The organism is Bradyrhizobium sp. CCGB12 (assembly GCF_024199845.1).
Classification (GTDB): Bacteria; Pseudomonadota; Alphaproteobacteria; order Rhizobiales; family Xanthobacteraceae; genus Bradyrhizobium.
This window is the reverse complement of the sequence record NZ_JANADO010000001.1, coordinates 111,885-227,227: the sequence shown is the minus strand read 5'-3', so window position 1 is coordinate 227,227 and position 115,343 is coordinate 111,885. Positions and strand designations below refer to the sequence as shown.

The following is a 115,343-nucleotide window of genomic DNA, read 5'->3' as shown; positions in this document are numbered from 1 at the left end:
CTGCGGCAGCTGCGCTTCCCAGACGCGCTTGAAGGATTCATCGTCCTTGCGGTCGAGATGGTCGGGGAACGGCAATTCGCCGGACACCGGCGTCAGCAGGACCGCATATTGCTCGAAGAACAGCATCCACTCGCGCGTGAGCGTGGCGCGGCGCGTCAGTGCCTTCGCGTAGTTCGCCTGGTCCATCGGCGTGACCCTGCTGCGGTTGCCGCGCAGGCAAGCAAGCGCGCCGGGATCGCCCTCGCGCTCAGCCATCTCGAGCTGCGCTTCATAACCGTCGCCGAGCCAGAGCTTGATCTGCCATTCGACCGCTTCGCGCATCGACGGCGTGTCCTCGATGACGTCGACGGTCCAGCCGGCACGCTCCAGCCGCTTGCCGGCATCGCTCACCGCGGCCTTGACCTCCGCCGTGGTGGCAAGGCCGCCCGGGTTGAGGCAGAGCGCAGCGCGCTTTGGTCTCGCCGGGCCTTCCAGCGGCACCGGCACGAACCAGGGATCGCGGATGTCGCGGGCCGACATGGCCGCGAGCGAAATCCTGAGGTCGTTGACGGTGCGCGCCAGCGGGCCCGAGACGGCCATGATCTGCGGCCCGATCGGGCGCTCTGGCAGCGCCGGATTGAAGGCAGGGATGCGGCCGAGCGTCGGGCGCAGGCCGTGCACGCCGCAGGCATAGGCGGGATAGCGGATCGAGCCGGCGATGTCGGTGCCATGGGCGATGTGGCCGATGCCGGCCGCGACCGCCGAGCCGGCGCCGCCCGAGGAGCCGCCCGGCGTCAGTGAGGGATCCCTGGGGTTCTTAGTATCGCCATGAATCAGATTGGTGGTGAACCAGCGATAGGAGAAGGCCGGGCAATTGGTCCGGCCAAGGAGAATTGCGCCGGCTTTGCGGAAATTGGCGACGACCGGACTGTCCTCGCGCGCGATCACGTCGCGCTGGAGCTTCAGGCCATTGGTGGTGGCAAAGCCCTCCTGGTCGACATTGGCCTTGATGGTGACGGGCACACCGGCGAGTACGCCGGGGTCTTCGCCCCGCGCAATGGCGGCATCGACGGCGTCAGCCTGCTTGAGCACGTCGTCCGGGCGGTGGTCGATCACCGCGTTCAGCCGGGGATTGACGGCGTCCAGGCGGGCGAGACCGGCCGCGGCGGCCTCCCTGGCGGAGACCTTTCTGGATTTGACGAGGGCGGCGAGGTCGGCAGCCGACAGGCGCCAGAGATCTTGCATGGCTTGCTCCGTATGACCGGCGTCTTTTAGCGCCGGGAACGCGGCAAAGCCATGCGGATTTCGCAGGGCGAAGGGCCCTGGGGCTCGGATTGCTGCATTCACCCGTCATTGCGAGCGCAGCGAAGCAATCCAGACCGCCTCTGCGGAAGCAGTCTGGATTGCTTCGTCGCAAGGGCTCCTCGCAATGACGGTGGAGAGAGCTGGGGCCGGCCACCCCGCCGGGCCTAATGCCTCGTCGCGGACTGGTCCGGCATGTCCAGCAGCGCCTCGGTGAAGGGGAACTCCAGCACGATCTCCCCCGCGACGTCGGTGACCTCGATGACGGCCTCCAGCAGCGCCGGCTGGGCGCCCTCCGACTTCACCACCTCCAGGATCATCTGGCGGGCGACCTCCCAGGCGCGATCGGGATTGCGCAGGTCCTCGCCGTCGGGATCCACGATCAATTCGTCGCCGATGCGGGTGTTGAAGAAGTATCTGGGCATCACGAAAGTCCAGTTTGGATCGCCTGTACCGGATTGAAAGCTGCACTGCACTCACAACTGCTTTATCAGGACAGCGTTCGCGACCGAATGCGCCATGCGCAAGGCAGCGTCGTGAGAAGTGAAGTTCCAGCATCATTTTCGCATCGCAACATGGCCTTCTCGGGAAAATTTCACTGGCGAAGTTTTCTGCCCGCACTAATTTAACCGTGGGCGGATACGTCCGAATTCGCGAAAATGGAGAGCCAAATGGCCTGGAAAGCCCCGAAGATCGTCGAAGTGCCCTGTGGCATGGAAATCAATATGTATGTGAGCGCCACCCGCAAGTAAGCGGCGGGCGATCTGCGTTCAGCGCAGGTGGATCTTTCGTCACATTAGGTTGCCGGAAGACATGATCTTTGTCGGCATCCGTGTCGACCCGAGATCCACCTCGCAGCGTTCCCTCCAGGAGACGGATCATGCTTCGCGTCGTCGTCCTGGGCGCCGCAGCCGGCGGCGGAGTGCCGCAATGGAATTGCGGCTGCGAGGGCTGCCGAGCGGCCCGTGCCAGCGGCCATGACCTTCAAAGAACCCAGGCGTCGGTTGCGTTCAGCGGGGACGGCGAGCATTGGTTCCTGATCAACGCCTCCCCCGATCTTCGCCAGCAATTGAACGCCACGCCGCAACTGCATCCGAAGGCGGGCGCGCTGCGCCATACGCCCATTGCGGGCGTGATCCTGACCAACGGCGAAGTGGACGCGGTCGCGGGCCTGCTGTCGATGCGCGAGGGCTCGCCCTTCACGGTCTACGCGCATGAGAAGGTGCTGGCGATCCTGAAGGCCAACAGTATCTTCAACGTGCTGAACGAGAGGAACGTACGGCGCCAGCCGACCGAGATCGGCGAGCCGTTCGAGCCGCGGCTGCCGGATGGCGCGCGTTCGGGGATCGAGGTGCTGCCGTTCGCGGTGCCGGGCAAGTCGGCCTGGTATCTGGAAGGCAAGGCGCATCCGGGCGGCGAGACCGGCGACGGCGATACGTTGGGCCTCAAGATCACCGACAAGACCACCGGCAAGTGCTTCTACTTCATCGCGGCCTGCGCCGAGGTGACCGATGCGCTCAAGGCCGAGATCGACGGCGCGGCGCTGGTGTTCTTCGACGGCACGGTCTGGCAGGACGACGAGATGATCAAGGCCGGGCTCGGCCACAAGACCGGCAAGAGCATGGGACATGTCGCGATGTCCGGTCACGATGGCGCGATCGCGCGGCTGGCCGATCTCGATATCGACACGAAGATATTTCTGCATATCAATAACTCGAACCCGGCGCTGCTGCCCGGCTCGACCGAGCGCAAGGCCGCTGAGGCGGCGGGCTGGCAGATACCTGCGGATGGAACGGAGATCGTGCTGTGAATGCCGCGTCAATGACAGGAATGACCGCGCTCTCGATCGGCAAGGATTTGAAGCTCAACTCGGCCGAAGAGCTGGAGGCGACGCTGCGCCATATCGGCGCCACGCGCTATCACAGCCTGCATCCGTTCCATAAGCTCTTGCACGGCGGCAAGCTGAACAAGGGTCAGGTGCAGGCCTGGGCGCTCAACCGCTACTATTACCAGAGCACGATCCCGATCAAGGACGCGGTGGTGATCTCGCGCTTCCGCGACCGCGCCACGCGCCTCGAATGGCGCCACCGCATCGAGGATCATGACGGCGATGTCGGCAGCGAGGGCGGCATCGAGCGCTGGCTGAAGCTGACCGAGGGCCTCGGCCTCGACTCGGCCTATGTGGAATCGACCGAAGGCATTCTACCGGCGACGCGTTTTGCGGTGGAGGCTTACGTCCACTACTGCCGCGAGAAGAGCCCGCTGGAGGCGATCGCCTCCTCGCTCACCGAGCTGTTCGCACCGAACCTGCACGAAGAGCGCATCTCCGGCATGCTGGAGCACTACGACTTCGTCAATCCTGATATCATGAGCTACTTCAAGCGGCGTCTTGCGCAGGCGCCGCGCGATGCCGGCTTCGCGCTCGACTATGTCAAGGCGCATGCCACGACGCCGGAGCAGCGCGCGCAGGTGTGCAACGCGCTGATCTTCAAGACAAACGTGCTGTGGGTGCAGCTCGATGCGCTCCAGCACGCCTATGTCGAGGGCCACATTCCGCCGGGCGCGTTCGTGCCCAAAGCGAGCTAAGAGGAACAACAATGGCCGGGCCGCGTAACATCAGCGTCAGCGAGGCAAGCCGCCCCGTGCTGCCGCGGCACGCCAAGCTGAAATATGACGACACGCGGCAAGTCTGGGTGATCCTGGCGCCGGAACGGGTGCTGGCGCCGGACGAGATCGCGGTCGAGGTCTTGCAGCTCTGTGACGGCGAGCGCAATGTCGGCGACGTCGCCGATCAGCTCGCGGCGAAATATGCCGCGCCGCGCGAGGCGATCCTCGCCGACGTCATCGTCATGCTCCAAGATCTCGCCGACAAGAGCTTTCTCACGGAGGCCCGGGAGAAGACATCATGAGCGATGTGCTCGGCAGTCCCATAGTCCCGCTTGAGACAAGCGACAGCCTCGCCGTGCTGGAGAAGCAGCGCTCGACCGCGGAGACGTTCGGCATTCCGCTCGCCGTGCTGCTCGAGATCACCCATCGCTGCCCGCTGCAATGCCCCTATTGCTCCAACCCGGTCGAGCTCGACCGCTCGGGCAAGGAGCTGACCACCGACGAATGGAAGAAGGTCTTGAGCGAGCTCGCCGAGATCGGCGTGCTCCAGGTGCACTTCTCCGGCGGCGAGCCGACGGCGCGAAAGGACCTGGTCGAGCTGGTCAGGCATGCCAGCGACGTCGGCCTCTACACCAACCTGATCACCTCGGCCGTGCTGCTGACGCGCGAGCGGCTGAGCGAGCTCGCCGATGCCGGGCTCTGCCACGTGCAAATCTCTTTCCAGGGCATCGAGGAAGGCCTTGCCGACCGCGTCGCAGGCTACAAAGGCGGCCATCGCAAGAAGCTCGAAGTGGCGAAATGGACTCGCGAGCTCGATCTGCCGCTCACCGTGAATGCGGTGATGCACCGGCAGAACCTGCACCAGCTCCCCGACATCATCCAGATGTCGCTCGATCTCGACGCCGACCGGCTCGAGGTCGCCAACGTGCAATATTACGGCTGGGCGCTGAAGAACCGCGCCGCGCTGATGCCGACCGTAGCGCAGCTCGACGAATGCACCCGTCTGGTCGAGGAGGCCCGCGAGCGGCTCAAGGGCCGGCTCACGATCGACTACGTCGTTCCCGACTATTACGCGCTGCGGCCGAAGAAGTGCATGGGCGGCTGGGGCCGGCAGTTCTTCAACATCTCGCCGGCCGGCAAGGTGCTGCCCTGCCACGCCGCCGAGAGCATCACCGGGCTCGACTTCTTGTCGGTGCGCTCCAACCATTCGATCGCCTGGATCTGGCAGAACTCGGACGCCTTCAACCGCTATCGCGGCACCGGCTGGATGAAGGAGCCGTGCAAGACTTGCGAATTCCGCGAGATCGATTTCGGCGGCTGCCGCTGTCAGGCCTTTGCGCTGACCGGCGATGCCGCCAACACCGATCCCGCCTGCGCGCTGTCGCCGCTGCACGAGACCATCTTCAAGCAGGCCGAGCGCGAGGCAGAGGGCGAAACCAATCGCTTCCTCTACCGCAATTTCGCGGGCGGCACCCTGGAATCCGAGAATGGGACCTGACGCCGACGCGGCCAGCTCGATCAAACGTGCCGATCCCTTTGCGCCGCTGACCTCCGACATGCTCGACGTCGGCGACGGACACGAGCTCTATGTCGAGAGCGTCGGCCGGGCGGACGGAATCCCCGCGGTCTATCTGCATGGCGGGCCCGGCAGCGGCTGCCAGCCCGATCATCGCCGTCTGTTCGATCCCGATCGCTTCTGCGCGGTGCTGTTCGACCAGCGCGGCTGCGGCCGCAGCCGCCCGAAGGGGTCGCGCGAGCACAACACGACGGCGCACCTGATCGCTGACATGGAGAAGATCCGCGAAAAGTTCGGCATCTCACGCTGGATGCTGGTCGGCGGCTCCTGGGGCGCGACGCTGGCGCTGGCATATGCACAGGCACATCCCGCGCGCGTTTCGGGCATCGCGCTGCGCGCGACGTTCCTCGGCACCCGGGCGGAGGTCGAGACGGCGTTCACCTCGCGCCTGTCGCAATTCTATCCCGCGCTCCACGAGGATTTTCTGAGCGTGCTGCCGCCCGACGAGCATACGCGTCCGGTGGAGGCCTATTGGCGCCGCATCCTCGACGCCGATCCGGCCGTGCACGGCCCTGCCGCGCGGGCCTGGCACGACACCGAGCGCACCCTGTCCGAGCACAAGCCCGCGAAGACGCGGCTGGACGTCGCGTCACTGAACGTCTGGCGCACGCTGCCTGCGACGCCGTTCATGGAAGCGCATTATTTTCTCAACAACTCCTTCATGAGCGAGGATCAGCTGCTGCGAAGGGCGGAGCAGCTCGCCGGCATTCCCGGGATCATCGTCCAGGGGCGTTACGACCTGTTGTGCCCGCCTGAGACATCCCAGGCGCTCGCGAAAGTTTGGCCCGGTTCCGAGCTTCGCATCGTGGAAGAAGCCGGACATTCGCTCTATGATACCGGCGTGAGGGACGCGGTGATGAGGTCGATCGCCGATCTCGCATCGAAGATTCCGCGATAGATCTATCCCCTCATCCTAGGGAGCGCGCCCCTCGCGCGCGTCTCGAAGGATGAAGGCCGATAGGCTGCAGCGAGCCTTCATGGTTCGCCCGGCGATGCGTAGCATCGTCCGGACCTCAACCATGAGGGATAGCATGGGAAGGACAAGAAAATGCCGCTCGCCGGGAAAGGCATGCTGCTGACGTCGATGAACATCGACGCGGCCAACGAGACCGATTTCAACCGCTGGTACGATCGCGAGCATCTGGAAGAGCGCGTCGCGATCGACGGATTTTTGGAGGCGCGGCGCTATGTCGCGCATGCCGCCAATCCGAAATATCTGTCGCTGTATTCCACCGCGACGCTCGACGTGCTCGACAGTCCTGCCTACCGGACGCGGCTCGCCAACCAGACCGAATGGTCGCGGCGGAGCATGGGGCATTTCAAGGACATGCTGCGCGTCGTCGCGCGCATCACCATCAGCAAGGGCACCGGCCGCGGCGCTGCGCTCGGCCTCGTGCGGCTGCGGCCGACGCCGGACAATGCCGCCGCATGGCGTGATGCACTGCAGGAAAGGTTGGCGCCGCAGGACCGCGAAGGCATCATCTCGATGCATCTGCTCGAAAGCGAGCCGGAATTGTCGGGCGCAACTGCGGATATTCCGGCGGTGCGTAACGAAGGCGCGCACGACTGGTTCGTGCTGATCGACGGCACACATGTCGGCGCGGTCTCTGCCGTGATCGCCGAGCGCTTCACCGGCCCTGCCGCCGCGCCCTTCCCGCTTCCGGTCTCCGTCGGCACCTACTGCCTGATGTGGGACCTCGCGAAAAGCGATATCGCGCGCAGCTGACGCGTTCATACGCATCGCAACATATTGCACCGCCACATATCGCGCGCCTGCGTTAATGCTGTGCGCGCGCAGCTCCTATGAAAGCCGGTGATCGCACAAATTTGCCGTTGTACTTCGGAGCGGTTCTAATAAGCTAACCCAATGACGTCATTCAGAAACCAGATCGAAGCGCAATAAGCGCTCGCCAAGCTCAACAAAAGGCCGCGGGGTCTTTGAGCCTACGCGGACAGGGTAGGAATGAAACCGACCGACATCGCGGCCCCCGACTACTTTCACAAAGTGGTCGATTGCCAATGGGCCTGTCCTGCGCACACCCCGGTTCCCGAATACATCCGTCTGATCGCCCAGGGCCGCTACAGCGACGCCTACATGATCAATTGGAAATCGAACGTGTTTCCCGGAATTCTGGGACGCACCTGCGATCGTCCATGCGAGCCGGCGTGCCGGCGCGGACGCGTCGAGGAAACCCCCGTCGCGATCTGCCGGCTGAAGCGCGTCGCGGCCGACTTCAAGGACGACATCAAGCAGCGCCTACCGCGGCCCTCACCGACGAACGGCAAGCGTGTTGCGCTGGTCGGCGGCGGCCCCGCCTCGCTGACGGTGGCGCGCGATCTGGCGCCGCTCGGCTATCAATGCACCGTGTTCGATGCCGATCCGGAAGCGGGCGGCATGATGCGCACGCAGATCCCGAAATTCCGCCTGCCCAACTCCGTGATCGACGAGGAGACTGGCTACATCCTGGGTCTCGGCGTCGAGTTCAAAGGCGGCCAGCGCATCGACAGCATGAAGTCGCTGCTCGCGGAAAAGTATGACGCGATCTTCGTCGGCTCCGGCGCGCCGCGCGGCCGCGAGCTCGACATTCCCGGCCGCAAGGAGGCCGCCGCCAACATCCATATCGGCATCGAATGGCTGGCCAACGTGTCGTTCGGCCATGTCGACAAGATCGGCAAGCGCGTGATCGTGCTCGGCGGCGGCAACACCGCGATGGATTGCTGCCGCACCGCGCGCCGGCTCGGCGGCGAGAAAGTCACGGTGATCGTGCGCTCCGGCTTCGAGGAGATGAAGGCCTCGCCCTGGGAGAAGGAGGACGCGCTCCACGAGGACATTCCGATCCTCAACTACATGGTGCCGGTGGCATTCAAGCATGTCAGCGGCAAGCTCATCGGCGTCACCTTCCAGCACGTCAAAGCCGAATACGACGACAAAGGCCGCCGTAACCTCGTGCCTTCGGGCGACCCCGATCAGACCATTCCCTGTGACGACGTGCTGGTCGCGGTCGGCCAGGAGAATGCCTTCCCCTGGATCGAGCAGGATTGCGGCATCGAGTTCGACAAATGGCACATGCCCAAGGTCGATCCGAAGACCTTCGTCTCGACCAATCCAAAGGTGTTCTTCGGCGGCGACGCTGCGTTCGGGCCCAAGAACATCATCTGGGCGGTCGCGCACGGCCATGACGCCGCGCTGTCGATCCATCGCTTGCTTTCGGGCGAGGACATCACCGAGCGTCCGCTGCCGGAGGTGCAAATCTCCTCGCAGAAGATGGGCATCCACGAATGGAGCTATGACAACGACATCTCAAACGACAAGCGCTTCAAGGTGCCGCATCGCGACAAGGTGATCGCGCTGAAGGACATCCGCGCCGAAGTCGAGCTCGGCTACGACGTCAAGCTCGCGCTCGGGGAAGCCGAGCGCTGCCTGAACTGCGACGTCCAGACCGTGTTCTCGACCTCGCTCTGCATCGAGTGCGATGCCTGCGCCGACATCTGCCCGATGGATTGCATCACTTTCACTGATAACGGCGAAGAGGGCGATCTGCGCCAGCGCCTGAAGGCGCCGTCGCCGCATCCTGACCAGGATCTCTACGTCTCCTCGGATCTCAAGACCGGGCGCGTGATGATCAAGGACGAGGACGTCTGCCTGCATTGCGGACTGTGCGCAGAGCGTTGTCCCACCGGCGCCTGGGACATGCAGAAATATTTCATCGAGATGACCTACGCAGGTTCGACATGCCCGACAAAAAGCCGCTCAGCAGCGTAAACGACTTCGTCGTCCGCTTCGCCAATGTCAACGGCTCCGGCTCGGCCAGCGCCAACGAGATGTTCGCGCGCGCGATCCTGCGCCATGGCGTCCCGGTTTCCCCGCGCAACATCTTCCCCTCCAACATCCAGGGCCTGCCGACCTGGTACGAGGTGCGGGTCACCGAAGACGGCCATCTCGGCGCCCGCGGCGGCGTCGACCTGATGGTGGCGATGAACCCGCAGACCTGGGACAAGGACGTCGCCGGCATCGAGCCGGGCGGCTATCTGTTCTACGATTCCACCAAGCCGATGCCGTCGACCAAATTCCGCGACGACATCACCGTGATCGGCGTACCGCTCACCGCGATCACCAACTCGACCTATACCGATCCGCGCCAGCGCCAGCTATTCAAGAACATCATCTATCTCGGCGCGCTCAGCGCGTTGCTCGACATGGACCCGAAGCTGATCGAGCAGCTGATCGGCGAGCAGTACAAGGGCAAGGAGAAGCTGCTCTCCTCTAACGTCCACGCGCTGCATCTCGGCCGCGACTGGGCGCTGCAGAATTTGAAATGCCCGCTCGGCCTGCGGGTGAAGAAGTCCGACAAGGTCGGCGACCGCATCTTCATCGAAGGCAACAGCGCCGCCGCGCTCGGCGCCGTCTATGGCGGCGCCACGGTCTGCGCCTGGTATCCGATCACGCCGTCCTCGTCGGTGGCAGAAGCCTTCACCGCCCACTGCAAGAAGTACCGGCACGATCCCGAGACCGGCAAGGCGAAATACGCGATCGTGCAGGGCGAGGACGAGCTGGCTTCCATCGGCATCGTCATCGGCGCGTCCTGGAACGGCGCCCGCGCCTTCACCGCGACCTCCGGCCCCGGCATCTCCTTGATGACCGAGTTCATCGGCCTCTCCTATTTCGCCGAAATTCCGGCAGTGATCATGAACATCCAGCGCGCCGGCCCCTCGACGGGCATGCCGACCCGCACCCAGCAATGCGACATCATCGCCTGCGCCTATGCTTCGCATGGCGACACCAAGCACGTGCTGCTGTTCCCGGAAGATCCTGCCGAAGCCTTCGAATTCGCGGCTGCCGCCTTCGACCTCGCCGAGCGGCTCCAGACCACGATCTTCCTGATGCTCGACCTCGACATCGGCATGAACCATCGCCTCTGCCGTCCGCTGAAATGGGACGACGCGCGGCAGTACGACCGCGGCAAGGTGATGACCACGGGAATGCTGGAGGAAGGCCGCGACTTCGGCCGCTATCTCGACGTCGATGGCGACGGCATTCCCTACCGCACCTATCCCGGCACGCACCCGACCAAGGGCTCCTACTTCACCCGCGGCACTTCGCGTGATCGCTATGCGCGCTATTCAGAGGAAGGCTCGGTCTACGCCGACAACATGCAGCGCCTGGTGCGCAAGTTCGAGACCGCGCAGGACCTGGTGCCGCGGCCGCTGCAGGCCAATGCAGAACGGCCGACCAAATATGGCGTGATCTATTTCGGCTCGACCTCGCCGGCGATGGACGAGGCGATCGGCTTGCTCGAGGCGCGCGGGCATCAGCTCGACCGCGTGCGCATTCGCGCCTTCCCGTTCCACTCGAGCGTCGCGAGCTTCCTCGCCGAGCACGACTTCGTCTACGTGGTCGAGCAGAACCGCGACAGCCAGCTCCGCCAGCTCATCGTCAACGAGAACGGCATCGATCCCGTCCGCCTCGTGCCGATCGTGCATTACGACGGCTCCCCGATCACCGCCCGCTTCATCGCAAAAGCCATTGGCGACCACCAGGATCACCTCAAGGTGACCCCGCTCCGCAAGGCCGTGTCATGACCTATATTGCCAAGCCCAAATTCCATCATCCGGGGCTGAAGAAGAACGAGCTCGGCTACACCCACCGCGACTACGAGGGCAAGATCTCGACGCTGTGTGCCGGTTGCGGTCATGACTCGATCACGGCCTCGATCATCGAGGCCTGCTATGAGCTTTCGATCGAGCCGCACCGGGTGGCGAAAATCTCCGGCATCGGCTGCTCGTCGAAGACGCCGGACTATTTCCTCGGCAATTCGCACGGCTTCAACTCCGTGCACGGCCGCATGCCCAGCGTGCTGACCGGTGCCAACCTCGCCAATCGCGACCTGATCTATCTCGGCGTCTCCGGCGACGGCGATTCCGCCTCGATCGGCTTCGGCCAGTTCGCGCATTCGATCCGGCGCGGCGTCAACATGACCTATATCGTCGAGAACAACGGCGTCTACGGCCTGACCAAGGGCCAGTTCTCGGCCACCGCCGACCGCGGCTCGAAGTCCAAGAAGGGCGTCACCAACACCGACAATGCCATCGACCTCGTCGCGATCGCGCTGCAGTTAGGTGCCACCTTCGTGGCGCGCTCATTCTCCGGCGACAAGACCCAGTTGGTGCCGCTGATCGCGGCCGCGATCCGTCACAAGGGTGCGTCCTTCATCGACGTCATCAGCCCCTGCATCGCCTTCAACAACCACGCCGGCTCAACCAAGAGTTTTGACTATGTCCGCGAGCACAATGACGCCGTGAACAGGCTCGACGTGCTGGTCGGGCGCGATCCAATCGCTGTGGATTACGCACCGGGCACAGTGCAGGTGGTCGAGCAGCACGACGGCAGCAAGGTCGCGCTCCGCAAGATCGACGCCGACTACGATCCGCACGACCGGCTAGGGGCCCAGACCTTCCTCGCGAGGCACGCCGCCAAGGGCCAGATCGTCACCGGTCTCCTCTACGTCGATCCCGACGCGGAAGACCTGCACGAGCATCTCGACACGGTCGAGACGCCGCTCAACACGCTGGAAGCGGACACGCTGTGCCCGGGCTCGGCGGTGCTGGACAAGATCAACGCCAGCCTGCGATGATCATCTATTCCGCGCCGAGACAGGCTGCCTGACGCGTATCGTGATCTTCTCCGACACGACGGGTGGTTCGAACGGATAGTGCTTGGCGTCGCCGAGCACGAGCTGGAGCGTGTGCGTCCCCGGGGGAAGGTCGAGCAAGGTTTCGGTCTGCCCAGCGCCGAAATGCAGGTGCGACTTGTCCTGAGGGATCGGCTCCTTGGGATCGATGGGATCTTTTACATCGACCAGCAGATGATGATGGCCGGCGTTCTGGTAGTCGTCGCCGGCATGCGTCACGCCCATGTTGCGCAAGCCGAACCGGACCCAGAATGCACCGCGAAATTTCTGGCCGTCATAGGGCGTGATGAAATAGAGCTTGGCGTCCTTGGGCGCGGTCTTGCCTTGCGAGTAGGCCGCGCCCGGGAGCAATGCAATCGCGGCCGCCAGCGCGACAACGGAAATGATCTTCATCAAAATTGACTCCAGCACCTACGGACTGAGCGCGACACGGAATCCATGCGTGGGGTAACGGACATTGGTGTCGTAACCATCGCGGTTTGACGACCGCACATATCTTGAATCGTTCTTCCAGGAGCCCGACCGCAGGACATGAGAGCTGCAGTCCGCACTGCTCCACGCCGAGCCGTCGCTCGGCGCGCCCTGATAGGTCCTGTGCCAGCAGTCCTCGACCCACTGATCGATGCCGCCGCCCATGTCATAGAGCCCGAATGGATTGGGCTTGAAGCTGCCGACCTTGGCCGGCTGCTCGGCCGCGAGATCACCGCAATCCTTGCACCCGGCCATCCCCGGCTGCAGCCTGTCGCCCCACCAATATTTGGTCTGCGTTCCGCCGCGCGCCGCATATTCCCACTCGGCTTCGCTCAGAAGCCGGTAGGGCTTCTTCGTCGCCTGCGCGAGCCAGACGACATATTGCTGCGCGTCGGTCCAGCTCACATTGTTGATCGGAGCATCGTCCTTGCCGGTGGCGGTGAATGCGCATCCCTTTGCAGCGGCGCATTCGTTCCACTCCTGCACGGTCACCGGATATTTTCCGATCGAGAACGGCTTGATCGTGACCTGGTGGACAGGCCGTTCGGTCGGATCGTCATTGCTTCCCATCGCGAAGCTGCCGCCGCGAATTGGGATCATCTCGGGTTCGCGAATCGGCGTCACTGATGGGCTTGGCGACGGCGCGGGCGGCGGCGGCGCCGAAGCCAATGAGGGAGACGGCTGCGGCGTATGTGTCGTCGCTTCGCGCGGCGGGGGCTGCGGGATCGGTGACACGCTGGGAGAAGCGGCAGGCGTGGCAGCCTGCTCGCTCGTCCCGCCGGGTGTCTGCGGCAGCAGCGACCAGAGCACGCCACCGGCCATGACCAGCAGCATGAGGCCCAGCAGGAATATAAGGGCATTCTCGCGCCGGCTTCGCGTGCTGCCGACCGCGTCTGCGTCGGGCAGCACGCGGTAGACGCGCACGGGATCGGTTATGTTCTTGACCTTCCGGTCGCCGAGGGACTCATAGCCGCATACCACCTTGTGCTTGATCTGCTCGTAGATCGCGCCCGAGATGTAAACCTGACCAGGCGCAGCAATGCCCTCGATGCGTGTCGCGATGTTGACACCGTCGCCATAGACATCGTCCGGCTCGACGATGACATCACCGAGATTGACGCCGATCCGGTATTCGATCCGGGAATCCTTCGCGAGCGAGGCATTACGGCCGACGAGGTTCTGCTGGATGACGATGCTGCATCGAACAGCCTCGACGGGACTGTCGAAGATCGCGATGAACCCGTCGCCCGTCGTCTTCACCAGACTTCCATGGTGCTCGACGATGCTGGGCTGGATGAGGTCCCGCTCGATCCGCTTGACGCGGAGATGCGTTCCCTCCTCGTCGGCCTGCATCAAGCGACTATAGGAAGCGATGTCACCGACAATGATCGCCGCGAGACGACGAGGCATAGCGCCGTGTGGAGGCGGCGTAGGGCCGTCTGGAGGCGGCCCATCCTGATTGCCGGATTTGAAGTTGCGAATTTCGCCCATTGCAGGGGACTCCACAAACTGACAAGGCAGTCCCAGCTTACGACTGCCAAAGGCAGTCGTCTGTGAAGGCTATCACATTGACGAACCGAGACAAAGTCGCAGCGATCGCCGCCACCGAGTTCCGCGGAATCAAGCCTCGCGATTACTTGAACCTTCTTCCTCCCATCCGTGACTAAGGCTCGGCGTGAGGCCACTGGCCCAAGTCCGCACCGCGATGGCCGCACGGGCACTTGCGATGGTTGAACGCGGGGCACCTCGCCTGCGTCTAACAGACAGCAGCTCTGTCCTGCTGCGGTGCAGTTTTCACGCGCTCGAGGCCGTCATGAAGCTCCCCATCCTTGCTGTCCTCACTCTGGCGGCGCTGACCAGCCTCGCCCGGGCCGAGGAAGGCGATGACCTTCGCGAGGCCAGCAAGGCCGAGGGCGAGACCTTCAATGCGCGCATGTATGCAGGCGCGCCCGGCAACAAGGCCTATGCCTGCTTCGTCCGCCGCTACGATGCCGACCATCTGGCGCGGCACCCGAAGCAGAAGGTCGCCTCGATGAAGCTGCTGATCTCCGCGGAAGTCGACAAGGAGGACAAGGAGCTCCACAACTCCTTCCGCCTCGGCTTCAGGTACCGTCATCGCAGCGGCGATTTCGACTCCAGCGGCTCGTGTAACCACGCCGTGTTCACCAAAAGCGGCAACGAGGTGCGTCTCGGCTGCGGCGTCGACTGCGAGGGCGGCGGCATCGGCGTTGCGCTCTCCAAGGACGACAAGTCGGCGATCGTGCGGCTCGAACGTGTCAGGGTCTGGCAGAACAACAAGCCGGACGACGATGCCGAACGCTCGCTTGTGGCCGGCGCCGATGACAAGATTTTCCGCCTTGACCGCACCGACACCAGCGAATGCGCCTCGCTCGTGACCGACCGCAAGGAACTCGCCGCGCTCCGCCACAAATGATATGTGGCCGGCGATTTGCGGCCAGTCGTTGTTTACGCATGATCTTTCCGGAAAACCGCTTCGCACGTCTCCGGATCATGCTTTGAGGGAGATCGCCATGAACCGCAGGAACATCTTGTGGAGCGCCGTTTCGGCCTTGGGCGCAGCGTTTGGCGCCTCGCGTGCACAAGCCGCGACCGAGGCCGGCCCGGGCAACAAGCTCAAGGTGGTCTACCACCTCAGCGACGCCGAGAAGGTCAATTTCGTGCTCGGCAGCATCCAGAACCACATCGACGGTGTCGGTGGCCCCGACCATGTCACGATCGCGCTGGTGATCCACGGGCCGGGCGCTGAAGGCGTTTCACGCGGCGCAGGCCAACCCCGATGTCAGCAAGCGCGTCGGCGATTTCTCCAAGGACGGCGTCGAGCTCGCGGCCTGCGGCAACACGATGAAGGCGCAGAACGTCACGCTGCGGGAGCTGCTGCCGGGCTTCGTCAGCGCGGAGAAAGGCGGCGTGGTCCGCCTGGCTGAGCTTCAGGCGCAGGGTTACCTGTATTTGCGGCCGTAGGGCGACTTCGGTTGTCGCGAAACAGGTGCGCCCCCTCCCCCGCTTGCGGGGGAGGGCTGGGGAGAGGGTGTCTCCGCGGTGGGACAATCCCCAAGAGGAAAGAACCCTCACCCGGCGCTTCGCGCCGACCTCTCCCGCAAGCGGGAGAGGTAAGAGGAGCCCGCGGATGCCTCTCGCTTCACAAACCGGAAATCTCAATCGCGCTTGACTTATCCATAACCCTGCGGTTATGAGTCAATCCATAACTTATAGGTTATGGATCTTGCATGTCTGCCGCAACCGACCTCCTGTTCAGGACGCTCGCCGACCCCACCCGGCGGGCGATCTTCGAGCGGCTGTGCCGCGAGGGCGAGCAGACGGTCGGGGCACTGACGGCACTGTCGGGCGTTTCCCAGCCGGCGGTCTCGAAACATCTCGGCGCCCTGAAGCAGGCCGGCCTCGTGCGCGACCGGCATGAGGGACGACAGACCCATTACAGCGCCCAGCCGGGCGCGCTCAATCCGCTGATCGACTGGACCAGCCAGATGGCCGACTTCTGGCAGAGACGGCTCGATGCGCTCGACGATCTCTTGAAGAGGATGGACCAATGACTGAAACCTCAAGCGAGACACGCTCCGTCGTGATTGAGCGCGAATTTGCCTTTCCGGCGGAGCGGATCTGGCGCGCGCTGACGCAGCCGCATCTGATCGAGGAATGGCTGATGAAGAACGATTTCAAGCCGACCGTCGGCCACAAGTTCAACCTGCGCGGCGAATGGGGCGGCGTGCTGGACTGCGAGGTGCTCGCCATCGAGCCGCAGAAGAGTCTCGCCTACACCTGGAATTTCTCGCATGAGGATGCGGCGTTCGACCTGAAGAGCGTCGTGACCTTCACGCTGACGCCGACAGGTGCGGGCACGCATCTACGCGTCGAGCAGGCGGGCTTCAGCCCGACGCAGAAGCAGGCCTTTGGCGGCGCGCATGCCGGCTGGAAGCAGTTCTTCGCCAGGCTGGACGAAGTGCTGGCGCGTGCAAGCTAGCTCCACCGCCGTCCATTCCGATCATTTTCAAGGAGGTCCCAATGAGCACGCAGATGTGGATTCGGCAGATTCATCGCTGGCTGTCGATGGCTTTCACGCTCGCGGTCATCGCCAACATCGTGGCGATGATCATGCAGGTCCCGGCCGTGTGGATCGGCTTCCTGGCGCTCGTCCCACTCATTCCTTTGCTCGCGACCGGGATCTATCTGTTCGCGCTGCCTTATGTCAGCCGCAGCAACGCGTGAATGGGGCGAGATGATGAAGACGGCTGTGACGGTGAAGAAGGCTGGCGCGAAGCAAGCGGATGGGGCCTCCCCCTCCCGGCAGATCGACGGCAGGATCAAGGAGCTCGGCGACTGGCGCGGCGCGATGCTGGCGCGGATCCGCGGCTTGATCAAGGAGGCCGATCCTGACGTCGTCGAGGAATGGAAATGGCGCGGCGTTCCGGTGTGGGAGCACGACGGCATCATCTGCACCGGCGAGACCTACAAGGCCGTGGTGAAGATGACTTTTGCCAAGGGCGCAGCGCTGGAGGATCCGGCCGGTCTCTTCAATTCCAGCCTTGAGGGAAATGTGCGGCGCGCGATCGATATTCGCGAGGGCGAGACAATCGACGAGAAGGCGTTGAAGGCGCTGATCCGTGCGGCGGTCGAGCTGAATGCGGCCAAGAAGAAGCCGGCGAAGAAGCGGTCGGCGTAGGGCACATAGCTCCACGTTTGATGGATTGAGCAGCCGCGGGGAGGCTGCAACCTCTCCCGCTTGCGGGAGAGGTCGGCGCGTCCCGGGCGATGCGAAGCATCGTCCCGCGCGCCGGGTGAGGGTTCTCTCCTCTTGGGGAGTTCCACTGCGGAGATACCCTCTCCCCAGCCCTCCCCCGCAAGCGGGGGAGGGAGCCCATCTCGCTCGCAGTGCTCAAAACGCTAGATCCAGCAGCTAACGGCCCCCCTCAGGCCGCCGCCGGGATCGGGCGCGGGCTCACGACATATTCGCGCAGGACCTTGTCATTGGCATCGACCTCGATCAGCGAGACGTCGTAGGTCCAGAGATCGGCTAGATGCTGAAGCACGCGCTTGGCATCGGTCTCGTTCAGCTGCGAGCCCTTGATGACGTGGTGATGCAGGATCAGCCGGCGGTCGCCGGAGAGATCGACATCGACCACCTCGATATTGGCGTCGATGTAGCCGACATCGTGCTGCCGCGCCAATTCGCGCCGCACGCGGCGGAAGCCGCGCTCGTCGTGGATAGCATCGACCCGGATGCCGGCACGCTCCTCGGGATCGTCGTGCAGATGAAACATGCGGAACTGCCGCATCAGCTTCGGACTTAAGAACTGGCCGATAAAACTCTCGTCGCGGTAATTGGCCCAGACATCGCGCAGCACGCCCATCACGTCGTTCTTCCCGGCGATATCGGGGAACCATTCGCGGTCCTCGTCTTCCGGCCTGGTGACGATGCGCTCGATGTCCTGCATCACGGCAAAGCCGAGCGCATAGGGATTGAAGCCGGAGAAGCGCTGATCGTCGAATTCAGGCTGGAACACCACGTTGGTGTGCGATCCCAGGAATTCGAGGAAGTTGCCGTCGGTGATGCGGCCCTGCTGATGCAGCTCGGTCATGATGCGATAGTGGACGTAGGTCGCCGTCCCCTCGTTCATCACCTTGGTCTGGCTCTGCGGATAGAAATATTGCGCGATGTGGCGGACGATGCGCAAAAGCTCCCGCTGCCACGGCGCCAGCCGCGGCGCGCTCTTCTCCAGGAAGTAGAGCAAGTTCTCCTGCGGCAGGCCGAGCAATTTGCGGCGGCGCTCGATGCTGAGCGCGGACCGGCTCTTGGCGGCGCCCTTCGGCACGGTGCGCCAGAGATCGTTGAAGACCTCTTCCTCATGCTGGCGGCGGCGCCCTGCCCGCTTCTCCTCGGCGCGCAGATCGAGCTTCTTCTTGCCGGGATAGCGGTCGATGCCGTGTGACATCAGCGCATGCGCGGCATCGAGCGTGCGTTCGACCTCGACGCGGCCGTAGCGCTCCTCGCAGGTCGCGACATAGTTCTTGGCGAAGTCGAGATAATCCAGGATGCCCTCGGCGTCAGTCCACTGCTTGAACAGATAGTTGTTCTTGAAGAAGTGGTTGTGGCCGAAGGCGGCGTGCGCGATCACCAGCGTCTGCATCGTCGCCGTGTTCTCCTCCATGAGGTAGGAGATGCAGGGCGAGGAGTTGATCACGATCTCATAGGCGAGGCCCATCAGGCCCTTGCGATAGGACGCCTCGTGAAACGCAAAATGCTTGCCGAACGACCAGTGCTTGTAGAACAAGGGCATGCCGACCGACGAGTACGCATCCAGCATCTGCTCGGCGGTGATCACCTCGATCTGGTTCGGATAGACGTCGAGGCCGAGATCCTTCAGCGCCACCTCCTCGCAGGCGTCGGTGATGCGCTGCAAGGTGCGGAAATCCCAATCCGCGCCTTCGAACAAGCGTTCCGTCATGGAGCGGCCTTCTCCTGAGTAGTTTGGCGGCGCTGGAACAGGTCGTGGAACACCGGGAAGATCTCGCTGCGCTCCGAGACCTTGCGCATCGAGAGCGGTGCGCCGTTGTTGCGCAGGCGGTCGTAAAGGGTCCAGAGCGAGGAATCGGAGAGATCGAAGGCGCTGCCGCCGGATTCGCCGACCTCGAGGTAGGCAAAGAACTGGCAGACCGGCAGGATCTTGTCGGTCAGCAGCATGCCGGTGAGCTCGCCGTCGGAATAGGAATTGTCACCGTCCGAGGCTTGCGCAGCGTAGATGTTCCAGTCCGAGGGATTGAAGCGCTCGCGCACGATCTCATGCATCGCCTGGAGCGCGCTGGAGACCAGCGTGCCGCCCGAGGCCGGACCGTAGAAGAAGGTCTGCTCGTCCACCTCCTCGGCGCGGTCGGTGTGGCGGATGAAGACGATCTCGACATGCTTGTAGCGCCGCTTCAGGAACACATAGAGCAGCATGTAGAAGCGCTTGGCCAGATCCTTCATGTGCTCGGACATCGAACCGGAGACGTCCATCAGACAGAACATCACGGCTTGCGCCACGGGCCGCGGCACCTTCTCGTAGCGGCGGTAGCGGATATCGAGCGGGTCGATGAAGGGAATGCGTTTGGACTTCGCCTTGAGCTTCGCGAGCTTGTCCAGCAGCTCGATGCGAACATCCTCGTCGGTGCACGCGGCGATCTCGGCCTCGAGCTCCTCGATCTCGCTCTTGCGGGGACGGCGGAGCGCGATGCGGCGGGCGAGTGCGAGCTGCACCGTCCGGCTCACCGAGATGTTGGCGGGCGAGCCCGAGGTGGTGTAGCCGGCGCGTTGGATGCCCTCGCTCTCGGTCTGCGCGATCTTGCGCTTGGCAAGATCGGGCAGCTCGAGGTCATCCAGGAAGAGGTCGACGAACTCGTCACGGCTCAGCACGAAGCGGAAGGCGTCCTCGCTGTCGCCCTCGCCCGGGCCGGAATCCTTGGCGCTGCCCTGGCCGGACCGCTGGAGGTAGTCGCCCTCGATGAACTTCTTGTTTCCGGGCAACACCATGTCGCGCGTGCCGCCTTCGCGGCGGAAGCGCGGCTCGTGCATGCCGTCGAGCGGGATCGTGACCTCACCACCCTCCAGGACGTCCTTGATGTCGCGTTCCTGCGAGGTCTTCTTGACGGCGCCCTGCACCAGGGATTTGGCCCGACGCAAGAACCGCTGCCGGTTCTCAAGACTCTTGCCGCCTGGATTCAGGCGCCTGTCAATAATGTGAATGGCCACTTTCCCATCCGCCTCAACCGGCCTGCTTTACGCGCATGTACCATTCGACGAGCCGGCGAACCTGACGCTCGGTGTAGCCGCGCTCCACCATGCGTGCGACGAACTCGCCGTGCTTCTTCTCCGTCTCGCCGTCCTTCTTCGACCCGAAGGAAATGACCGGAAGCAGGTCCTCGACCTGGGAGAATATCCGCTTTTCGATCACATCGCGAATCTTCTCGTAGGAGGTCCAGGTCGGATTCTTGCCGCCGTTCTGGGCCCGCGAGCGTAACGAGAATTTGACGACCTCGTTGCGGAAGTCCTTGGGGTTGGCGATCCCCGCCGGCTTCTCGATTTTCGTCAGTTCCTGGTTCAAAAGCTCGCGATCGAGCAGCTGGCCGGTGTCGGGATCCTTGAAGTCCTGATCCTCGATCCAGGCGTCGGCATAGTCGACGTAGCGGTCGAACAGGTTCTGGCCGTAATCCGAGTAGGATTCCAGATAGGCCTTCTGGATCTCGTTGCCGATGAACTCGGCATAGCGCGGCGCCAGCTCCGCCTTGATGAATTCGAGATAGCGCTTCTCGACTTCCTCGGGCAGTTGCTCCCTGCGGATCGACTGCTCCAGCGCGTACATCAGATGCACGGCGTCGGCGGCGACTTCCTGCGGATCGTGGTTGAAGGTCGCAGCCAGTATCTTGAAGGCGAAGCGGGTAGAGACGCCGTCCATGCCCTCGTCGACGCCGGCGGCGTCGCGATATTCCTGGACGCTGCGCGCCTTCGGATCGGATTCCTTCAGGCTCTCGCCGTCATAGACCCGCATCTTGCCGAACAGCGTGGAGTTCTCGTGCTTGCGCAGGCGCGACATCACCGAGAACCGCGCCAGCGTCTCCAGCGTCGATGGGGCGCAAGGCGCGGCCGCGAGCTCGGAGCCCTGGATCAGCTTCTCGTAGATCTTCTGCTCTTCGGTGACCCTGAGGCAGTACGGCACCTTGATCACGCAGATGCGGTCGATGAAGGCTTCGTTGTTCTTGTTGGCCTTGAAGCTCGCCCACTCGGCCTCGTTGGAGTGCGCCAGGATGACGCCGGTGAAGGGAATCGCGCCGATGTTCTCGGTGCCGATGTAATTGCCTTCCTGCGTCGCAGTGAGCAGCGGATGCAGCATCTTGATCGGGGCCTTGAACATCTCGACGAATTCAAGAATGCCCTGGTTGGCGCGATTGAGGCCGCCGGAATAGCTGTAGGCGTCGGGATCGTTCTGCGCGTAGGTCTCGAGCTTGCGGATGTCGACCTTGCCGACCAGCGAGGAGATGTCCTGGTTGTTCTCGTCACCCGGCTCGGTCTTGGAGATCGCGATCTGGCGTAGCCGCGACGGCTGGATTTTTGCGACCCGGAACTGGGAAATATCGCCGCCGAAAGCTTCGAGCCGCTTGTAGCACCACGGGCTCATCAGGCCGGTGAGGCGGCGGCGCGGAATGCCGTACTTCTCTTCCAGCATCGGGCCGAGATGATCGGGATCGAACAGGCTGAGCGGGCTCTCGAACACGGGTGAGAGTTCGTCGCCGGCCTTCAGCACGTAGATCGGATGCACTTCCATCAGCGACTTCAGCCGCTCGGCGAGCGAGGATTTGCCGCCGCCGACCGGGCCGAGCAGATAGAGGATCTGCTTGCGCTCTTCGAGACCTTGAGCTGCGTGACGGAAGAAGCCGACGATGCGCTCGATGGTTTCTTCCATGCCGTAGAAGCCGGCGAAGGCCGGGTAGGTGCGGATCGTGCGATTCAAAAAAATACGGCCAAGGCGGGTATCCTTGGCCGTGTCGATCGTCTGGGGGTCACCGATGGCAGCTAGCAGTCGTTCGGCCGCGTTCGCGTATTTCATGGGATCGCTTCGACACGATTCCAGATATTCCGCCATCGACATGTCGTGCTGGCTTCTCGCCTCGAACGACCGAGCGAAAGCGTTGAATAGAGAATCGTTGTACATGATCCCTCTCCGCGTGAGTTCCGCTACAAGCTGAAACGAAAGCAGTTACCGGACCGTTCCTCAGGCCGTTTCGAATCAGCGTGAGCACATGACGATCATTGGACACCCGGGTGCCGACTCGACGCAACGCACAACGTAGGCACTCTTTGAGTTACGAACAGGCACATGCCTGTAATTTGAGCGAATCTACATCCATATTCGCTCATTTCCAGAAAATGTCACTCGGTCGCAACATCCGGGCATTACCGGGGATGTTGTTCATCCGGCGCTGCAGCATAGCGATCTGCCAGCGGCGATCTTATGACGCTTGTACGGCGAAGCCTTGAGCGTTTCGTTCATCTTCCTGCTGCAATGCGGTGCGTTGGACCACCGACAGCGCGACGGTCGCGGCAGGCCCAGCATCAAAATCGGTCGCCAGGCTTCTCCGACCGGATGACGCTGCGATCGCCCCGTGCGGAACGCGCCAAAGGCACGGATCGTGCAGAACTGTCGCAGCAAGACCAGCGTCGGCGTCAGCAGGATCATCTTGTGGTGGCGGCGCTTCTCGGCCGAAATTTCCGCGATCAAGTCCCACTACAGAAATTCGTTGCCGATACGGAGATCGCGGATGCGATAGGGAGTGACGATGTCGAGATCGCGGGCCACGTCGCTGCCTACGCTCGGCGCGACCGAAGGTGGGCTGCCGCCGACAGCGAAATCAATGCCGCTGCATGTGCGCGCATGCTTCCCCAGCGCACCAGCCCGATTGAAGTCCGCTGATGGCACTCCGCACGGCCACGAGCTGACGAAACGAATGGCTGAAGTCACGCTGCGAGATCCTGGCCGATCGCTCACGGCCAGCGACTTTTTACGCAACGCACACCCACTGCCGCCCGGATCGCCATGATCGCGACGGAGTTACCCGGGAGGATATACGTCTGTACCCTTGATTGGTTCCCTCCCGGGAGCATGTACGCTAGAGGATAGCGCGTCAGGACCGGCGCGGAAACCCCTCGCCCGCAGGCTTGGAGATAAATAAACATCATGAATCCCGTCAAAGAACTGGAAAAGCACGGACAAGCCGTCTGGCTGGACTTCCTGGCCCGCGGCTTCATCGCCAACGGCGACCTGAAGCGACTGATCGACACCGACGGCGTCAAAGGCGTCACCTCCAATCCTTCGATCTTCGAGAAGGCGATCGGCAGCTCGGACGAGTATGACGCCCCGATCGGCAAGGCGCTGAAGCGCGGCGACCGGACCGTGGCCGACCTGTTCGAGGCCGTCGCGATCGAGGACATCCAGAACGCTGCCGACGTGCTGCGCCCGGTCTACGACCACCTCAAGGGAGGCGACGGCTATGTCAGCCTGGAAGTCTCGCCCTACCTCGCGATGGACACCGCCGGCACGGTCGCCGAGGCGCGGCGGCTCTGGAAGGACGTCGATCGCAAGAACCTGATGGTGAAGGTGCCGGCGACGCCGGAGGGCCTGCCGGCGATCGAGCAGCTCATTGGCGAGGGCATCAGCATCAACATCACGCTGCTGTTCTCCAAGGAGGTCTACCTCCAAGTGGCCGAAGCCTACATCGCCGGTCTCGAAAAATACGTCGCCGGCGGCGGTGATCCCTCGCATGTGGCGAGCGTCGCGAGCTTCTTCGTCAGCCGGATCGACTCGGCCGTCGACAAGCAGCTCGACGAGAAGATCGCCCGCGCCAACGATCCGTCCGAAAAGGAGCGGCTCGCTGCGCTCAAGGGCAAGGTCGCGATCGCCAATGCCAAGCTCGCCTATCAGGACTACAAGCGGCTGTTTTCGGGGGCGCGCTGGGACAAGCTCGCCGCCAGGGGCGCCAGGCCGCAGCGCATGCTGTGGGCCTCGACCGGCACCAAGAACAAGGACTACAGCGACGTCCTCTATGTCGAGGAGTTGATCGGCCCCGACACCATCAACACCGTGCCGCCGGCAACGCTCGATGCATTCCGCGACCACGGCAAGCCGCGCGACAGCCTGGAAGAGAATATCGATGACGCACGGCGCGTGCTGGAGGAGCTGGAGCGCTCGGGCATCTCGCTCGATGCCATCACCGAGGAGCTGGTCAAGGACGGCGTCAAGCTGTTCGCCGACGCCGCCGACAAGCTCTATGGCGCCGTCGCCCACAAGCGCGCCACCGTGCTTGGGCCCGCGCTCGACCGGCAGTCTCTCTCGCTCGGTGACGGGCTCGGCAAGGCGGTGGCTGAGAGCACCGAGGAGTGGCGTGCGTCCACCAAGATCCGCAGGCTATGGCAGCGCGACAAGTCGGTCTGGACCGGCACGGACGAGGACAAATGGCTGGGCTGGCTCGACAGCGCGGCCAAGGCCGACATCGCCGACTACGAGGATTATGCGGGCCGCGTGAAGGGCCAGAAATTCTCCGATGCCGTCGTGCTCGGCATGGGCGGATCGAGCCTCGGGCCTGAGGTGCTGGCCGAGACCTTCGGCAAGAAGTCCGGCTTCCCGAAACTGCACGTGCTGGATTCCACCGATCCGGCACAGGTGCGGGCGATGGAGGCAAGGATCGACATCGCCAACACCGTGTTCATCGTCTCCAGCAAATCAGGCGGCACCACCGAGCCGAACGCGATGAAGGACTATTTCCATGAGCAGGTGGCGAAGGCGGTCGGGCCGAAGGTGAAGACCGGCCACCGCTTCATCGCGGTGACCGATCCCGGTTCGTCGCTGGAGAAGGCTGCGAAGAAGCTCAACTACGCCCGCGTCTTCCACGGCGCGCCTTCGATCGGCGGACGCTACTCCGTGCTCTCGCCGTTCGGCCTTGTGCCGGCGGCAACGGCCGGCATCGACGTCAAGACCTTCGTCAAGCATGCGCTCGCGATGGCCCGCTCCTGCGGGCCGGACGTACCGCCAGCTGAGAACCCGGGCGTGCAACTCGGTCTTGCCATGGGCCTCGCCGGCCTCGAAGGCCGCGACAAGGTGACGATCCTCGCATCGAAGAAGATCGCCGATTTCGGCGCCTGGGCCGAGCAGCTCATCGCGGAATCGACCGGCAAGGAGGGCAAGGGCCTGATCCCGATCGAGGGCGAGCCGCTGGGCGACCCCTCGGTCTACGGCAACGACCGCTTCTTCATCGATATCCGCATCGACGGCGAGGCTGACCCCGCCCACGACTCCCAGCTTGCCGCGATCGAGGCGGCCGGCCATCCCGTGGTGCGCATCGTCATGAAGTCGATCGACCATCTCGGCCAGGAGTTCTTCCGCTTCGAGATGGCGGTGGCCGTGGCAGGCTCGATCCTCGGTATCAACCCGTTCGACCAGCCGGACGTGGAAGCGGCCAAGATCAAGACCCACGAGCTGACCGCGTCGTTCGAGAAGACCGGCGCGCTGCCGGAAGAGGAGCCGGTGGTCAGCACCGACGAGGCCGATCTCTACACGGACGAGACCAACGCGGCGGCACTGCGTGCCGCCGGCGCCAATGGCGACCTCACCTCCTGGCTGAAAGCGCATCTGTCGCGATCGGGCGATGGCGACTATGTCGCCCTGCTCGGCTACATCGCGCGTGACAAGACCACCATCGACGCACTCCAGGCCATGCGGCTCGAAGTGCGCGAGAAGCGGCATGTCGCGACCTGCGCCGAGTTCGGACCGCGCTTCCTGCACTCCACCGGGCAGGCCTACAAGGGCGGACCGGATAGCGGCGTGTTCCTCCAGATCACGGCCGACGATGCCAAGGACCTGTCGGTACCGGGCCAGAAGGCCAGTTTCGGAATCATCAAGGCGGCGCAGGCGCGGGGCGATTTCGACGTGCTCACCGAACGTGGCCGACGAGCACTGCGCGTGCATTTGAAAGGCGGGGTCAAGAAAGGTCTCGCGGCGCTCAATGCAGCGCTTAACGACGCGCTGAACTAGAGGAATCTCTCAATGCAACTCGGCATGATCGGCCTCGGCCGGATGGGCGGCAACATCGTTCGCCGCCTGATGCGTCACGGACATTCGACCGTGGTCTACGACAAGGACGCCAAGGCCGTCGCAGGCCTTGCCGCCGACGGTGCAACAGGATCGGCGACGCTCGAGGAATTCGTCTCGAAACTCGAGCGTCCGCGCACGGCCTGGGTGATGCTGCCTGCAGGGCGCATCACCGAGACCACGATCGAGACGATCGCCGGTGTGATGCAGGCTGGCGACGTCATCATCGACGGCGGCAACACCTTCTGGCAGGACGATGTTCGCCGCGGCAAGGCGCTGCAGGAGCGCGGCATCCACTATGTCGACGTCGGCACCTCCGGCGGCGTCTGGGGTCTCGACCGCGGCTATTGCATGATGATCGGCGGCGAGAAACAGGTGGTCGACCGGCTGGATCCGATCTTCGCCGCACTGGCGCCCGGCGCCGGCGACATTCCGCGCACGGAGGGACGCGAGGGGCGCGATCCCCGCATCGAGCGGGGCTACATCCATGCCGGCCCGGTCGGCGCCGGCCACTTCGTCAAGATGATCCACAACGGCATCGAATACGGCTTGATGCAAGCCTATGCCGAAGGTTTCGACATCCTCAGGAACGCCAATATCGAGGCACTGCCTTCCGATCACCGCTACGATTTCGATCTCGCCGACATCGCCGAAGTGTGGCGGCGCGGCAGCGTGATCCCATCCTGGCTGCTCGACCTCACCTCCACCGCGCTCGCCGACAGCCCGCAGCTCGCGGAATATTCCGGCTTCGTCGAGGATTCCGGGGAAGGCCGCTGGACCGTGAATGCGGCCATCGATGAAGCGGTGCCTGCCGAAGTTTTGACCGCGGCGCTCTACACACGTTTCCGTTCCCGCAAGGAACACACCTTTGCCGAAAAAATTCTCTCCGCGATGCGTGCGGGGTTCGGCGGCCACAAGGAGCCGAAGCAGCCGGGCGCTTCAAAACCCAAGTAAGCCTAACAAAGCCAAGCGTAACAAAGCGAAGGCCAATCATTCGTGACAAAAGACCCGCAAGCAAAGCGCAAGCCGGAAAATTGCGCCTTCGTCATCTTTGGGGTGACCGGCGATCTCACTCACCGCCTCGTGATTCCGTCGCTCTACAATCTCGCCGCCGAACACCTGCTGCCGGAAAAGTTCTGCGTCGTCGGCGTGGCCCGCAGCGGCCAGTCGGATGACGAGCTGCGCGAGAGCCTGATGAAGGGCCTGCGCGAATTCGCGACGCGTCCCGTGGACGACGACGTCGCCAAGCGGCTTTTGGAATGCGTGACCTTCGTCGAGGCGGATCCCAAGGATCCGTCCTCCTTCGATCGCTTGCACGCGCATCTGGATTCGCTGGAATGCTCGCGAGGCACCGGCGGCAACCGGCTGTTCTACCTCGCCACCCCGCCCGCGGCTTTCGCACCGACCGCGCGTGAGCTCGGCCGCACAGGGCTGATGAAGGAGAACGGTGCCTGGCGGCGCCTCGTGATCGAGAAGCCGTTCGGCACCGACCTCGCCTCGGCCCGCGCGCTGAATGCCGAGCTCTTGAAGATCATGGACGAGCACCAGATCTACCGGATTGATCATTACCTCGGCAAGGAAACGGTGCAGAACATCCTGGTGCTGCGCTTTGCCAACGGCATGTTCGAGCCGATCTGGAATCGCAACCACATCGACCACATCCAGATCACGGTGGAGGAGAAGCTCGGCGTCGGCCATCGCGGCGGCTTCTACGACGCCACCGGCGCACTGCGCGACATGGTACCGAACCATCTGTTCCAGCTGATGTCGCTGGTCGCAATGGAGCCGCCGGCGCGCTTCGACGCGCATTCGGTTCGCTCCGAAAAGGCCGAGGTGCTCACCGCGATCCAGCGGCCAAACCAGGAGGAAGCGCTGAAGAGCTCGGTGCGCGCACAATATCTCTCGGGACGCATCGGCGATGACGAGATCCCTGACTATCGCAAGACCGAGGACGTCAAGCCCGGCAGTACCACCGAAACCTTTGTCGCGCTGAAACTGATGATCGACAATTGGCGCTGGGCCGGCGTGCCGTTCTATCTGCGTACCGGCAAGGCGCTCGGCCACAAGCGCACGGAGGTCGCGATCAAGTTCAAGCAGGCGCCGCTGTCGATGTTTTCAGGCACGACAGTCGATCGCCTGTCGCAGAATTTCCTCACCATCGGCATCGCGCCGACCGAGACCATCGAGCTTCAGTTCAACGCCAAGATTCCGGGGCCGAGTGTCACCATTGACGGTGTCGAGATGAAATTCCGCTACGGCGACTATTTCCGCGCCGATCCCTCAACCGGCTACGAGACGCTGATCTATGACTGCATGATCGGCGACAACATCCTGTTCCAACGCGCCGACGGCATCGAGGCTGGATGGCAGGCGGTGCAGCCGTTCCTGGACGCCTGGAAGAGCGCGGGCACCAACGGCGTTGAAACCTATGAAGCCGGCAGCGACGGCCCGGCCTGTGCCGACGAGTTGCTCCGGCGCGACGGGCGAAGCTGGCGGAAGTACTCGTGATGGCAGCAGCCGACCAGCCGAAGCTGATCGTCGCGGCCGACACCGAGGCCCTGGCGCAGACCGCGGCCGAACGCGTGATGACACGGATCGCCGCCAACCCTGGGCGCATCGCGATCTGCCTGACCGGCGGCTCCAGCCCGAAGAAGCTCTATCAATTGCTCGGCAGCGATGCCTGGCGCGGCAGGATTCCGTGGGACCGCGTGCACTGGTTCATCGGCGACGAGCGCTTTGTCCCCGAAAGCGATCCGCTCAACAACATGGCGGTCGCGCGCGCGGCCTTTCTCGATCGCAGTGCACCCTCCGGCCATGTCCACCCCATCCCGACCACGGCCGACAATCCCGATCGCAGCGCCGAGGCCTATGCGCACGAGCTGCAAGCCTTTTACGGCACTGAAAAGCTCGATCCGGCGCGGCCGCTATTCGACATGGTCCTGATGGGCGCGGGCCCGGACGGCCACACCGCCTCGCTGTTTCCCGGCTACCCCGAAATCGAGGAGACCGAGCGCTGGGTCGTCGGGGTGCCCAAGGCCAATGTCGCGCCTTTCGTGCCGCGGGTCTCGCTCACCCTGACCGTTCTGGCCTCCTGCCGCGAAATGCTGTTCGAGATTGCCGGGCACGACAAGCAGGCGATCTTGACGCGCCTCCTCAATGGCGAGACTCTGCCGGCGTTACGCGCGCGCTCGAATGGTGAGACCGTCTGGCTGGTCGACCAGGCCGCGCTTCCGGAGGGAATTCGTGGCGGGCGTTGAAGCACCTTGTGCGTTGATCGTGATGGGCGTGTCGGGCTCGGGCAAGAGCACGGTTGCGGAGGCGCTGGGCGAACGCCTCGGCTGGCGCTTCAGGGACGGCGACGGCTTCCACCCTGCCAGCAATGTCGAGAAGATGCGGGCCGGCCATCCGCTCACCGACGAGGACCGCTGGCCCTGGCTCAACGCCATCGCCGACGAGATTGCGCGGGTCTGCGACAAAGGCGAGCACGTCATCATTGCCTGCTCGGCGCTGAAGCACACCTATCGCGACGTACTGCTGCGTGGTCGCGACGACGTCTGCTTCGTCTTCCTGAAGGGCACGAAGGAGCTGATCGCGGAGCGCCTTGCACGCCGCAAGGGTCATTTCATGCCCCCAGAGCTATTGACGAGCCAGTTCAACACACTGGAGCCGCCGGAGGCGGGCGAGCACGTCATCACGGTCTCGATCGACGAATCCGTCGAGGCGATCGTGGACGGCGTGGTGCGGCAGTTGAAACTGGGCGGGACGAAGCGCTGAGGCCAAGAACCTGAACCTTCAAGAAACCTGAACCTTAAGGTCCTGCCATGACGAAGATCTCACTGGTCGTCTCCGACGTCGACGGCACCTTGCTGACCAAGGACAAGACGCTGACCGAGCGCGCGAGGTCTGCCGTGCAGCGGCTGCACCAGGCCGGCATCGGTTTCACCATCACCTCCAGCCGCCCCGCCATCGGCATGCGCTTCCTGATCGAGCCGCTGGCGCTGTGGCTGCCGGTCGGTCCTTTCAACGGCTCCTCGATCGTCGATCCCGAGATGAAGCCGGTCGAGCAGCACCTGATTCCGGCGGGTGCGGCCGAGCGCTCCTTGCAGATCCTCCGGGACTTCGGCGCCGACATCTGGCTCTTCACCACCGACAAATGGCTGATCGACAACCCAAGCGGCAAGTACGTCGCGCATGAGCGGCACACGATCCGCTCCGATCCGACCATCGTGACCGATTTTTCGCCGTATCTTGCGAGCGCCTGCAAGATCGTCGGCGCCAGCGCCGATGCCGCCGGCCTCGAGCGTTGCGAAAAGGCGATGCAGGAGGCGCTCGGCCGCGAGGCGACCGCGGTGCGCTCGCAAACCTACTATCTCGACATCACCCCGCCCGGCTTCGACAAGGGCACCTTCGTGCAGGCCATGGCCAAGCGCCTGGGCATTGCGACCGAGGCGATCGCCACCATCGGCGACATGCAGAACGACCTCGCGATGTTTCGCGTCAGCGGCGTCTCGATCGCCATGGGCAACGCCACCGACGACGTCAAGGACCAGGCCACCCACGTCACCGCGACCAACGAGCAGGATGGATTTGCGGAGGCGATGGAGATGATTTTGAAGCGGAATGGGGTCGGCTAGGACGATCGACCTTCGGTGCGCGACTTTGGGACTTGAACGGCTCACTTTTCTGAATGATGGCGCGCAGCTGTTCCGGCGGGCGCTGACCTCAGATCAACTGCACCAACTCAAGGCAATTCTGTCCCATTTGCCGCCCGATCACGCCGGATTGAGGCTGCGCGGCGTCGAGGGGCTCGTGCCCTTCCTGGCCGCGGGTGGACCCATCGGAAGCTGCGCCGCGTCGGTGCTTGGCGATGCTTCCCGTCCGGTCAGAGCCATCTTGTTCGACAAGACCGCCGCGACCAACTGGGCCCTGGGCTGGCATCAGGATCGCACCATCGCCGTGAAGGAACGCGTCGCCGTTGATGGTTTCGAGACCTGGAGCATCAAGAGCGGTATGCAACACGTCGAACCGCCCTTTGCACTGCTGTCGGGCATGGTGACGCTGCGGGTTCATATCGATCAGGTCACGGCAGGCAATGCGCCGCTGCTGATCGCGCCCGGCTCGCACAAGCTTGGGCGGATTGCCGGGGAGGATGTGAACGACGTCGTCAGACGTTGCGGCACGGTCGCGTGCCTGGCTGAGCCCGGCGACATCTGGCTCTATGCGACGCCCATCCTCCATGCATCGGACGCGGCCACCACACCGATGCATCGCCGTGTGTTACAGGTCGATTTTGCCGTCGACGAGCTTCCCGGCGGCCTGGAGTGGCTCGGGGTCTAGGGGCAAGCGACCGTCATTACTTCGACCGCTGCACGGCCGGCTTCTCGCTCTCCTGCCTTGCCGCGGAGAGATTGTGCGCGGTGTTGATCAGCGCGATGTGGGTCAGCGCCTGCGGAAAGTTGCCGGTCTGGCGCCGCGCGCCTGAATCATATTCCTCGGCCAGCAGCCCGACGTCGTTGGCGATGCCGACCATGCGATCGAGCAGCAGCTGCGCCTTGTCGAGATCGCCTGCCAGCACATGGGCATCGGCGAGCCAAAGGGTGCAGGCCAGGAACGCGCCCTCGATCGGCTGTTTCTCCTCGGACACTTCGCGCGGATCGTGCCGCAGCACAAAACCGTCGCGCATCATGTGCCTTTCGACGGCAGCGATGGTGCCGCGGATGCGCGGGTCCGATGGCGGCAGGAAGCCGACGGCCGGCAGCAGCAGCACGCTGGCATCGAGCAGTTTCGAGCCGTAGGATTCGACGAACGCATTTTCCTCCGCGTCAAATCCCTTGTTGCAGACGTCCCGATGAATGGCCTCACGCAAGGCGCGCCAGTGCAAGAGCGGCGCCTTGAAGCCGAAGGTCTCCGCACTCTTGATGCCGCGGTCGAACGCGACCCAGGTCATGACCTTTGAGAAGACGTAGTGCCGGGGCTGGCCGCGACGCTCCCAGATGCCGTGGTCGGGATGATCCCAGACCTCGGCGAGATGCTGGAGCACCGCGCATTCCAGCGCCCAGGTCGTTTCATCATCGAGCTTGAGCTTGGCCATGCGCGACTGGTGGAAGGCGTCGATCAACTCGCCATAGACGTCGAGCTGGAGCTGCGCATGCGCGGCATTGCCGACACGCACCGGCTGCGCGCCCTCATAGCCCGCCAGCCAGCCCGCCTCCCATTCCAGCAGGCGGCGCTGCCCCCAGATGCCGTACATGATCTGCATGTTCGATGGAGAACCCGCAGCGGCGCGCAACAGCCAATTGTGCCAGGCCAGGGCTTCCTCGGTATAGCCCGAGTTCATCAGCGCCAGCAGAGTGAAGGTGGCATCGCGCAGCCAGCAGAAGCGGTAGTCCCAGTTCCTGGCGCCGCCGAGCTTTTCCGGCAGTGAGGTGGTCGGTGCCGCGACGATGCCGCCGGTCGGGCCGAAGGTCAGCGCCTTCAGCGTGATCAGCGAGCGCAAGATGAGGTCGTGATACTCGCCATCGCGACTGCAATGGCTGCACCACTCCTGCCAGAATTTCTCGGTCTCCTGAAGCGCAAGCTCCGGGTCGATCGGCGCGGGCGGCTCGATATGCGAAGGGCCATAGGTCAACACGAACGGCACGGTCTCGCCGGCCCTCACCTCGAAGTCGGAGACCGTGGTCAGATCCTCGCCGCGGGTCTCGACGGGCGTGCGCAGCACGGTCATGTCCTGGCCGGCGATTGCCATCAGGGAATGGTCGATCCGTCGCACCCAGGGAATGTCGACGCCGAAGCCGAAGCGGATCACGAGCTCCATCCGCATCTTCACGGTGCCGCTGACACCGCGCACCAGGCGCACGATATCGGACGCCTTGCCGCGCGGCGGCATGAAGTCGATCAGCGCGACGGTGCCGCTCTTCGTCTCGAAGCGGGTTTCGAGGATGAGGGTATCGCCGAGATAGCGGCGCGATGTCTTGGTGACATCCTCGCTCGGGGCGATCAGCCAGCGGCCGTTCTTGCGGGTACCGAGGATCGCAGCAAAGCAGGCATCGGAATCGAAGGCCGGCCAGCACAGCCAGTCGATCGAGCCGTTGCGCCCCACAAGCGCAGCGGTCTCGCAGTCGCCGATCAGCGCATAATCTTCGATCTTCTGCGACAATGCTTTGCGAGCCTGAAAATCCCCGGCCGATCAACTCCTGCCGGTCAACGACCGTTCCCGCGTCGCGGCCTTCAAAGCTGCGAGATCGACCTTTGAGGCAATCTGGTCGAGCGCAACGGGCAGCCGCTGGCGCCAGTTCGGGTGCTCGTCGATAGTACCGGGAATGTTGGGCTGGTCAATCACGCCGAGCAGATCCTCCATCGACACCGCGAGCAGCCGCGACGGCGTGCGCGACAGGAAGGCGAGCACCGAATAGAGATCGTTGGCGTTGATGCCGTTCTGGCGCAGGATCTCGTCGAGCCTGCCGAGCGCGTCCCAGCGCGCCTGCTCGTTTTCGCCGGGGTCGATCCCAAGCGAAAGCTTCATCTTGAGGTCGCTGAAGGAGCGCCAGCCGGCATAGGTCGACAGGTCGTGGGTGTTCAGCGTGACCAGCGCGTTGGGCCGGTAGTGGTCGACGTTGCGGAAATAGCCGGCGTCGTCGCGCTCGAACATCATGACGAGATAGGACCAGATGCCGAAATCCTGCATGGTCTCGCGGAAACCTTCCGGCACGGTGCCGAGGTCTTCGCCGATCACGATGCATTTATGGGTAGCGCTCTCGCGTGCGACCGCGGCCAGCAGTGCCTCGAACGGCATCTGCACATAGGCGCCGTTGTCGGGCTTGAAACCGCGCGGCACCAGATAGAGCCGCTTCAAGCCGAGCACGTGATCGAGCCGGATGGCGCCGGCATGGCGCATCGAAGCTGCGAGCATGTCGGCGAACGGCACGAAGGATTGGGCCTCCAGGCCACCGGCGTTGAAACCGGCGAGGCCCCAGTCCTGGCCGACGGTATTGAGCACGTCGGGCGGCGCGCCGACGGCCAGATGGCGGGAAATCGCCATCTGCTCGTTCCAGGCATCGAAGCCGTTGGATTGCACGCCGACGGCAACGTCGAGATAGAGCCCGACCCGCATGCCGAGCCGGCTGGCCAGCTCCTTGGCGGCGTGCAACTGGCTGTCAGCCGTCCATTGCACGAATTCGACGAACTCGACGTCGCGATTGTCAGGGCCGTTGCGCAGCTGGGCGCATCTCGCATTGTCAGGCTGTTGCCATTCCGCCGGCCATTCCCACCACGGCGCCGCGAACCGATGGCGCAGCACCTCGAAGCAGGCAAAGCGCGACAACAGCGGCGCGCGGGCGGCGCGGAAGGCGTCAAACTCCTGACGGCGCGCTTGGCTCGCGCTCGTCACGAAGCTGTTGAAGGCGGCGCGCAGCCCCAGCCATTTCAGCGCCGCCATGTCCGTATAGGGTACGCGATCGCCTTCGCGCAGGCGCGCTGCGGTCGCGGCGGCGTCCGGCACGAGGTCGGCGGAAAATTCCGGGATCGCCTCGACGTCGATATAGAGCGGATTGAGAAACAGCCGGCTGTTGGGCGAATACGGGCTGCAATCAGCCGGATGGTTGTCGAACAGCACATGCAGCGGATTGAGCCCGACACCGTCGGCCCCCAAATGCTTGGCGAGGCGGACGAGATCGGTCAGGTCCGTGAAATCGCCAATGCCCCAATTACGGTTGGAGCGGACGCTGTAGAGCTGCACGGCAAGCAGCCAGCCGCGGTCGAAATCGCCGCCGAAGGCGCGCTCGGGCGCCACGATCATCGGCACCTCTTCCGTCACACCTTCGGCATCGGTCAGTGTCAACCGGTGATAGCCGAGTGGAAGGCCGGCAGGCCAGGCAATCACGGGCTCGCGCGTCTCGCCCTGCGCGATCAATTTGCCGTTTGCGGACAATTTCCATTGCAGCGGCGGCGCACCGGTGGACGCCAATTGCGTACGCGGATGCCCTAAGGCGCGCACCACGACCGGGCCGCCGACAAAGCGGTAGACCCGCTTCTCCGGCAGGGCGTCGAGGATCAATTTGAGGGCCCCGGGATCGGTGACCCGCAGCTTCCCCAGGGCATCGACGAATTCGGATTGAACGCCCTTGATCCGGGCTTGAGCTAAAAGATCCATTCGGCACGCAGCTTGCAGGCCATTCTTTGGCCGGGGGCATCGATTTTAACGAGGCGGTGGAAGACGTTAGTCCGGCTTAACTCGCAAACCGCGCCGGCCGTTCCCGAGGGAACTAATGACACACAACCGGCTTTCTATATAGGTACCAAGCGTGGGTTCCCGACAAGGGAAACGGGCTCCTGCTTTCTTGTCAATGGCATCACCGTGAACAAGACAATTCAAACCGTCGAAAGTGCCGCAGCCGGCAGCGCTTTCCTCATCGAAGACGTCTATCCCTTGATCGACGGCGGCCGCTTCGCCGTGAAGCGGATCGCGGGCGACCGCGTGGAGGTCTGGGCCGACGTCTATCGCGACGGCAATGCCGTGATCGGCGCCGCGTTGCTGTGGCGCCGGGAGCAGGACCGCGAATGGCGGCGTGAGCCTATGACGCGCCACGGCAACGACCGCTGGTCGGGCGCCTTCGTCCCGACCGAGGCCGGTCCATACCTCTACGCCATTGAAGCCTGGACCGACGAATTCGCCACCTGGTCCCACGGCGTCGCGCGCAAGCAGCGCTCCGGTGCGGATGTCACGCTCGACGCGATCGAGGGTGCCGGCCTCTTGACCAAGGCGCATGGCGCGCGGCAAGACGCAGCAGTGGTCATCATCAGGCAGTGCGAGGACTATCTTCAGAGCGGCGACGTCAGCCCCCTGCTCGCAACCGAGCTCGGCGAAGCCATGGCCGAGAGCCAGTCGCGGCCCGATCTCAGCCGCTCGCCCTCGTTCCCGCTGACCATCGACCGCGACAAGGCGCGCTTTGGCGCCTGGTACCAGATGATGCCGCGCAGCCAGAGCCGGATCCCCGGCCGGCACGGCACGCTGCGAGACTGCATCGCCCGCGTGCCCGACATCGCCGCGATGGGCTTTGACGTGCTCTACTTCATGCCGATCCACCCGATCGGCCGCACCCGCCGCAAGGGTCGCAACAATGCGCCGGTGGCGAGCGAGGGCGATCCCGGCTCGCCCTATGCGATCGGCACGACGGAAGGCGGACACGATGCGCTACATCCCGCGCTCGGCACGATCGAGGATTTCCGCGCGCTGGTCGCGACCTGCCTGGAATACGGCCTCGAACTGGCGCTCGACTTCGCCGTGCAATGCTCACCGGACCATCCCTGGCTGATGCAACATCCGGAATGGTTCAAGTGGCGGCCGGACCGCTCGGTGCGGGCGGCGGATGGCCCCTATTCGGACATCGTCATCCCCGATTTCAACTCCGTCGACAGGGCCGGACTGTGGAACGCGTTTCGCGATGCCATGCTGTTCTGGATCGATCACGGTGTGACCATCTTCGCCCTCGACAATCACGACACCGCGCCGCTTCCGTTCTGGGAATGGCTGATCCGCGACATACGCCGCCGACATCCCGAGGTGATCCTGTTCTCCAAGACGTTCGCACGGCCGAAGCTGATGAAGGGGCTCGCCAAGCTCGGCTTCGCGCAGTCCTTCACCTATTTCCCCTGGCGCACCTCGCGGTGGGAGCTGGAGCAATATCTCGGCGAGCTGACGCGCTATCCCGAACGCGACTTCTATCGCTCGAACCTGTTCGTCAACACGGCCGACCTGTTGCCCTATCACCTCCAGAGCGGCGAAGCCTGGGCATTCAAGTCACGCCTTGCGCTGGCCGCGACGCTGTCGGGCAGCTACGGGATCTATGGCGGCTTCGAGCTGCTGGAGCACGATGCGATCACCGGCCGTGAAGAATATCTGGATTCCGAGAAGTACCAGATCAAGCAGCGCGACTGGAACAAGCCCGGCAACATCAAACCCTATATCGCCGCACTCAACCGCATCCGCAACGAGAATGCGGCACTTCAGCAAACGGCCAATCTGCGCTTCCTCGGCATCGAGGACGGCGAGACGATCGCCTTCGCCAAGGAGGCAGCCGAACCCGCCAACACCGTCGTCATCGTGATCGCGCTGTCACGCCATGTGCGCGAATTCTGGCTGCCACTCGGCGACGTCACCGTTGACGCCGGCGTGCAGCGACACCACGTGACGGCACTCGAAAACCTCCTCACCGGCGAACAGTCCCGCGTCGAATGGGGCGGGATCAGGTTGCGTATCGATCCCGACCGCGATCCGGCGCTCCTGTTCCGCGGCCTGGCGTAAGGGGTCACGCCATGAATGTTCTGTCTTCCGTCGACACCAAAAAGATTGAGGCTGCCGAGATCGTGGACGAGCTCTGGTACAAGGACGCCATCATCTACCAGCTCCACGTCAAGGCGTTTGCCGACAGCAACAATGACGGCATCGGCGACTTCGCCGGATTGACCGAGAAGCTGCCTTACCTTCAGGAGCTCGGCGTCACTGCGCTGTGGCTGCTGCCGTTCTATCCATCGCCGGGCCGCGACGACGGCTACGACATCGCCGACTACGGCTCGGTCAATCCCGATTTTGGCTCGATGAAGGATTTCAAGCGCTTTATCCAGGAAGCGCAGAAGCGCGGCCTGCGCGTCATCACCGAGCTCGTCGTCAACCACACCTCGGACCAGCACAAATGGTTCAAGCGCGCGCGCCGCAGCCAGCCGGGCTCGAGCGCCCGCAACTGGTACGTCTGGAGCGACACCGACCAGAAATACCAGGGCACGCGCATCATCTTCACCGACACGGAGAAGTCGAACTGGACCTGGGATCCCGAGGCCGGCGCCTTCTATTGGCACCGCTTCTTCTCGCACCAGCCGGACCTCAATTTCGACAATCCGCGCGTGGTCAGCGCCCTCATCCAGGTGATGAAGCGCTGGCTGGATGCCGGCGTCGACGGCTTCCGGCTCGATGCCATTCCCTATCTCTGCGAGCGCGAGGGCACCTCGAACGAGAACCTGCCCGAGACGCATACGATCATCAAGCGGCTGCGCCAGGAGCTCGACGCCTACTCCAAGGGCAAGCTGCTGCTGGCCGAGGCCAATCAATGGCCGGAGGACGTGCAGGAATATTTCGGCCGCGGCGACGAGTGCCACATGGCCTACCACTTCCCGCTGATGCCGCGCATCTACATGGCGATCGCGCAGGAAGACCGCTTCCCGATCACCGACATCCTGCGCCAGACGCCGGACATCCCGGCGACCTGCCAATGGGCGCTGTTCCTGCGCAACCATGACGAACTCACGCTGGAGATGGTCACCGACGTCGAGCGCGACTATCTCTGGACCACCTACGCCAACGACCCACGCGCGCGCATCAATGTCGGCATCCGCCGACGCCTTGCACCGCTGATGGACAACGACCGGCGCAAGATCGAGCTGATGAACTCGCTGCTGCTGTCCTTCCCCGGCACGCCGATCATCTATTACGGCGACGAGATCGGGATGGGCGACAACATCTATCTCGGCGACCGCAACGGCGTCCGCACGCCGATGCAATGGAGCCCGGACCGCAATGGCGGCTTCTCACGCTGCGATCCGGCACGCCTCTATGCGCCGCTGATCATGGATCCCGTCTACGGCTACGAGTCGGTGAACGTGGAGGCGCAGTCGCGCAGCCTGTCCTCGCTGCTCAGCGCCACCAAGCGGCTGATCTCGGTGCGCAAGTCGACGCTCGCCTTCGGCCGCGGCACCATGACCTTCATCCGGCCGGCCAACCGCGCCGTGCTCGCCTATGTCCGGCAATACCGCGACGAGGTGATCCTCTGCGTCGCCAATTTGTCGCGCGCCGCGCAAGCGACCGAGCTCGATCTGTCGCCCTGGAAGGATCGCATCCCGCAGGAAATGCTGGGACGCACGCGCTTTCCCCCGATCGGCGAACTGCCCTACATGATCACGCTGGGGCCCTACGGCTTCTACTGGTTCCAGCTTACCGAGCGCGACAAGTCCGAGCCGGTGACGCCGCGCGCGGTGCCGGAATTCGAGACGCTGGTGGTGCCGGTGAATTCGAACTGGGTGTCGCTCGCCCGCGAGCGCGGCGTGTTCGAGCGCGACGTGCTGCCGGGATTCCTGTCACGGACGCGGTGGTATCCCGAGCACAATCCCAAGCACATCAAGACCGCGCTGACCTCGGCGGTGCCGTTCTGCGACATCGGCGACAACCGGCCCTGGATCGCGTTCTTCGAGACCAAGCAGGAGGACGTGGCGACACGCTACGTGATGCCGTTACAGATCGAGTGGGTGCGCTTCGACCGCGAGCGCTTCAACCCGAAGGCGCTTGCCGCCGTGCGCCAGGGCGCACGCGAAGGCACGCTGCTCGACGTTGCGACCGACCAGATCTTCATCGGCCTGTTTTTGCGCAATCTGTCGCAGAACCTGTCGGTGGAAGAGAACAATCTGCGTCTGGAATTCAAGGCGACCAGCCGCTTTTCCGATTACATCATCAAGGAGCCCGGACGCATCCGCACGATCGAGCAGTCGAACAGCACCGCGTTGGTCGACAATCAATACGTCGCCAAGATCTATCGTCGGCTCGAAAGCGGTGTCAGTCCCGAGATCGAGATCGGCCACTATCTCACGGAGGTCGCCCGCTTTGCCAATACGCCGGCGCTGCTGGGCAGCGTCGAGCTGGTCGAGGGCGATCAGCGCAGCGCGCTCGGCGTGCTGCATGCCTATGTCGAGAACCAGGGCGACGGCTGGACGGTGACGACGGGCTATCTCGATCGCTATATCGACGAGCAGCGCGTATTGCCGCCGGGCGAAATGCTCCGCGAGACCCAGGAGCAGGCGCCATACCTGCACTTCATCGGTCAGATCGGCCGGCGCCTCGGCGAGCTGCATGTCGCTCTGGCCGCGGCAAAGCCCGACGATCTCGCCCCGGAGCCGATCGGCTCCGCCTACGTCAAGCGCCTCGTATCCGACCTCAAGGCACGCGCCGAGCGGGTTTTCGAGCGGCTGGCCGACAGCCGCGACGGCCTGCGGGAGGCGGACCGGCCGCTGATCGATCGGCTCGCGGAGGCGCGCGTGACCCTCTCCGACCGTCTGAATGCGCTATTGCCTTCCGCAATCGGCGGGTTGAACATCCGTCATCACGGCGACTTCCGCCTCGGGCAAACTCTGATCGTGAAGGACGATATCTTCATCATCGACCTCGACGGCGATCCGCGTGTGCCATTGGCCGACAAGCGGCGCAAGGCGCCGGCCGCGCGCGATGTCGCGGGCCTGATCCACTCGATTGATGTTTCGGTCAACGCCGCCCTCGGTCGCGCGTTCACGGGCGCCTCCGACGAGCAGAGCCGGCTTACGGGCGCGCTCGTCGAATGGCGCGAGCGCGCCACCGCAACCTTCCTGTCGGCCTATCGCGAAACCATGACCGATCGGCGGCTTTGGCCGGAAGATCCGCAATCCGCGGAAGGCCTGTTAAGGTTCTTCCTGCTTGATCGAGCGTTCAACGAAGTAGAGTACGAGCTGTCCCACCGGCCTGAGGGGCTCCATGCGCCGCTGACCGGACTGCTTCGCATTCTGTCCCGTACCGAGAGCGAAGCCCATGCCTAAACTGCCTGCCGAGGCCTACGCGATCATCGAGGGCCGCCACTCCGATCCCTTCCACTATCTCGGGCTGCATCCCGAGGGCGGGAAGAGCGTGGTGCGCGCGTTCCTGCCCGAAGCCTCCAATGTCGAGGCGGTCGGCGAGCACGGCGAAGTCGCCCCGCTCGACCGCGTGCACGCCTCCGGCCTGTTCATCGGGGCTCTGCCCAACGGCTCGAAGCACTACCAGCTGCGCGCAAAATTCGGCAGCCAGGTCGTCGAGTTCGAGGACGCCTACCGCTTTCCGCCGATCCTGACCGATTTCGACCTTTACCTTCTCGGCGAAGGCACTCATCAGCGCCTTTATGACAAGCTCGGCGCGCATCCAATGCGGCTCGAGGGCATCGACGGCATCGGCTTCGTGGTGCTGGCGCCGAATGCGCGGCGCGTGTCCGTCGTCGGCGACTTCAACTTTTGGGACGGGCGACGCCATCCCATGCGGGTCCGCGGTGCCGGCTATTGGGAATTGTTCATCCCGCATGCAAAAGCCGGCAATCACTACAAGTTCGAGATCATTGGACCTCACGGCCATCTATTGCCGCTGAAATCGGATCCCATGGCGTTCGCGAGCGAGGTGCGACCGAAGACGGCTTCCATCGTCTTCGACGAGGCGCATCTGCCGCGGCCGCGCCCGGCGCCCGAGGGCATCAACGCACTGTCGGCGCCGATGTCGATCTACGAGGTCCATCTCGGCTCGTGGCGGCGCAAGGACGGCAATGAATGGCTGACCTATCGCGAACTGGCCGAGCTGCTGCCGGCCTATGCCCGCGACATGGGCTTCACCCATCTCGAATTCCTCCCCGTCAGCGAGCATCCCTTCGACGGCTCCTGGGGCTACCAGCCCACCGGACTCTATGCGCCGACGAGCCGCTTCGGCACGCCGGAGGACTTTGCCGCGCTGGTCGATGCCTGTCACCGCGAGGGCGTCGGCGTGCTGCTCGACTGGGTGCCCGGTCATTTCCCGGATGATCCGCACGGCCTCGGCAGCTTCGACGGCACCGCGCTCTACGAGCACGCCAATCCGCTCCAGGGCCGCCACCTCGACTGGGGCACGCTCATCTACAATTACGGCCGCACTGAAGTGACGAACTTCCTTGTGTCGAACGCGCTGTTCTGGATGGAGCGCTATGCGATCGACGGGCTGCGGGTCGATGCGGTCGCATCCATGCTCTATCTCGACTACAGCCGCCCGCCGGGCGCCTGGATTCCGAACCAGTATGGCGGCCGCGAAAACATCGAAGCCATCAACTTCCTGCGCCGCTTCAACACCGAAGTCTTCGCCCGCTTCCCGCAGGCGACCACGGCCGCCGAAGAGTCCACCGCCTGGCCTCAGGTCTCGCGCCCGGTCGAATTCGGCGGGCTCGGCTTCGGCTACAAGTGGAACATGGGCTGGATGCACGACACGCTGAACTACATCAGCAAGGATCCGATCCACCGCAAGTACCATCACGGCGAGATTCTGTTCGGCCTGCACTACGCGTTCTCGGAAAACTTCATCCTGCCGCTGTCGCATGACGAGGTCGTGCACGGCAAACGCTCCATCCTCGGCCGGATGCCCGGCGACGAATGGCAGCGCTTCGCGAATTTGCGCGCCTATTACAGCTTCATGTTCGGCCATCCCGGCAAGAAGCTGTTGTTCATGGGCGCGGAGATCGCGCAGAGCCGCGAATGGAACCACGACGAGTCGCTCGACTGGCACTTGCTCGAATACAAATACCATTCCGGCATCCAGGCGCTGATCCGCGATCTCAACCGGCTCTATCGCACGGTGCCGGCACTGCACCAGATGGATTGCGACCAGGCCGGCTTCGAATGGGTGATCACCGACGATGCCAACCGCAACGTGTTCGCCTGGCTGCGCAAGGGCTTCGATGAGCACGCACGGTGCCTGGTGATCATCAACTTCTCGCCGAACGTGTATCAGAACTATCGCGTTCGCGTACCCTTTGCCGGCAAATGGAAAGAGGTGTTCAATTCGGACTCCGCCCATTATGGCGGCAGCAATGTCGGGAACATCGGCGAGGTCAATGCCGTTGACGGCAAGACGCCCGAGCTTCGCCTCACCATTCCACCGCTTGCCGCGATCTTCCTCGTTCCGGAAAGCTGACCGATGCGCCTGACTGCTGGATCGCCCGCACGCCTCGGCGCAAGCTGGGACGGACGCGGCACCAATTTCGCGCTGTTCTCCGCGAACGCGCAGAAGGTCGAGCTGTGCCTGTTCGACACGCAAGGCCGCCGCGAGCTCGAGCGCATCGAATTGCCTGAAAAGACCGAGGACGTCTGGCACGGTTATCTCAACGACGTCTCGCCCGGCCAGCTCTACGGCTATCGCGTGCACGGCCCCTACGAGCCCGAGCACGGCCACCGCTTCAACGCCAACAAGCTGCTGCTCGACCCCTATGCCAAGCGACTTGCCGGACGGCTGGTCTGGAGCGATGCGCACTTCGCGTACCGCACCGGCTCACCGCGCGAGGACCTGTCCTTCGACCGGCGCGACAATGCGCGCGGCATGCCCAAGGCCGTCGTCGTCGACGAGACCTTCAACTGGGGCCGACGCGAGATCCGTCCCAACATCCCGTGGGAAGACACCATCATCTACGAGGCTCACGCCAAGGGCCTGACGCAGAAGCGTGACGACGTTCCGCCCAATTTGCGTGGCACCTATGGCGGCCTGTCGTCGCCGGCGATGATCGAGCATCTGAAGAGGCTCGGCGTCACAACGATCGAGCTTCTGCCGATCCACAGCTTCGTCGACGACCGCATCCTGGTGGAGAAGAAGCTCGCCAATTACTGGGGCTACAACACACTGTCCTTTTTCGCGCCCGAGCCGCGCTACGCGCAGGACAACGCGCTCGATTCCTTCCGCACCACGGTGGCGCGGCTGCACGACGCCGGCATCGAGGTGATGCTCGACGTCGTCTACAACCACACCGCCGAGGGCAACCACCTCGGCCCGACGCTGTGCTATCGCGGCATCGACAACGCCTCCTATTACTGGCTGAACCGCGAGAACGCGCGCTATTACGACGACTTCACCGGCTGCGGCTCGTCGGTGAACCTCACCCATCCGCGCGTGCTCCAGATGGTGATGGATTCGCTTCGCTACTGGGTCGAGGTTTGCCATGTCGACGGCTTCCGCTTCGATCTCGCCACCACGCTGGCGCGCGGCCCGAACGGCTTTGATCGCGGCATCTCGTTCCTGACCGCGATCCGGCAGGATCCGGTGCTGGCGACCGTCAAGCTCGTCGCTGAACCCTGGGATCTCGGGCTCGGCGGCTACCAGGTCGGCGCCTTTCCTTCGCAATGGTCGGAGTGGAACGACCGCTACCGCAGCGCCATGCGCCGCTACTGGAGCGGCGAAGGCAGCCTGATCGGCGACATCTCCAGCCGCATGACGGCATCCTCCGACCTCTTCAACCACGACGGCCGACGGCCGCGCGCCAGCATCAACCACATCACCGTGCATGACGGCTTCACGCTCGCCGACCTCTTCAGCTACAATGAGAAGCACAACGAGGCCAACGGCGAGGACAATCGCGACGGCTCCAACGACAACCACAGCAACAATTGCGGCGTCGAGGGCCCGACCGACGATCCGAAGATCCTCGGCCTGCGCCGGCAGCTTCGCAAGAACGTGCTGGCCTGCCTGATGCTGGCGCAAGGCGTTCCGCTGATCCTCGCCGGCGACGAGGTCGGCAATTCGCAATCCGGCAACAACAACGCCTATTGCCAGGACAACGAGGTCGGTTGGGTCGGCTGGGACAATCTCGGCAAGGAAGGCGACGACATGGTCGATTTCGTCGCCCAACTCGCCGACATCCGCCGCCGGTTCTCGCAGCTGCGCAGCCATCGCTGGCTCGATGGCCGTCCCAAGGACGGCATCTCCTACGGTGCGCTGTGGCTGACACCTGCCGGGGACGAGATGACGGAGAACGACTGGAAATTCCCCGAAGGGCGGTTTCTCTCCTATGTGATGGGGCCGATGGAACCGGGCAGCGCTGCGATCTTTATCGTTCTGAACGCCGCCCCCGAAGAGATCGCATTCAAATTGCCCAAAATGACCGAATACAAGAGCTGGCAGCAGATTCTCAATACGACTGAAGCCAGGCTGAACTCGATCGATTTCCTGCCCGGAAGCGACAGCAAGGCGCCGCCGCGCTCCGTGCTCGCCTTCGCGGGGGCCCTATGAGGCCATCTTTCGGGGCGAGGCCGACCAAGGACGGCGTGTCGTTTCGGCTGTGGGCGCCCGGCGCACGCCGTGTCGATCTGCTGCTCGATCGAAGGCACGCGATGCAGCGCCGGCAGGATGGCTGGTATGTGGCCGAGATTATCGGACTGACTGCCGGCAGTCCCTACAAATTCAGGATCGACGACGAGATCGACGTGCCCGATCCGGCCGCGGCGTTCCAGCCCGAGGATGTGTTCGGCCCGAGCGAGGTGATCGATCACGACGCCTTCGTATGGCGCGCGCGCGATTGGCGCGGCCGTCCCTGGGAGGAGACGGTGCTGATCGAGACCCATGTCGGCACCTTCACGCCTGAAGGCACCTACCGCGCCATGATCGACAAGCTCGATCATCTCGCGGCAACCGGCATCACCGCGCTGGAATTGATGCCACTGGCCGATTTCGCCGGGCGCCGCGGCTGGGGCTATGACGGCGTATTGTGGTATGCGCCCGACAATGCCTATGGCCGGCCGGAAGACCTGAAGACGCTGATCGACGAGGCGCATCTGCGCGGGCTCATGGTGTTCCTCGACGTCGTCTACAATCATTTCGGTCCCGAGGGAAACTACCTCGGCCGCTATGCGCCGACCTTCTTCACCGACGCGCACACGCCCTGGGGCAGCGCGATCGATTATCGCATGCCGCAGGTGCGTGCCTTCGCGGTCGAGAATGCGCTGTCCTGGCTCGCAGACTATCGCTTCGACGGCCTGAGGCTCGATGCCGCCAACCACATCATGGCGATCCCCGGCGAGCAATCGATGCTGCAAGACCTCAGCGTCGCCGCCGGCGAGCTCGCCAAGGCCACGGGGCGGCACATCCATCTCGTGCTGGAGAATGGCGACAATCGCGCGAGCCTGCTCGATGCCGCGCAGGAGCCGCCCAACGGCAAATATCGCGGGCAGTGGAACGACGACTATCATCACGTCTGGCATGTGATGCTGACCGGCGAGCTCGCCGGCTACTATGCGGACTATCAAACGCCACGCATGGATCTTGCGCGTGCGCTTGCGTCAGGCTTCGTCTATCAGGGCGAGATCTCGGAGTTCTGGGGTAAGAAACCGCGCGGCGAGCCGAGCGGCGAGTTGCCGCCAGCGACCTTCGTCAACTTCCTGCAAAACCACGACCAGATCGGCAACCGTCCGCTCGGCGACCGGCTCGAAAGCCTGGCCTCGCCCAAGCAAATCGAGGCTGCGCTCGCGGTTACCCTGCTCGCGCCGATGGTGCCGATGCTGTTTCAGGGCGAGGAATGGGGCTCCACGGTGCCCTTCCCGTTCTTCTGCGACTTCCAGGGGGGATTGGCCGACGCCGTGCGCAAGGGGCGCAAGCAGGAATATGCCTGGGCCTATGAGAAATATGGCGACGAAGTCCCTGATCCGCTCGATCCGGCGACGCTGCAATCGGCCGTCCTGGACTGGACCGGCCGCACGCCCGAACAGGACGCGCGGCTCGCGCTGGTGCGAGACCTGCTCGCGATCCGCCGCAAGGAGATCATGCCACGGCTGAAGGGGGCAAGGTTCGGCGATGCCGAGGCAGGAGATACCGGCCTGCTCACCGCACATTGGCACATGGGGGACGGCGCGACGCTACGCCTGACCGCCAATCTGTCGGACAAGGACGTCGCGTATTCCAACAGCAATGCGGGCACGCCGATCTGGGGCGGCGAGGCCGGCGAGCGGCTTCCGCCCTGGTCGGTGGTCTGGCATCTCGGAGGTTGATATGCCTCCCGCCATTCCGTTCGCGACCTACCGGCTTCAGCTCACTGCGGATTTCGACTTCGACAAGGCCGCCGCGGTCCTTCCTTACCTCAAGGCGCTGGGGATCACGCATCTCTACGCCTCGCCGGTGATGAAGGCCCGCAAGGGCTCGACGCATGGCTACGACACCGTCGATCACAGCCAGTTCAATCCCGAGCTCGGCGGCGAGGCCGGCTTCGCACGGCTGAGCGAGGCGCTCATCGAGAACGACCTCGGCCTCATCATCGACTTCGTGCCCAATCACGTGGGCGTGCATTTTGCGGACAATCCCTGGTGGCTCGACCTGCTGGAATGGGGCCAGGCTTCGCCCCACGCCGTCTCCTTCGACATCGACTGGGATCAACTGGCCTATCGCGCCCGCGGTGGCGTGCTGCTGCCGATCCTCGGCTCGTCCTACGGCGAGGCGCTCGAGCGCGGCGACATCGAGCTCCGCTACGATCCGGATGAGGGAAGTCTTTCCGCCTGGTATTTCGAGCATCGCTTGCCGGTCGCGCCAGAGCGCTATGGCGAGGTGCTGCGCATGATCGTCAAGGAGGCGGACGCGGCCGAAACGGAGCCCGGCAAGCACCTGCTCGCGCTCGCGGCGCGCTACACGGGATTGCGCCGCCCGAACCGCAAGGAAGCCCCTGCGTTCAAGGCCGAACTCAGAGCAATCGCGGGTGCTGCCGATCTCATCGCGCGTGGTCTTGCCGCCTATCGCGCCGCCAGGGACCGTCCCGCCCAGACGCTGGCGCTACATCATCTGCTCGAGCGCCAACACTACAAGCTCGGGCACTGGCGGCTTGCGTCCAGCGACATCAATTATCGCCGCTTCTTCGACGTCAACGGCCTCGCCGGCCTGCGCGTCGAGGATCCCGGCACGTTTGCCGCCACGCACCGGCTGGTCAAGCAACTGATCGCCGACGGCAGGCTGCAAGGCATACGCCTCGATCACATCGACGGCCTGCGCGATCCCGCGCAATACTGCCAGCGGCTGCGCCGGCTGGTGCGCGATGCGCAAGGCACGACGAAGCCGTTCTACACGGTGATCGAGAAGATCCTGTGCGAGCACGAGCAGCTGCCGCACTTCGCCGGCGTCCAGGGCACCACCGGCTATGAATGGATGAACGTGATCATCCAGGTGCTGGTCGACGCCAAGGGGCTGGCGGCGCTGGACGAGACCTGGCGGCAGATCAGCAACCGGCCGCCGCGGCTTTCGCCTTACGTCAAGGATGCCAAGCGGCGCGTGCTGGAGACGCTGCTCACCAGTGAGTTCACCGTGCTGACGCGCCTCTTGGCGCGCATCGCCAGCGGGCACTACTCGACCCGCGATTTCTCCGCCGACAGCCTGCGGCAGGCGCTCGAGGTCTATGTGCTGCATTTCCCGGTCTACCGCACCTACCTAACGACGAGCGCGCCGACCGCACACGATCGCAAGCTGATCGACGAGACCATCGAACGCGCCCGCTCCGAATGGTTCGCCGCGGACGACGGCATTTTCGACTTCCTGCGCGACGCCCTGACCATGGACCTGCTCAAGCCCGGCCGCCCGCCGCACAGCGCCCCGCGCGTGCGCCGCTTTGCGCTGAAGGTGCAGCAGTTCACCGGGCCCATGATGGCGAAATCGCTGGAGGACACCGCGTTCTATCAATTCCACCGGTTGCTCGCGCTGAACGAGGTCGGCGGCGATCCCGCGAGCACCGGCCTCACCATTGCCGCCTTCCACCAGGCCATGCAGGCCCGCGCCAAGGAATGGCCGCACGGCATGACCGCGACGGCCACCCACGACACCAAGCGTGGTGAGGATGCCCGCGCGCGCATCGCGGCGCTCAGCGAAATTCCCGGCGAATGGACCAGCGCGGTGGCACGCTGGAAGGTGTCGAACGCGCCGCATCTCACACATCACGGCAGTTTCCGCGCGCCGTCGGCGACGTTCGAATACATGCTCTACCAGACCCTGCTCGGGGCCTGGCCGCTCCAGGGGCCGATCGATGCCGATTTCGTCGAACGCATCCAGGCTTATGCGCTCAAGGCCGCGCGGGAGGGCAAGGAGGAGACGAGCTGGCTCAATCCGCATGAAGCGTATGAAAACGGCGTCAAGAGCTTCATCGACAAGATTCTCGATCCCGCTCAGTCGGCAGAATTCCGGGAGGTGCTGCAAACCCTGGCCCGCCGCGTCGCGCTGCTCGGCATGTTGAACTCGCTGAGCCAGCTCACGCTCAAGGCGACCCTGCCGGGCGTGCCGGACTTCTACCAAGGCACCGAGTTCTGGGACCTGTCGCTGGTCGACCCCGACAACCGCCGTCCGGTCGACTTTGCCGCGCGCCGTGCGGCGCTGACGTCATTGGAAGCTCCGGACTGGAGCGGTCTGAGCAAGAGCTGGCCAGACGGCCGGCTCAAGCTGGCCTGGACGCGCCATCTTCTCAGGCTGCGGAACCGGCATCCCGACATCTTCGTCCGGGGCGACTATCAGCCGCTCGAGGTGCACGGCGAGCATGCCGACCACGTCATCGCCTTCGCCCGCCGCCATGGCCGTGCGACCGCGATCGTCGTGGTCGGGCGTCACTTCGCGCCGTTCACGCAAGCAGGCCGGGAATGGCCCGCGCTGGAGGGCCTGGATGCGACCGTCGACATCACCGGCTACAGTGCGACAGGTCTCGCAGGCAACGAACTGCCGGTCATGCAGGCCTTGCGCGATCTTCCCGCGACAATCATCGAGGCGCGCATCGCCAGTGCAACCAAGCCGATGCGGCAGCGCGTGCGCGCCTGAGGTTACTTCCCTCCATCCTTGGTGAGCAGCAACTGGCCGCGCTTCCTGATCGTGGCCTGGGCCAGCTCGGCAAAACGCTGCAACAGCCAGGGCAGCACCACCTCGACCCGGACGTGATCGTCGGCGACGTTGACCTGACCGGTCGCAACCTGACCGAGCGCGCGGATACGGAAATTCATGCTGTCGCCGCTCCAGCACTCCTCCTCGACCTGCATCACGGGAATGCTTGCTGCGGCGCGGCCAAGCCCCGTCTTGAGCCGGCGTACCGCCTCCTCGCGGCCGAGACGATGCGGAATGGAGACGACGAGCGGTGCTGACATGGCAGTGGCCCCTGTTGACTGATCCTCACCTCATCATGCCGGATGGAAGGGCAAAGGTTCCATGCATGTCGGAGCTGGCGTCCACGTTGCGAAGTCGGAACTTTAAAACCTGCGGCAAGTTGCCCTCGCACAACGGGACAGGTGCAACGACCCTTTCAACAAAGGGCTGGAGGAGACTCGCATGTCTATCGGCACGATCATTCTGATCATCTTGGTCATCGCCCTGCTTGGCGGCTTCAGCGGCATCGGCGGCGGGCCGTTCTACGGCACCGGCTATTACGGCGGCGGCGGCCTCGGACTCGTCATCGTCATCCTGCTGATCCTGCTCCTGATGGGACGGATCTAGCGGCGGACTTCTTCGTAGGGTGGGTCAGCCTTGCGACTGCGCGAAGCGCAGTCCGCTCGGCGTAACCCACCTCTTTGGTTTCCACGGCAACAGAAGTGGTGGGTTACGCTTCGCTAACCCACCCTACTTCACCTTCTCCGCCAGTTTCTTGATCGCCGCCTTGATCGATGCGGCGGCATCATCATAGCCCTCCCACGCCTTCGATCGCGCCAGCAGGCCCGGCACGGTGCGCATCGTATATCGCTTCGGATCGAGATCGCTCTTCACCTGCGCCCAGGTTACCGGCATCGACACGGTGGCACCGGCGCGCGCACGCGGCGAGAGCGGGGCAACCGCCGTCGACATGCGGTCATTGCGCAAATAGTCCAGGAAGATCTTTCCATCGCGCAGCTTCTTCGACATGTTGAGCAGATAGCGTTCGGGATCGTCGTTGGCCATCCACTGGCAGACGCCTTGCGCAAACGCCTTGGCCTCCTTCCAGCTCACCTTGTCGCGCGCGCCGTGGAGCAGCGGCACCACCACGTGGATGCCCTTGCCGCCCGTGGTCTTGCAGAAGCTGTCCATGCCGACATCGCTCAGCCGCTGCCGCATCTCCTTGGCCGCTTCGACGACGTCGGCGAACTCGACGTCGGGCGCGGGATCGAGATCGAACACCAGCCGGCCCGGCGTGTCATAGGCATCCGGCGCGCAGTTCCAGGGATGCAGCTCGACGCCGCCGATCTGCGCCACCGCGGCGAGCCCTTCGATCCGATCGATCTGCAAATACGGCTTGCGATCGCCGGAGACTTTTGCGAGTTCGAGCAGGTTCGATGTGCCCTGCATGGCATGACGCTGGAAGAATGTTTCGCCGCCGATGCCGTCAGGCGCGCGCACGATCGAGCATGGGCGGCCCTTCAGGTGCTCGATCATCCAGTCTCCGACGGCCTCGAAATAGCGCGCCAGATCAAGCTTTGTTACGCCGTCGCCGCCGTCCGGCCACAGCTCCTTGTCCGGCTTCGAGATGACGACGCCCATCACCTCGGCGCTGCCGCCAGCCTCAGCTGATCGTGCGCTGATCTTCGCTTTCGCACGCGGCTTCGCCTGCCGCTTGGTCGAGGGTTCGGCGAGCTCGGTGTCGACCGGCGTCTCGGCCTCGACCTCCTCCGCAGGCTTGTCCTGCCTCAGGCCCTTGAAAGCCGCCTGGCGGATATTGCCGTCGGCGGTGAAGCCGGCGAACTCGATCTCGGCAACGAGCTCCGGCTTCAGCCAGTGCACGTCGCGAGACTTCTTCGGCGCGTTCTTGCCGCCGAAGGGGCTTTCCTTGGCCGCCATGGCCTTCAACAACGGCATGATGCGCTTGACCTTGTCCGCGCCAAAGCCGGTGCCGACCATGCCGACGAAGGCGAGATGATCGCCGCGATGGACGCCTGCCATCAGGGAGCGGAATTTGCCGGCGGTGGTCTTCCAGCCGCCGATCACGACCTCATGGCCGGCGCGGCATTTGGCCTTGGTCCAGCTTTCGGTGCGCCCCGAACGATAGGGCGAGTCCAGCTTCTTCGACACCACGCCTTCCAGCTCGAGCTTGCAGGCGGATTGCAGCACGGCATCGCCGCCGCTCTCGAAATGCTCGACATAGCGGATCTGGGTCGACTTCCGCTTGCGCGCTTGCAGCAACCTCTTGAGCCGCGCCTTGCGCTCGCCGAGCGGCAGCCGGCGGTAGTCCTCCTTTTCCGCGAAGAGGAGATCGAAGGCGAAGAAGATCAGCTCGTCGGTCTTGCCATCGGACAACGCAGCCTGAAGCGAGGAGAAGTTCGGCGCGCCGTTGTGGTCCAGCGCAACGATCTCGCCGTCGATCATCACGTCCGGCAGCGCAGCCGCTTCCTTGGCGATAGAGGCAAACTTCCCGGTCCAGTCGAGACCCTTGCGAGTCTTCAGCGTCGCCTCGCCGTCCTCGACCCGGAGCTGCACGCGATAGCCGTCGAACTTGATCTCGTGGCACCAGCCCTCGCCGCCCGGCGGTCGCTCGACCAGCGTACAGAGCTGCGGCGCCACGAAATCCGGCATCTCCGATACTTTTTTGGCGGTCGCTGCGGTCGTCGCCGTCTTGCTTGCCGACTTGCCGGCCTTCAGCGCGCTGCGCGGCGCCGGCTTGACCGTGCGCCCTTTCGTCTCCTCGGCACGATTGGACTGCCAGACTGCGTCGGCCTTGCCCTTGGCGCCCTTCGCCAGCATGAACGGCTTTGGCGCGCGGCCCTTGCCTTCGGCGATCTGCTCCATCGCCCGACCGGAGGCAACCGATCTGTCCTCGTCGAGAATATCGTTGTCCCCGCCTTCGCGGACATGCTCATCGCGGTGCTTGATCAAGAGCCAGTTGGTGCGCTTGCCGCCGGTGCGGTCACTGCGCATGCGCACCAGCACCCAGCTGCCGTGCAGCTTGTCACCATGCAGGGTGAACTTCAGATCGCCCTTCTTGAAGCCGGCTTCCGGATCGTCCGATTCCCAGGTGCCGCGGTCCCACAGCATCACCGTGCCGCCGCCATATTGCCCTTCCGGAATCGTGCCTTCGAAATCACCATAGTCGAGCGGATGATCCTCGACCTCGACCGCCAGCCGCTTGTCGTGCGGATCGAGCGAGGGCCCCTTCGTCACCGCCCAGGATTTGAAGACGCCGTCGAACTCGAGCCGCAGATCGTAATGCAGCCGGGTCGCATCGTGCTTCTGGATCACGAAGCGCCGCTGCTTCGATGGCGCCACTGCGGTTTTACCCGATGGCTCGGGCGTCTTCTCGAAGTCACGCTTCTGTCGATATGTGGAGAGTTTTTGCAGCACGACCGGTCCCGCTTCTCTTTCGGCATTCAAGCCTATCACGGCAAAAGTCCCACCCGGAACCAAAACCCGACGGAACGGTTGGGGTTCCAAAGCGCATTGACAATGCTGGAGAATTCGAATGGCCCCGCGCGCCTATTGGAAGGGAACGTTGAAGCTGTCGCTGGTCAGTTGTCCGGTCGTGCTTTATCCGGCGACCACGGCGGCCGAGAAGACGCGGTTTCACATGATCAACCGCGAGACCGGCAATCGGCTCAAGCAGCAGATGATCGATTCCGAGACCGGCGACGTCGTCGAGAGCGACCAGAAGGGGCGCGGCTACGAGCTGCGCAAGGGCAAGTATGTCGAGATCGAACCGGAGGAGCTCGAAGCGGTCCAGATCGAGAGCAATCACACCATCGACATCGAGAGCTTCGTGCCGAGCGAGGAGATCGACCAGCGCTTCCTCAATCATCCCTATTACATCGCGCCCGACGGCAAAGCCGCGGTCGACGCCTTCGCGGTCATTCGCGACGCCATGAAGGATCAGGACCGCGTGGCACTGGCCAAAATCGTACTCACCAACCGCGAGCACGTGATGGCGATCGAGCCGCTCGGCAAGGGCCTGCTCGGCACCACGCTGCGCTATCCTTACGAGCTCCGCGACGAGGACCAGTTTTTCGACGACATCAAGAGCCCGAAAGTCACCAAGGACATGGTCGAGCTCGCAGGCCACATCCTGCACTCCAAGGCCGCGCATTTCGATCCCAGCAAATTCAAGGACGATTACGAGAACGCGCTGAAGGCGCTGGTGAAGCGCAAGGCCAGCGGCAAGAAGATCGAGCTACCCGAACCCGAGGAGCGGCCGAGCAACGTCGTCAGCCTGATGGACGCGCTGAAGCAGAGCCTGAAGGGGCGCGGTGGAAGGAAGAAGACGGCAGCGAAATCCCATGCCCGCCGGGCGACGGGACGACAACGAGCGGCGAGGAAGACGCACCGCTCGTCGGCGCGGCACCGGAAGGCAGGCTAGCTACCCCGTCATTGCGAGCGCAGCGAAGCAATCCAGAATCTTCCCGCGGATAGATTCTGGATTGCTTCGTCGCAAGGGCTCCTCGCAATGACGATGTGGAGATAGTTGAGATTGCTCGCCTAGCACTCGATTTGGTACGGCGGGCAAAGGCGCAACGCGCCGTGCCCACCAACTCTCCACGATCGCAATGGATGGTGGGCACGCTTTGCTTTGCCCACCCTACAGCTCACGATGAGGAGATAGCTAATCCCCCGCCTTCAACCGGTACCCGATCCCCGTTTCCGTCAGCACATATTGCGGCCGTTCCGGGTCGGCTTCGATCTTCTGGCGGAGCTGGCGGACGTAGACACGCAGATATTGCGCATCCGTCAGCTCGTCCCAGAGCTCCTTGAGCAGGAAGCGGTGGGTGAGCACCTTCCCGGCGTGCTGCACCAGCACGCGAAGAAGATCGTACTCCTTCGGTGACAGCTTCACCTCGCGTTCACCGGTCTTGACAATACGGCGCACGAGGTCGACGGAGAGATCGCCGGTTCGGAACACCGGGCGCTCGCCCTTGACCTGAAGCTGGTGGCGCAGCGCCGCGCGCAAACGGGCCAGAAGCTCATCCATGCCGAAAGGCTTGGTCAGGTAATCATCGGCGCCGAAATCGAGCGCCTGCACCTTGCCTGCCTCGTCGCCACGGCTCGACAGCACCACGATCGGCACACCCTCGTTGCGGGCGCGGATGGTGCGCAGCAGCTCGTGGCCCTGGATGTCCGGCAGGCCGAGATCGAGGATGATCAGCGCCGGCTCCTCGGCAAGCTTTTCCAGCGCGGTCTTGCCGTTCGGCGCCTCCAGGATTTCATAGCCCTGCGTCGAGAGCCCCATCCGCAAGAGCTTTCGGATCGGCGGCTCGTCGTCGATGACCAGGACCTTGATCGGGGCGGCGCTCATGCGGCGGTATCCAATGCCTGGGTCTGCGCCGGAACGGGCAGACGGATGGTGAGAATCGCACCGCTCCGGTCGCTGCGGTTGGCGGCCGAGATCGTCCCCCGCATCGCCTCGACGAAGCCACGGGAGATGGCGAGCCCGAGCCCGGTGCCGGGTCGGACATGGTCGCCCTTCTGCACTCGATAGAACTTGTCGAACACGCTCTCGAGCTCGTCGGGCGGAATGCCTCCGCCCTCATCGGCGATCTCTAGAACGACTTGATCCCGTTCCCGTCGACTGCGGATCGAGACCGTGGTTTCGGCCGGCGAATATTTCGCTGCATTGTCGAGCAGATTGAACAGCACCTGCTCGAACAGCACAGCATCGAGCTCGAGCATCGGCAGATCGGCCGCCAGCACCAGCTCGACCTTGTGAGCGGCGAGGATCTTGGCCGTCCGCCGCAGCGCGCTGCCGACGATCTCGCCGAGATCATGCAGCGCCGTGTTGGGCACGATGGCGCCAGACTCGAGCTTGGTCATGTCGAGTAGATTGGCGATGAATCGGTTGAGCCGCTCGGATTCGTCGATCACGGTCGCGAGCAGGTCGCGCTTCTCGGTGTCGGACAAGGCCCCGGCGAGGTCGCGCATGGTCGAGGCGGCTCCCAGCACGGAGGCCAGCGGCGTCTTCAGGTCGTGCGAGATCGAGGTCAGGAGTGCCGAACGCAAGCGCTCGGATTCCACGGTGCGCTTGACGCGGTCCATGTCCTCGACCAGCAGCACACGCTCGATCGCGAGCGCACCCTGATCGACCAGCGCATCGAGCAGACGACGCTGGTCCGGAGTCAGCAGCGGACCGGTGCGGTCGTTGTCGATGCCGATCACGCCGATCGGTCCGCGCCCGGTGCGCATCGGCAGAAACAGCCGTTTTGCACCCGGCAGCGTGTCGGAGCCACGACCCGCAGGGCGGTCGTTGCTCCACGCCCAGTTGGCGGCGGCGAGGTCGGCCTGGTCGAGCTCATCCTCCGGCGGATAGCCCGACTTCACCGTGAGCAGGCCTTCTTCCGGCAACAGCAGCACGACGCGGACCTTCAGCATCAATGCGATCTGGTAGGCGGTTGCCCATAGCACGTCGTCGAGCGTGGCGGTGCCGGCGAGCTTGCGGCTGAAGGCGTAAAGCTGCTCGGTCATCCTGATCCGGCCGATGGCAGTATCGGCCTGCGTGCGCACGCGCGCTGCGACATTGGAGACGATCATCGCCACCGCCAGGAACAGCACGAAGGCGGCGACGTTGGTCGGATCCGTGATCGTGAAGGTGTAGAGCGGCGGTAGGAAGAAGAAATTGTAGGACAGCGAGGCCGCGACCGTCGCAAGCAGCGACGGCCACAAGCCGTAGCGGACCGCGACCGCGACCACCGCCGTCATCAACACGAGGTCCACATTCTCGATGCCGAACCGGGGCTGGATCAGCTCCGCCGCGCCGAGGCCGATCAGCACGAGCCCGAGCGCCTTCAGATAGGGTCGCGGATTGAACGGTTCCGACCGCGCTGCGGTCTGCACCGCCGTCTTGGGCACGGCCTCGCCGGGCAGCTCGTCACCGGCGATGACATGGACGGTGATGTTGCCGGCACGGCGCACCAGCTCGTGCACGACGGAGCCACGCGTCATCTCGAACCACCGCGAGCGGCTCGACTTGCCGATCACGATCTGGGTGACGTTGTTGCCCTGCGCGAAGTTGACGACATCGTCGGCGATGCGGCGGCCGACAGCTGGAATCGTCAGCGCTTCGCCGCCGAGCGACTCTGCGAGCCGCAGCGCATCAGCCAGCCGGTCACGCTCCTCGTCGGAGAGCTGGAGCGAGCGGCGCGTCTCGATCGAGATCGCGGTGAACGGCGCATGCAGCCGGTCGGCCAGCCGCTTGGTGTAGCGCACGAGGCCGGCCGCGCGCGGATCCTCACTGACGCAGACGAGGATGCGCTCGCCCGCGGCCCACGGACCGGCGATGGCATTCGCCTGCATGTGATTGAGCAGCTGCTCGTCGACCCGTTCGGCCGTACGCCGCAGCGCGAGCTCGCGCAACGCCGTCAGATTGCCCGGCGAGAAATAGTGCTCCAGCGCCCGTTCGGCTTGCTTGGTCACATAGACCTTGCCCTCCTTCAACCGCTGGATCAGATCGTCGGGCGTGAGGTCGATCAGCTCGATCGCATCGGCCCGATCGAACACCGAGTCCGGCACCGTCTCCCGCACCCGGACATGGGTAATCTGCGCGACGACGTCGTTCAGGCTCTCGATATGCTGGATGTTGACGGCGGTGTAGACGTCGATGCCGTGGGAGAGCAGCTCCTCGACGTCGAGATAGCGCTTGGGATGGCGGCTACCCGCCGCGTTGGTGTGGGCGAGCTCATCGACCAGTGCGATTCTTGGCCGGCGTGCAATCACGGCATCGAGGTCCATCTCCTCGACGATCTGGCCGCGGTAGTCCAGCCGCTTGCGCGGGACCACTTCGAGCCCGCGCACCAGCGCCTCGGTCTCGGCGCGGCCGTGGGTCTCGACGAAGCCGATCACCACGTCGATGCCGGCCTTGCGCCGGGCGTGGGCGCTCTGCAGCATCTCATAGGTCTTGCCTACGCCGGGGGCGGCGCCGACGAAGATCTTCAGCTTGCCGCTCGCGCTCTCCTCCCGGCGCGCCGCTTCCAGCAGCGCCTCGGGCGACGGACGTTGTTCGGGATCGCGGCGCTCTCGGACCATCTTGCCAATATAGTCATCTGCGCACTGAGAGCCTAGACCGCTACTTGGCGGCGGAGCGATCCAGCGCAAGGTTCAGCGCCAGAACGTTAACCCGGGGTTCGCCGAGCAGGCCGAACAGGCGGCCTTTGGTGTTGGCGATCACGAGCTGCTTGAGCTGATCCTCCGACATCCGGCGCGCCTTCGCCACGCGCGGCACCTGGAATTGTGCCGCTTCCGGCGAAATGTCCGGGTCGAGGCCGCTGGCCGACGTGGTGACCAGGTCGACCGGCACCGCCGCGTTCGGGTTCTCGGCCTTCAGCCTATCTACATCTTCCTTCAGCCGGTCGGCCAGCGCCTTGCTGGTCGGGCCGAGGTTGGAGCCACCCGAGTTAGCGGCGTTGTAGGGTGCCGAAATCGTCTTGGTCGAGTCATTCGGGTCCGGCGCCAGCGTCGCCGAGGGGCGGCCGTGGAAATATTTGTCGTCCTTGAACTCCTGCCCGATCAGGGCGGAGCCGATCACCTTGCCGTCCCGTTCGATCAGGCTGCCCTGCGCCTGCACGGGAAACAACGTGCCGGCAATGGCGGTCATCGCGAGTGGGTAGGCAAGGCCCGTGATAGCGGTAAGCGCCAGCAGCAGGACGATGGCGGGACGGATTTCTCTGAGCATGTGCTTTCTCCAATTTCTCCCGTCATTGCGAGGAGCGAAGCGACGAAGCAATCCAGGCTGTCAACCGCCGAGATATTTCTGGATTGCTTCGCTTCGCTCGCAATGACGAATTCAAGCCAGGTGCAAGGCGGTCACCACGAGGTCGATCGCCTTGATGCCGATGAAGGGAATGACGATACCGCCGAGGCCGTAGACCAAGAGGTTGCGGCGGAGCAGAGCGCCGGCACCGACCGCGCGATAGGCAACGCCCTTCAGCGCGAGCGGAATCAGCGCGATGATGACAAGCGCGTTGAAGATGATCGCCGACAGGATGGCGCTCTGCGGGCTCGACAGGCTCATGATGTTGAGCACGTTGAGCTGCGGGTAGAACGCCAGGAACATCGCCGGGATGATCGCAAAGTACTTGGCAACGTCATTGGCGATCGAGAAGGTCGTCAGCGCGCCGCGTGTCATCAGCAGCTGCTTGCCGATCTCGACCACCTCGATCAGCTTGGTGGGGTTGGAATCGAGGTCCACCATGTTACCGGCCTCGCGGGCGGCCTGGGTGCCGGTGTTCATGGCGACGCCGACGTCGGCCTGGGCAAGCGCGGGGGCGTCGTTGGTGCCGTCGCCGCACATGGCGACCAGCTTGCCCTTGGCCTGCTCGTCGCGGATCAGCTTCAACTTGTCCTCGGGCGTTGCCTGCGCCAGGAAGTCGTCGACGCCGGCCTCCGCCGCGATCGCGGCCGCGGTCATCGGGTTGTCGCCGGTGATCATGATGGTGCGGATGCCCATGCGGCGAAGCTCGGCGAAGCGCTCGCGGATGCCGCCCTTGACGATGTCCTTGAGCTGGATGACGCCAAGCAGCTTGCCGTCCCTGGCGACTGCGAGCGGCGTGCCGCCGGCCTTCGAGATCTCATCGGCGATCGCCTGGATCTCGCGGCCAAGGTCCGACAGCCCGGCGGGCTGAATGGCACGGGCGGTGTTGCCGGAGGCGACAGTCAGCGGCGCGCCGCCCCCGACATAGTTGAGCATCGCATCGACCGCGCCCTTGCGCACCGACGAGCCGCCGGCATCGACGCCGCTCATGCGGGTCTGCGCCGTGAAGGGGATGAATGTCGCACCCAGCTCGGCCATGTCGCGGCCGCGGATACCGTATTTCTCCTTCGCCAGCACGACGATGGAGCGGCCCTCCGGCGTCTCGTCAGCGAGCGAAGCAAGCTGGGCCGCATCCGCGAGTTCCTGCTCTGTGACGCCGCGCACGGGACGGAAGGCGGTCGCCTGCCGGTTGCCGAGGGTGATGGTGCCGGTCTTATCCAGCAGCAGCGTGTCGACGTCGCCTGCAGCCTCGACCGCGCGGCCGGACATGGCCAGCACGTTAAAGCGCACCAGGCGGTCCATGCCGGCGATGCCGATAGCCGACAAGAGCGCGCCGATGGTGGTCGGGATCAGCGTCACGAACAGCGCGACCAGCACGACCACCGAGATCGAGCCGCCGGCATAGGCCGCGTAGCTCGGAATGGTGACGGTGGCGAACACGAAGATGATGGTCAGCCCGGCCAGGAGGATGTTGAGCGCGATCTCGTTCGGCGTCTTCTGCCGCTCCGCGCCCTCGACCAGCTTGATCATGCGATCAATGAAGGTCGAACCCTGCGCGGCGGTGATGCGCACGCGGATCCAGTCCGACAGCACCTGCGTGCCGCCTGTTACCGCCGAGCGGTCACCGCCGGACTCGCGGATCACGGGCGCGGATTCGCCGGTGATGGCAGCCTCGTTGACGGAGGCGACACCCTCGATCACCTCGCCGTCGGAGGGAATGGTATCGCCCGCTTCGACCAGCACGACGTCACCGACCTTCAGGCTGGTGCCGGGCACGAGCTTGAACTCCTGGCCGGCCCCGCTCAGCAGCTTGGCCTGGCTTTCGGTGCGCGTCTTGCGCAGCGATTCGGCTTGCGCCTTGCCGCGCCCTTCGGCCACCGCTTCAGCGAAGTTGGCGAACAGCACCGTGAACCAGAGCCAGAGGATGATCTGGAAGGTGAAGCCGAGGTTCGCGCCGCCGGTGACGATGTCACGCAGGAAGATCACCGTGGTGAGCGCGGCCACGACCTCGACCACGAACATCACGGGGTTCTTGACCATGAGCCGCGGGTCGAGCTTGGCGAAGGATGCCCGGATCGCCGGCACCACGATCTTCGGATCGAGCATTGCCGACATCGGCGCGCGCTTTTGCAGTTTCATCGTATCCATGGAGGTCACTCCAAACCAATCAGAAGACGTTACCGGCGTTCATCGCGAGGTGCTCGACGATGGGGCCGAGCGCGAGCGCCGGGAAGAAGGTCAGGCCGCCGATGATCAGGATCACGCCGACGACGAGGCCGACGAACAGCCCACCCGTGGTCGGGAAGGTGCCGGCCGAGGGCGGGATGGACTTCTTCGCGGCAAGCGAGCCCGCGATCGCCATCGCCGGGACGATCATGAAGAAGCGACCGACGAACATCGCGCTGGCGAGCGTGAGGTTGTAGAACAAGGTGTTGCCCGTGAGGCCCGCGAAGGCCGAGCCGTTGTTGCCGGTTGCCGACGTGAAGGCATAGAGCACCTCGGTGAAGCCGTGTGGACCGGCATTCGCCATCGAAGCGACCGCCGCCGGATAGACCACGCCGACCGCGGTCCAGCCGAGATACATCAGCGGCAGCACCAGGATCGCCAGCATCGCCATCTTGACTTCGCGCGCCTCGATCTTCTTGCCGACATATTCCGGCGTACGACCGACCATGAGCCCTGCGACGAAGATCGCGAGCACGACGAACAGCAGCATGCCGTAGAGACCGGCGCCGACGCCGCCGATGATGATCTCGCCGAGCTGCATGTTGATCAGCGGGATCATGCCGCCAAGCGCGGTGAAGCTGTCATGCATGGCGTTGACCGCGCCGCAGGAGGCGGCCGTCGTGATCACGGCGAACAGCGAGGAGGCAACGATGCCGAAGCGGACCTCCTTGCCCTCCATGTTGCCGCCGGTCAGGCCCAGCGCCTGCATGGTCGAGGTGCCATTGGACTCCGCCCAGTAGGTGACAGCGACGCCGGCGACGAACAGCACGCCCATCACGGCGAGGATCGCCCAGCCCTGGCGCTGGTTGCCGACCATCCGGCCGAACACGTTGGTCATGGCTGCGCCGATCAGGAAGATCGACAGCATCTGCACGAGGTTCGACAGCGCCGTCGGGTTCTCGAAGGGATGGGCGGCGTTGGCGTTGAAGAAGCCGCCGCCATTGGTGCCGAGCATCTTGATCGCGACCTGCGAGGCGACCGGACCGAGCGCGATGGTCTGCTTGGCGCCCTCGAGCGTGGTCGCCTCGACATAGTCGCCAAGCGTCTGCGGCATGCCCTGCCAGACCAGGAACAGGCAGTAGACCACGCAAATCGGCAGCAGAACGTAGAGCGTCGTGCGGGTGACGTCGACCCAGAAATTGCCGATGGTGCGCATCGACGCGCGCGAGAAGCCGCGGATCAGCGCCACGGCCAGTGCGATGCCGGTCGCCGCCGACAGGAAGTTCTGGTGCGTCAGACCGAGCATCTGGACGAGATAGGACAGCGTGCTCTCGCCGCCGTAGTTCTGCCAGTTGGTGTTGGTGATGAAGGAAACAGCCGTATTGAAGGAGAGATCCGGGGCGACTGCGGATTGCCCAGCGGGGTTGAAAGGCAGCATGGCCTGGAGCCGCATCACGCCGTAAATGATGAGGAAGCCGCCGACATGGAACAACAGCATGGAGACCGTGTAGGTCAGCCAATGCTGCTCACGCCTCTCGTCGACGCCGGAAATCCAGTAGATGCCTGCCTCGATCGGCCGCAGCACCGGGGAGAGGAACGTCTGTTCGCCGTTGAACACGCGCGTCATGTACCAGCCGAGCGGCTTGGTCAGCGCGACGATGATGGCGCAGAAAAGAATGATCTGGAGCCAACCGATCACAGTCATAGCATTAACCCTTCAGGCTTTGGGGCCGGCGCAAGAGCGGCAGGAGCAGCGCAAGCAGGCCCGCAACGAGCGCGGCGTCGGCCAGCAGCAATTCGACAAGCAGCAGCACGGGTCAGAACCGCTCGGGCCGCAGCAACGCGTAGGTGAGATAGAACAGGAGACCGAACGAGACGGCGCCGGCGAGTGCATAATCGAAGATCATGATCCGCTCCGTCACAGCCGTTCGCAGGCATAGGTGTAGCCGATCGCGAGGGCAAAGAAGACGAAGCCCAGCGCCAGCATCAGAATGTCCATCATGGCGATACTCCTCAATACGAGACGATATCCGGCGTAGCCTGTCTCTGGATTCCGGCGGGCCGTTTGCCGCGAGCGAATGCGATGCGGGCATCGCCCGGCCGGAACCTTCACCGCGCTCACTTGCCACCACGCGCATAGGTTTTCGAGATGAGGCCTATGGCGGCGTTATAGGAATCTCATAAAGGCCAGCACGTCCCGGTCGACGACCATTTGACACTGACAATGCATTCCGCGCGGTCTTTCCGAGCAGGCAGCGCAGCGACGCAAATCCACCCTTGCTTTCGATCCCGATTGTTATGGGAGGCCGTGGTCGGGGTCTTTTCAAAAAGCCCTCCCTTTATAGGCCTCCACCTGCGGCGGAGACGACGGTCGAGGATATTTCGCTCGTACGCGGAAGATTTCGTGCGCTTATGAAATCCCTATATCTCTCGCCCGATCCCCATCTCGCTTTCAAATGCCCTCCTGACCATTTTGGCAATGCCGGCCGACTGACCGACGCCAATTCCAGGAGGCCTGACATGACCGCCGCTCTCCGACGCCTCGACCCACCCTCCCTAAGCCATCGGCTTCGCGCGGCGCCGACGATGACTCGGCCGTTGATGCTCGATATCATCGACAACGCCAGCCGGCGCTTCCCTTCGCTCGGCCATACCGAACGCACCGCACGCATCATGCGCCTGATCGACGTCGAGGCCTGGGCCGATGCGGCGCTGGCGCTGGTGGAGTTCGAGCTGCCGCTGTGGCAGGTCCGCCGCATCGCGTATGACGAGGGCGAGTGGCATTGCGCGCTATCGCGCGCGCGTGAGCTGCCGGACTGGCTGGACGCCGCGGTCGAGGCGCACCATGCCGATCTCGCGCTCGCTCTGATGTCGGCCTTCGTCGAGGTCCAGGCGCTGGCCGTGGAGTTGTCGCGGCCAAGCGTTCCCACTGTGCGCCCCGCTCCGGATTCGTTCTACCAGCCGCTCGGCTGTGAGAATTTCGGCTAAGCCAGGGTTCACGCCTTGCCGCAATCTTCGGATACGTCGCGGGCCCTGAGTCCGGCAAGGGTGATCGCGCGCTTTGCCGTGCGCGTCGTTCTCCTCACGACCTTTGCCGCATTCGGCAGCATCGGTTTCGGACGAAGCCTCGCGGCTCTGCTCTGGATGTCGATCATCCTCTGCGCCGCTGTCGCCCTTCTGAAGCGCGAGCAGCTGTTCGGCACCATCCTCAATCATTGGGACGAATGCGCTGCATTCGGCGCTCTGTTCGCGCTGGTTCACGTCGTGAGCGAGCTGAGCTGAACATCGAGCTTTATGAGCTTCCTATGAGATCGCCGCACCGCCTCACTCGAAATCATATCCGCTTGAAAAGATATTGATTGGACGGTTGCGGGCTCGACCCGCCACCTCTGTCAGCCGCAAGGAATACGTCAATGAAACTCGTCGAACCTCCCTCGTGTAGCTCGCCTTCGACTATCGTCTTCATCGGCAGGAACCGCCGGGGACAATGGGTCGCCCAGGAACAAAACGGCCTCTATGGCGGCCTGTTCGTCAGCCGCGCGCAGGCGATCAAATACGCGCTGTTCGAAAACTGCCAGCATCCCGAAACCATCGTCGAACTCGTCCGCGAGATCGAGCTCGACATGGGAAAGAACCCCGACGCCAACCTCTCGCAACGCGCGGCCTGAGCCGGCGCTTTTCAGCGAAGCACCATGTTCATCCCTCCCTCCGCCTGGTTCACCGGATTCATTCCGGACCTCCCGACGCCGTTCGATGCGGCTGACGCGATCGATCTCAGGGCATTCGCCGCCCTCTGCGAGCGTCAGATCGGCGCCGGTGTACCGGCGCTCCTTGTCTGCGAGACCGCTGGCGAGGCACCGACGCTTTCGCCGGCGGAACAGGAGTTCGTCATTCGCGCCGCGGTTGATGTCGCCCGTGGCCGGGTAGGGATCATCGCCGGCGCGATGTCGAATGCGACCGGCAAGGCCATCGAGCTTGCAAGACGCGCGGAGGCCGCCGGCGCCGATGCCGTCATGGCCGTGGTACCGGCCTACAACAAGCCGATGCAGGAGGGGATGCTCGCGCATTTCCGGGCGATTGCGGGTTCGATCGGCCTGCCCGTGGTTCTGCACGACGTTCCCTCCCGCACGCTGCGACCGCTGGCCGACGAGACTGTTTTGCGTCTCGTCGAATCCCGCCGGTTCGTCGGCCTGCGCGATGGGAGCTGCGACATCAACCGTCCGATGCGCCTCGCCCGGCATCTGCCGGCCAGCTTTCGCCTTCTATCCGGCGACGATGCCACGGCGTTCGGATTTATCGCCAATGGCGGCGACGGCGCGATCTCGGAGGTCTCCAACATCGCGCCGGATCTCTGCCGCACGATCTTCTCGCAGATCAGGCAGGGCCGCCTGCAATCCGCCCGATATCTCGACAAGCGACTGATGCCGCTCATCGCGTGTCTCGGCAAGGAGAGCCCGGCGGCCCTCAAATACGCCTTGAGCATGCTCGGCCTGATGTCGGCAGCCACCCGGCTGCCGATCGTGCCGCTGGGCGATCCTGCCCGCGCGGAGGTCGTCCGAGCGTTCGCTGCAATCTCCGACGAAGAGCTGATCGACGGCATCGGAGCCTGATGCTTCGCAGGCCATCCGGGTATCGCATGTTTCAGTCGACCGCAGGATCTCACAGGCTGCTTCGGGCCTGGAAGCTGGCGCTGCTGCGCTTTGCGGTGACGCTGGACGATTCCGACCGGCTCAATGTTGCAGCTCTCGCAACCGAGCTCGATCGCCTCAGTGGCAACGCCGGGGATTCGCTGCACTTCTTCCGACGAACCAGCGCCCAACTCTGTGCGGCGATCAGTGGAGAGCAACAGAACGCGGAAGCGACCCTGGACGGATTCTGCAAGCAGATCGAGGAACCACGGCTGCGGTTCGCTTTTGCCGCAGCGATCGGGATGGCACAGCCGGACCCCGCACCAGCTCGGATCAAACCGAAGCAAAACCCCGACCTCTTCAGAGGTCTTCCGTCGCGACGGGCGGCGTCTTTATGACATTCCTATGCGACAGCCTGAGTGTTCATCTCGCAATCCTACGCAATGATGATGATCATATGAGGTAGCTGGCGCAGCCGTTTCGCTGCGCCACGGACAAGGACTTCGACAATGTCGATGCTGATGCAAAGCTTTGAGCGGCCCTACCACGGTGCCGATCGCCCGGCGCGGGTCTCGGAGGCCCGCAAGGCCCAGCTCAAGCGCGTCGCGCTTGGCGCGCTGACCGTGCTCACGATGGGCAGCGTGCTCACCGCGCTGATCGCGCTCAGGACCGCAATCTATGTCTGGCATCTCCACGCCTGAGCGGGGTCACCATCATGACGTTGCAGATGTGTGAGGAGGCCGCGATGGCCGCGATCGCCCTCAAGGCTGGCCATCGTCGGTCCGACCAAGCGGCTGCGCTTAGGCCGATCAACCCTGATGTCGTGAGCACGGCCATTCCCGCCTTCTTCATCGGCCGCAACGACGCCGGTCTCTGGGTCGCGCGCGAAGCGAACGGACGCGTCGGCGGTCTGTTCCTGTTCAAAAGCTCCGCGGTCGATTTCGCCAACCGGCAAAGCGGGCCGACGCGATGCGCGCTGGTGTTTCCCGCCGAGACCTTCGAGCTCGACGTCGAGAACCGCGGCAATCCACTGATCGTGCTGGCGGCCGGAGCCAGGCAGCTCCTTTCGCGCGCGGTGGCAAGGCTGCGGACATGATCGAGCTCAAGATCGCCATCCTGGTTGCGTTGACGGCTGCGTTGCTGTTCGGCATGCGCATCGGCGCGGCGCCAGCTCCGGACAAGTAGCATGCAGCTCCTCAAGGGAAATCTCGAGCACGCGATCACCACGACCATCCTGACCATGACGGTAAGCCTGATGTGGGGTGCCGTCCTGACACTCGTCATCACGCTGGTCGCACGCGGGCTCGGCGTCTAGGACGTCCGCACGGCAATCGAGCGGGAGCTGACCGTGGCTGCCTACGAGGTAGGCAATCGGATGCGGACGGCGGTCGCGATGCCCGGTTGAGACGGCGTATCCCGCGGAAAAAAGCCGGCCGATCTGGTGCAATTTCACGGAACCGTGTAGAGCGGTTTCATGAGCACCAGCAACGTCAACGTCGTCGCCCATCCCCTGGTCCAGCACAAGCTCTCCCTGATGCGGGAGAAGGACCGTTCGACCAAAAGCTTTCGCGAGATCCTGAACGAGATCGGGATGCTGCTGGGCTACGAGGTGACGCGCGACCTGCCGCTGGAGCTGGTCGACATCGAAACGCCGATCGCGCCGATGCAGGCGCCCAAGATCGCCGGCAAGAAGCTCACGCTGGCGCCGATCCTGCGCGCCGGGGTTGGCTTTCTCGACGGCATGCTGGCACTGATGCCGTCGGCGCGCATCGCCCATATCGGGCTCTACCGCGACCCCGAGACGTTGCAGGCCGTGGAATATTACTTCAAGGCGCCGCAGGATCTGTCCGATCGCACCGTGATCCTGATGGACCCGATGCTGGCGACCGGCAACTCGGCCTGCGCCGGCGCCTCCCTGCTCAAGGCCCGTGGCGCCCGCGACATCCGCTTCGTCTGCCTCCTGGCCGCGCCGGAGGGCATCGCGCAGTTCCAGAGCGAGCATCCCGACGTGCCGGTCTGGACCGCCGCGATCGACGAGCGGCTCAACGACCACGGCTACATCGTGCCGGGCCTGGGCGATGCCGGCGACCGAATGTTTGGCACCAAGTAGACAGGTTTGCGCGATCGGGTTACTCCGGTTGCTATGCGTACCAACGAACTTTCGCTGCAGTCGCTGATCGGCACGGAGGCCGCCGCCGATCCCGCCTTCCTGTTCGACGGCACGCCGGTCTCGCGTGCGGAATTCTCAGAGCGGATCGACCAGACCGCCGCCTGGCTCGCCGCGCAAGGCATCCGCAAGGGCGACGTCGTCGCGGTCTGGCTGGTCAATCGGGTCGAATGGATCGCGCTGCTGTTCGCCGCCGCCCGCCTCGGCGCGATCATCGCATCCGTCAACACCCGCTACCGCAGTGCAGAAGTCGCGCATCTGCTGAAGGTTTCTGGCGCCAAGCTGATGGTGGTCGAGGCCGCCTTCCGCTCGATCGACTTCGCAGCGATCCTGGCCGACGTCACGAAGACTGACGTCCCCGCGCTACAAGGGCTCGCGGTGGTCGGCGCGGATGCGATCCCGGCGCACTGGCCCTGCGTGCGGTTCGATGCGTTCGACCGGTCTTATCCCCCTGCCCCGCCGGCTCAGGATGATTTCGACCTGCCGGTCCTGCTCTACACGACATCGGGCACGACCAAAGGGCCAAAACTCGTCGCGCATTCGCCGCGGACGCTGGCCACGCATGCGGCCTCCGTAGCCAAGGCGCTAAAACTCTCGCCGCAGCGCCATTCGCTGCTGGCGATGTTGCCGTTCTGCGGCACTTTTGGCATGACGAGCCTGCTCGGCTTCACCGCAGCGGGCGCGACCATCCATGTCCTCGACGCCTTCGAAGCGGCCCCGGCCGCAAAGATCCTCAGCGAGCATGCCATCACGCACTCCTTCGGCTCGGACGAGATGTTCCGCCGCATCCTCGCGCTCACCGATGCACCACGTCCGTTTCCGCATCTCGAAGTCTGCGGCTTCGCCGCATTCCAGCCCGGCTGGCGCGAACTGGCAGTGGAGGCCGAGGCGCGCGGCATGCCGCTGTTCGGCCTCTACGGTTCGAGCGAGGTGCAGGCGCTATTTTCGATCGGCCGTTCCAGTGATGCCTTCGCTGACCGCATCGAAGGCGGCGGCTGGCCGATGTCGCCGGACGCGAAGGTCCGCGTCCGCGATGTCGAGACCGGCGAGCTTGCGGCCAGCGGCGTTTCCGGCGAGATCGAGATCAGCGCACCGTCCTGCTTCCTCGGCTACTTCAACAATCCCGAGGCGACGCGCCATGCAATCACCGCGGATGGGTTCTTTCGTACCGGCGACATCGGCCGGCTGCGCGGCGATGGCTCCTTCGTCTACGAGACCCGCGCGGGCGATGCGATGCGGCTCGGCGGCTTCCTGGTCGCGCCCGGAGAAATCGAGGACGAACTCAAATCATGCGCTGGGGTGGCCGACGCCCAGGTCGTCGCGGTCGACCTCAACGGCCAGGCCCGCTGCGTCGCCTTCGTGATCCCCGCCGGAGAACCGCCGGAACAGGGCAGGCTGGTCGCACGCCTGCGCGAGCGGCTCGCCGGCTACAAGGTGCCGGCGCGGATCTATGTCGTGGACGCCTTCCCCGTCACCGACAGTGCCAACGGCGTCAAGATCCAGCGTGCCAGGCTTCGCGCCATGGCGATGGAGCGGATCGCCGCCGAATAGGCCAGCCTATTTCAAATAGCTCGCGAGATTGAGGCTGAGGATCTTGGCGAGCGCCGAATAGGACGCGGTGAGCTGTGCCTGGTAGGTCGAAAGCTGAGCCGTGATGGCGGCGACGTCGACGCCGGTGAGGTCATTCGACAGCGTCTCGGCATAGCTCTTGTAGTCGCTCTGGCGGGCGCTCGCGCTCTCGATCGACGACGCCGCGCTGGACAGCTTTGCCTGCACGGCCGCGGTATCATCGAGCGCCGTGCTGGCGAGATCGAGCGCATTGGCAATGTCCGAAGACGACAGCGAGGTGCTGTTGGCGACGAACTTCAGCACCCGCATCACCTCTTCGAACGCCGGATTGTCGGCGGTCACGCCGTACGACACCGTCTCGTCGGCGGCGACCCGCACCGAGGCGATCTCGTCGTCGCCATAATAGTAGCTGGTGTCTGCCGTGGTGGTGGAGCCGGTCCCGGACGAAAAGCCCGTGAGATCGACCGGTGCCGTGTCGGTCTTGCCGCCGGCGAACACATACTGGCCGTCGTATTGCGTGTTCATCAGCGATCCCATCTGCTCCAGCATCTGCTGGGCGGTGCTGATCACCGAATTTGTCTCGGTCGAGCTGCCGGTCGAGGCCGCGCTGAGCTGGGAGCGGAGCTGCGTCAGGATGTCGGTCACCGAGCCGACGGCCGAATACATCACCTGGACCTTGCTGTCGGCGAGCGTTGCGGCATCGATATAGGACTGCGCGCGCGTGACCGAGACCTGGAGGTTGACGACATGCTGCGCGTCCGCGCCGTATCCGCCGAAATCGGTCGAGACGACGCCCGACGATTCCTGGATCTGCTTGTTGGCCATGACCGTCTCGACGCGCATCGCGTCGGCAATCATCTTGTTCGACTGCGCGAAGGTCGCAACCCGCATCGCAACCATGGCCTATCCCCTCTTAGGTCGACTGTACGGCGGTGAGCAGCGCCGAGTACATCGAGTTGATGGCCTGGATCAACGCGGATGCCGCGGAATATTTGTTCTGGAGCGTGCTGAGGTTGGCGGATTCCTCGTCGAGGTTCACGCCCGATTGCGAAGCCAGCGAGCTCGCATAGGTCGATTGCGCGGTCTCCTTGGCGGTGTAGCTCGTCGAAGCCTGCGACGCCTTGCTTGCGACATCGGCCACGATGGCCGAGGCGTAGTCGGCCAGAGAGCCGGTGGTGGCGGCCAGCCCGCCGGTGGACGCAAATGTCCGGGAGCCGGTCAATGCGTCGTAGAAGGCGTTGACCACGGTGGCCGACCCCGACGACAACACGGAGCTTCCGACCGTCAGGCTCGATGACGAGTCCAGCGTCGCGAGTTGAAGCTCGTTCGTACCCGACAGGATCTTGCTGTTGACCGCGATGTCGGCCGCGCTCGTTCCGATCATGAGGTCGTTGAGGCCGAAATATTCCGAGAATCCCTCGCCCGAGCTTCCGACCGCGCTCGTCATCTCGTTAATGGCGACACCATTGCCCGAGCCGGTGGCGGTGATCGAGAGATGACCGTCGGAATCGACCGAGGCCGACAATCCGGAAATGCCGTTGATGGCAGTGACGAGATCGCTGACGGTGGAATAGGACGACAGATCGAGATCGCCATAGGAGACCAGATTGCCGCTCTGGTCAGCGACGGCGATACGCACCGTCCCGGTGGCGGAGAGCGCCGTCGAGCTGGCGACAGCGGTCGTACCGGTGAGGGTCGTCGGCGCCGGTACCGAGGACGCACCGTTCGAGACGCTGTTCATTGCGGAAGCAAGCTGCTGCGCGAGCTGGTCGAGCTGCGACTGCGCCGCCGGCAGGGTCGTGTCGCGGAGCGTGATCAGCGCGCCGATGTTCCCACCGCTGATCTGGGAGGTGATGTCGACGCCGTTCACGGTGATCGCGCTGAAGCCGCTCGACGACGAACCGGCAGTGGAGGTCGTCGATGCCGTCACGTTGGCCGCAGCCGTATAGCTGATCGTGTGCGCGGAAGAGTCGACCAGCGCCTGGCCCGAGGTGTTGTAGATCTGGAGATCGCCGTTCGACGCCGTGAAATAGCTGATGTTCATCTTCGAGGCGAGGTCCTGGAGCGCGGTGTTGCGCTGGTCCTCCAAATCCGCGGTCGACTGGCCGGTCGCCGCCGTCTGCTTGATCTGGGCATTCAGATCCGCGATCTGCTCCAGGTCCGCGTTGACGTCGTCGATCGAGGACGCAATGTCCTGGTCGGCATCGGCGCGGAGCTTCTGGATGCCGCTCGAGGTCTCCCGCAACTGGCTAGCGACGTCGTCGAGCGCGCTGACGACGTTGGATTGTAGCGACACGCTGCTCGGCGTGCTCGCCAGCGACGACAGCGCCGATTCGAGCGAGGCAATGCTGTTGGCGAGCGAGGTCCCTGTCGCAGAATCGCCGGTGCTGCTGGTCGAGCCGTACAGCTTTTGCAGCGAGGTCAGATAGGTGTTGGTGGTGTCGGCCGAACCGAGCTCGGAGGTCGCTGATATCAACGATTTCAGTAGCAGCTTGTCGACCGTCGAGGTGATGCCGGTCACCGTGACGCCGGTGCCGACGCCGTTGGTGACGCTGCTCGACTGGTTCGCAGTCTTCCGGGTGTAGCCTGTCGTGTCGGCGTTCGAGATGTTTGACGACGTCACGCTGATCTGCACGGACGTCGCCGAGAGCCCGCTGAAGGCGATCGATCGCGCGATATCGAGTGACACGGCGGGCTCCTCGGCTCGTCAGGCGCTACGGCTGGTGCCGCTGGAAACGGCGCGGGCCGCGGCGACGCGGCCGGACGCGCCATAGGGGGACACAGCCGCGATCTGCTCACGGATCGCCTGCATGACCGCCTCGATCCGGCGATTGCTGGCCTCGATTGCCGCGCGCAGGCGCACCAGATTCTCGTCCATCGCCGTGCGCAGCTTCAGGATCCGCTCCATGAGCTGCTCGCGCAGGATCCGGTCCCGTACGTTCAGGCTGGTCGTGCCCGCCGCGCATTCGGCAACAGTCCGTTCGAAGATCTCCGCCAGTTGGTTCTTCTCGTCGACCTGCTTCAGGCGCGAGGCCGGCAGGCCTTTGGCAAGCTCGGCATTCTCTTCCGCCACCAGTGCGGTCAGCGCATCGATGAGCACGATCAGCGACTTGATCCGCGCGTCGCCGCTCGCAGCGTTCGTCTTCGCGGTTTGGCTCTTGGCTTGGGCTACACTCATGATCATTGCCTTCTTCTAATTGTGCCGTTTGCCGCGGTGGGCTTGCGAATTGCGCAGATACGTGCCGATCGCGGTCGCCCTGACGGAGGCCTGCCTCATCTCGCCCTCGATCTCCGCGCATTCCTTCACCAGGCCGCGGCGGGTCGTTTCGAAATCGTCGATCAGCGCGAGCAATTGCTTGCGGTCACGGCCCGTGACGGTCGCGGCCCGGCCGACCAGCCGTCGCAACCGGCGCAGCAGCGCCTCGCCGGCCGCGCTTGCCTTTTCACCGGGCATCGCTCACCTCATCGCCGAGATCAGGGTGTCGTACATCTTGTTGACGGTGGAGATGACCTGGGACGCGGCGGAATAGGCCTGTTGCGCCGAGATCATGCTCGAGAACTGGCTGGACGTGTCGGTGGTCGAGGATTCCAGCTCGCTGCCGTAGATCGTGCCCGCACCGTTCTCGCCGGACGCCTGCAAGGCGGCATTGCCCGAGGTCACGGTCGCCGAGTAGATGCCGTTACTGGAAGCCGCGAGCCCGTTGGGATCGGCAAAAGTCGCCACGGCGATCTTGTAGATCGCAATCGTCTGGCCGTTGGAATAGGTGGCATCGACCACGCCATTCTTGCCGATCGAGATGCTGGAGAGTTTTCCGTAGGACAGGCCGTCCGAATCGATGCTGGTGACGTTGACCGACGGCGTCGTCTCGCCCGAGGCGTATTGCGTCAGGCCGTCTGTGCCGCCGGCGGTGCCGAGGTCCATTGTGATGGTGCTGTCGGCCGCGCCGTCGGTCCAGCCCGCGATCGACACGGTGGCCGGGTCCGGACTGGTGCTGGCCAGCGAGCCGTCGCTGTTGAAGGTGATGTCGATCGTGCCCGAGGCCGTGCCCGTCGCGGTCGTGGTATCCGAGGCCGACGTCGGATTGGCGAAACTCGCGCTCCAGGTGTTGGTATCGGTCTTGGTCCAGGTGATTTGCATCGTATTCGCGGCGCCGAGCGAATCGTAGACCGTCATCGAGCTCGTATAGGTGTCGCCGGTGGCCGCGTCCGACGGCAGGTTCGCCGCGATCGTGGTCTTGGTGGTGGCGCTGCCGCTGGTCGAGGCGACCTGGGTGTTGATGGCCTCGAGATTGCTCGCCGATTCACTGCCGACGACGTTGCCGTCCGCATCGGTGCGCCAGCCCTCGAGGTAGTAGCCGTTGTTCTCGAGATAGCCCGCATTGTTGATGGTGAAGGCGCCGTTGCGGGTATAGGCAACGGTACCGCCCGAGGTAGCGTCGGTCACCACGAAAAAGCCGGAGCCCTGGATCGCGACGTCGGTGGCGTTGGACGTCGCGGCGAGCAGGCCCTGCTGGGTGATGTTGGAGCGGCCCGAGACGGTGACGCCGCCGGAAGCGTAGGAGGTCGTGTTGCTCGATGCAGTGACGAGCGCATCGAACATCGCCGATGTCGTCTTGTAGGCGGTCGTATCGGAATTGGCGATGTTGTCGCTGATCATCGACAGGGACTGGCTCTGGGCGCTGAGCGCCGAGATCGCCGAAGACAATGCGCCGCTGAGGCTCATGATGGAACTCCGAGAAGATCAGGACTTGAAATCAGGACGTGACGCCGAGGATGTTGGCGGCGCTGACCGCGACGCCGTTCACCGTGAGCGAGGGCGTTGAGGTCGAGGTGTCGATGCCGGTCACCGTGCCGGTGACCGTCGTGTAGTTGAGCACCGAGTTGCCGGCAGAGTCGGTCGCCGTCACCGAGATGGTGTACTGACCGCCATCGGAGAGCTGGTTGCCGCTGGAATCCTTGCCGTCCCAGGTGAAGCTGTTGGAGCCGGAATTGCCCGTGCCGGTGCCGGTGTAGACGACGTTGCCGGAGGAATCGGAGATGCTGATCGACACGTCCGAGGCGGCCGAGGACAGCGAGTAGCCGAACGTCGCCGAGCCGTTGCTGAGGGTGGCCGTGTCGGTCTTCGCCTCGACGGTGTGGCCGATGTAGTTCACCGAGTTGAGCGTGACGAGACTCGAGAACGAGCTCGCCAGCGAAGACATGTTGGAGTTGATCGACTGCTGCTGAGTGAAGTTGGCGTAGGACGTGAGCTGATTGATGAAGTCGGTCGTCGACGTCGCGTTAAGCGGATCCTGGTTCTGAAGCTCGCTGACGAGCAGGCTGAGGAAGTCGCTGGAGGTCAGCGTCGAACTGGACGATGTGCTCGACGACGACGACGTCGTGGTGGCAGTCGTTGCAGAACTCACGGCGGAAACGGTCATCAGAAACTCCGGCCTTCTTGCGCTGCCGGCGACGAGATGTCGCCCGCGGCGCTTGAAATCTGTGTGCTGATGAAACGGGTGGGCGCGCGGATTCAGGCGGCGATTCACGCGCGCACAAATGGCTTTCGACGCGGCAAAAACTGCCGTGTGCGCGCGTTAGAAGAGCGATCGTCTCGGATCGATTTGTTGCGGCGACCGAGCAACGCTGGCTCGCCTCGCTAGCAGCGAGCTCGTCGCATGTGAGGTGAACGTTGGGGGCGCCGACGCTTCCAAAGCGTCATGGCCGGGCTTGACCCGGCCATCCACGACTTGCCACGCCGCACGAAGAACGTGGATGCCCGGGCCTTCGCCTCGCCGAAGCGGCTTCGGCCGCGCAAGCGGGACGAGCCCGGGCATGACGACCTCTCTTGGTGTTTGATCTCAGAAAGCGCTGTTCAGCTTCCCGCCGTCTCGCCCTCGATGCGCGGCTCGGCTGTGTCGTCGTTCATTTTGGCGGCCGCAGCGACGATGCGGTCGGCGAGGCCTGCGGGCGCGCGGACCGGAGGTGCAGCGAGCGCGTGGCGCAAGGCGCGCGCCTCTTCCAGCAGAGCTTGCGCGGCAGACGATTGCGCCAGCAGATCTTCGGCAGGCGAACGCCGATCGTCGGGCCAGAGCGAGAGATCCTCGCCCAGCCGATCGATCAGTTCCTCAAACTCGGTGACGTCCATCGCCTGCCGGTCCCGCCGCATCCGGCCCGTCATAAAGCATTGCGGGCACGCCGGAAACCGGATTTGCGTGGCCTTGGCGCCAAAAGCGCCCGCAGCACTACGGAAACTGGCCGGAACGGAACGTCGGGGCGATTCCCTGCTCTCCGGATCGGGAAGCCGAGGGCCTAACCCTTGCGAGCCGAATCGGTCGGCATGGCCTTGCCGCCCCGCACCGTCGCATCGACGGACTCCCAAGCCTCCCGCAACTCGGCCAAGGCGGCAATGATCCGCTGAAAATTTTGTCGGGCGTGCGGCCGGCCGTAGGCCTTCAGGCTCGCCAGGATGAGGGCATTGTAGCTCTGGAACAGCCGCTCGGAGACCGCCCCGCCCTTGGCGAAATCGAGATTGTGGCTAAGGCCGCGCAGGATCGCGGTCGCCTTCATCAGGTCGTCATGCCCCTCCTCGAAGCGGCGCGCCTCCTGAGCGGCAAGCGCCTTCTGGAGGAAGGTGGCCGCGCCGCCGAGCAGCATCGAGATCGCCTTGATCGGCGGCACGGTCGTTGCAGCGCCGCGGTAGGCCTGGTTGGCCATGTACGCCATCGGATTATGCATCATTGATCACTCGATTTCACTGTCAGTCGCTCGACGAGCTGCTCAGCAACGCCTTGAGATAGGTCAGCGTGCTGTTGGCACTCTCGATCGCGGCCTGGTATTTCGCGTATTGCGTCTCCAGCTGCGACTGCAGGGTCGCGGCCGCACTGTTGATGTCGTCGACCTTCTGCTGAAGATCCTCATCGCGCGTTGTGAGGTTGGTGATCAGCGTCTGCAACGCACCCGTCGAGGACGAGTAGTTCTTGGCGACCTGGTAGAGCTGCGTCGCGATGCCCGAGGTCGACGTCACCGTGATCGACTGGGAGGTCGACCCGCTATAGGTGAAGGCCATGCCGGCATAGATCGAGCCAGAGGCGCCGATGATCGTCGTGCCGCTGACCGTGAACAGCGAGGAGTCGCCGTCGACCGAGGCCGACGTGAGATTTCCGTCGGAATCGACCGTCAGATCGAGCGTGAAGGATTGCGGCGACGTGCCGGTGTTGACGACACTGAGCTGGCTCGACGAGGTCGTCGTCTGCGCCGACAACAGCTTGGTTACGCCGCTCAAATTGGTGCTCAGGATGTCCGACAGCGTGCTGGTGTCGAGCTCGAGCTCGTTGTTTTCGTTGAACGACAGGCCGAGGTCGGCCATCGTCATGCCGCCCACGGTGCTGTTCAGGGCGTTCTGGAGCGCATCCATGATGTTGCGCATGGTCCCGTCGCCGAACAGGACCGCGCTAGAATCTGCGGTGCCGTCGGTCGCGGTCGCCTGCTGGGCGATGACCTCGTCGCGAAACGCGTTGTAGTTGGTGACGAAGGTCTCGATCGCCGATTCGATCTGGCTGGTATCGGGCTCGATACTGATGTTTAGCGACGTTCCGTCCGGCGTCGCCTGAAGAAGGCTGAAGGTCACCCCGGTAAGGACGTCGGAGATGTCGTTGGTGTCGCGAGTCATCGCGATGCCGTCGAGCGTGAATTCTGCCGACTGCGGCTCCTGGATGACGTTGGTGAAGCCCCCCGAGCTGTCGGTCACGCCCAGTTCGTTCATGATGTCGTCGCCGGACGTGCTGGAATAGCTGATGTCCGCCGCATCCTCGGTGCCGGTCAGCACCATCTGGTACGAGGTGCTGGACACCTGCACGATTGAAGCCTGGACATTGGTCGTCGAGGTCTGGGCGTTGATGGCGTCGACGATATCCTGGAGCGACATCGTGCTGGTGACGGTGATGTCGGACGTGCTGCCGCCCTCCAGACCAATGGAAAACGTGCCGGAATATCCGAGCTCGTCGGTCTGGCTCGACTGCGCGGTGCCGGACACCTTGTGTGCGGTGGCGAGCTGGCTGATCGTCAGCGTGTGGTCGCCGGTCGCAGCTCCGCTCTTGATGGTCATGGAGAGCGCCGAGGAGGCGCTGACGTCACCGGTGGAGCTGATGCTCGCCGCGCGCGTTGCAAAGGCGCTGGTGGACAAGGAATTGACGACCGCGGTCGAAAGTGAGGTAAGGCCCGAATACAGCGTCTTCAGGTCGCTCTGGAGCGTCTGATAGGCGGAGATCTTCGCCTCGTTGTTCGTGATCGAGGTCGAGATCGTCGTGGCCTGCGCGGTCTTCGCGTCGACGGCGGCCTGGATCAGCGCCGACCAGTCGATGCTGCTCGAATTGGTGGTCCCGCTCGTGGTGACGGAAATTGCCGAACTCGCGGAGCTCGTGCTGGTGCTCGAACTGACGGTGGTCACTTTGCGTCGCAGTCCCTGATAGAGGACGGGCCGGCATCATGCCGGCCCGCTTGGATCTTCATCAGCCCAGCAGCTTGAGCAGGTACTGGGGCATCTGGTTCGCTGCGGCGAGCGCCGACACGGCTGCCTGCGTCTTGACTTCCGCGGAGGAGAGCTTGGACTGCTCAGCCGCGATGTCGACGTCCTTGATCGCCGAATTCGCGGCTTGCAAGTTCTGGGTCTGGGTCGAGATCGAATCGGCGCTGAAATTGAAACGCGATTCCTGGGCGCCGATGCTGGCGCGGGCTGCGGAGACGGTGTCGATCGCGGTATCCAGCGCCGTCAGCGCCGAGGTCGCATCCGACAGCGTGCTGACGTCGAGCGAGGACACGCCAAGCGACGACGAGGTGAGGCTGGTGAGCGTGATGTTGATCGTGTCTGCCCCGGAGGAGCCGACCAGCACCGAGACGCCGGAAGCGAATACGCTGGAGCCGTCGAGCAGGCTCTGGCTGGAGTAACGGGTGCCGGACGCGATCGAATCGATTTGGTCCTGCAACTGCGTGAATTCCGAGTTGATGTAGGCGCGGCTGGAGTCGGTCGTGGTGCCCGACGCGGATTCGGAGGCCAGCGACTTCATACGAGCGAGGATGTCGGAGATGTTCGAGGCGCCGCCGTCGGCGGTCTGGAGGATCGCGGTGGCCTGCGAAGCGTTGGTCGCGGCCTGCTGCAGGGTGGTGACGTCCGAGGAGATGCGGGTGGAGATCGCAAGGCCGGCGGCATCGTCGGATGCGGACGTGATGCGCGAGCCGCTCGACAGTTTCGAGAGCGAGCTGGTTTCCTGCGCGGAGTTGATGTTGAGGTAGCGCACTGCTGCGTTGGCGGCAGTGTTGGTGTTGATTGCGGGCATCTGAAGCTCCTGTTGATGGGCACGGCGTGCCGCTTCGTGGAAATCGACTTACGACGACGCGGACCGCAGCCCCGTCCGCTCGTTGAAACGGAGGAGCGCAGAGAGATCAGGCGGGAAAATTTTCGCGAGGGCGATTTTATGGTTAGCAGTCGGTAAACGCGGTGCGGATGTCGCGCTCGTGCTTGCGCAGGAGCTGGCGCAGCTGCTGACGGCCGCGCTTGAGCAGTGACTCGACCGCGGCCACCGTCGTGTCCATCACCTGGGCGATCTCGCCGTTGCTCATGTTCTCGTGGTACGACAGGATCACCGCGATGCGCTGCTGCTCGGGCAGGCGCTGGATCGCCAGCTCCAGCATGTCGTTGAGCTCGTTGCGCTCGATGATTTCGACGGCGCCGGGCTGGGCGTCGGCGACTTCGGGCACTGTCTCGACATTCTCGTTGCGCGGCTTGCGGCGCAGATCGATGCAGCGGTTGGAGATGACGCGGTAGAGCCAGGTCGAGAATTTGGCGCGGCCGTGCTGCCAGCGTCCACGATGGCTCCAGATCTTGAGCATGGTGTCCTGCACCACGTCCTCGGCGTCGGCCGCGTTGCCGACGATGCGCAGCGCGATCGCGTAGGCGCGATCGATATGGCGTTCGACCAGCATGCGGAACGCGACTTCGTCGCCGGTCGCCAGCCTGTCGAGCAGTTCGCTGTCCTCGTCGTAGACGACATCGGCGGTATCGGGCGTGCTGTCGGGCGCGAGCGGCACCGACGCCGTCACCGGCACGAGTGAATCGACCGGCGCCATCGTCGTGATCTCGGCCTCGGCGGGAGCCATGACATCAGCAGCGTAACTCATCCCGCAACCTCCAACCCGTAATGCCGGCGGCGCACATGCCACACGGCTTCCAGGCGTTGAACGCAGGGCCAAAACAATTCAGGCGAAAAATTTTCGTTGTTTTTCAAGATGTTAGCAGGTCACTTTTGCCGAGTATCGGGCAATAATTGCCGACTGCACGCAGCTCTCGCGCGTCAAGCCTGCAATCATCACATCGTCTCGCGCCATGGCGGATCATCCATCCTGAACAGATGTATTCGGAAAAAACGCTGACATTACGCGGCACTAGATGATCGAACGCGACGTGCGCACAGCGCGCGACGAAGCGATTGTTTCCGAGTGTGAACGAACGCGCGACGACTTCTGCACTCGGCAATTTTTTCCGAATCACCTTTTTCGAACCTAGCGATTTTTTTTAATCTGTCAGTCGCGACGAGCGCGATTTTGAATCGCGCGTGAATATTTTTCGTATTTGTGGCGCCTGACTCCACGCGTGCACACGTTAATCGTGTTGGTGGACGGGGAATGCAGCATGAAGATCGCAACGGCCGGTGCGGAACGCCGTACGCAAATTGTTTCCGCTTGGTCATTCGATGTTTTCGATACGTTTCTGCTTCGCGCCTGCACGACGCCGGATGGCGTATTTGAAAGGACTTACGAGCTTTTGGACATTTCAAGATCTTGTCCGAATGTTTCCTCGAGTTTCGTTCAGCATCGAATCCAGGCAGAATCGCGCGCGCGCCGAACGGCGAAGGAGAAGCGCGGTGCGAGCGAAGTGCACATCGCCGAGATCTATTCCTATTTTCCGTTCAGGCTGTTCGGCCTCTCACGAGGCAACCTGAGCGACCTGGTCGAAGCCGAGTTCGCAGCGGAGCTCGAGCTTTGCCGCGCCAATCCCGACATGATCAGGCAATATCTGGACATGAAGCGTGCCGGCAACCGCGTCGGATTCATCTCCGACACGTATTGGGATTCCGACTGGTTGGGGCGGCTGCTGCGGGCTTGTCATCCCGGACTGACATGGGACTTCCTTTATGCGTCCTGCGACCATGGCAGCAGCAAGAGCGAAACACTGTTCGCCACCTATCTCTCCGAGCAGGACATCGACGCTGCGACTTCGTTCCACGTCGGCGACAACGACAAGGCCGACATCGAGGGCGCAAAGCGCCACGGCATTCGTCCGCGCTATTATCCGCAGGCGACCGCGCAATTGGCCTCGACGTTTCAACGCGAGACGGCACTGTTCGAGCTCCTGTGCACGGGCACGCCGTCGCGGCTTGACCATGGCGCCCGGACGTTGCGGCGCGTGGTCGCCGCCCGTAGTGTCGAGAGATCTCCGGCCTTTCACCTCGGCCTGACCGTGCTCGGCCCGGTCATGACAGCATTCGACGCTTTCGTTGCGCGGCGCTGCGAAGACGTTGAGGGCGACGGCCGGCAGGTCGCTATCGGCTTTCTCGGCCGCGACGGCTTCCTGTCGCACCGGATCTGGCAGGATCTGCACGGCGGGACGGCATCCTATCTCGAGATCAACCGCCGCGTCAGCCTGATCGCTTCGGCTGACACGATGCAGCCGCTGCTCGATCTTCTCGGCAAGGTCCTCAAGATCGACGCGCCAACCTTTTACGACATGCTGAAGATCATGCCGCCGAAGGTCGCAGCGTTCTTCGCCTTCTGTCCCGGCGGTATCGCCTCCGGCGAAGAGCTCGCCGAAGCGCTTCCCGGCCTGATGGATCCGGCCGAGATCGTCGCGCTCGCCGCGGGCCTGCGCGCCCGGCTGCTCGCCTATCTCCGCCATGCCGTCCCCGGCTTCGACGACTGCACCGACCTCGTCCTCGCCGATCTCGGCTATTCCGGCAGCGTGCAAAAGGCGTTGCGCCGCGTCTTCGACCTGGAAGGCATCAGCATCCGCCTCCACGGCGCCTATCTGATGTCGCTCGACGACGCCTTCAACGATCTCGCCGAAATCGACAGCGCGGCCGGCTTCATCTCCGACCTCGTGGTCACCCCGCATGTCAAGCGCATGCTGATCCGCAACGTCGCGCTGCTGGAGCAGGCCTGCTGCTCCGCCGACGGCTCGGTGCGCGATTACGACGGCGGCGCGGTGCTTCGCGAGATCAACCCGCGTCCCCTGGAGCAGGTGGCGTTTGCCGGCGAGATCCAGGCCGGCGCACTGGCCTTCGCTGCGAGCGCGGGCGGCGCCGTTCGCGACTACCGCCTCGATCCTCACGCGGCGCCCGACGTCGCCGCGCGGTGGTGCGCGGCGACCGTGGCACGGCTCCTGCTGCTGCCTGACGAGGACGAGCTGGCGCTGCTCGGCACCTTGAAGCACGACGTCAATCTCGGCACCCACGCGCTCGCGCCGCTGCTCGACAAGCAGTTCGCACGCGACCAGATCACCGCCCGCGGCCTCTCGGCCGCGTGCACCGCCGTTGCGCCGCCGATGTGGCTCGCCGGCAGCTTTGCCGCGCTGTCACCGTCCTACGGCTATCTCTATCTGCTGTTCGGCGCCAACCGCCTGCCCGCGGACGTCTTCGAGGAAAGGCCCTGCGAGCGAGTACGGGTCGGCCTGTTCCGTGCCGACGGGGGTGCGACGATGGAGAGCGTGACCATCCATCGCAACGGGCTCGGCGAGCTGCGCCTGCGCGTTCCCCTGGCCCGCACCATGGCCATCACCATGATCGCCCTGCCGCTGGCCAAATTCGCGCCCGAGGGGCTTCTTCACGGCGTGACCGTGCAGCACGGCAGGGACGTTCGCGATGCCGCCGGCAGCCAGGACGTCATCGGCATCGCGGCCGACGGCCTGGTCTATGCCGGCGTGCAATGGCACGGCGGCCATTACCGCACCGAGACCGAGGACGGCTGCCTGCTGATCCCAGTCCTTCCGATGACGCAGGAGATCGCGGTCTATTCGATCGCGATAACGTCGCTCGGCATCAGCCCCAAATAGTCCGCCTGATCGTGCCGTCCGGACCGTTGAAGTCCAAGGGCCAGTCAAGCGCTGGCGCGAGGGGGCACGGAATTGACGGACGAGACGCACGAAAATCTTGATCGGTTGCTGCAATCCGGCGGCATCCGGCTCGGCCGGACCCAGCGCGACCGGCTTGCCTGGCTCGTCGGCCAGTACGGCGCGCCGACGCTTGACGGCGTCCCGAACGGCCGGCGCAACGGCGTCATCATCCTGGAGGAGCCGCCGAGCGGCGCGGCGGCCGAGCTGCTCTACCGCGCGCTCAATCCGGCCTGTGCCGTCGTCATTCCCGGAAGCGAGAATCCCGGCTTCGATTTCCTCAAGTCCAAGCTGACCGAGTTCGGCACCGTCGGCCCCTGCGGCGCGGAAGGCCCGCACGAGATGTGGTGGGGCGGCATCGGATGGTCGAAATTCCTCGCCGCTGCCGACGCCTGCACGCTCCGGCCGCGGATCGTCTCCTGCCATCCGCGCGGCAGCGATGCGGCTGCGCCCCTCCGCCTCCGTCAATCTGTCGAACGTCTGCATCTCGATTGCCATATCGAACCGATCGAGACGGAGTTCGACGACCGCATCCTCTGCTTCGAGAAGGCCGAGTTCATGGTGCGGATGTGGAATAGATATCGCGAGCCGCTGCTGTTCCTCGAAGCCGGAGCGACCTTGCGCGAAGCGCCGCTGCTGCCGTCCTTCCTCGGCTGCGACGTGGCGCTGCACAAGTGGAATCGCTGGGAGATGTCGGCGCGCACGCTCTATCTCGGCCGCACCGCGCATGCCGAACGGCTGCTTCGCACATGGCAACAGCTTGCCGCCTCCTATCCCGCGATCTGGGAGGGCTATCTGCTCGATCAGGCCTGGAGCCTGACATCGTCGCAGGTGCCACTCGACACCATATGGCTGCCGCGCTCCTATCACGCACTGCAGGGCGATCTCGGCGCGATGCGGGCCACGATCCTGCACGACCAGCAGACGACGACGCTCGAGCTCGGCCCCGATCCCGGCTTTGCGGGCATCGTGCGCACGGCCCGCCGCGCCGGCCGCACCGGCGCCCGCGACGCCTTCATGGTCATGACCTCGCAAGCCGAGGCGGTCAGCGGCATCGCCGTGATCCTGCGCGATATCTCCGCCAGCGATGCAGGCGCGGTGGCCGCGACCGTGGAGGCGGTAACGGGTGCCTATGCCGCCGATTGCGGCGGCTATGGCCGGCTGGAGCTGTCGCTCTGCGCCTGGCAGGACGACGTCGGCGCCGTACGCGAAGCCGCGGGCCTGGCTCGTTACCGCATCCTGGAGATCGCGCCGGGACAGCGCATCGCCAACGATTTCTTTGCCACCTGCGCTTCCAACGACGCGGTCACGGCCGCGCGCCACCTTCTCCCCTGACGGACATCCCAGATGCTCAAGACCATCATCCTGCTCACCGACACCGTGCAACAGCAGCCGCCGCTCGCCAATCTGCTCCGCGAGCACAATCGCGACCTCGCCTTCTGCTCCGCGCTCCGCGCAGCGGACCTCGGCGCGATCGAAGCGGACGTGCTGAGCGAGGCGCGACTGGTGTCATTTGCCGCCGACGTCGCCGTCTCCGAGAAATTTTTGCTCCAGCTCGGCTATGGCGCCTACAAGTTCTACGCAGCGCCGGTTCAATTCCCGGGCCTGCCGCCAGCTCCCGACGAGCGCGACGATGATCCACGCTGCTATTCCGTGATCGCGCAGTCGATGACGATCTGGCCAGATTTCAAGAAGATCGTCGGCCTGGAAACGGTGACGATCCCGGACGGCTCCGCTGCCGCCGAGCGCGAACGGCTGGTGTTCTCCCGCCTCGCGCATCTGTTCTGGCAAATGTCGGGCATGATTGCTGGTGAAGCGGCGGATCTTCCCGGGATCATTGAATCCAGCGAGAGTCAGCGTCCGACGCTCGCGATGATGAACTGAACTAGCGCGCGTCGCCGCGAAGCTGCGCCGATAGCCCATCGCGATGTTCCGGCGCTGCGATCGCAATCATGCGGCGCGCACGCTCGGCAAGGCCGCAGCCGCGCAGTTCCGCAACACCCCATTCGGTCACGACGGCATCGACGTCGGCGCGGGGCGTCGTCACGGTCTCGACATCAGCGACGATCCGGCTCGTGCCATCAGAGGCTGTCGCCGGCAGCGCGATGATCGCCCTGCCGCCAGCGGAGGCATTGGCGCCGCGCACGAAATCAAGCTGCCCACCGATCGCCCCGATCGCGACGCCGTTCAGCGTCTCCGAATTGACGCTGCCATCGAGCCCGACCTGGAGCGCCGAGTTGACCGCGACCAGCCGGTTGATCCGCGCCAGCACGCTCTGGCCATGCGTGTAGGACGTCGGCCGCACCGCGATCGCCTTGTTCCGATGCGCGAAGCGATAGAGCCGCTGCGTCCCGATCAGCTGGTTGGTGACCGTGACCCCGGCATCGATCCCCTTCGCCGCGTTCGTCACCGCGCCGCGCTCGATCAAATCGACGACGGCGTCGTTGATCAGGCCGGAGTGGATGCCGAGATTGCGGGCGTGAGAGAGCGACGAGAGGATCGCGTCCGGAATCCGCCCCACGCCGAACTGAAGCGTGCTGCCGTCGGCGATCAGGCCCGCCGCATGCGTTGCAATGCGCCGGGAGACATCGTCGAGCGGGGACGACGCCAGTTCGACCGGCGGACGGCGGGCCGCCACGCGCACATGAATCGTTACGTCGCCGGGCCATTCCGCCCCGAACGTAAAGGGCGTATCCGGATTGATCTCGGCGATGACGCGACGCGCGCCGCGCGCGGCGTCGATGACATAGTCGTTGGAAAGGCCGGCGCTCAGCCGCCCCTCCAGCTCCGCCAGCTGCACCAGAACCACATCCGCCTTGTGACGTCCCGCGGCGAAGTCGGCACAGAAGGCACTGTAGTTGCTCGGGATGACGTCGAGCCGCCCGGCCCTCGCGAGCCGCCGCGCATTGCCGATCACGCCATAGCTCTGGAACGAGACCTCAGGCGCGCAACCAGCCGAGAACGTATCCGAAAAGATCGGCCCAACGATGATGCGGAACGGCGGCAGAGATCCGGCCTGCGCCACCAGCGCTTCAATCAACGTGAGCGGCTCCGCCGTCGCCTGCCCGCACACGACGAGATCGCCCTCCCGGATCAGGGCGGAGAAATCGATGGGCGTTGTCTCTCCGCGCACTGCAAACTCCGCCGAACGACCCGGAGCAGGATCAATAAGACTTGGCGAGGCCAAGCACCTTTTCCGCGATGAAGCTGAGCGCGAGTTGCGGGCTGACCGGCGCAATCCGCGGGATCAACACTTCGCGCAAATAGCGCTCGACATGGAACTCCTTGGCATAGCCGAAGCCGCCATGGGTCATCACCGCCTGCTCGCAAGCCGAGAAACCCGCCTCGCCGGCCAGATATTTCGCGGCATTGGCCGCAGCACCGCAGGGCATGCCCTTGTCGTATTGCCACGCCGCCGACATCACCATCAGCCAGGCCGCCTCCAGCTCGACCCAGTTCACCGCGAGCGGATGCTGGATGCCCTGGTTCTTGCCGATCGGGCGATTGAACACGATGCGTGTCTTGGCGTACTCGGTCGCGCGCGATAGCGCGAGCTTGCCGAGCCCCACGGCCTCCGCGGCGATGAGGATACGCTCCGGGTTCATCCCTTCGAGGATGTACTGGAAGCCCTTGCCTTCCTCGCCGATCCGATCCTCCATCGGAATTTCAAAATCCTCGAAGAACAGCTCGTTGGAATCGACGATCTTGCGGCCCATCTTCTCGATTTCGTGGACCTTGATCTTCTGGCGGTCGAAGTCCGTGTAGAACAGGCTGAGCCCGTGGGTCGGCGAGCGCACGTCCTCCAGCGGCGTGGTGCGCGCCAGCAGCAGGATCTTGTGCGCGACCTGCGCAGTCGATATCCACACCTTCTGACCGTTGACAATGTAGCGGTCGTTCTTGGCGACCGCGCGGGTCTTGAGCTGCGTGGTGTTGAGGCCGGTGTTGGGCTCGGTGACGGCGAAGCAGGCCTTCTCGCGGCCCTCGACCATCGGCGGCAACATACGCTTGCGCTGCTCCTCGGTGCCGAACACGACGACCGGATTGAGCCCGAACACGTTGATGTGCACCGCGGAGGCGCCGGACATGCCGGCACCGGACTCCGCGATGGTGCGCATCATGATCGCGGCCTCCGTGATGCCGAGCCCGGAGCCGCCATATTCCTCCGGCACGCAGATGCCGAGCCAGCCCGCATCGGCCAGCGCCTTGTGAAAATCGTGCGGGAAGCCGCCGTCGTGATCCTTCTTCAGCCAGTAGGCATCGGGAAAGCCCTCGCAGATCTTGGCGATGGCGTCGCGAATGGCTTCCTGCTGATCGGTGAACGCGAAATCCATATTCTTGATCTCCTTCTTGGGAGCCGCCAGCTCCGATCTTAGCGCCCCATCTGCGAGGGCAGCCAGAGGATGATAGACGGAAACGCCACCAGGATCGCGATGGCGATCAGGTGGGCGATGAAATGCGGGAAGGTGCCGTGGAACACCTCGGCCACCGGCCGCTTGGCATAGCGGGCGACGATGAAGCAGTTCAGCCCCACCGGCGGCGTGATCATGCCGACCTCGGCGGTGACGATCTTGATGACGCCGAACCAGATCGGGTCGAAGCCGAGCGTCTTGATCAGCGGCAGTACGATCGGCACGGTCAAGACCAGGATGGCGATCTGGTCCATGAACGAGCCGAGCACGATATAGCCGCACAGGATCAGCGTGATGATCACCCAGCGCGAGGCCGGCAGGCTGCCGATCCAGGCGACGAGATCCTGCGTCACGTGAGTGAGCGTGAAGAAGTAACCGAAGATCGAGGCGCCGACGAGGATCATGATGATCATGCAGGTGCCGTGGCAGGCGCGCAGCAGCGTATGGTAGAGCGACGCCGGCGTGATCTTGCCCTTGACGATCGCGAGCAGGAAGGCGCCGAACGCACCGAAGGCCGAGGCTTCCGTCGGTGTCGCGACGCCGAGATAGATCGTTCCCGTCACGATCGAGAACAGCACCACCATCGGGGAGACCTGCCACAGCAGCGCGAATTTTTCCCGCCACGGCACCGATTTCGCAGCGGGCGCGCGCGAAGGATCCTGCCAGACGAGGAAGTAGATCGTGGCCATGATGGTGAAGGTGACGAGGATCGCGGGGATGATGCCGCTGATCAGCAGCTTGCCGATGTTCACCTCCGCCAGCAGGCCGAAGATGACGAGCGCGACGCTGGTCGGCAGCAGCATCGACAGCGTGCCTGATATCGCGACCACACCCGCGGCCATCTTCGGCTCATAGCCCTGGCGGATCATCGCCGGAAGGCTGGTCGAGGACAGCGTCGCCGCCGAGGCCGTCGAGGTGCCGCAGATCGCACCGAAACCGGCACCGGCAAGCGCGGTGGCCATGCCGAGGCCGCCGGGAATGCGGCCAACCCAGGCCGATGCCGTCTTGAACAGATCGTCCGCGACGCCCGAGAGCAGCACGAGGTCTGCCATCAGCAGGAACATCGGGATCGTGATCAGCTCGTAGGAGGAGACGGTCGAGAGCGGCGCTGTCTGCAATATTCCGAACAGCGTGCCCCAGCCGCCGACCATTACGAGGCCGACCGAGCCGGAAAAGGCCATGGCGAAGCCAACGGGCGTGCCGAGCGCGAGCAGACCGAACAGCAGGGCGAGAACGATGAAAGGTGTCATGGATATCGCCCGTTACTCGAAGCTGCGTGCTTCACCGACGCCGGTCACCGGCGGCAGCGGATAGAGATCGCGGCCGCTGACGAGGCTCAGCACATTGCCGACAAGCTGGAGCGCCAGCCGCAACACCAGCACGCCGCAGCCGAACGGCACCAGCGCGGCCGAGATCCAGGTCGGCCAGGCAATCGCGCCTGAGAGAACGTCGTGCTGCTCGTAATTCTCCAGCGCGCGCTCGAACCCGACCTCGCAGATCAGGACGAAGACAAACAGGCCGGCGAGCGCAGTGACGATCTCGGACAGCCGCCGGCCGGCCGGCGAGAACCGCGACAGCAGAATGTCGACGCCGACATGCGCATGCTCGCGCAAGCCGTCGGACAGCGTGAAGAAGAACACACCGGCCAGCAGATACAGCCCAATCAGATCATAGGTGAAGGAGAACGGACTGTTCAGCGCATAGCGCATGAACACGTCGGTCACCACCAGCAGCATGATCACGAACAGGAACACCACCGCGACCACCGTCAGCGCGCGTTCCAGCGCGCCGAGCACATCACCTGCCCGCTTGATCACCTCTCGCGCCTCCTTGGATACGGGGTTACTTGGCGCCGCCGGCGGCGAGCAAGTCTTCAAACTCCTTCAGCGCGGCTGATGCCTGCTTGCCGCGGCTGTCGAGCCCGCTCGCCCAATCCTTGCCGACGCCTTTCAGCCTGTCCTTCATCTCGCTACGCGTGGCCTCCGGCAGTGGATCGAAGCTGACGCCTTCGTCCTGGAGATGCTTCCTGGTCGCCTCGGTTTCCTTGTCGACCTGGGCGCAAGCAGTCGGCTCGATCGCGTCGGAGGCGTCATTCATGGCCTTCTTCACGTCATCAGGCAGCTTGTCCCAGACCGACTGGTTGATGGAATAGGCGACGATGAAGCTGCCGAAGCTGACGCCTTCGGTCGCATGCTTGACGAGCTTGTCCAGGCCGTAGGCGACGACGCTTTCCATCGGGAACAGCAGGCCGTCCATGGTGCCGCGCGACAGCGACTCATAGGCATCGGGGGCGGCCATCCGCACGGGCACGGCGCTCAGCGCGCGGAGCGTCAGATCCTGCGCACCGCCGGTGGTGCGCAACTTGAGGCCCTGCATGTCCTTCGGCGTCTCGACCTTCGTCTTGGCAGTCCACACCTGGTAAGGCGGCAGCGCCACGGCCATCAGCAGCTTGATCTTGTTCGGCGCATATTCGCGGCTGGCGAGGATGCCCTCGCGCGCCGTCTTCCAATAGGCGAGCGTGCCTTGGCAGCTCGTCTCAAAAGCGCCCGGCAGTTGCGCGACCTCGGAGAGCGGCATCTTGTCCGAGACGTAGGACGGTCCGATGTAGCCGATGTCGACCACGCCCGACTGCGTCAGGCGCAGCATGTCCGCGGCCTTGCCGATCTGCTGGTTCGGATAATAGGTGAAGGTCACCGCGCCGTTGGTGCGCTTGGTGACGTCGTCCATCCAGGGCTTGAGCATCAGGCGGACGAGGTAGTGACCAGCGGGGAAGCTGTCGGCGACCTTCAGCTCCAGCGCCTGCGCCTGAAGTGTCGAGACCGGCAGCGAAAGGGCGAGCACGGCTGCGGCCCGGACCAGATTCTTCTTCATCAGCTTCTCCTTGACGCGTCCCATGCCGACAGGCGCAGCCGTTAGCTGCCAGACCGTCGGTCCCTCGCTCCGCTTCTTGCTTGCGGAAAATGTACATATACGTGAATTTATCTGTCAAGTATATGAACTATGCATAGAGCCATGCGCACTGACATGAGCGCATCGAATTGACATCTGCATTTTCTGAACTCTAACTCCACATATATGAACACATCAAACGGGACCTCATGGGACCGCTCGCCGGCTTCACCATTCTCGATCTGACCTCGGTGCTGATGGGCCCCTACGGCACCCAGGTGCTGGCGGACATGGGCGCTGACGTCATCAAGGTCGAAAGTCCCGAGGGCGACATCGTTCGCCAGATCGGGCCCGGCCGCACGCCGGGCATGGGCGGGATGTTCCTCAATGCCAATCGCGGCAAGCGCAGCATCGTGCTCGACCTCAAGAAAACGGAAGGGCGCGACACGCTGCTGCGGCTGGCGAAGCGCGCCAATGCGCTCGTCTACAACGTGCGCCCGCAGGCGATGGCGCGGCTCGGCCTCGACTACGAGACGCTTGCCGCTGTTAATCCCGCCCTCGTCTATGTCGGCGCCTTCGGCTACGGCCAGTCCGGCCCCTATGCCGCAAAGCCGGCTTACGACGACCTGATCCAGGGCGCGGCGACAATTCCGACGCTGCTGGCGGCGGCCGGCGACGGCACGCCGCGCTACGTGCCCGTCACCATCGCCGACCGCATCGTCGGCCTGATGATGGTCAACGCAATCATGGGCGGGCTGATGCACCAGCAGCGCACCGGCCAGGGCCAGCGCATCGACGTGCCGATGTTCGAGTCCATGACGGAGTTCGTGCTGGTGGATCATCTCGGCGGTCTCACCTACGATCCGCCGCTCGACCATGGCGGCTATGCCCGCCTGCTCTCGCGGTATCGCCGCCCCTACAGGACCAGCGACGGCCATCTCTGCGTCCTTATCTACAACGACAAGCATTGGCGCAGCTTCTTCGAGGCGATCGGGCAACCGCACTTCCTCGATCAGCCGCGCTTTGCCAACCACGCCGCGCGCACCAAGCACATCGACGAGATCTACGAGGAGATCGGCCACATCTTTGCAACGCGCACCACCGCCGAATGGCGCGAGCTACTGGAGCGCGCCGACATTCCGGTGATGCCGATGCATACGCTGGAGACGATCCTGGACGATCCGCATCTGAGTGCGGTCGACTTCTTCAGGACGGTGGATCACCCCGTGGAGGGCCGCATCCGCCAGATGCGCGTGCCCTCGACCTGGAGCGTGACCCAACCGGAACCCGCCGGTCCCGCGCCGACGCTCGGTCAGCATGGCCGCGACATTTTGCGCGAGGCCGGCTTCTCGACCACGGAGATCGAGCAGCTCGCACAGCAAAAAGCAGTTCACCTGGCGGCGCCGCCCTGAGGCAGCGCTGGCCAAATCGCACGACACAGGGAGGAAACCGCGATGGCCGGACTTTATTTCGAAGACTTTACCGTAGGCCAGGAGTTCAGGCATCCTCTGACCCGGACCGTCACGGAGATGGACAACACCATGTTCAGCCTGCTGACGCTCAACCCGCAGCCGCTGCACATCGACGCGCATTTCTCCGAAAAGACCGAGTTCGGCCAGCGCATTTTCAACAGCCTTTACACCCTGGGCATCATGATCGGCATGACGGTCTATGATACGACCTTGGGCACTACCGTCGCCAATCTCGGCATGACCGACGTCACCTTTCCAAAGCCGGTCTTCCATGGCGACACGTTGCGGGCGACGACGAAGGTGCTTTCGTTGAGGGAATCGAAATCGCGGCCGAAGGCGGGCATCGTCGAGTTCGAGCACCACGCCTTGAACCAGAACGACGAAATCGTCGGCAGATGCCGGCGCATGGCGATGATGCACAAGAGGCCGGTCTGATGCGTTCGATGCTGTTCGTGCCGGGTGATTCCCCGCGCAAATTCGAGAAGGCGAGCGAAGGCAGAGCCGACGCGCTGATCATCGATCTCGAGGATTCCGTCGTCACCGACAAGAAGCCGGAGGCGCGCGGGTTGACGCTCGCGATGCTGGAGGGCTCTCGCGGCTCGCACCAGCTCTATGTCCGCGTCAACGCGCTCGACACCGGCATGACGCTCGCCGATCTCGCCGCAGTGATGCCGGGCAAACCAGACGGCATCGTGCTGCCGAAATCGCAAGGCGGCGACGACGTGCGGCAGGTTGCGAGCTGGCTCGAAGCCCTGGAAGCTGCGGCTGGCATCACGGTCGGCGCGACGCGCATCGTTTGCGTCGCGACGGAAACCGCGGGCTCGATCTTCGGCCTCGGCAGCTACAAGGGATGCTCCCCTCGCCTCGCCGGCCTGATGTGGGGCGCGGAGGATCTTTCAGCCTCGCTCGGCGCCACCGAGAAGGCTTCGGGCGGCGTGTTCCACAGCCCCTATCGCCTCGCGCGCGATCTCTGCTTGATGGCGGCGGCCGCAGCCGAGGTCGCACCGATCGACACCGTCTATACTGACATCGACAATCTCGCAGGCCTCGAGCAGGAAACGCGGGCCGCGCGACGCGACGGCTTTTCGGCCAAGGCGGTGATCCATCCCAAGCATGTCGATGTCGTCAACGCGGCCTTCGAGCCGACCGCCGCCGAGCGCATATGGGCCGAGAAGGTGATCGCGGCGTTCGCCGGCAATCCCAACTCCGGCACGCTGCGGCTCGACGGCCAAATGATCGACAAGCCGCATCTTCGCGCCGCGAAGAAGATCCTCGGCCAACCCTAGCTCGGGACACAAGCCTCGCCATGATCGTTCGCCAAGCTGCAAACGTCCTGGAGATCATGGAGTTCTTCGCGCAGGTGAAGAAGCCGGCGACGCTTGCCGAGATCGCCGATCATTTCGGCTGGCCGCGCTCATCGACGTTCAACCTGCTCGCGACGCTCTCGGAGAAGGGCTACCTCTACGAACCGCGGCCGCGCGCCGGCTTCTATCCGACGCCGCGGTGGCTGGCGATGGCGCGGATGATCTCGGAGGTCGAGCCGCTGCCGGCCTGGACGCATACGCTGATCTCCGATCTCTCGGCCGAGACCGGCGAGACTGCCTCGATCGTCGCACCGGCGGGTGTGATGGCCGTGTTCATCGACGTCATGGAGTCCAAGGCCGCGATCCGCTATTTCGCGACGATCGGCCATCGCGTGCCGATCCACGCCACGGCCAGCGGCCGCGCATTGCTGCTGCAATATTCGCAGGAGGAGCGCGACTCCGTCTATCGCAAGATCGAGTTCAAGCAATACGGTCCGTCGACGCCGATCAGCATCGAGGCGGTGGAAGCCGAGCTGCGCAACTCGATTCAACGCGGCTATTGCCAGAGTTTTGGCGACTACAGCCGCGATCTCGCGGGGGCTGCGATTCCCTTGCCAATCGGCGATCGCCGCCTTTCGGTCGTCGTCGCCGGACCGGAATTCCGCATCGGTCCGAAAGTCGGCGAGGTGGCCGCGCTGATTGCGCGGACGGTTGATCGGCTGCGACCGAAGGCGGCGGCTTAAGCCTCGGCCTCACTCAAATCCCTGAATCGGCGGCGCCGAGGCTTGCGGCGGCACGGCAGGCGCTGCTTGAACGGGCTGCACCGCAGGCGCGGCTTGAACCGGCGGATTGTTGGCGGCTCTGAACTGGCCGTTGGCATTCATCGCCTCGCGCGCGCGCGGCGGGGCGCCGGCCGCGCGGTAGGCCTCGCGACGCGGCGGCTGCCGATGTCGTGCCGAGCGCGAATCTCTTACGCCCCAGGACCGAGCGATCGAAGGTCCGGCGGTATAACCGATCGCCGCGCCGGCGACGGCACCGATCGGCCCAAGCACGACAGCGCCTGACACGGCTCCCAACGCCGCAGCACCAGCACGCTCCTGCGCGGCAGCCCCCGCAGGCACGCCAGCCAGCAGAACGATGGCGGTGATCAGAGCTTTATTCATCGGAGTGTCTCCTTACGACAGATCACTCCTGCTCAAATATGGCTGCACGAGGTTTGTTCGTGGCCAAACACGGGGCAATCGTCGATGGAACTCCGGCAATTCAAAGGCCTCCACCGGCAATCGCGGTTCCAGCGGAGGCCGACCAGTGCGAGCTAGACGATCTTGATCGACATGTCCGGCAAACCGTCTAGCTTGCACAAGAGCACGTCGCCCTTCACCACCGGGCCGACATTCTCCGGCGTGCCGGAATAGATGATATCGCCGGCCTTGAGCTCGAACGCTTCCGACAGCTTTGCGATCTGCTCGGCAACACTCCAGATCATCTTGCTGAGATCGGAGTTCTGCTTGACCGTTCCGTTGATCGCCAGCGAGATCCCACCTTTCTCGAAATGGCCGGTCTTGCTTGCCGGATGAATCGGACCGAGCACGGCAGCATGATCAAAACTCTTGCCGATCTCCCAAGGCTTCTTCTCCGCGGCCATGCCGTTCTGCAGATCGCGCCGGGTCATGTCGAGGCCGAGCGCATAGCCATAGACGTGATCGAGCGCTTTGTCGGCCGGGATGTTGGTGCCGCCGGATTTCAGCGCGGCGACCAGCTCGACCTCGTGATGATAGTTCTTGGTCAGCGACGGGTAGGAATGATTGGCAACCTCGCCGATCGCGACATTCTGGATCGCGTCGGTCGGCTTCTGAAAGAAGAACGGCGGTTCGCGGTTCGGATCCGAGCCGCGCTCGATCGCATGCGCGGCATAGTTGCGCCCGATGCAATAGATGCGGCGCACCTGAAACACCTGGGTCTCGCCGACGATCGGAATCGTCACCATCGGCACCGGGAAGAGCGGCTTGGGTCCGGCCTGCGCGGCGGCGGGAACAGTGTCGGCGAGGCCCGCCGCCGTCACCGCCGCTGCGGCCGTGAGCACGCTGCGTCGCGTGGTTTTTGTCATTGGCTTCACTCCCTGGTTTTCGTTTCTTGCCGGACGCCAGTCTTAGAACCAAACGAAGGGCCGGCCAATGCCTGTCCTTACCTCTCAGGTCGCGATGCGATCGAAGAACGCACGAACCTTCTGCGCGCAGACGTCCGGGTCGGTGGCGGCGACGTGATAGGAATCGCCGGGCAGCACTTCGAGCTTCGCGCCCGGGATCGTCTCCTGCCACGCCTTCACGGAGGCAACGTCACCGAGCCCCGAGCCGGTCGTGGTGATCACCAGCGCCGGACGCTTGATCGAAGGAAGCTCGCCGGTGACATCGACCGTCGGCACCATCTGGAGGAACGCCTCCAGCGTCGAGGCCTTTGTTTTTGACATCAGCTTGATCCACCAGTCGAGCGCTTCCGGCGGCAGCGACGAGCCGAGCCGGCCGGCCGTGGTCTCGCGCACCCAGGCCTCGACGCCCTGCTCGCGGATCTGCTTGCGCCAGGTCGGCGCCCGCTCGTTGAACGAGGTCAGCGACGCCGGCGCACCGACCGCGGCGACCGCGATCACACGATCCGGATGTTTCGCCGTCAGATGCATCGCCAGCGTCCCGCCGATCTTGCCACCGATCAGGAACACGCGGTCGAGCTTCAGCGCGTCGAGCATTCGGATGACGTCGTCGCCAAGTCCGGCGAAACGATAAGCATAGGTGCCCTGCATCGGCGTCGAATCGCCGTAGCCTCGGAGATCGGGGCGCACCACCAGATGATGCGTGGCGAAGTAAGGCACCCAGCGCCGGAACGCCTCACCGCTCTCGGCGAGCCCGTGCAGCATCACGACCGGCGGCTTGGTGTCCCATGGCAGCAGATAATCGTCGATGCGAACCGCAAGCTCGCAATCCTCGCTGACACCGATCTTCCGCAGTTCGCTAGCCATCAGATGCACCTCGTCCCACCGCCATCGACATTGATGCAGGTACCAGTAATGAAGGATGCGCGGTCTGAACAGAGGAACGCGACGAGGCCGGATACCTCGTGCGGCTGCCCGACCCGCCCGAGCGGAACCGAGGCGATCGCGGTGGCATTGGTCGCGCCCTGATCCTGACCCGAGATCGCCGCGCCCTGCGAGATCAGGCTGTCCCAGCGATCGGTCTGCACCGGTCCGGGATTGACGCCCGTGACCAGCACATTGTCCGGCGCGCATTCCTCGGCCAGCGCCAGCGTGAAGTTCAGCAGCGCCGCATTGACCGCGCCGCCGGCCATATAGGCCGCACGCGGCTGGTGCCCGCTGCGGCCGATGATGTTGATGACCCGGCCCCAGCGCCGGTCACGCATGCCCGGCAGGACATTGCGGGCGCAGCGCATGTAGCCGAGCAGCTTCAGCTCGATCGACTTGGCCCACGTCGCATCCGGCGTGTCCGCGATCCGACCCATTGGCGAGGCGCCGGCATTGTTGACGAGGATATCGACGCGGCCGAAAGCCTCGCGCGCCGTATCCATCGCGCGCGCGATGTCGTCGGGCGTGGTCATGTCGCCGGCACAGGCGATCACGCGCCGTCCCGTATCCCGCGACATGGCCCGCGCCGACGCCGCAAGCCGTTCGGCGTCGCGCGCGACGATTACGACATGCGCCTGCTCGCGCGCAAGCTCGGCGGCGATTGCGCGGCCGATGCCGATGCTGCCGCCGGTGACGACGGCAACCTTGTCGCCCAGATTCAGATCCATGACGCTGTCCTAACCCGTTAATCGACGATGGCGCCGGAGGCCTTGATGATCTTGCCCCACTTCGCGGTTTCGTCCGTCATGAACCGACCGAATGCTTCCCCGAACACCGTGCCGGGCTCGGCCCCGAGCTCCGCAAGCCGCTTCTTGACGTCAGGCATCTTCAGGATGGATTCGAGCTCACCGCTCAGCTTGGCAAGCGCGGGCTGAGGCGTCTTGGCCGGCGCCACCAGTCCGAACCAGGAGGAGGCCTCGAAGCCCGGGATGGTCTCCGCGAGAACGGGCACGTCGGACAAAGCCTCTGCGCGTCTTGCGCCCGCGACGGCGATCGCGTTGATGGCCTTGCCCTGCACCTGCGGCAGCACCGCCGGCATGTTGTCGAACATGAAGGGGATCTGGCCCGCGAGCAGATCGTTCATCGCCGGTGCCGCGCCACGATAAGGCACATGGACGATATCGATGCCGGCCATGCTCTTGAGCAGCTCGCCGGCCAGATGATTGGTCGAGCCGATGCCGGACGAGCCGAAATTCAGCGTCCCCGGCTTGGCCTTGGCAAGCGCAATCAGTTCGCCGACGTTCTTGGCCGGCACTGAGGGATTGACGACCAGGACGATCGGCACGGAGGCGATCAGCGCCACCGGCGCAAAGGCCTTTGCGGGATCGAACGGCAGCTTCTTGTAGAGGGAGCCGTTGATGGTGAGCGGGGGCGGTGCGGTCAGCAGCAAGGTGTAGCCGTCGGGCTCGGCGCTCGCGACCGCCTCGGCACCGATATTGCCGCCGGCGCCGCTACGGTTCTCCACCAGGAAGGTCTGGCCGTTCCGCTCAGTCAGCTTCTGCGCGACGATGCGGGCGATGATGTCGTTGGAGCCGCCGGCCGGGAACGGCACGACGATCTTGACGGGTCGGGAGGGGTAGTCCTGCGCACTCGCAAAGCCGGAGAACAGAACGGCCGCGCAGGCGGCCAGAACGGTGCGTCGCATAACCCCGCGCATGGGCACTTCCTTGATGTTTGTATTGTTGTTGATTGATTCATCACGCCGTCAGCAATGGCCTCAACTTGCCGACGTCGTCAAGCCGTTCGAGATTGCCGATCTGATCGATCAGCTTCTCGGCCCTGTCAGTGCCCAATACAGGTGCAATCAGATCCCGCGTCTTGGCCGCCACTGCCTCCGTACTCAGCGGATTCTCCTTGGTGCCGGGCGGATACTTCGTGAAGTGCTCGACCTTCCTGCCATCGGTCAGTGTCACTTCGACGACGGCGCCGCGCGGTGCGGCCGGGTCCATCAGCCCCTTGTCGCCGGCGAGCGTCACCTTGGCGCGCTGCGCCAGAATTATCGGGTCATGCATCAGCGCGACGTCGTGACTGTCGTTGAACGACACGGCGCCCTTGACCAGCGCAACAGCCACGAGGTGCTGGCAATTGACGTCCGGCATCGCGCTCTCGCCCACAATTCCCATCGCATCGGTCGGCAGCTTGACCAGGATGCTACGAACGTTATCTGGCGTGAGGCTGTATTGCTTGCGCAACGATAGTGTCGCATCCAGCGGCGACTGGATGGGATAGCCGACCGAGAAGGTCTTGATTGCCGTCTCCGTGACATAGAACCGCTTGCCGAGATCCTTCACCATCTCCTCCGGCTTCGGATCGGTCGACAACGCGATGAAGAGATTGTGCGTGCCGTCGAGCACGTCGTCGACGCCGGTCAGGCCGGCCTTCACCATGTCGACGGCCATGACGCCGTTACGGGCGCCCATGCCGGCGAAATCGAAGGCCTTCTCGATGTGGTCATGATCCTTGACCCAGCTCCACAGGCCGGAGACCTGCTGCGACGAATAGGAGATGGCATAGCGCATCCCTTTTTCATCAAGCCGGGCCAGTGATGCGGCAGCGCCGAGCGCGCCGAAGGTCGAGGATGTTCCCTCGGCGCTACGATGCGAGCCACGGACGAGATCGGGACCCAGCGCCATCAGCAGGCGGCAGGTCAGGTCATAACCGAGCGCGACCGCGCGAATGAACGCCTGCCCGCTGCGATGCTCGCGCTCGCCGAAGGCGAGTGCGGCCGGCACCACCGAACATCCCGGATGCGCCTTGGTGACGGGCTCGAAATCATCGGTCTCGTCGGCATGCGCACACATCGCGTTCGCCAACGCCGCGTTGACCGCCGTGGTCCGGACATCGGAGCCGATGACGGACGCCTGCGTATCGCCGCCAAGCGTGCGGACATACTTCAACGCCATCTCACCCGGCTTCATCCGCGAGCCCGAGATCATCGCGCCGAACGTATCGAGAATGCGGTGCCTGCACTCGCGCAGCACCTGCTCCGGTAACTCCTGATCGCGCGCGGCGACCATGTAGCGGGCAAGGCGCTCGGTCACGCCGGGCCCCGCTGCGAGAGCCACACGGCCGCGAGTGGCGGCGAGAGCGGCAACCGAGCCGGCGGATTGCAGGAAACGACGGCGTGACGGCATGCTGCTCTCCCTCGCGGTCAGGACGCGACCGACATCTTTGCGATCTCCGCCGCGTTCGGCAGGTTCTCGACGTTCCAGCAGGCGTCAATCACGTGCCGGATCATCGCGGCGGGAATGATGCCGTCGGCAAGGTCCGAACACTTTGTCTCGAGTTGCTTGTCGGTCATGGGCTTTTCGGCGCTGCCGATCGCGTGCTCGATGTACCGGTTCAGCTTGCGGCCGTCCTTGAGCACGATGGTGAGATCGACCTGCTCCGGCTTGATACCCGGCGTGATCACAGGAACGACCTTGCCGCGGAGCGCAACGACCGTCGGATCGGTCACGGCGCGGTCGCTGAATTGCTTCTCACCGCCGGCGCCCTCGACGATCGCCACCGCGACCGCATGGTAGATGCTGAACTTTCCTTCGAGGCCCCGGCTTGGCGTTTTCTTGCCGGTCAGCTCTAAAACCAGCGGGTGGACCTTGAGGTCGATCCGCTCGATCTGGTCCGCGGTCACCTTGCTCTCGTTACGGAGCTGGACCGCCGCATCGATCGCCGGATGCATGACGATGCCGCAGGCGAACGGCTTGTAGGTATTGAGCGCGGCTTCGTAACGCTTGCCGAGGTCGCCCAGGATCTCGTTGTAGTCCTGCTTGGTGCTGATGGTATTAGCCCAGCCGCGCTTGGCCTCGATCATCGCGTCGGACGACGTAAAATTCTTCGAGGCCAGGATCGCCGCGAAGATGCCGCTGGAGGCGGCGCGGCCCGGATTGAAGCTCTTGTTCATCGAGCCGAAGGATTCACGCAGGCCCACCGGTTGCGAGGCGGCCAGGCCGAGCGCCCACGTCATCTGCTGCTCGTTCAGCTTCAAGAGCTTGCCGACGGCTGCGGCCGAGCCGAACACGCCGGCCGTGCCGGTGATGTGCCAGCCAACATCATAGTGGTTCGGATAGACCGAGTTGCCGATCCGACACTCGGTCTCGACCCCGAGCACCAGCGCGTTCAGAAATTCCTTGCCCGAGACCGGCTGCATCTCCGCCAGCGCGAGGATGGCCGAGGCGACGGGTCCGGCCGGATGGATGATCGTCTTCAGATGCGTGTCATCGTAGTCGAAGATGTGGCTCGACACGCCGTTGATGAAGGCCGCGTTCATGATGTCGAACCGCTCGCGCCGTCCGAACAGTGAAGCCTGCTGCGGTCCCGAGAACGGGCCGAGCGCGGAGACCGCGATGTCGACCGTCTCGTGATGCGAGCCGCCGATGGCGACGCCGACCCAGTTCAGAAGTGTACGGACGCCCTCCTTGCGCACATTTGCCGGAAGATCGTCGTAAGTCGCGGTCACGAGATAGCGTGCCAGCGCGCGTGTCACTTCCTTGGATGGGACCGCAGCGGGACTAGCCGCCGGCGCCTGCGCAAAGGCCACGCTGGTGCCCGCGGTGGCGAGCGGCAGCGCGGCGGCTGCCTGAAGCAATGTCCTGCGATCAGTGCGCATGGGCGGCCTCCTTGACCTTCATCGATACCAGTTGTGCCGCGAGCCGGACCGCGCTTTCGAGCGCACCGGTCTTGGCGACGCCCGTGCCGACGATGTCGAACGCGGTGCCGTGAGAGGGCGTCGTGAACACGGTCTCGAGGCCCGCGGTGACGGTGACGCCGCGGTTGAAGCCGCGTAGCTTGGTCGCGATCTGGCCCTGGTCGTGATACATCGCGACCACGCTGTCGAACTCGCCCGCAAAGGCGCGCACGTAAACGGTGTCGGCGGGATAAGGCCCGGTACAGGCAATCCCCGTCTTCGCAGCGGCTTCGACGGTGGGGCGGATCATCTCGATCTCATCGCGGCCGAACAGGCCGCCCTCGCCGGCATGCGGATTGAGCGCGGCGACCGCGATCCGCGGGCGGGCGACGCCGGCCTTGCGCATCATGCGGTCAACCAGCTCGATGGAATCGGTGATGCTCGCCGGGTTGATGCCGTCGAGCGCCTCGCGCAGCGACTGGTGCCCCGTGACGCGCGACATCCACTGGCCGTCGAGCACGTTCATCTCGGAGAAATAGGTCTTGTGGCCGAGCAGGCTCGCGAACATCTTGTGCTCGTCGGGAAACTTCCAGCCGCCGTCGAACATCGCGCGCTTGTTGAGCGGCGCGAAGGTGATTGCGTCGACCTCGCCCGCCTTGGAGAAATCGATCGCGCGCGACAGCGTCTCGCCGGTCAGGCGGCCCGATTCGGCGCTGGCCCTTCCGACCGGGAATTTGGCGGGATCGGTGTTGCCGAGATCGACGAGCTGCACCGTGCCGCGGCTCCAGTTGGCCGCCTTGGGGGAGGCAATCCGTTCGATCTTCAATTCCACGCCGGCATGGTCCATGCCCATTTCGAGCACGCGGGCATCGCCGACCACAACGAGGCGGGCTGCATCCGCGAGCCGGTCGTCCGAGAGGATGCGCGCGATCTGTTCGGGGCCGATGCCGGTGCAGTCGCCGGGGGTCAGCGCGATGACGGGCAGTTCATTGGTGTTGGTAGCCATATCAGAAGCCTTCATACTAAAAGCCTTGGATCCTTACTTCACGTCCTGGATTTGAGCGGCGGACCGGGCCCAGTCCTCCCGGTTGAATTCGCCGTCCCATTTCGCGACCACGATGGCGGCGACCGCGTTGCCGATGGTGTTGGTGATGGCGCGGGCCAGCGACATGAAACGGTCGATGCCGAGCAGCAGCGCCAGGCCCTCAGCCGGCAATCCTGCGGCGATCACGGTCGCAGCCAGCGCAGCGAATGCGCCGCCTGTGACGCCGGCAGCGCCCTTGCTGGTGAACAGCATCACCACGAACAGGCTCAATTGCTGCGCAGCCGTCAGCTCGATGCCGTAGACCTGGGCGACGAACATCGTCGAGAGCGGCAACGTCAGCGCGACGCCGTCGAGATTGAAGGAGTAGCCGGAGGGAATGACGAGACCGGCGACCGCGCGCCCGACGCCCGCCTTCGGCAGCTTCTCCATCATGCCGGGGATCGCGGTCTCCGACGATGAGGTACCGAGCACGACGAGCAATTCGTTGCGGAGCAGACGCAGCAGGTCCATCAGGCGGATGCCGGCGAGACGGCAGATCGTGCCGAGAATGACGAAGATGAAGAAGGCCATCATCGCCCAGGCGGTGCCGACCAGCAGCGCCAGCGCATAGAGCGTGGCGGCGCCAAATTTTGCGACCGTGAAGGCCATGGCGCCGAACGCGCCGATCGGTGCGAGCGCGACGACAACATGGACGACGCTGAACACGAGTTCGGTGATCCGCTCCAGCCCCGTCCGCAGTGGCGCGGCCTTCTCGCCGAGCAGCAGCAGGCCGATACCACACAGAAGCGCGAGCACGAGCACCTGGAGCACGTCGCCAGCCGCGAATGCGCCGACAAAGCTCTCCGGGATCATGTGCTGGATGTAGGCGGACAGTGATCCGACATGGGCCTGCGAATAGCGCGCGACGGTCTCGGCCTGCTGCGCGGTGGCATGGGCCACGCCCGCGCCCGGCTGTACCCAGCGCACGACGACGAAGCTGATCAGCAGGCAGACGGTCGTCACGGCCTCGAAATAGGCGAAGGCCTTGAGGCCGATGCGACCGACAGCCTTCATGTCGCCGACCTGGGCGATACCGGTAACCACGACCAGGAAGATCAGCGGCGCGATCGTCATCTTGATCAGCGAGATGAAACAATCGCCGAGCGGCTTGAGCTCGACCGCAAAGGCCGGAAACAGGGCGCCGAGCAGCGCACCGAGCGCCGCACCGGCGACCACCAGGACATATTGCTCGCGCCAGAGCGGCTTGCGGCGCCGTTCGGAAGCCGGGCTCGATATGGGCTTTGACGAGATGGGCTCAGACAGCGGAGCTGCGGCGATCTGCAATTGACTTCCTCCAACGCATCGTCGCGCCATGCGGCGTGGCGCCTTGTTCTGGTTTTGTGATGACGTTTACATTGGACCAGCGACGCCCGAGGCGCTAATGCCGTATCGGTATGATTTGAGGACGAAACGGCATCATGGACCTGGTCTGGCTGGAGGATTTCCTTGCCATCGCCGAGGAAGGCGGTTTCTCACGCGCCGCCCAGCGCCGACATGTGACCCAGCCGGCACTGAGCCGGCGCATCAGGTCGCTCGAGGAGTGGCTGGGCACGCCGCTGTTCGAACGCTCGACGCACACGATCACGCTGACACCGGCCGGCGAGAGCTTTCGCCCCGTTGCCGAAGACGTACTGCGCAGAGTTCTGGTCGGACGCGAGGAAGCTCTGGAGGTGGCACGGCTCAAGGCCGAGACCATCACCTTTGCGGCCACGCACGCGCTGTCGCAGACCTTCTTTCCGGAATGGATCCGCAATTCCGACAGCGCGCGGGCAGACTCCGCCGTGCAGCTCGTGGCCTCCAATTTTGCGGGCTGCGAAAAACTGTTGCTGGATGCGCAGGCCCACTTCCTGCTGGCTCATCATCATCCATCGCTAGCGACGCGGCTCGACATGGAGCGCTTCCAGCGCTTCGAGCTGTCGAGCGATCTCCTGATCCCGATCAGCGCGCCGATGACGAAGCCGTCGCGCGGCGCGCGCCGCGGCAAGGCCAGGCCGCGCTACGCCCTGCCCGGCACGGCCGATGCGCCGCTGCCCTATCTTGCCTATCACCCGGGCTCGGGCGTCGGGCGCATCGTCACGTCATTTCTCGCCGTGCAGGAGCCGGCGGCCTTTCTCGTTCCCAGCTTCGCCGCACCGGTCATGCTGCTGGTCGACATGGCGCGCGAAGGACGCGGCATCACCTGGGCCGCGCAGAGCCTGGTTCAGGCCGATCTCGACAGTGGCCGCCTGATGCGCGCCGGCGGGGCGGACTGGACCATAGACATCACGGTCTCCCTGTTCCGGCCGCGCGCCCGTATGACCCGCGCCGCCGAAAATTTCTGGAATGCGGTGCGCAAGGGCCGGCCGGCCGGAAAATCCACCGCAGCGCCGCGGACACGGTGATCGCGGCCCGGCCCGCATCGCTTCTCCGACCGCTTTGGCGGTGCATTCTGGTGGCGAGCCTTGCCACGACCGTGACGGCGAGCACCGCACACTCGGACGATGTATCGATCGCGCCCGCGGAGCTAAGGTCGATCGGCACGATCGATCCGCGCTTTCAGTCCTACAATATCGAGATGGTGGAAGTGACCGGCGGACGGTTCTGGAAACCGTATCCGCGCGGTGACCGCGCCTTCGATCAACGCGATCGTTACAGCTACAGGCCTCCGATTGAGCTTTCCAACCGACGTCTGCGCATGCTCGCCGCCGCCCTGTCGCCGGCCTATGTTCGCATCAGCGGGACCTGGGCCAATGCGACTTTCTTCGCGGACACGGAGCTCGCCCCAATACAGCCGCCGGCCGGTTTCAGCTCCGTGCTTACCCGGGCGCAGTGGCGCGGCGTGATCGATTTCGCGCGCGCGGTCGATGCGGAGATCGTCACCTCCTTCGCCGTCAGTTCAGGCAGCCGCGGTAGCGATGGCACATGGCGGCCAGATCAGGCACAACGCCTGATCGATTTCACGCGCTCACTCGGCGGCCGTCTCAGCGCTGCCGAGTTCATGAACGAGCCGACGCTCGCGGCCACGAACGGCGCGCCACCGGGATACGACGCGAAGGCCTATGGCCGAGACGTCAAGGAGTTTCGCGAATGGATCCGGCACAACGCGCCGGAGATGCTGATCATCGGCCCCGGCTCCGTCGGCGATACGGCGGCCCCGTCCACATCAGGCATCACCACGCGCGATCTCCTCGCCGCATCCGGCCCTGGCCTCGACCGCTTCTCCTATCATCACTACAACTCGATCTCGCCGCGCTGCGGGGGCCGTGACGATCCGGCGCAGGCGCTTTCGGAGCAATGGCTCGCCCGCAGCGATGCGGCGCTGGCGATCTATCGCGACTTGCGTGACGCGTTCGAGCCAGGCAAGCCGATCTGGCTGACGGAGACGGCGGATGCGGCCTGCGGCGGCAATCGCTGGGACAGCACGTTCCTTGACACGTTCCGCTATCTCGACCAGCTTGGACGCCTGGCTCGAGCCGGCGTCCAGGTGGTGATGCAGAACACGCTGGCCGCCAGCGACTACGGTCTGCTGGACGAGAGGACCTTTCGTCCCCGAGCGAACTACTGGGCCGCGCTGCTCTGGCATCGCTTGATGGGGACGACGGTGCTCGACACGGGTTCGGCCGCCGCGCCGGGTCTGCACGTCTATGCACATTGCCACCCGACCTCGCGCGGCGCGGTCGCGCTACTCGCGATCAACATCTCGCGCGATGCCTCACGCTCGCTGGCCCTGCCGCTTCCATCCGAGCGCTACACCCTTCATTCCGCGCGGCCCCAGAGCACGACGGTGCAATTGAACGGCAGAACGCTGGCGCTTGCGGCTGGCGACCGATGGCCTGACATCGCGGGCATTCCAACAGCAGCCGGCACGATCGATCTCGCGCCGGCGACGATCACCTTCTTCGTCATCCCCAGCGCGGCCAACCCCGCCTGCCTCTGACGCTCAGGATTTCAGCGCGTCCCGCGCCGTCTCGGGTGCCATCAGCGTTGCGATGATCGTGACGATCGACAGCGCGATGATGTAGACCGACACTGCCCAGTACGAGCCGGCCCAAGCGAGCAGCGCGGCCGCGATCAGCGGGGAGAAGCCGCCGCTGAGCGCGGCCGCGACATTGGCGCCGAGCGAAGCACCGCTGTAGCGCACCTGGGTGCGGAACAGCTCCGGCATGAAGGCCGCCTTCGGCCCGAACAGCAGCGCGTGGGTCAGCGTCATCGTGACGACGAGCGCGAAGGTGATCAGCGCCGGCTCCCGGGTGTCGAGGAACCAGAACAGCGGAAACGCCAGTGCCACGGAGAACACGCCACCGGCCAGATACAGCGCCTTGCGGCCGAAAATGTCGGAGAGCCAGCCGGCGAGCGGCAGCGTCGCGAACTCGACGATCGCGGCATAGACCACCGCGTTCAGGATCACCTGCCGCGGCAGGCCGAGTTTTGTTGTGGCGTAAACAACCGTGAAGACGGTGAGGAGATAAGCGAGGCCGACTTCGGAGACCGTGATGCCGATCGCAAGCAGGCAGCTGCGCCAGTCGCGGCGCAGCACCTCAAGCACCGGCTGCGCCAGCACTTCCTTACGCTCGACCACCTCCTTGAAGTGCGGCGTCTCCGCAAGCTTGAGCCGCACGATGAAGCCAACACCGACCAGCAAAATGCTGATCAGGAACGGCACCCGCCAACCCCAGCTCAAGAAGTCCGCCTCGGGCAATTGCGTCACCAGGCCGAAGATGCCGGTGGAGGCGGCGACGCCGACTGGAAAGCCGATCTGCACCAGGCTGCCGTAGAAGCCGCGGCGGTTGCCGGCGTGCTCGATCACCATCACGACTGCGCCGCTCCATTCGCCCCCGAGGCCAATGCCCTGGATGAAGCGCAGGATGACGAGAAAGATCGGCGCCCAGATGCCGATCTGGCTGTAGGTCGGCAGGCAGCCGATCAGGAAGGTGCCGAGCCCCATCGCGATCATGGTCGCGACCAGCATGGCCTTGCGCCCAAGCCGGTCGCCATAATGTCCGATGATCGCACCGCCGATCGGCCGCGCGACGAAGCCGACCGCATAGGTCGAGAACGCCGCAAGCGTGCCGACGAAGGGGTCGAAGCTCGGGAAGAACAGCTTGTTGAACACGAGCGCCGCGGCGGTGCCGTAGATCAGGAAGTCGTACCATTCGATCGCGGTGCCAAGCGCGCTCGCCCACACCACACGCGCCGTCGTCGATCTCTCCGCCGCCGCGGAGACCCCCGTTGCTGCCGTCATGCCACGCCCCAAAGATTCCTGAGGGGATCATGACCAATCGCGACGGCGGTTGCAACCTGTGGAGGTGTTAGCTCTCACAGGATAACTGCGCGAGATTTGCGCGCCGCTGCTCCCACGTCCGTCATTGCGAGGAGCCCTTGCGACGAAGCAATCCAGAGTGTCTCCGCGGAAATAGTCTGGATTGCTTCGCTCCGCTCGCAATCACGGGCGTTGAGGCAGTTGCGCATGTTCCGCGACATCGTCTCGACGGCCACGGAACCTCATCGCCCACCTTATTCGCCATTGACAAACTAATTTTATAATATCTAATTTGTGTATAGAAATAGCCCGCCGCGCCAAGCGGCCAATAAGAGAGGGAACGACGATGAGAGGGCTTTTGGCCTGCGCCATGCTCGCGGCCATGACTTCGGCAGCCATGACATCGGCGGCGACCGCGCAAGTCTCCGATGACGCAGTGCGGATCGGGGTGCTGACGGATCTGTCGAGTTGGGGCCGCGACAACAGCGGGCCGGGCTCGGTCGAAGCCGCGAAGATGGCGGTGGAGGAGTTTGGGCCGACCGTGCTCGGCAAGCCGATCGAGATCATCAGCGCCGACCACCAGATGAAGACCGACGTCGGCGTGCAGATCGTGCGCGGCTGGTTCGACAACGGCAAGGTCGACGCCGTCGTCGACATCCCCAATTCCGGCATCGCGATCGCCGTGCACAACATGGTGCGCGAGCGCAACAAGATCGCCCTGCTCTCCGGCCCCGGCGCAAGCTCGCTGACCGACGAGCTTTGCAGCCCGAACACCGTGCACTTCACCTACGATACCTATGCGTTGTCCAAGGTGACGGCCTCCGCCGTGATCAAGGAAGGCGGCAAATCCTGGTACTTCATCACCGCCGACTACGCCTTCGGCCAGCAGCTCGAAAAGGACGCCACCCGCTTCATCAACGAGATGGGCGGCAAGGTGCTCGGCGGCGTCAAGCACCCGACCAACACCGCGGACTTCTCCTCCTTCGCGCTCCAGGCGCAGAGCTCGAAATCCGACGTCGTCGCCTTCGCCAATGCCGGCCAGGACACGGATAACGCCATCAAGCAGTCCGGCGAATTCGGCCTCGTCCAGGGCGGCCAGAAGCTCGTCGGCCTCTTGATGTTCGACACCGACGTGCACGCGATCGGCCTGAAGGCCGCGCAGGGCACCTATATGACGACAGCCTCGTACTGGAACATGGACGAGGCGACGCGGGCCTGGTCGAAAAAATTCTATGAGCGCACCAAGGTGATGCCGACCATGATCCAAACCGGCGTCTACGGTTCGGTGCTGCACTATCTCAAGGCCATCAAGGCCGCCGGAACCGACGATCCCGCCAAGGTGATGGCCAAGATGCGCGAGCTGCCGATCGAGGATACATTCGTCCATGGCGGCAAGTTGCGCGAGGACGGCCGCGTCATCCGCGACATGTATCTTGCCAAGGTAAAAACGCCCGAGCAGTCCAAGGAACCGTGGGACTATCTGGAGATCGTCAAGACCGTGAAGGGCGAGGACGCCTTTCGCCCGGTCTCCGAATCCAAATGTCCGCTCTTGAAGAAGTGAGGCAGAGATGACCGGCAGCGAGCATAGCGCAATTGAGACGTACGAGTGCGATGTGCTCGTGGCCGGATCGGGCGCCTCCGGCATGTCGGCCGCGATCACCGCGCGCTATCGCGGCCTCGACGTCTTGATCGTCGAGAAGGAGCCGCGCTTCGGCGGCACCACCGCCCGCTCCGGCGGCTGGCTCTGGATTCCCGGCACCTCGCTGGCGAAGGCTTACGGCATCACGGAGACGCCGGAGCAAGCCCGCACTTACTTGCGTCACGAGGCCGGCAACAATTACGACGCTGCGCGTGTCGATGCGTTCCTGACCGCCGGTCCCGAGGCGGTCGATTTCTTTACCACCAAGACAGCGCTCCGCTTCGACATGCCGCTGGTGTTTCCCGACTACCACTCGGAGGCGCCCGGCGGCACCCAGGGCGGGCGTTCGATGGTGGCGCGCCCGTTCGATGGACGCGAGCTCGGTGACCACATCGGGACACTCGGCATGCCCCTGCCTGAACTGACCGTGTTTGGCATGATGCTTGGTTCAGGCAAGGATATCGTCCATTTCATGCGCGCGACGAAATCGCTGACCTCGGCGATCTATGTCGCCAAGCGTCTGTCGCGGCATTTGATGGACGTGCTCCGCTACGGCCGTGGCATGACACTGACCAACGGCAATGCCCTCGCCGGGCGCCTCGCGAAGTCGGCGCAGGATTTGAAGATTCCGATGTGGCTATCCTCCCCGGTGCGCGAGCTGACGGTCGAGAACGGTACCGTCACCGGCGCGATCGTTTCGCGCGAGGGGCGCGAGGTGCGAGTCCGCGCGCGCCAGGGTGTCGTGCTCGCCTGCGGCGGCTTTCCGCATGACGTCGAGCGGCGCAAGAAGATGTTTCCACATGCGCCGACCGGCAATGAGCATTTTTCGCCCGGTCCCACCGGCAACACCGGTGACGGCCTGCGCCTTGCGGAGAGCGCCGGCGGGCATGTCGAGGATCGCCTGCCGAACGCGGCGGCCTGGGTGCCGGTATCGCAGACCACGCGCAAGGACGGCTCGAAGGGCGTGATGCCGCATTTCATCGACCGCGCCAAACCCGGCGTGATCGCGGTGATGCGCGACGGCAGGCGTTTTGCGAATGAAGGCAATTCCTATCACGACTTCGTCCAGGCCATGGTCAAGGCGGCCAAGCCCGGCGAGGAGATCGCGGCCTATCTCGTCTGCGATCACAAGACGCTGCGGAAGTACGGCCTTGGCTGCGTGCCGCCCTTCCCGATGCCAACAGGCCATCATTTGAATACCGGCTATCTCATGCGGGGCGACACGCTCGAGGCGCTGGCTGCGAAAGCCGGCATCGATGCGAAGGCGTTCATCGAAACCGTCAGGCAATTCAATGCGACCGCGCCGCTGGGACAGGACGTCGCCTTCGGCAAGGGCTCGAAGGCCTATAACCGCTACCAGGGCGATGCGCTGCACGGTCCCAACCCCTGCGTCGCGCCGATCGAGAACGGGCCGTTCTACGCCATCAAGATGGTGATCGGCGATCTCGGCACCTATGCCGGCATCGTCACCGACGAGAACGCCCGCGCGCTCGACGCCGAAGACCGCGTCATTCCCGGGCTCTATGCCGCCGGCAACGACATGGCGAGCATCATGGGTGGCAACTATCCCGGCGCCGGCATCACGCTTGGGCCGGCGCTGACCTTCGGCTACATTGCCGGCAGACATCTTGCCGACAGCGCCGCCAAGCGCAACGCGGCGTAGCGTACGCCAGGAGGCGCATGAAGAGGGAAAGCCGCGGCATCCAGTCGATCGAGGTCGGCGGAGAATTGCTTCGCGCGCTCGCCAGAAGCGGCGAGCCGATGATGCTGCGCGATCTTGCCCGCGAAGCCGGCATGACGCCGGCCAAGGCGCATCCTTATCTCGCCAGCTTCTCGCGCATCGGACTGATCGAGCAGGACGAGAGCACCGGCCGCTACGAGATCGGTGCGCTGGCGCTGGAGCTCGGCCTGATCAGCCTGCGCCGGCTCTCCGGCGTGCGCATCGCACGTCCCAAGATCGCCGCACTGGCAAGCCAGATCGGGCACGCGGTCTCGCTGGCGGTGTGGGGCACGCACGGTCCGACCGTGGTGCAGCTCGAAGAGCCGGCCCAGCCCGTCCACATCGTGATGCGCGCCGGCTCGGTGATGGCGTTGCTGGAGACGGCCACGGGCCGCGCCTTTGCGGCGTTCCTGCCGGACAAGACGATCAGCGCCGCGCTCGAAAGCGGGCTCGACCGTCACGGCGTCGGCTACAACCCGAAGCGCGCCGTCAAGGGTGCGAAGGTCGCCGAGATGCTCACGGAGGTGCGCAAGCACGGCCTCGCCCGCGCGCTCGGCGATCCCCTGCCCGGCGTCAACGCGTTCTCCGCGCCCGTGTTCGACCATTCCGGCCATGTCGCGCTGGTCATCACCGCGATGGGGCCGGAAGGTACGTTCGACGCGCGCTGGGACAGCCCGATCGCGCACGCCTTGCGAGATTGCGCCGGCGGCATCTCGAAGCGGCTCGGCCACGGCATGACGGCCGCGGCGGAGTGAGCGGTAGTTTTGCGTTGTCCTGGCGAAAGCCAGGACGACATCGAAAGCGTAGCGGCAGCCTCGTTCCCACCGCGCTTTCGCGCCCCCTACTTCTCCTTCACCGGCACCGTGTAGTTCAGGATCAGCCGGCCACCGTCCGGATAGATCGTCTGTCCGGTGATGTAGGACGCATCATCACTGGCAAGGAACGCTACGACCGACGCGACTTCGCTCGGCTCGCCGCCACGGCCGGCTGGCGTGCGCGACATCACGGTCTTACGGGCATCCTCGGAGGTGTAGATGGACGACGCCACCATGTCGGTCAGGATCGTGCCCGGTCCGACCGCGACGACGCGGATGTTGTGCGGGGCGAGCGCGACAGCAGCGACCGAGGTGAGCTGCTTCATGCCGCCCTTGGACATGGCGTAGGTCGCCAGCGACGGGATCGCCAGCAGCGCATTCACCGAGGACATGTTGATGATGACCCCGCCGCCACCCTGCGCGATCATCTGCTTCGCTGCGGCTTGCACGCCGAAGAACGCGCCCTTCAAATTGATGCCGATGATTTCGTCGAATTCCGCCTCGGAAATTTCGAGGATGTCCCGGTTACGGGCGACGCCGGCATTGTTGACCATGATGTCGAGCCGACCGAACTCCTTCACGGCGGTCGCGACGAACTGGTCCACATCCGCGCGCTTGGCGACATTGCCGACGACGGTGCGCAAGGCATCCGGCCGCCCGAGCTCGGCGGCCGTCGCCGCCAGGCCGTCGGCATCGACATCCGAGATCACGACCTTGACGCCGTCGTCCAGGAATCTCTTCGCGCAGGCCTTGCCGATGCCGCGGGCCGCGCCGGTGATAGCCGCAACCTTGTCCTTGAGCGTCATGCTTGCGCCTCCTGAAATAGGACGCCGCCTGGGCGTCAATTCGCAGCCGACCGCGCCGCGGCTGGCATGTAGATCTGCGCGTAGCCTTCCTTGATCGCGGACGTGATGCGGTCGAGGCGGCGATCGATGTGCTTCTCCAGAACGGAGACGCAAGCCTCTTCGTCACGCGCCTTTAGGCCTTCGACGACGGCGCGGTGCTCGGCTTGCGTGTTGGAGCGATTGATGCGGTCCATGTCGATCCAGCGCACGAAGCGGATGCGGGCGTTGACGTTGCGCAGCACGCGCAGCATCTCGGCATTGTCAGACATCGCCATCAGCCGCTCGTGAAAGGTCTCGTCGAGCTCGACCAGTTCGACAGACGAGCGCTCGCCCGGATCGGGACCGGTGGCTTCGAGGAATTTCAGCAGCGCGTCGATGTCCTCATCCTTGGCGCGCTTGATGGCGAGGCGGATCGAGGCGACCTCGATCGACTTGCGCAGCTCGTAGAGATCGAAGATCTCGTGCGCGTCGAGCTCGCGGCAGAAGAAGCCCTTGCCGGGCGTGAAGCGCAGAAAGCCTTCGGTGTTGAGGCGGTTGAGCGCCTCGCGCAGCGGTGTGCGGCTGACGCCCAGGCGTTTTGCCAGCTCGCCCTCGTTGAGCCGTTCGCCCGGCTTGAACTCATAGCTCACGGCCATCGCCTTGAGCTGTTCATAGACGCGATCGACGATACTATCGGAAGCCAGTTCCACGTTGCTCTTCATAGGCTGCATTCACACCAGAACACAGTCCAATATACCGGGGCTGTGGGAGTGATTGCAATGCAAACAACAACAGAGGTTGTGAAGAGCGTCGTGACAGCCGGACTTAAGCGAACGTGCGCGGGCGCAGTCCAGCATGAAACCAGGTGATCATGGAATAGATGTCATAGACCGGCAGGCCAACTTCGGCCTGCAAGGCTGCCGCATAAGGCGGCATGTTGGTGCATTCGAGCACGATGGCGCCGACATCAGGATGTTTGGCGACGAGCTCCTTGCCGGCCTCGACCACGTCACGCTCGGCCTGCGCGACGTCCATGTCGTCCTTCTCGGCCTTGATCAGAACGCGGAAAAACTCATTGCCGTTCTCGGTTCCGACCAGCGGCGTGTCGAGCGGCACGCCGGCGCCTTCGAGATGGGCGGGCGTCAAGGTCGACCCCGACACCGTGACGAGACCGACGCGCTTGCCCGGCGGCAAGGTCGCCTGCACCCACGGCACCTGCATCAGCGACGAGGTCGCGACGGGAACGCCGACGGCCGCTGCGATCTCCTTCTGGAACAGTGAGAGAAAGCCGCAATTGGTGGTGATGGCCTCGGCCCCGAGCCGCACCAGATCCTTCGCCGCATCGATGAAGTCAGGCAGCAGGCCGGCCGCGCCCTTCAGCACCACCTTCTCCGGCGAGGCGCCGCTCACCACGCGATAGAGCACCGGGAAAGGCCAGGTCGTGCCATTGCCCATGTCACCGGGAATGCGGGGGAAGCGCGCTTCCAGCATCAAAATGCCGAGCGGCGCGCCGTAGATGGCCTTGCCGCCACGGGCGATGCGGGAGGACGAATTGGCTGAAGCGGTCATGGTGCGATCTCAGAGGAAACGAGTGGGCGCGAACGGTGCGAGCGGAATTTCCGGCTGCTTGCCGCTCAGGAGCTGCGCGACGAGACGGCCGGTACGGGCCGAGCCGACCAGGCCGACATGGCCGTGGCCGAAGGCGTAGACGATGTCGCGCGAGGCGCGCGCATGGCCGATGCAGGGCAGTCCATCCGGCATGCTCGGCCGATGACCGAACCAGGTCTTGATGCGCGAGGCTGGAATGTCCTTTGGCAGTTTAGGGAACATGCTGAAGAGGTTGTTGCGCAGGATCTCGGCGCGCTTCCAGTTCGGCGCAGCCTCGAGGCCGGCGATCTCCACGGTACCGGCCGCGCGCAGGCCCTTGTCGGTCCAGTTCACGACCATCTTGGCATCCGACGCCATCATGGAGCTGCGCGGACCCGATTCCGGGTTCTCGATCATGACGTGATAGCCGCGCTCGGTCTCCAGCGGCAAGGGATCGCCGACCGATGCGGTGAGCTGCTTCGAGCGGGCGCCGGCGGCGACCACCACGGCATCGCAAGGGACCTCGGCGGTCTCGGTGACGACGGCGACGAGCTTGTCGCCGTTCAGCTTGAGACCCGTCGCCTTGGCACGAATCAGCTTGGCCCCGCTGGCGAGTGCGTGCTGGGCAAGGGCGGCAACGTAAGCACCGGGATCGCGGCAGCGGCCGGCCTCTTCGACGACGACACCAAACTTGTAGCGCGGATGCAGATCCGGCTCGCGCTGACGCATCTCATCGGCGTTCAGCTCAAGCCATTCGACGCCAACCTTCTTGCGCAGGCGCCAGCCGAGATCGTTGTCAAAATTGCCGCGCTCGGGGAACACATGCATCACACCGTTGCGCTCGACCAGCTCGGGCACGCCCGCCTCCTCGGCGAGCTTCCGGTGCAGCAGCGGCGCGTCCTTCAGGAGATCGCGCAGCGCAAACGCCGTCTTTTCGACCCGCGCCTCGGTCCAGCCCGAGAGCAGGTATTTGACCAGCCAGGGCAGCGCCTTCGGCAAGTAAGACCAGCGGATCGCGAGCGGACCGAGCGGATCCAAGAGATAGCCCGGCACTTTCTTCCAGATGCCTGGCTCGGCCGGCGGGATCACCGAATGCGAAGAGAGCCAGCCGGCATTGCCGTAACTCGCCGCCTGTTCGCCGCCGGGCTCGCCCGGATCGATCAGCGTGACGCGATGCCCTTCGCGCAGCGCCTCGATGGCGCTGATCACGCCGACCGCGCCGGCACCGATGATCGCGACGTGGCGGCCGGTCGCCATCGCTCAGGCCTTCACCGCTCGGGCAAAATCCTTGCCGACCGACATCGCGCGCGGATCGATGATGCAGTGCAGGATCGACGGCTTGCCCGAGGCGAGCGCACGCTCGAAGGCCGGCGCGAACTGTTCGGTGCGCTCGACCCGCTCGCCATGGCCGCCGAATGCTTTTGCGTACATCGCAAAATCCGGGTTCTTGAGCTGGGTACCGACGACCCGACCGGGATAGTCGCGCTCCTGGTGCATGCGGATGGTGCCGTATTGCGAATTGTCGACGACGATAACGACCAGCGGGGCATCATACTGCACGGCGGTCGCGAATTCCTGGCCATTCATCAGGAAGCAGCCGTCACCGGCAAAGGCGACGACGACGCGATCGGGATATTGCCGCTTGGCCAGCACACCCGCCGGCACGCCGTAGCCCATCGACCCCGAGGTCGGCGCGAGCTGCGCGGCAAAGCTGTGGAAGCGGTGATGGCGATGGATCCAGCCGGCATAGTTGCCGGCACCGTTGCAGACGATGGCGTCCTTCGGCAGCCGATCGCGCAGCCAGGTCATGACCTGGCCGTACTGGAACGTGCCCGGCAGCTCGCGTGCCTTGTCGGTCCAGGCAAGGTAGTCGGCATGCGCCTTGGCGGCCTCGCCCTTCCATGCAACCGCGCCGGTAGGCTTCAGCGTCTCGACCGCGGCGGCGAAGGCGGCCGGCGTCGCCTGGATCGCCAGCGCCGGTTGATAGACCCGGCCAAGCTCTTCCGAGCCCGGATGCACGTGGATCAGCTTCTGCTGCGGGGTCGGAATGTCCAGCAGCGTGTAGGACGAGGACGGCATCTCCGACATGCGGCCGCCGATCAGCAGGATGACATCGGCGCCCTCGATGCGCGCCTTCAGGCCCGGGCTGGGCCCGATGCCGAGATCGCCGGCATAATGCGAGTGATCGGCATCGATCAGCGACGCCCGGCGGAACGAGGTGGCGACCGGCAGGTCGAACCGCTCGGCAAAGCGTGCGATGCTCCTGGTGGCGTCATCGGTCCAGCGCGAACCGCCGAGGATGACCAATGGCGCCTTGGCGCCTGCAAGCATGGAGCCGAGCTTTTCGATGTCGGCAGGCGCCGGCCAGCTCACGGCGGGCTCGATGCGCATCGCATCGGCGACGGCGGCGGTCTCGGTCAGCATGTTCTCCGACAGCGCGATCA

102 protein-coding genes and 1 pseudogene (2 of these 103 cut by a window edge) are annotated in these 115,343 nt (G+C 64.4%); 53 read left to right on the top strand and 50 right to left on the bottom strand.

The window, feature by feature from the left end; translation table 11 throughout:
- Together NLM27_RS01075 and NLM27_RS01070 are read right to left on the bottom strand one after the other, a co-directional pair.
- Positions 1-1,224: the 5' portion of an amidase family protein gene (locus NLM27_RS01075; RefSeq protein ID WP_254141572.1), read on the bottom strand. The gene continues 177 nt to the left of window position 1, outside the view; 1,224 of the gene's 1,401 nt are visible here — the first part of the coding sequence; its start codon is at positions 1,222-1,224; its stop codon lies beyond the left edge, outside the window.
- Between the two features lie 224 nt (positions 1,225-1,448).
- Positions 1,449-1,706, bottom strand: a complete 258-nt coding sequence (locus NLM27_RS01070) for a DUF6894 family protein (protein ID WP_254141571.1) — start codon at positions 1,704-1,706, stop codon at positions 1,449-1,451.
- Between the two features lie 246 nt (positions 1,707-1,952).
- Between NLM27_RS01070 and pqqA the strand changes: the two genes are divergently transcribed.
- From pqqA to NLM27_RS01020, 10 genes are all read left to right on the top strand, one after another.
- Positions 1,953-2,033 carry a pyrroloquinoline quinone precursor peptide PqqA gene (gene pqqA / locus NLM27_RS01065; RefSeq protein WP_007595659.1) on the top strand — a complete coding sequence of 27 codons (81 nt, stop codon included), beginning with the start codon at positions 1,953-1,955 and terminating at the stop codon, positions 2,031-2,033.
- A 128-nt stretch (positions 2,034-2,161) separates the two neighbouring features.
- Complete coding sequence (gene pqqB / locus NLM27_RS01060) at positions 2,162-3,091, top strand: pyrroloquinoline quinone biosynthesis protein PqqB (protein WP_254141570.1); 930 nt, start codon at positions 2,162-2,164, stop codon at positions 3,089-3,091.
- Positions 3,092-3,111: 20 nt separating this feature from the next.
- Positions 3,112-3,867, top strand: coding sequence for a pyrroloquinoline-quinone synthase PqqC (gene pqqC, locus NLM27_RS01055; protein WP_256570083.1), 756 nt, complete (start codon positions 3,112-3,114; stop codon positions 3,865-3,867).
- Between the two features lie 11 nt (positions 3,868-3,878).
- Entirely contained in the window at positions 3,879-4,190 is a 312-nt protein-coding gene (pqqD, locus tag NLM27_RS01050; protein WP_254141568.1) for a pyrroloquinoline quinone biosynthesis peptide chaperone PqqD, read from the top strand.
- Positions 4,187-5,386, top strand: coding sequence for a pyrroloquinoline quinone biosynthesis protein PqqE (gene pqqE / locus NLM27_RS01045; RefSeq protein WP_254141567.1), 1,200 nt, complete (start codon positions 4,187-4,189; stop codon positions 5,384-5,386). Before pqqD ends, pqqE begins: the two co-directional genes overlap by 4 nt.
- Positions 5,376-6,362 carry a prolyl aminopeptidase gene (gene pip / locus NLM27_RS01040; RefSeq protein ID WP_254141566.1) on the top strand — a complete coding sequence of 329 codons (987 nt, stop codon included), beginning with the start codon at positions 5,376-5,378 and terminating at the stop codon, positions 6,360-6,362. The genes pqqE and pip overlap by 11 nt, the downstream gene beginning before the upstream one ends.
- A gap of 150 nt (positions 6,363-6,512) precedes the next feature.
- Positions 6,513-7,190: a DUF4286 family protein gene (locus tag NLM27_RS01035; protein ID WP_254141565.1), complete on the top strand. Its 678-nt coding sequence runs from the start codon at positions 6,513-6,515 to the stop codon at positions 7,188-7,190.
- A gap of 237 nt (positions 7,191-7,427) precedes the next feature.
- Positions 7,428-9,227, top strand: coding sequence for an FAD-dependent oxidoreductase (locus NLM27_RS01030; RefSeq protein WP_254141564.1), 1,800 nt, complete (start codon positions 7,428-7,430; stop codon positions 9,225-9,227).
- Positions 9,197-11,044 carry a 2-oxoacid:acceptor oxidoreductase subunit alpha gene (locus NLM27_RS01025; RefSeq protein ID WP_254141563.1) on the top strand — a complete coding sequence of 616 codons (1,848 nt, stop codon included), beginning with the start codon at positions 9,197-9,199 and terminating at the stop codon, positions 11,042-11,044. Before NLM27_RS01030 ends, NLM27_RS01025 begins: the two co-directional genes overlap by 31 nt.
- Positions 11,041-12,096, top strand: a complete 1,056-nt coding sequence (locus tag NLM27_RS01020) for a 2-oxoacid:ferredoxin oxidoreductase subunit beta (protein ID WP_254141562.1) — start codon at positions 11,041-11,043, stop codon at positions 12,094-12,096. The genes NLM27_RS01025 and NLM27_RS01020 overlap by 4 nt, the downstream gene beginning before the upstream one ends.
- On the opposite strand, the gene NLM27_RS01015 is transcribed toward NLM27_RS01020, so the two are convergent.
- Positions 12,097-12,546: a DUF4399 domain-containing protein gene (locus NLM27_RS01015; RefSeq protein ID WP_254141561.1), complete on the bottom strand. Its 450-nt coding sequence runs from the start codon at positions 12,544-12,546 to the stop codon at positions 12,097-12,099. It abuts the gene before it with no gap.
- Positions 12,547-12,564: 18 nt separating this feature from the next.
- Positions 12,565-14,115 (bottom strand): SUMF1/EgtB/PvdO family nonheme iron enzyme, encoded by a 1,551-nt coding sequence (locus NLM27_RS01010; RefSeq protein WP_254141560.1) that lies wholly within the window; start codon positions 14,113-14,115, stop codon positions 12,565-12,567.
- 322 nt (positions 14,116-14,437) lie between these two features.
- On the opposite strand from NLM27_RS01010, the gene NLM27_RS01005 reads away from it, so the two are divergent.
- The 6 genes and pseudogenes from NLM27_RS01005 to NLM27_RS00980 all read left to right on the top strand — a co-directional run bounded on the left by NLM27_RS01005 (position 14,438) and on the right by NLM27_RS00980 (position 17,323).
- Positions 14,438-15,058: a hypothetical protein gene (locus NLM27_RS01005; protein ID WP_254141559.1), complete on the top strand. Its 621-nt coding sequence runs from the start codon at positions 14,438-14,440 to the stop codon at positions 15,056-15,058.
- 97 nt (positions 15,059-15,155) lie between these two features.
- Positions 15,156-15,606, top strand: a pseudogene (locus NLM27_RS01000) (DsrE family protein).
- 266 nt (positions 15,607-15,872) lie between these two features.
- Positions 15,873-16,196, top strand: a complete 324-nt coding sequence (locus NLM27_RS00995) for a helix-turn-helix transcriptional regulator (RefSeq protein WP_254141558.1) — start codon at positions 15,873-15,875, stop codon at positions 16,194-16,196.
- A complete protein-coding gene (locus NLM27_RS00990) occupies positions 16,193-16,624 on the top strand; it encodes an SRPBCC domain-containing protein (RefSeq protein ID WP_254141557.1) in 432 nt (143 codons plus the stop codon). The genes NLM27_RS00995 and NLM27_RS00990 overlap by 4 nt, the downstream gene beginning before the upstream one ends.
- A 41-nt stretch (positions 16,625-16,665) precedes the next feature.
- A complete protein-coding gene (locus NLM27_RS00985) occupies positions 16,666-16,869 on the top strand; it encodes a hypothetical protein (protein ID WP_254141556.1) in 204 nt (67 codons plus the stop codon).
- Positions 16,870-16,882: 13 nt separating this feature from the next.
- Positions 16,883-17,323: a DUF1801 domain-containing protein gene (locus NLM27_RS00980; protein WP_254148725.1), complete on the top strand. Its 441-nt coding sequence runs from the start codon at positions 16,883-16,885 to the stop codon at positions 17,321-17,323.
- Positions 17,324-17,570: 247 nt separating this feature from the next.
- Here the strand turns inward: NLM27_RS00980 and NLM27_RS00975 are convergent, their stop codons facing one another.
- From NLM27_RS00975 to NLM27_RS00955, 5 genes are all read right to left on the bottom strand, one after another.
- On the bottom strand, positions 17,571-19,106 hold the full coding sequence (locus tag NLM27_RS00975) for a SpoVR family protein (RefSeq protein ID WP_254141555.1): 1,536 nt from the start codon (positions 19,104-19,106) through the stop codon (positions 17,571-17,573).
- Positions 19,103-20,380, bottom strand: coding sequence for a YeaH/YhbH family protein (locus tag NLM27_RS00970; RefSeq protein WP_254148724.1), 1,278 nt, complete (start codon positions 20,378-20,380; stop codon positions 19,103-19,105). Before NLM27_RS00970 ends, NLM27_RS00975 begins: the two co-directional genes overlap by 4 nt.
- A gap of 19 nt (positions 20,381-20,399) precedes the next feature.
- Positions 20,400-22,343: a PrkA family serine protein kinase gene (locus NLM27_RS00965; protein WP_254141554.1), complete on the bottom strand. Its 1,944-nt coding sequence runs from the start codon at positions 22,341-22,343 to the stop codon at positions 20,400-20,402.
- 258 nt (positions 22,344-22,601) lie between these two features.
- Entirely contained in the window at positions 22,602-22,910 is a 309-nt protein-coding gene (locus NLM27_RS00960; protein ID WP_254141553.1) for a hypothetical protein, read from the bottom strand.
- A 6-nt stretch (positions 22,911-22,916) separates the two neighbouring features.
- Positions 22,917-23,150 carry a hypothetical protein gene (locus NLM27_RS00955; protein WP_254141552.1) on the bottom strand — a complete coding sequence of 78 codons (234 nt, stop codon included), beginning with the start codon at positions 23,148-23,150 and terminating at the stop codon, positions 22,917-22,919.
- 216 nt (positions 23,151-23,366) lie between these two features.
- Here NLM27_RS00955 and NLM27_RS00950 point away from each other — a divergent pair, with 216 nt between their 5' ends.
- The 7 genes from NLM27_RS00950 to NLM27_RS00920 are packed head-to-tail and all read left to right on the top strand — an operon-like array spanning position 23,367 to position 31,610.
- A complete protein-coding gene (locus NLM27_RS00950) occupies positions 23,367-26,216 on the top strand; it encodes a bifunctional transaldolase/phosoglucose isomerase (RefSeq protein ID WP_254141551.1) in 2,850 nt (949 codons plus the stop codon).
- 12 nt (positions 26,217-26,228) lie between these two features.
- Positions 26,229-27,227 (top strand): phosphogluconate dehydrogenase (NAD(+)-dependent, decarboxylating), encoded by a 999-nt coding sequence (gene gnd, locus NLM27_RS00945; protein ID WP_254141550.1) that lies wholly within the window; start codon positions 26,229-26,231, stop codon positions 27,225-27,227.
- Between the two features lie 42 nt (positions 27,228-27,269).
- Positions 27,270-28,781 (top strand): glucose-6-phosphate dehydrogenase, encoded by a 1,512-nt coding sequence (gene zwf / locus NLM27_RS00940; protein ID WP_254141549.1) that lies wholly within the window; start codon positions 27,270-27,272, stop codon positions 28,779-28,781.
- Complete coding sequence (pgl, locus tag NLM27_RS00935; RefSeq protein ID WP_254141548.1) at positions 28,781-29,530, top strand: 6-phosphogluconolactonase; 750 nt, start codon at positions 28,781-28,783, stop codon at positions 29,528-29,530. Before zwf ends, pgl begins: the two co-directional genes overlap by 1 nt.
- The gene (locus NLM27_RS00930) at positions 29,517-30,047 is read left to right on the top strand and encodes a gluconokinase (RefSeq protein ID WP_254141547.1); all 531 of its coding nucleotides are present in this window, start codon (positions 29,517-29,519) and stop codon (positions 30,045-30,047) included. Before pgl ends, NLM27_RS00930 begins: the two co-directional genes overlap by 14 nt.
- Before the next feature lie 47 nt (positions 30,048-30,094).
- Positions 30,095-30,907 (top strand): HAD family hydrolase, encoded by an 813-nt coding sequence (locus tag NLM27_RS00925; protein WP_254141546.1) that lies wholly within the window; start codon positions 30,095-30,097, stop codon positions 30,905-30,907.
- Between the two features lie 25 nt (positions 30,908-30,932).
- Positions 30,933-31,610, top strand: coding sequence for a phytanoyl-CoA dioxygenase family protein (locus NLM27_RS00920; protein ID WP_254141545.1), 678 nt, complete (start codon positions 30,933-30,935; stop codon positions 31,608-31,610).
- A 16-nt stretch (positions 31,611-31,626) separates the two neighbouring features.
- Here NLM27_RS00920 and NLM27_RS00915 read toward each other — a convergent pair whose 3' ends face one another.
- Positions 31,627-33,429 carry a glycoside hydrolase family 15 protein gene (locus tag NLM27_RS00915; protein ID WP_254141544.1) on the bottom strand — a complete coding sequence of 601 codons (1,803 nt, stop codon included), beginning with the start codon at positions 33,427-33,429 and terminating at the stop codon, positions 31,627-31,629.
- A gap of 30 nt (positions 33,430-33,459) precedes the next feature.
- The gene (gene malQ / locus NLM27_RS00910; RefSeq protein WP_254141543.1) at positions 33,460-35,421 is read right to left on the bottom strand and encodes a 4-alpha-glucanotransferase; all 1,962 of its coding nucleotides are present in this window, start codon (positions 35,419-35,421) and stop codon (positions 33,460-33,462) included.
- A gap of 204 nt (positions 35,422-35,625) precedes the next feature.
- Between malQ and NLM27_RS00905 the strand changes: the two genes are divergently transcribed.
- The 6 genes from NLM27_RS00905 to treY are packed head-to-tail and all read left to right on the top strand — an operon-like array spanning position 35,626 to position 49,638.
- Positions 35,626-37,572 carry a maltotransferase domain-containing protein gene (locus tag NLM27_RS00905; RefSeq protein WP_254141542.1) on the top strand — a complete coding sequence of 649 codons (1,947 nt, stop codon included), beginning with the start codon at positions 35,626-35,628 and terminating at the stop codon, positions 37,570-37,572.
- A gap of 11 nt (positions 37,573-37,583) precedes the next feature.
- A complete protein-coding gene (gene treS, locus NLM27_RS00900) occupies positions 37,584-40,877 on the top strand; it encodes a maltose alpha-D-glucosyltransferase (protein WP_254141541.1) in 3,294 nt (1,097 codons plus the stop codon).
- Positions 40,870-43,017: a 1,4-alpha-glucan branching protein GlgB gene (gene glgB, locus NLM27_RS00895; protein ID WP_254141540.1), complete on the top strand. Its 2,148-nt coding sequence runs from the start codon at positions 40,870-40,872 to the stop codon at positions 43,015-43,017. The genes treS and glgB overlap by 8 nt, the downstream gene beginning before the upstream one ends.
- A gap of 3 nt (positions 43,018-43,020) precedes the next feature.
- Positions 43,021-45,099 (top strand): glycogen debranching protein GlgX, encoded by a 2,079-nt coding sequence (gene glgX / locus NLM27_RS00890; RefSeq protein WP_254141539.1) that lies wholly within the window; start codon positions 43,021-43,023, stop codon positions 45,097-45,099.
- Positions 45,096-46,850: a malto-oligosyltrehalose trehalohydrolase gene (treZ, locus tag NLM27_RS00885; protein ID WP_254141538.1), complete on the top strand. Its 1,755-nt coding sequence runs from the start codon at positions 45,096-45,098 to the stop codon at positions 46,848-46,850. The genes glgX and treZ overlap by 4 nt, the downstream gene beginning before the upstream one ends.
- Before the next feature lies 1 nt (position 46,851).
- Positions 46,852-49,638: a malto-oligosyltrehalose synthase gene (gene treY, locus NLM27_RS00880; protein WP_254141537.1), complete on the top strand. Its 2,787-nt coding sequence runs from the start codon at positions 46,852-46,854 to the stop codon at positions 49,636-49,638.
- A gap of 2 nt (positions 49,639-49,640) precedes the next feature.
- Here the strand turns inward: treY and NLM27_RS00875 are convergent, their stop codons facing one another.
- On the bottom strand, positions 49,641-49,958 hold the full coding sequence (locus tag NLM27_RS00875; RefSeq protein WP_254141536.1) for a polyhydroxyalkanoic acid system family protein: 318 nt from the start codon (positions 49,956-49,958) through the stop codon (positions 49,641-49,643).
- A 181-nt stretch (positions 49,959-50,139) separates the two neighbouring features.
- Between NLM27_RS00875 and NLM27_RS00870 the strand changes: the two genes are divergently transcribed.
- The gene (locus NLM27_RS00870; protein WP_018318514.1) at positions 50,140-50,304 is read left to right on the top strand and encodes a DUF3309 family protein; all 165 of its coding nucleotides are present in this window, start codon (positions 50,140-50,142) and stop codon (positions 50,302-50,304) included.
- 123 nt (positions 50,305-50,427) lie between these two features.
- Here NLM27_RS00870 and ligD read toward each other — a convergent pair whose 3' ends face one another.
- On the bottom strand, positions 50,428-53,112 hold the full coding sequence (gene ligD / locus NLM27_RS00865; protein WP_254148723.1) for a DNA ligase D: 2,685 nt from the start codon (positions 53,110-53,112) through the stop codon (positions 50,428-50,430).
- A gap of 118 nt (positions 53,113-53,230) precedes the next feature.
- Here ligD and NLM27_RS00860 point away from each other — a divergent pair, with 118 nt between their 5' ends.
- On the top strand, positions 53,231-54,118 hold the full coding sequence (locus NLM27_RS00860) for a Ku protein (protein ID WP_254141535.1): 888 nt from the start codon (positions 53,231-53,233) through the stop codon (positions 54,116-54,118).
- A gap of 243 nt (positions 54,119-54,361) precedes the next feature.
- On the opposite strand, the gene NLM27_RS00855 is transcribed toward NLM27_RS00860, so the two are convergent.
- The 6 genes from NLM27_RS00855 to NLM27_RS00830 form a co-directional block, all read right to left on the bottom strand.
- Positions 54,362-55,051 (bottom strand): response regulator, encoded by a 690-nt coding sequence (locus NLM27_RS00855; protein WP_254141534.1) that lies wholly within the window; start codon positions 55,049-55,051, stop codon positions 54,362-54,364.
- On the bottom strand, positions 55,048-57,771 hold the full coding sequence (locus NLM27_RS00850) for a sensor histidine kinase KdpD (RefSeq protein ID WP_254141533.1): 2,724 nt from the start codon (positions 57,769-57,771) through the stop codon (positions 55,048-55,050). The genes NLM27_RS00855 and NLM27_RS00850 overlap by 4 nt, the downstream gene beginning before the upstream one ends.
- A 40-nt stretch (positions 57,772-57,811) precedes the next feature.
- Positions 57,812-58,417 carry a K(+)-transporting ATPase subunit C gene (locus NLM27_RS00845; RefSeq protein WP_254141532.1) on the bottom strand — a complete coding sequence of 202 codons (606 nt, stop codon included), beginning with the start codon at positions 58,415-58,417 and terminating at the stop codon, positions 57,812-57,814.
- A 111-nt stretch (positions 58,418-58,528) separates the two neighbouring features.
- Positions 58,529-60,643, bottom strand: coding sequence for a potassium-transporting ATPase subunit KdpB (gene kdpB / locus NLM27_RS00840; protein WP_254141531.1), 2,115 nt, complete (start codon positions 60,641-60,643; stop codon positions 58,529-58,531).
- 19 nt (positions 60,644-60,662) lie between these two features.
- Positions 60,663-62,366 (bottom strand): potassium-transporting ATPase subunit KdpA, encoded by a 1,704-nt coding sequence (gene kdpA / locus NLM27_RS00835; RefSeq protein WP_254141530.1) that lies wholly within the window; start codon positions 62,364-62,366, stop codon positions 60,663-60,665.
- Between the two features lie 112 nt (positions 62,367-62,478).
- Positions 62,479-62,568, bottom strand: a complete 90-nt coding sequence (locus NLM27_RS00830; protein ID WP_038965694.1) for a K(+)-transporting ATPase subunit F — start codon at positions 62,566-62,568, stop codon at positions 62,479-62,481.
- Positions 62,569-63,181: 613 nt separating this feature from the next.
- On the opposite strand from NLM27_RS00830, the gene NLM27_RS00825 reads away from it, so the two are divergent.
- The 10 genes from NLM27_RS00825 (at position 63,182) to NLM27_RS00785 (ending at position 69,007) form a co-directional block, all read left to right on the top strand.
- Positions 63,182-63,649, top strand: coding sequence for a hypothetical protein (locus NLM27_RS00825; RefSeq protein WP_254141529.1), 468 nt, complete (start codon positions 63,182-63,184; stop codon positions 63,647-63,649).
- Positions 63,650-63,664: 15 nt separating this feature from the next.
- The gene (locus NLM27_RS00820; RefSeq protein WP_254141528.1) at positions 63,665-63,943 is read left to right on the top strand and encodes a hypothetical protein; all 279 of its coding nucleotides are present in this window, start codon (positions 63,665-63,667) and stop codon (positions 63,941-63,943) included.
- Between the two features lie 131 nt (positions 63,944-64,074).
- Positions 64,075-64,329: a hypothetical protein gene (locus tag NLM27_RS00815; RefSeq protein ID WP_254141527.1), complete on the top strand. Its 255-nt coding sequence runs from the start codon at positions 64,075-64,077 to the stop codon at positions 64,327-64,329.
- Between the two features lie 24 nt (positions 64,330-64,353).
- A complete protein-coding gene (gene dapA, locus NLM27_RS00810) occupies positions 64,354-65,271 on the top strand; it encodes a 4-hydroxy-tetrahydrodipicolinate synthase (protein WP_254141526.1) in 918 nt (305 codons plus the stop codon).
- Positions 65,272-65,297: 26 nt separating this feature from the next.
- Positions 65,298-65,687, top strand: coding sequence for a hypothetical protein (locus NLM27_RS00805; protein WP_254141525.1), 390 nt, complete (start codon positions 65,298-65,300; stop codon positions 65,685-65,687).
- A gap of 111 nt (positions 65,688-65,798) precedes the next feature.
- Complete coding sequence (locus NLM27_RS00800; protein ID WP_254141524.1) at positions 65,799-65,990, top strand: hypothetical protein; 192 nt, start codon at positions 65,799-65,801, stop codon at positions 65,988-65,990.
- A gap of 14 nt (positions 65,991-66,004) precedes the next feature.
- Complete coding sequence (locus NLM27_RS00795; protein ID WP_254141523.1) at positions 66,005-66,385, top strand: hypothetical protein; 381 nt, start codon at positions 66,005-66,007, stop codon at positions 66,383-66,385.
- Positions 66,386-66,475: 90 nt separating this feature from the next.
- Positions 66,476-66,604, top strand: a complete 129-nt coding sequence (locus NLM27_RS43500; RefSeq protein WP_256569913.1) for a hypothetical protein — start codon at positions 66,476-66,478, stop codon at positions 66,602-66,604.
- A 159-nt stretch (positions 66,605-66,763) separates the two neighbouring features.
- The gene (upp, locus tag NLM27_RS00790; protein ID WP_008560080.1) at positions 66,764-67,399 is read left to right on the top strand and encodes a uracil phosphoribosyltransferase; all 636 of its coding nucleotides are present in this window, start codon (positions 66,764-66,766) and stop codon (positions 67,397-67,399) included.
- Positions 67,400-67,432: 33 nt separating this feature from the next.
- Positions 67,433-69,007 carry an AMP-binding protein gene (locus NLM27_RS00785; protein ID WP_254141522.1) on the top strand — a complete coding sequence of 525 codons (1,575 nt, stop codon included), beginning with the start codon at positions 67,433-67,435 and terminating at the stop codon, positions 69,005-69,007.
- A gap of 6 nt (positions 69,008-69,013) precedes the next feature.
- On the opposite strand, the gene NLM27_RS00780 is transcribed toward NLM27_RS00785, so the two are convergent.
- From NLM27_RS00780 to NLM27_RS00730, 11 genes are all read right to left on the bottom strand, one after another.
- Positions 69,014-69,925 (bottom strand): flagellin, encoded by a 912-nt coding sequence (locus NLM27_RS00780; RefSeq protein ID WP_254141521.1) that lies wholly within the window; start codon positions 69,923-69,925, stop codon positions 69,014-69,016.
- Positions 69,926-69,938: 13 nt separating this feature from the next.
- On the bottom strand, positions 69,939-71,714 hold the full coding sequence (gene flgK, locus NLM27_RS00775; RefSeq protein WP_254141520.1) for a flagellar hook-associated protein FlgK: 1,776 nt from the start codon (positions 71,712-71,714) through the stop codon (positions 69,939-69,941).
- Between the two features lie 18 nt (positions 71,715-71,732).
- Positions 71,733-72,209, bottom strand: a complete 477-nt coding sequence (locus tag NLM27_RS00770; protein WP_254141519.1) for a flagellar protein FlgN — start codon at positions 72,207-72,209, stop codon at positions 71,733-71,735.
- 9 nt (positions 72,210-72,218) lie between these two features.
- Positions 72,219-72,479 carry a hypothetical protein gene (locus NLM27_RS00765; protein WP_254141518.1) on the bottom strand — a complete coding sequence of 87 codons (261 nt, stop codon included), beginning with the start codon at positions 72,477-72,479 and terminating at the stop codon, positions 72,219-72,221.
- A gap of 3 nt (positions 72,480-72,482) precedes the next feature.
- Entirely contained in the window at positions 72,483-73,748 is a 1,266-nt protein-coding gene (gene flgE / locus NLM27_RS00760; protein ID WP_254141517.1) for a flagellar hook protein FlgE, read from the bottom strand.
- A 31-nt stretch (positions 73,749-73,779) separates the two neighbouring features.
- Positions 73,780-74,445, bottom strand: coding sequence for a flagellar hook assembly protein FlgD (locus NLM27_RS00755; RefSeq protein ID WP_254141516.1), 666 nt, complete (start codon positions 74,443-74,445; stop codon positions 73,780-73,782).
- A gap of 434 nt (positions 74,446-74,879) precedes the next feature.
- Positions 74,880-75,152: a hypothetical protein gene (locus NLM27_RS00750; RefSeq protein WP_254148722.1), complete on the bottom strand. Its 273-nt coding sequence runs from the start codon at positions 75,150-75,152 to the stop codon at positions 74,880-74,882.
- A gap of 164 nt (positions 75,153-75,316) precedes the next feature.
- On the bottom strand, positions 75,317-75,745 hold the full coding sequence (gene fliS / locus NLM27_RS00745) for a flagellar export chaperone FliS (protein WP_254141515.1): 429 nt from the start codon (positions 75,743-75,745) through the stop codon (positions 75,317-75,319).
- 19 nt (positions 75,746-75,764) lie between these two features.
- On the bottom strand, positions 75,765-77,453 hold the full coding sequence (gene fliD, locus NLM27_RS00740; protein ID WP_254141514.1) for a flagellar filament capping protein FliD: 1,689 nt from the start codon (positions 77,451-77,453) through the stop codon (positions 75,765-75,767).
- A gap of 61 nt (positions 77,454-77,514) precedes the next feature.
- A complete protein-coding gene (locus NLM27_RS00735) occupies positions 77,515-78,339 on the bottom strand; it encodes a flagellin (protein ID WP_254141513.1) in 825 nt (274 codons plus the stop codon).
- A gap of 142 nt (positions 78,340-78,481) precedes the next feature.
- On the bottom strand, positions 78,482-79,180 hold the full coding sequence (locus NLM27_RS00730; protein ID WP_254141512.1) for an RNA polymerase sigma factor: 699 nt from the start codon (positions 79,178-79,180) through the stop codon (positions 78,482-78,484).
- 754 nt (positions 79,181-79,934) lie between these two features.
- Between NLM27_RS00730 and NLM27_RS00725 the strand changes: the two genes are divergently transcribed.
- From NLM27_RS00725 to NLM27_RS00715, 3 genes are all read left to right on the top strand, one after another.
- Positions 79,935-82,106 carry a hypothetical protein gene (locus tag NLM27_RS00725; RefSeq protein WP_309144726.1) on the top strand — a complete coding sequence of 724 codons (2,172 nt, stop codon included), beginning with the start codon at positions 79,935-79,937 and terminating at the stop codon, positions 82,104-82,106.
- Between the two features lie 72 nt (positions 82,107-82,178).
- Positions 82,179-83,498, top strand: a complete 1,320-nt coding sequence (locus NLM27_RS00720; RefSeq protein ID WP_254141510.1) for a hypothetical protein — start codon at positions 82,179-82,181, stop codon at positions 83,496-83,498.
- Between the two features lie 12 nt (positions 83,499-83,510).
- The gene (locus tag NLM27_RS00715) at positions 83,511-84,047 is read left to right on the top strand and encodes a hypothetical protein (protein WP_254141509.1); all 537 of its coding nucleotides are present in this window, start codon (positions 83,511-83,513) and stop codon (positions 84,045-84,047) included.
- A gap of 1 nt (position 84,048) precedes the next feature.
- Here NLM27_RS00715 and NLM27_RS00710 read toward each other — a convergent pair whose 3' ends face one another.
- The 5 genes from NLM27_RS00710 to dctP are packed head-to-tail and all read right to left on the bottom strand — an operon-like array spanning position 84,049 to position 89,443.
- Positions 84,049-85,296: an acetyl-CoA hydrolase/transferase C-terminal domain-containing protein gene (locus tag NLM27_RS00710; RefSeq protein WP_254141508.1), complete on the bottom strand. Its 1,248-nt coding sequence runs from the start codon at positions 85,294-85,296 to the stop codon at positions 84,049-84,051.
- 31 nt (positions 85,297-85,327) lie between these two features.
- On the bottom strand, positions 85,328-86,494 hold the full coding sequence (locus NLM27_RS00705) for an acyl-CoA dehydrogenase family protein (protein WP_254141507.1): 1,167 nt from the start codon (positions 86,492-86,494) through the stop codon (positions 85,328-85,330).
- A gap of 38 nt (positions 86,495-86,532) precedes the next feature.
- Positions 86,533-87,822: a TRAP transporter large permease gene (locus NLM27_RS00700; RefSeq protein WP_254141506.1), complete on the bottom strand. Its 1,290-nt coding sequence runs from the start codon at positions 87,820-87,822 to the stop codon at positions 86,533-86,535.
- 12 nt (positions 87,823-87,834) lie between these two features.
- A complete protein-coding gene (locus NLM27_RS00695; RefSeq protein WP_254141505.1) occupies positions 87,835-88,389 on the bottom strand; it encodes a TRAP transporter small permease in 555 nt (184 codons plus the stop codon).
- Between the two features lie 25 nt (positions 88,390-88,414).
- Positions 88,415-89,443, bottom strand: coding sequence for a TRAP transporter substrate-binding protein DctP (dctP, locus tag NLM27_RS00690; protein ID WP_254141504.1), 1,029 nt, complete (start codon positions 89,441-89,443; stop codon positions 88,415-88,417).
- Positions 89,444-89,670: 227 nt separating this feature from the next.
- On the opposite strand from dctP, the gene NLM27_RS00685 reads away from it, so the two are divergent.
- Genes NLM27_RS00685 through NLM27_RS00670 form a run of 4 tightly spaced genes read left to right on the top strand, consistent with a single transcriptional unit; the run spans position 89,671 to position 92,980 of the window.
- Positions 89,671-90,873 carry a CaiB/BaiF CoA-transferase family protein gene (locus tag NLM27_RS00685; protein ID WP_254141503.1) on the top strand — a complete coding sequence of 401 codons (1,203 nt, stop codon included), beginning with the start codon at positions 89,671-89,673 and terminating at the stop codon, positions 90,871-90,873.
- A 15-nt stretch (positions 90,874-90,888) separates the two neighbouring features.
- Complete coding sequence (locus NLM27_RS00680; protein ID WP_375142309.1) at positions 90,889-91,368, top strand: MaoC family dehydratase; 480 nt, start codon at positions 90,889-90,891, stop codon at positions 91,366-91,368.
- A complete protein-coding gene (locus NLM27_RS00675; RefSeq protein ID WP_254141501.1) occupies positions 91,368-92,219 on the top strand; it encodes a CoA ester lyase in 852 nt (283 codons plus the stop codon). Before NLM27_RS00680 ends, NLM27_RS00675 begins: the two co-directional genes overlap by 1 nt.
- Positions 92,220-92,239: 20 nt before the next feature.
- Complete coding sequence (locus NLM27_RS00670; RefSeq protein ID WP_254141500.1) at positions 92,240-92,980, top strand: IclR family transcriptional regulator; 741 nt, start codon at positions 92,240-92,242, stop codon at positions 92,978-92,980.
- Positions 92,981-92,989: 9 nt separating this feature from the next.
- On the opposite strand, the gene NLM27_RS00665 is transcribed toward NLM27_RS00670, so the two are convergent.
- From NLM27_RS00665 to NLM27_RS00625, 9 genes are all read right to left on the bottom strand, one after another.
- A complete protein-coding gene (locus NLM27_RS00665; protein WP_254141499.1) occupies positions 92,990-93,400 on the bottom strand; it encodes a hypothetical protein in 411 nt (136 codons plus the stop codon).
- Between the two features lie 152 nt (positions 93,401-93,552).
- Positions 93,553-94,344, bottom strand: a complete 792-nt coding sequence (locus tag NLM27_RS00660) for a fumarylacetoacetate hydrolase family protein (protein ID WP_254141498.1) — start codon at positions 94,342-94,344, stop codon at positions 93,553-93,555.
- 84 nt (positions 94,345-94,428) lie between these two features.
- A complete protein-coding gene (locus NLM27_RS00655; RefSeq protein WP_254141497.1) occupies positions 94,429-95,247 on the bottom strand; it encodes an alpha/beta fold hydrolase in 819 nt (272 codons plus the stop codon).
- A complete protein-coding gene (locus tag NLM27_RS00650) occupies positions 95,247-96,035 on the bottom strand; it encodes an SDR family oxidoreductase (protein WP_254141496.1) in 789 nt (262 codons plus the stop codon). Before NLM27_RS00650 ends, NLM27_RS00655 begins: the two co-directional genes overlap by 1 nt.
- Before the next feature lie 17 nt (positions 96,036-96,052).
- Positions 96,053-97,024, bottom strand: a complete 972-nt coding sequence (locus NLM27_RS00645) for a tripartite tricarboxylate transporter substrate binding protein (RefSeq protein WP_254141495.1) — start codon at positions 97,022-97,024, stop codon at positions 96,053-96,055.
- 40 nt (positions 97,025-97,064) lie between these two features.
- Positions 97,065-98,501 (bottom strand): MmgE/PrpD family protein, encoded by a 1,437-nt coding sequence (locus tag NLM27_RS00640; RefSeq protein ID WP_254141494.1) that lies wholly within the window; start codon positions 98,499-98,501, stop codon positions 97,065-97,067.
- Between the two features lie 17 nt (positions 98,502-98,518).
- A complete protein-coding gene (locus NLM27_RS00635; protein ID WP_254141493.1) occupies positions 98,519-99,973 on the bottom strand; it encodes an MmgE/PrpD family protein in 1,455 nt (484 codons plus the stop codon).
- Positions 99,963-100,997, bottom strand: a complete 1,035-nt coding sequence (locus tag NLM27_RS00630; RefSeq protein ID WP_254141492.1) for a PdxA family protein — start codon at positions 100,995-100,997, stop codon at positions 99,963-99,965. Before NLM27_RS00630 ends, NLM27_RS00635 begins: the two co-directional genes overlap by 11 nt.
- A 33-nt stretch (positions 100,998-101,030) precedes the next feature.
- Positions 101,031-102,359: a cation:dicarboxylate symporter family transporter gene (locus NLM27_RS00625; protein ID WP_254141491.1), complete on the bottom strand. Its 1,329-nt coding sequence runs from the start codon at positions 102,357-102,359 to the stop codon at positions 101,031-101,033.
- Positions 102,360-102,493: 134 nt separating this feature from the next.
- Between NLM27_RS00625 and NLM27_RS00620 the strand changes: the two genes are divergently transcribed.
- Together NLM27_RS00620 and NLM27_RS00615 are read left to right on the top strand one after the other, a co-directional pair.
- Entirely contained in the window at positions 102,494-103,456 is a 963-nt protein-coding gene (locus tag NLM27_RS00620) for a LysR family transcriptional regulator (protein ID WP_254141490.1), read from the top strand.
- Between the two features lie 50 nt (positions 103,457-103,506).
- Positions 103,507-104,991, top strand: a complete 1,485-nt coding sequence (locus NLM27_RS00615) for a hypothetical protein (protein WP_254141489.1) — start codon at positions 103,507-103,509, stop codon at positions 104,989-104,991.
- A gap of 3 nt (positions 104,992-104,994) precedes the next feature.
- Here NLM27_RS00615 and NLM27_RS00610 read toward each other — a convergent pair whose 3' ends face one another.
- Positions 104,995-106,296, bottom strand: coding sequence for an MFS transporter (locus NLM27_RS00610; RefSeq protein WP_254141488.1), 1,302 nt, complete (start codon positions 106,294-106,296; stop codon positions 104,995-104,997).
- 364 nt (positions 106,297-106,660) lie between these two features.
- Between NLM27_RS00610 and NLM27_RS00605 the strand changes: the two genes are divergently transcribed.
- The 3 genes from NLM27_RS00605 to NLM27_RS00595 are packed head-to-tail and all read left to right on the top strand — an operon-like array spanning position 106,661 to position 110,428.
- Entirely contained in the window at positions 106,661-107,875 is a 1,215-nt protein-coding gene (locus NLM27_RS00605; RefSeq protein WP_254141487.1) for an ABC transporter substrate-binding protein, read from the top strand.
- A 7-nt stretch (positions 107,876-107,882) separates the two neighbouring features.
- Positions 107,883-109,616, top strand: coding sequence for an FAD-dependent oxidoreductase (locus NLM27_RS00600; RefSeq protein WP_254141486.1), 1,734 nt, complete (start codon positions 107,883-107,885; stop codon positions 109,614-109,616).
- Positions 109,617-109,633: 17 nt separating this feature from the next.
- Positions 109,634-110,428, top strand: a complete 795-nt coding sequence (locus NLM27_RS00595) for an IclR family transcriptional regulator (RefSeq protein ID WP_254141485.1) — start codon at positions 109,634-109,636, stop codon at positions 110,426-110,428.
- Between the two features lie 86 nt (positions 110,429-110,514).
- On the opposite strand, the gene NLM27_RS00590 is transcribed toward NLM27_RS00595, so the two are convergent.
- From NLM27_RS00590 to NLM27_RS00570, 5 genes are all read right to left on the bottom strand, one after another.
- On the bottom strand, positions 110,515-111,294 hold the full coding sequence (locus NLM27_RS00590) for an SDR family NAD(P)-dependent oxidoreductase (protein ID WP_254141484.1): 780 nt from the start codon (positions 111,292-111,294) through the stop codon (positions 110,515-110,517).
- Between the two features lie 35 nt (positions 111,295-111,329).
- Positions 111,330-112,022: a GntR family transcriptional regulator gene (locus tag NLM27_RS00585; protein ID WP_254141483.1), complete on the bottom strand. Its 693-nt coding sequence runs from the start codon at positions 112,020-112,022 to the stop codon at positions 111,330-111,332.
- 115 nt (positions 112,023-112,137) lie between these two features.
- Entirely contained in the window at positions 112,138-112,881 is a 744-nt protein-coding gene (locus NLM27_RS00580; protein WP_254141482.1) for an aspartate/glutamate racemase family protein, read from the bottom strand.
- Positions 112,882-112,890: 9 nt separating this feature from the next.
- Positions 112,891-114,156 carry an FAD-binding oxidoreductase gene (locus tag NLM27_RS00575; protein WP_254141481.1) on the bottom strand — a complete coding sequence of 422 codons (1,266 nt, stop codon included), beginning with the start codon at positions 114,154-114,156 and terminating at the stop codon, positions 112,891-112,893.
- Between the two features lie 3 nt (positions 114,157-114,159).
- Positions 114,160-115,343 carry the 3' portion of a thiamine pyrophosphate-binding protein gene (locus NLM27_RS00570; protein ID WP_254141480.1) on the bottom strand. It continues 478 nt past the right edge of the window, so the window shows 1,184 of its 1,662 coding nt (coding positions 479-1,662); its start codon lies off the right edge, out of view; the stop codon is at positions 114,160-114,162.

Excerpts from the sequence above, each read along its gene's own strand:
- glgB (WP_254141540.1), top strand. The coding sequence starts at position 40,870 with ATGCCTAAACTGCCTGCCGAGGCCTACGCGATCATCGAGGGCCGCCAC.
- gnd (WP_254141550.1), top strand. The coding sequence starts at position 26,229 with ATGCAACTCGGCATGATCGGCCTCGGCCGGATGGGCGGCAACATCGTT.
- treY (WP_254141537.1), top strand. The coding sequence starts at position 46,852 with ATGCCTCCCGCCATTCCGTTCGCGACCTACCGGCTTCAGCTCACTGCG.
- NLM27_RS00645 (WP_254141495.1), bottom strand. The coding sequence starts at position 97,024 with ATGCGCGGGGTTATGCGACGCACCGTTCTGGCCGCCTGCGCGGCCGTT.
- NLM27_RS00795 (WP_254141523.1), top strand. The coding sequence starts at position 66,005 with ATGACGTTGCAGATGTGTGAGGAGGCCGCGATGGCCGCGATCGCCCTC.
- NLM27_RS00640 (WP_254141494.1), bottom strand. The coding sequence starts at position 98,501 with ATGCCGTCACGCCGTCGTTTCCTGCAATCCGCCGGCTCGGTTGCCGCT.
- kdpA (WP_254141530.1), bottom strand. The coding sequence starts at position 62,366 with ATGACTGTGATCGGTTGGCTCCAGATCATTCTTTTCTGCGCCATCATC.
- dctP (WP_254141504.1), bottom strand. The coding sequence starts at position 89,443 with ATGAAGAAGAATCTGGTCCGGGCCGCAGCCGTGCTCGCCCTTTCGCTG.
- NLM27_RS43500 (WP_256569913.1), top strand. The coding sequence starts at position 66,476 with ATGCAGCTCCTCAAGGGAAATCTCGAGCACGCGATCACCACGACCATC.
- NLM27_RS00875 (WP_254141536.1), bottom strand. The coding sequence starts at position 49,958 with ATGTCAGCACCGCTCGTCGTCTCCATTCCGCATCGTCTCGGCCGCGAG.
- NLM27_RS00990 (WP_254141557.1), top strand. The coding sequence starts at position 16,193 with ATGACTGAAACCTCAAGCGAGACACGCTCCGTCGTGATTGAGCGCGAA.
- NLM27_RS00870 (WP_018318514.1), top strand. The coding sequence starts at position 50,140 with ATGTCTATCGGCACGATCATTCTGATCATCTTGGTCATCGCCCTGCTT.
- NLM27_RS01010 (WP_254141560.1), bottom strand. The coding sequence starts at position 14,115 with ATGGGCGAAATTCGCAACTTCAAATCCGGCAATCAGGATGGGCCGCCT.
- NLM27_RS00850 (WP_254141533.1), bottom strand. The coding sequence starts at position 57,771 with ATGGTCCGAGAGCGCCGCGATCCCGAACAACGTCCGTCGCCCGAGGCG.
- NLM27_RS00660 (WP_254141498.1), bottom strand. The coding sequence starts at position 94,344 with ATGACAAAAACCACGCGACGCAGCGTGCTCACGGCCGCAGCGGCGGTG.
- NLM27_RS01020 (WP_254141562.1), top strand. The coding sequence starts at position 11,041 with ATGACCTATATTGCCAAGCCCAAATTCCATCATCCGGGGCTGAAGAAG.
- upp (WP_008560080.1), top strand. The coding sequence starts at position 66,764 with ATGAGCACCAGCAACGTCAACGTCGTCGCCCATCCCCTGGTCCAGCAC.
- pgl (WP_254141548.1), top strand. The coding sequence starts at position 28,781 with ATGGCAGCAGCCGACCAGCCGAAGCTGATCGTCGCGGCCGACACCGAG.
- malQ (WP_254141543.1), bottom strand. The coding sequence starts at position 35,421 with ATGGATCTTTTAGCTCAAGCCCGGATCAAGGGCGTTCAATCCGAATTC.
- NLM27_RS01070 (WP_254141571.1), bottom strand. The coding sequence starts at position 1,706 with ATGCCCAGATACTTCTTCAACACCCGCATCGGCGACGAATTGATCGTG.
- NLM27_RS00845 (WP_254141532.1), bottom strand. The coding sequence starts at position 58,417 with ATGCTCAGAGAAATCCGTCCCGCCATCGTCCTGCTGCTGGCGCTTACC.
- NLM27_RS00750 (WP_254148722.1), bottom strand. The coding sequence starts at position 75,152 with ATGGACGTCACCGAGTTTGAGGAACTGATCGATCGGCTGGGCGAGGAT.
- fliS (WP_254141515.1), bottom strand. The coding sequence starts at position 75,745 with ATGATGCATAATCCGATGGCGTACATGGCCAACCAGGCCTACCGCGGC.
- NLM27_RS01015 (WP_254141561.1), bottom strand. The coding sequence starts at position 12,546 with ATGAAGATCATTTCCGTTGTCGCGCTGGCGGCCGCGATTGCATTGCTC.
- NLM27_RS00590 (WP_254141484.1), bottom strand. The coding sequence starts at position 111,294 with ATGACGCTCAAGGACAAGGTTGCGGCTATCACCGGCGCGGCCCGCGGC.
- treS (WP_254141541.1), top strand. The coding sequence starts at position 37,584 with ATGAATGTTCTGTCTTCCGTCGACACCAAAAAGATTGAGGCTGCCGAG.
- NLM27_RS00805 (WP_254141525.1), top strand. The coding sequence starts at position 65,298 with ATGTTTCAGTCGACCGCAGGATCTCACAGGCTGCTTCGGGCCTGGAAG.
- flgE (WP_254141517.1), bottom strand. The coding sequence starts at position 73,748 with ATGAGCCTCAGCGGCGCATTGTCTTCGGCGATCTCGGCGCTCAGCGCC.
- dapA (WP_254141526.1), top strand. The coding sequence starts at position 64,354 with ATGTTCATCCCTCCCTCCGCCTGGTTCACCGGATTCATTCCGGACCTC.
- NLM27_RS00595 (WP_254141485.1), top strand. The coding sequence starts at position 109,634 with ATGAAGAGGGAAAGCCGCGGCATCCAGTCGATCGAGGTCGGCGGAGAA.
- NLM27_RS01025 (WP_254141563.1), top strand. The coding sequence starts at position 9,197 with ATGCCCGACAAAAAGCCGCTCAGCAGCGTAAACGACTTCGTCGTCCGC.
- NLM27_RS00620 (WP_254141490.1), top strand. The coding sequence starts at position 102,494 with ATGGACCTGGTCTGGCTGGAGGATTTCCTTGCCATCGCCGAGGAAGGC.
- kdpB (WP_254141531.1), bottom strand. The coding sequence starts at position 60,643 with ATGGATACGATGAAACTGCAAAAGCGCGCGCCGATGTCGGCAATGCTC.
- NLM27_RS01030 (WP_254141564.1), top strand. The coding sequence starts at position 7,428 with ATGAAACCGACCGACATCGCGGCCCCCGACTACTTTCACAAAGTGGTC.
- NLM27_RS00830 (WP_038965694.1), bottom strand. The coding sequence starts at position 62,568 with ATGATCTTCGATTATGCACTCGCCGGCGCCGTCTCGTTCGGTCTCCTG.
- NLM27_RS00985 (WP_254141556.1), top strand. The coding sequence starts at position 16,666 with ATGAGCACGCAGATGTGGATTCGGCAGATTCATCGCTGGCTGTCGATG.
- NLM27_RS00995 (WP_254141558.1), top strand. The coding sequence starts at position 15,873 with ATGTCTGCCGCAACCGACCTCCTGTTCAGGACGCTCGCCGACCCCACC.
- NLM27_RS00755 (WP_254141516.1), bottom strand. The coding sequence starts at position 74,445 with ATGACCGTTTCCGCCGTGAGTTCTGCAACGACTGCCACCACGACGTCG.
- NLM27_RS00925 (WP_254141546.1), top strand. The coding sequence starts at position 30,095 with ATGACGAAGATCTCACTGGTCGTCTCCGACGTCGACGGCACCTTGCTG.
- pqqC (WP_256570083.1), top strand. The coding sequence starts at position 3,112 with ATGACCGCGCTCTCGATCGGCAAGGATTTGAAGCTCAACTCGGCCGAA.
- NLM27_RS00800 (WP_254141524.1), top strand. The coding sequence starts at position 65,799 with ATGTCGATGCTGATGCAAAGCTTTGAGCGGCCCTACCACGGTGCCGAT.
- NLM27_RS00770 (WP_254141519.1), bottom strand. The coding sequence starts at position 72,209 with ATGATCATGAGTGTAGCCCAAGCCAAGAGCCAAACCGCGAAGACGAAC.
- NLM27_RS00665 (WP_254141499.1), bottom strand. The coding sequence starts at position 93,400 with ATGAATAAAGCTCTGATCACCGCCATCGTTCTGCTGGCTGGCGTGCCT.
- NLM27_RS00700 (WP_254141506.1), bottom strand. The coding sequence starts at position 87,822 with ATGACACCTTTCATCGTTCTCGCCCTGCTGTTCGGTCTGCTCGCGCTC.
- NLM27_RS00715 (WP_254141509.1), top strand. The coding sequence starts at position 83,511 with ATGCTCAAGACCATCATCCTGCTCACCGACACCGTGCAACAGCAGCCG.
- NLM27_RS01005 (WP_254141559.1), top strand. The coding sequence starts at position 14,438 with ATGAAGCTCCCCATCCTTGCTGTCCTCACTCTGGCGGCGCTGACCAGC.
- NLM27_RS00580 (WP_254141482.1), bottom strand. The coding sequence starts at position 112,881 with ATGACCGCTTCAGCCAATTCGTCCTCCCGCATCGCCCGTGGCGGCAAG.
- NLM27_RS00950 (WP_254141551.1), top strand. The coding sequence starts at position 23,367 with ATGAATCCCGTCAAAGAACTGGAAAAGCACGGACAAGCCGTCTGGCTG.
- NLM27_RS00575 (WP_254141481.1), bottom strand. The coding sequence starts at position 114,156 with ATGGCGACCGGCCGCCACGTCGCGATCATCGGTGCCGGCGCGGTCGGC.
- NLM27_RS00650 (WP_254141496.1), bottom strand. The coding sequence starts at position 96,035 with ATGGATCTGAATCTGGGCGACAAGGTTGCCGTCGTCACCGGCGGCAGC.
- NLM27_RS00825 (WP_254141529.1), top strand. The coding sequence starts at position 63,182 with ATGACCGCCGCTCTCCGACGCCTCGACCCACCCTCCCTAAGCCATCGG.
- pqqD (WP_254141568.1), top strand. The coding sequence starts at position 3,879 with ATGGCCGGGCCGCGTAACATCAGCGTCAGCGAGGCAAGCCGCCCCGTG.
- treZ (WP_254141538.1), top strand. The coding sequence starts at position 45,096 with ATGAGGCCATCTTTCGGGGCGAGGCCGACCAAGGACGGCGTGTCGTTT.
- NLM27_RS00815 (WP_254141527.1), top strand. The coding sequence starts at position 64,075 with ATGAAACTCGTCGAACCTCCCTCGTGTAGCTCGCCTTCGACTATCGTC.
- NLM27_RS00765 (WP_254141518.1), bottom strand. The coding sequence starts at position 72,479 with ATGCCCGGTGAAAAGGCAAGCGCGGCCGGCGAGGCGCTGCTGCGCCGG.
- NLM27_RS00685 (WP_254141503.1), top strand. The coding sequence starts at position 89,671 with ATGGGACCGCTCGCCGGCTTCACCATTCTCGATCTGACCTCGGTGCTG.
- NLM27_RS00605 (WP_254141487.1), top strand. The coding sequence starts at position 106,661 with ATGAGAGGGCTTTTGGCCTGCGCCATGCTCGCGGCCATGACTTCGGCA.
- NLM27_RS00735 (WP_254141513.1), bottom strand. The coding sequence starts at position 78,339 with ATGCCCGCAATCAACACCAACACTGCCGCCAACGCAGCAGTGCGCTAC.
- NLM27_RS00610 (WP_254141488.1), bottom strand. The coding sequence starts at position 106,296 with ATGACGGCAGCAACGGGGGTCTCCGCGGCGGCGGAGAGATCGACGACG.
- NLM27_RS01035 (WP_254141565.1), top strand. The coding sequence starts at position 6,513 with ATGCCGCTCGCCGGGAAAGGCATGCTGCTGACGTCGATGAACATCGAC.
- pip (WP_254141566.1), top strand. The coding sequence starts at position 5,376 with ATGGGACCTGACGCCGACGCGGCCAGCTCGATCAAACGTGCCGATCCC.
- NLM27_RS00630 (WP_254141492.1), bottom strand. The coding sequence starts at position 100,997 with ATGGCTACCAACACCAATGAACTGCCCGTCATCGCGCTGACCCCCGGC.
- NLM27_RS00675 (WP_254141501.1), top strand. The coding sequence starts at position 91,368 with ATGCGTTCGATGCTGTTCGTGCCGGGTGATTCCCCGCGCAAATTCGAG.
- NLM27_RS00670 (WP_254141500.1), top strand. The coding sequence starts at position 92,240 with ATGATCGTTCGCCAAGCTGCAAACGTCCTGGAGATCATGGAGTTCTTC.
- pqqB (WP_254141570.1), top strand. The coding sequence starts at position 2,162 with ATGCTTCGCGTCGTCGTCCTGGGCGCCGCAGCCGGCGGCGGAGTGCCG.
- NLM27_RS00860 (WP_254141535.1), top strand. The coding sequence starts at position 53,231 with ATGGCCCCGCGCGCCTATTGGAAGGGAACGTTGAAGCTGTCGCTGGTC.
- NLM27_RS00980 (WP_254148725.1), top strand. The coding sequence starts at position 16,883 with ATGAAGACGGCTGTGACGGTGAAGAAGGCTGGCGCGAAGCAAGCGGAT.
- NLM27_RS00785 (WP_254141522.1), top strand. The coding sequence starts at position 67,433 with ATGCGTACCAACGAACTTTCGCTGCAGTCGCTGATCGGCACGGAGGCC.
- NLM27_RS00855 (WP_254141534.1), bottom strand. The coding sequence starts at position 55,051 with ATGAGCGCCGCCCCGATCAAGGTCCTGGTCATCGACGACGAGCCGCCG.
- NLM27_RS00780 (WP_254141521.1), bottom strand. The coding sequence starts at position 69,925 with ATGGTTGCGATGCGGGTTGCGACCTTCGCGCAGTCGAACAAGATGATT.
- NLM27_RS00975 (WP_254141555.1), bottom strand. The coding sequence starts at position 19,106 with ATGACGGAACGCTTGTTCGAAGGCGCGGATTGGGATTTCCGCACCTTG.
- NLM27_RS00730 (WP_254141512.1), bottom strand. The coding sequence starts at position 79,180 with ATGAGTTACGCTGCTGATGTCATGGCTCCCGCCGAGGCCGAGATCACG.
- NLM27_RS00655 (WP_254141497.1), bottom strand. The coding sequence starts at position 95,247 with ATGGCTAGCGAACTGCGGAAGATCGGTGTCAGCGAGGATTGCGAGCTT.
- NLM27_RS00965 (WP_254141554.1), bottom strand. The coding sequence starts at position 22,343 with ATGTACAACGATTCTCTATTCAACGCTTTCGCTCGGTCGTTCGAGGCG.
- pqqA (WP_007595659.1), top strand. The coding sequence starts at position 1,953 with ATGGCCTGGAAAGCCCCGAAGATCGTCGAAGTGCCCTGTGGCATGGAA.
- glgX (WP_254141539.1), top strand. The coding sequence starts at position 43,021 with ATGCGCCTGACTGCTGGATCGCCCGCACGCCTCGGCGCAAGCTGGGAC.
- NLM27_RS00600 (WP_254141486.1), top strand. The coding sequence starts at position 107,883 with ATGACCGGCAGCGAGCATAGCGCAATTGAGACGTACGAGTGCGATGTG.
- NLM27_RS00705 (WP_254141507.1), bottom strand. The coding sequence starts at position 86,494 with ATGGATTTCGCGTTCACCGATCAGCAGGAAGCCATTCGCGACGCCATC.
- pqqE (WP_254141567.1), top strand. The coding sequence starts at position 4,187 with ATGAGCGATGTGCTCGGCAGTCCCATAGTCCCGCTTGAGACAAGCGAC.
- NLM27_RS00635 (WP_254141493.1), bottom strand. The coding sequence starts at position 99,973 with ATGCGCACTGATCGCAGGACATTGCTTCAGGCAGCCGCCGCGCTGCCG.